The sequence below is a fragment of the Citrobacter sp. Cpo147 genome, assembly GCF_030332405.1.
Lineage (GTDB): Bacteria > Pseudomonadota > Gammaproteobacteria > Enterobacterales > Enterobacteriaceae > Citrobacter > Citrobacter portucalensis.
In genome coordinates, this window is sequence record NZ_JAOWHX010000030.1 from 575009 (window position 1) to 690351 (window position 115343).

111 protein-coding genes, 3 tRNA genes and 1 pseudogene (2 of these 115 running past the window's edge) are annotated in these 115343 nt (G+C 52.3%); 45 read left to right on the forward strand and 70 right to left on the reverse strand.

Annotated elements, in window-relative coordinates; genetic code table 11:
• On the forward strand, positions 1-3233 hold the 3' portion of the coding sequence (gene mfd / locus OGY06_RS05400) for a transcription-repair coupling factor (RefSeq protein ID WP_218667493.1). It extends 214 nt beyond the left edge of the window; the window shows 3233 of its 3447 coding nt (coding positions 215-3447); its start codon lies beyond the left edge, outside the window; its stop codon occupies positions 3231-3233.
• A gap of 155 nt (positions 3234-3388) precedes the next feature.
• Positions 3389-4354, forward strand: coding sequence for a L,D-transpeptidase LdtC (ldtC, locus tag OGY06_RS05405; protein WP_286604889.1), 966 nt, complete (start codon positions 3389-3391; stop codon positions 4352-4354).
• A gap of 86 nt (positions 4355-4440) precedes the next feature.
• Here the strand turns inward: ldtC and bhsA are convergent, their stop codons facing one another.
• A complete protein-coding gene (gene bhsA, locus OGY06_RS05410; RefSeq protein WP_003030810.1) occupies positions 4441-4698 on the reverse strand; it encodes a multiple stress resistance protein BhsA in 258 nt (85 codons plus the stop codon).
• Between the two features lie 242 nt (positions 4699-4940).
• Here bhsA and comR point away from each other — a divergent pair, with 242 nt between their 5' ends.
• Complete coding sequence (gene comR / locus OGY06_RS05415) at positions 4941-5576, forward strand: TetR family copper-responsive transcriptional repressor ComR (protein WP_286604891.1); 636 nt, start codon at positions 4941-4943, stop codon at positions 5574-5576.
• 254 nt (positions 5577-5830) lie between these two features.
• Positions 5831-8011, forward strand: a complete 2181-nt coding sequence (locus tag OGY06_RS05420) for a TonB-dependent siderophore receptor (protein WP_286604893.1) — start codon at positions 5831-5833, stop codon at positions 8009-8011.
• 57 nt (positions 8012-8068) lie between these two features.
• Here the strand turns inward: OGY06_RS05420 and OGY06_RS05425 are convergent, their stop codons facing one another.
• From OGY06_RS05425 to hinT, 8 genes are all read right to left on the reverse strand, one after another.
• Positions 8069-8608: a glycine zipper 2TM domain-containing protein gene (locus OGY06_RS05425; protein ID WP_003030814.1), complete on the reverse strand. Its 540-nt coding sequence runs from the start codon at positions 8606-8608 to the stop codon at positions 8069-8071.
• Between the two features lie 168 nt (positions 8609-8776).
• Positions 8777-10081 (reverse strand): NADH-quinone dehydrogenase, encoded by a 1305-nt coding sequence (gene ndh, locus OGY06_RS05430; protein WP_003832263.1) that lies wholly within the window; start codon positions 10079-10081, stop codon positions 8777-8779.
• A gap of 1043 nt (positions 10082-11124) precedes the next feature.
• On the reverse strand, positions 11125-11667 hold the full coding sequence (gene ycfP / locus OGY06_RS05435; RefSeq protein WP_003030817.1) for an alpha/beta hydrolase YcfP: 543 nt from the start codon (positions 11665-11667) through the stop codon (positions 11125-11127).
• A 21-nt stretch (positions 11668-11688) separates the two neighbouring features.
• Entirely contained in the window at positions 11689-12714 is a 1026-nt protein-coding gene (nagZ, locus tag OGY06_RS05440) for a beta-N-acetylhexosaminidase (protein WP_003832260.1), read from the reverse strand.
• A gap of 10 nt (positions 12715-12724) precedes the next feature.
• Entirely contained in the window at positions 12725-13549 is an 825-nt protein-coding gene (gene thiK, locus OGY06_RS05445; RefSeq protein WP_063941451.1) for a thiamine kinase, read from the reverse strand.
• Complete coding sequence (gene lpoB / locus OGY06_RS05450) at positions 13530-14171, reverse strand: penicillin-binding protein activator LpoB (RefSeq protein ID WP_286604895.1); 642 nt, start codon at positions 14169-14171, stop codon at positions 13530-13532. Before lpoB ends, thiK begins: the two co-directional genes overlap by 20 nt.
• Positions 14172-14184: 13 nt before the next feature.
• A complete protein-coding gene (locus tag OGY06_RS05455; RefSeq protein WP_079937935.1) occupies positions 14185-14559 on the reverse strand; it encodes a YcfL family putative periplasmic lipoprotein in 375 nt (124 codons plus the stop codon).
• Positions 14560-14561: 2 nt separating this feature from the next.
• Entirely contained in the window at positions 14562-14921 is a 360-nt protein-coding gene (gene hinT, locus OGY06_RS05460; RefSeq protein ID WP_003030826.1) for a purine nucleoside phosphoramidase, read from the reverse strand.
• 349 nt (positions 14922-15270) lie between these two features.
• Between hinT and fhuE the strand changes: the two genes are divergently transcribed.
• Complete coding sequence (fhuE, locus tag OGY06_RS05465; RefSeq protein ID WP_286604898.1) at positions 15271-17457, forward strand: ferric-rhodotorulic acid/ferric-coprogen receptor FhuE; 2187 nt, start codon at positions 15271-15273, stop codon at positions 17455-17457.
• 22 nt (positions 17458-17479) lie between these two features.
• On the opposite strand, the gene paaY is transcribed toward fhuE, so the two are convergent.
• The 13 genes from paaY to paaA form a co-directional block, all read right to left on the reverse strand.
• Positions 17480-18076: a phenylacetic acid degradation protein PaaY gene (paaY, locus tag OGY06_RS05470; RefSeq protein WP_193133920.1), complete on the reverse strand. Its 597-nt coding sequence runs from the start codon at positions 18074-18076 to the stop codon at positions 17480-17482.
• An 11-nt stretch (positions 18077-18087) separates the two neighbouring features.
• Entirely contained in the window at positions 18088-19014 is a 927-nt protein-coding gene (gene paaX, locus OGY06_RS05475; RefSeq protein WP_003832246.1) for a phenylacetic acid degradation operon negative regulatory protein PaaX, read from the reverse strand.
• Positions 19015-19171: 157 nt separating this feature from the next.
• Positions 19172-20491, reverse strand: coding sequence for a phenylacetate--CoA ligase PaaK (paaK, locus tag OGY06_RS05480; protein WP_003832244.1), 1320 nt, complete (start codon positions 20489-20491; stop codon positions 19172-19174).
• A 28-nt stretch (positions 20492-20519) separates the two neighbouring features.
• Entirely contained in the window at positions 20520-21725 is a 1206-nt protein-coding gene (pcaF, locus tag OGY06_RS05485; protein ID WP_200920534.1) for a 3-oxoadipyl-CoA thiolase, read from the reverse strand.
• Positions 21725-22147: a hydroxyphenylacetyl-CoA thioesterase PaaI gene (paaI, locus tag OGY06_RS05490; RefSeq protein ID WP_003832239.1), complete on the reverse strand. Its 423-nt coding sequence runs from the start codon at positions 22145-22147 to the stop codon at positions 21725-21727. Before paaI ends, pcaF begins: the two co-directional genes overlap by 1 nt.
• A complete protein-coding gene (gene paaH / locus OGY06_RS05495) occupies positions 22140-23558 on the reverse strand; it encodes a 3-hydroxyacyl-CoA dehydrogenase PaaH (protein ID WP_286604901.1) in 1419 nt (472 codons plus the stop codon). Before paaH ends, paaI begins: the two co-directional genes overlap by 8 nt.
• 3 nt (positions 23559-23561) lie before the next feature.
• On the reverse strand, positions 23562-24350 hold the full coding sequence (gene paaG, locus OGY06_RS05500) for a 2-(1,2-epoxy-1,2-dihydrophenyl)acetyl-CoA isomerase PaaG (RefSeq protein ID WP_164562923.1): 789 nt from the start codon (positions 24348-24350) through the stop codon (positions 23562-23564).
• A 2-nt stretch (positions 24351-24352) separates the two neighbouring features.
• Entirely contained in the window at positions 24353-25120 is a 768-nt protein-coding gene (gene paaF / locus OGY06_RS05505; protein WP_164562924.1) for a 2,3-dehydroadipyl-CoA hydratase PaaF, read from the reverse strand.
• A complete protein-coding gene (gene paaE, locus OGY06_RS05510) occupies positions 25117-26187 on the reverse strand; it encodes a 1,2-phenylacetyl-CoA epoxidase subunit PaaE (protein ID WP_164562925.1) in 1071 nt (356 codons plus the stop codon). The genes paaF and paaE overlap by 4 nt, the downstream gene beginning before the upstream one ends.
• Positions 26188-26194: 7 nt before the next feature.
• Complete coding sequence (paaD, locus tag OGY06_RS05515; RefSeq protein ID WP_126318451.1) at positions 26195-26692, reverse strand: 1,2-phenylacetyl-CoA epoxidase subunit PaaD; 498 nt, start codon at positions 26690-26692, stop codon at positions 26195-26197.
• A gap of 11 nt (positions 26693-26703) precedes the next feature.
• Positions 26704-27459 (reverse strand): 1,2-phenylacetyl-CoA epoxidase subunit PaaC, encoded by a 756-nt coding sequence (paaC, locus tag OGY06_RS05520; RefSeq protein WP_286604907.1) that lies wholly within the window; start codon positions 27457-27459, stop codon positions 26704-26706.
• 7 nt (positions 27460-27466) lie between these two features.
• A complete protein-coding gene (gene paaB, locus OGY06_RS05525; RefSeq protein ID WP_003832229.1) occupies positions 27467-27754 on the reverse strand; it encodes a 1,2-phenylacetyl-CoA epoxidase subunit PaaB in 288 nt (95 codons plus the stop codon).
• Positions 27755-27764: 10 nt separating this feature from the next.
• Complete coding sequence (paaA, locus tag OGY06_RS05530) at positions 27765-28694, reverse strand: 1,2-phenylacetyl-CoA epoxidase subunit PaaA (protein WP_126956025.1); 930 nt, start codon at positions 28692-28694, stop codon at positions 27765-27767.
• A 285-nt stretch (positions 28695-28979) separates the two neighbouring features.
• Between paaA and paaZ the strand changes: the two genes are divergently transcribed.
• Positions 28980-31025 carry a phenylacetic acid degradation bifunctional protein PaaZ gene (paaZ, locus tag OGY06_RS05535; RefSeq protein ID WP_126956023.1) on the forward strand — a complete coding sequence of 682 codons (2046 nt, stop codon included), beginning with the start codon at positions 28980-28982 and terminating at the stop codon, positions 31023-31025.
• Between the two features lie 82 nt (positions 31026-31107).
• Here paaZ and OGY06_RS05540 read toward each other — a convergent pair.
• Positions 31108-31183: transfer RNA gene (locus tag OGY06_RS05540), tRNA-Asn, on the reverse strand.
• A gap of 160 nt (positions 31184-31343) precedes the next feature.
• Between OGY06_RS05540 and OGY06_RS05545 the strand changes: the two genes are divergently transcribed.
• Positions 31344-32831, forward strand: coding sequence for an EmmdR/YeeO family multidrug/toxin efflux MATE transporter (locus OGY06_RS05545; RefSeq protein WP_003846749.1), 1488 nt, complete (start codon positions 31344-31346; stop codon positions 32829-32831).
• Between the two features lie 99 nt (positions 32832-32930).
• Positions 32931-33006 (forward strand) — tRNA-Asn (locus OGY06_RS05550).
• Between the two features lie 530 nt (positions 33007-33536).
• On the opposite strand, the gene cbl is transcribed toward OGY06_RS05550, so the two are convergent.
• Both cbl and nac read right to left on the reverse strand, forming a co-directional pair.
• Complete coding sequence (gene cbl, locus OGY06_RS05555; RefSeq protein WP_003832224.1) at positions 33537-34487, reverse strand: HTH-type transcriptional regulator Cbl; 951 nt, start codon at positions 34485-34487, stop codon at positions 33537-33539.
• A 101-nt stretch (positions 34488-34588) separates the two neighbouring features.
• Positions 34589-35506, reverse strand: a complete 918-nt coding sequence (gene nac, locus OGY06_RS05560; RefSeq protein ID WP_008784390.1) for a nitrogen assimilation transcriptional regulator NAC — start codon at positions 35504-35506, stop codon at positions 34589-34591.
• A gap of 326 nt (positions 35507-35832) precedes the next feature.
• Here nac and OGY06_RS05565 point away from each other — a divergent pair.
• Positions 35833-35908: transfer RNA gene (locus OGY06_RS05565), tRNA-Asn, on the forward strand.
• A 75-nt stretch (positions 35909-35983) separates the two neighbouring features.
• On the opposite strand, the pseudogene OGY06_RS05570 reads toward OGY06_RS05565, so the two are convergent.
• A pseudogene (locus tag OGY06_RS05570) lies at positions 35984-36070 on the reverse strand (type II toxin-antitoxin system PemK/MazF family toxin); the annotation flags it as partial.
• A gap of 183 nt (positions 36071-36253) precedes the next feature.
• Between OGY06_RS05570 and OGY06_RS05575 the strand changes: the two are divergent.
• From OGY06_RS05575 to OGY06_RS05620, 10 genes are all read left to right on the forward strand, one after another.
• Positions 36254-37237 carry an alpha/beta hydrolase gene (locus OGY06_RS05575; protein WP_286604909.1) on the forward strand — a complete coding sequence of 328 codons (984 nt, stop codon included), beginning with the start codon at positions 36254-36256 and terminating at the stop codon, positions 37235-37237.
• Positions 37238-37528: 291 nt separating this feature from the next.
• Positions 37529-38050 carry a ferric citrate uptake sigma factor FecI gene (gene fecI, locus OGY06_RS05580; RefSeq protein ID WP_003832221.1) on the forward strand — a complete coding sequence of 174 codons (522 nt, stop codon included), beginning with the start codon at positions 37529-37531 and terminating at the stop codon, positions 38048-38050.
• Complete coding sequence (gene fecR, locus OGY06_RS05585; protein WP_286604911.1) at positions 38047-39000, forward strand: ferric citrate uptake sigma factor regulator FecR; 954 nt, start codon at positions 38047-38049, stop codon at positions 38998-39000. Before fecI ends, fecR begins: the two co-directional genes overlap by 4 nt.
• A gap of 86 nt (positions 39001-39086) precedes the next feature.
• A complete protein-coding gene (gene fecA, locus OGY06_RS05590) occupies positions 39087-41411 on the forward strand; it encodes a TonB-dependent Fe(3+) dicitrate receptor FecA (RefSeq protein ID WP_063941437.1) in 2325 nt (774 codons plus the stop codon).
• A 73-nt stretch (positions 41412-41484) separates the two neighbouring features.
• Positions 41485-42384: a Fe(3+) dicitrate ABC transporter substrate-binding protein FecB gene (locus OGY06_RS05595; protein ID WP_063941436.1), complete on the forward strand. Its 900-nt coding sequence runs from the start codon at positions 41485-41487 to the stop codon at positions 42382-42384.
• The gene (gene fecC, locus OGY06_RS05600) at positions 42381-43379 is read left to right on the forward strand and encodes an iron-dicitrate ABC transporter permease FecC (RefSeq protein ID WP_063941435.1); all 999 of its coding nucleotides are present in this window, start codon (positions 42381-42383) and stop codon (positions 43377-43379) included. Before OGY06_RS05595 ends, fecC begins: the two co-directional genes overlap by 4 nt.
• Positions 43376-44332, forward strand: coding sequence for a Fe(3+) dicitrate ABC transporter permease subunit FecD (gene fecD, locus OGY06_RS05605; RefSeq protein WP_164562931.1), 957 nt, complete (start codon positions 43376-43378; stop codon positions 44330-44332). The genes fecC and fecD overlap by 4 nt, the downstream gene beginning before the upstream one ends.
• Positions 44333-45100, forward strand: coding sequence for a Fe(3+) dicitrate ABC transporter ATP-binding protein FecE (gene fecE / locus OGY06_RS05610; RefSeq protein ID WP_063941433.1), 768 nt, complete (start codon positions 44333-44335; stop codon positions 45098-45100).
• Between the two features lie 371 nt (positions 45101-45471).
• Entirely contained in the window at positions 45472-46074 is a 603-nt protein-coding gene (locus tag OGY06_RS05615) for a TetR/AcrR family transcriptional regulator (protein WP_008784381.1), read from the forward strand.
• A gap of 78 nt (positions 46075-46152) precedes the next feature.
• Complete coding sequence (locus OGY06_RS05620; protein ID WP_164562933.1) at positions 46153-47307, forward strand: MFS transporter; 1155 nt, start codon at positions 46153-46155, stop codon at positions 47305-47307.
• Between the two features lie 194 nt (positions 47308-47501).
• Here the strand turns inward: OGY06_RS05620 and OGY06_RS05625 are convergent, their stop codons facing one another.
• Complete coding sequence (locus tag OGY06_RS05625; RefSeq protein WP_128611808.1) at positions 47502-47723, reverse strand: hypothetical protein; 222 nt, start codon at positions 47721-47723, stop codon at positions 47502-47504.
• A gap of 97 nt (positions 47724-47820) precedes the next feature.
• On the opposite strand from OGY06_RS05625, the gene OGY06_RS05630 reads away from it, so the two are divergent.
• Positions 47821-48333: a GNAT family N-acetyltransferase gene (locus OGY06_RS05630; protein WP_164562934.1), complete on the forward strand. Its 513-nt coding sequence runs from the start codon at positions 47821-47823 to the stop codon at positions 48331-48333.
• 83 nt (positions 48334-48416) lie between these two features.
• Here OGY06_RS05630 and OGY06_RS05635 read toward each other — a convergent pair whose 3' ends face one another.
• Entirely contained in the window at positions 48417-48974 is a 558-nt protein-coding gene (locus OGY06_RS05635) for a nucleotidyltransferase family protein (RefSeq protein ID WP_164562935.1), read from the reverse strand.
• A 195-nt stretch (positions 48975-49169) separates the two neighbouring features.
• Here OGY06_RS05635 and OGY06_RS05640 point away from each other — a divergent pair, with 195 nt between their 5' ends.
• From OGY06_RS05640 to OGY06_RS05655, 4 genes are all read left to right on the forward strand, one after another.
• Positions 49170-49622, forward strand: coding sequence for a GNAT family N-acetyltransferase (locus OGY06_RS05640; RefSeq protein WP_164562936.1), 453 nt, complete (start codon positions 49170-49172; stop codon positions 49620-49622).
• Between the two features lie 243 nt (positions 49623-49865).
• Positions 49866-51182: a shikimate transporter gene (gene shiA / locus OGY06_RS05645; protein WP_003832199.1), complete on the forward strand. Its 1317-nt coding sequence runs from the start codon at positions 49866-49868 to the stop codon at positions 51180-51182.
• Positions 51183-51300: 118 nt separating this feature from the next.
• Positions 51301-52755, forward strand: coding sequence for an AMP nucleosidase (locus OGY06_RS05650; RefSeq protein ID WP_126955978.1), 1455 nt, complete (start codon positions 51301-51303; stop codon positions 52753-52755).
• A gap of 15 nt (positions 52756-52770) precedes the next feature.
• Positions 52771-54549, forward strand: a complete 1779-nt coding sequence (locus OGY06_RS05655) for an aminopeptidase P family protein (protein WP_286604921.1) — start codon at positions 52771-52773, stop codon at positions 54547-54549.
• Positions 54550-54604: 55 nt separating this feature from the next.
• Here OGY06_RS05655 and ptsG read toward each other — a convergent pair whose 3' ends face one another.
• From ptsG to yceD, 14 genes are all read right to left on the reverse strand, one after another.
• Positions 54605-56038 carry a PTS glucose transporter subunit IIBC gene (gene ptsG, locus OGY06_RS05660; RefSeq protein WP_003036277.1) on the reverse strand — a complete coding sequence of 478 codons (1434 nt, stop codon included), beginning with the start codon at positions 56036-56038 and terminating at the stop codon, positions 54605-54607.
• 416 nt (positions 56039-56454) lie between these two features.
• Positions 56455-57252, reverse strand: coding sequence for a metal-dependent hydrolase (locus OGY06_RS05665; protein ID WP_020996495.1), 798 nt, complete (start codon positions 57250-57252; stop codon positions 56455-56457).
• A 10-nt stretch (positions 57253-57262) separates the two neighbouring features.
• Entirely contained in the window at positions 57263-58267 is a 1005-nt protein-coding gene (gene holB, locus OGY06_RS05670; RefSeq protein WP_003832190.1) for a DNA polymerase III subunit delta', read from the reverse strand.
• Positions 58264-58905: a dTMP kinase gene (gene tmk / locus OGY06_RS05675; protein WP_003832189.1), complete on the reverse strand. Its 642-nt coding sequence runs from the start codon at positions 58903-58905 to the stop codon at positions 58264-58266. Before tmk ends, holB begins: the two co-directional genes overlap by 4 nt.
• Positions 58895-59917 carry a cell division protein YceG gene (gene yceG / locus OGY06_RS05680; RefSeq protein WP_008784373.1) on the reverse strand — a complete coding sequence of 341 codons (1023 nt, stop codon included), beginning with the start codon at positions 59915-59917 and terminating at the stop codon, positions 58895-58897. Before yceG ends, tmk begins: the two co-directional genes overlap by 11 nt.
• 2 nt (positions 59918-59919) lie before the next feature.
• Complete coding sequence (pabC, locus tag OGY06_RS05685) at positions 59920-60729, reverse strand: aminodeoxychorismate lyase (RefSeq protein ID WP_126955974.1); 810 nt, start codon at positions 60727-60729, stop codon at positions 59920-59922.
• A gap of 135 nt (positions 60730-60864) precedes the next feature.
• Positions 60865-62106 (reverse strand): beta-ketoacyl-ACP synthase II, encoded by a 1242-nt coding sequence (gene fabF / locus OGY06_RS05690; protein WP_003036260.1) that lies wholly within the window; start codon positions 62104-62106, stop codon positions 60865-60867.
• Between the two features lie 85 nt (positions 62107-62191).
• A complete protein-coding gene (gene acpP / locus OGY06_RS05695) occupies positions 62192-62428 on the reverse strand; it encodes an acyl carrier protein (protein ID WP_000103754.1) in 237 nt (78 codons plus the stop codon).
• Positions 62429-62582: 154 nt separating this feature from the next.
• Positions 62583-63317 (reverse strand): 3-oxoacyl-ACP reductase FabG, encoded by a 735-nt coding sequence (gene fabG / locus OGY06_RS05700; protein WP_286604923.1) that lies wholly within the window; start codon positions 63315-63317, stop codon positions 62583-62585.
• A gap of 12 nt (positions 63318-63329) precedes the next feature.
• Complete coding sequence (fabD, locus tag OGY06_RS05705) at positions 63330-64259, reverse strand: ACP S-malonyltransferase (RefSeq protein ID WP_126955973.1); 930 nt, start codon at positions 64257-64259, stop codon at positions 63330-63332.
• A 15-nt stretch (positions 64260-64274) separates the two neighbouring features.
• Positions 64275-65228 carry a beta-ketoacyl-ACP synthase III gene (gene fabH, locus OGY06_RS05710; RefSeq protein ID WP_003832181.1) on the reverse strand — a complete coding sequence of 318 codons (954 nt, stop codon included), beginning with the start codon at positions 65226-65228 and terminating at the stop codon, positions 64275-64277.
• 77 nt (positions 65229-65305) lie between these two features.
• Positions 65306-66385, reverse strand: coding sequence for a phosphate acyltransferase PlsX (gene plsX / locus OGY06_RS05715; protein ID WP_071846967.1), 1080 nt, complete (start codon positions 66383-66385; stop codon positions 65306-65308).
• A 123-nt stretch (positions 66386-66508) separates the two neighbouring features.
• Positions 66509-66682 (reverse strand): 50S ribosomal protein L32, encoded by a 174-nt coding sequence (gene rpmF, locus OGY06_RS05720; RefSeq protein ID WP_003036242.1) that lies wholly within the window; start codon positions 66680-66682, stop codon positions 66509-66511.
• A 16-nt stretch (positions 66683-66698) separates the two neighbouring features.
• Entirely contained in the window at positions 66699-67220 is a 522-nt protein-coding gene (gene yceD / locus OGY06_RS05725; RefSeq protein ID WP_003036239.1) for a 23S rRNA accumulation protein YceD, read from the reverse strand.
• Between the two features lie 197 nt (positions 67221-67417).
• On the opposite strand from yceD, the gene OGY06_RS05730 reads away from it, so the two are divergent.
• Complete coding sequence (locus OGY06_RS05730) at positions 67418-68002, forward strand: Maf family protein (RefSeq protein ID WP_003832177.1); 585 nt, start codon at positions 67418-67420, stop codon at positions 68000-68002.
• A gap of 82 nt (positions 68003-68084) precedes the next feature.
• On the opposite strand, the gene rluC is transcribed toward OGY06_RS05730, so the two are convergent.
• Positions 68085-69038, reverse strand: a complete 954-nt coding sequence (rluC, locus tag OGY06_RS05735) for a 23S rRNA pseudouridine(955/2504/2580) synthase RluC (protein WP_003036228.1) — start codon at positions 69036-69038, stop codon at positions 68085-68087.
• Between the two features lie 574 nt (positions 69039-69612).
• Between rluC and rne the strand changes: the two genes are divergently transcribed.
• A complete protein-coding gene (rne, locus tag OGY06_RS05740; RefSeq protein ID WP_003832172.1) occupies positions 69613-72876 on the forward strand; it encodes a ribonuclease E in 3264 nt (1087 codons plus the stop codon).
• Between the two features lie 42 nt (positions 72877-72918).
• On the opposite strand, the gene OGY06_RS05745 is transcribed toward rne, so the two are convergent.
• Positions 72919-73944 (reverse strand): LysR family transcriptional regulator, encoded by a 1026-nt coding sequence (locus OGY06_RS05745; protein WP_256874180.1) that lies wholly within the window; start codon positions 73942-73944, stop codon positions 72919-72921.
• A 21-nt stretch (positions 73945-73965) separates the two neighbouring features.
• On the opposite strand from OGY06_RS05745, the gene OGY06_RS05750 reads away from it, so the two are divergent.
• Positions 73966-75165 (forward strand): MFS transporter, encoded by a 1200-nt coding sequence (locus OGY06_RS05750; RefSeq protein ID WP_003832170.1) that lies wholly within the window; start codon positions 73966-73968, stop codon positions 75163-75165.
• Between the two features lie 78 nt (positions 75166-75243).
• Here the strand turns inward: OGY06_RS05750 and flgL are convergent, their stop codons facing one another.
• The 11 genes from flgL to flgB form a co-directional block, all read right to left on the reverse strand.
• Positions 75244-76197: a flagellar hook-associated protein FlgL gene (flgL, locus tag OGY06_RS05755; RefSeq protein ID WP_032942958.1), complete on the reverse strand. Its 954-nt coding sequence runs from the start codon at positions 76195-76197 to the stop codon at positions 75244-75246.
• A gap of 14 nt (positions 76198-76211) precedes the next feature.
• Entirely contained in the window at positions 76212-77870 is a 1659-nt protein-coding gene (gene flgK, locus OGY06_RS05760) for a flagellar hook-associated protein FlgK (protein ID WP_003832167.1), read from the reverse strand.
• A gap of 64 nt (positions 77871-77934) precedes the next feature.
• The gene (flgJ, locus tag OGY06_RS05765) at positions 77935-78885 is read right to left on the reverse strand and encodes a flagellar assembly peptidoglycan hydrolase FlgJ (protein WP_016152632.1); all 951 of its coding nucleotides are present in this window, start codon (positions 78883-78885) and stop codon (positions 77935-77937) included.
• Positions 78885-79961: a flagellar basal body P-ring protein FlgI gene (locus OGY06_RS05770; RefSeq protein WP_032934416.1), complete on the reverse strand. Its 1077-nt coding sequence runs from the start codon at positions 79959-79961 to the stop codon at positions 78885-78887. The genes flgJ and OGY06_RS05770 overlap by 1 nt, the downstream gene beginning before the upstream one ends.
• Positions 79962-79994: 33 nt before the next feature.
• Positions 79995-80693 (reverse strand): flagellar basal body L-ring protein FlgH, encoded by a 699-nt coding sequence (locus OGY06_RS05775; protein WP_032934415.1) that lies wholly within the window; start codon positions 80691-80693, stop codon positions 79995-79997.
• 57 nt (positions 80694-80750) lie between these two features.
• Positions 80751-81533, reverse strand: coding sequence for a flagellar basal-body rod protein FlgG (flgG, locus tag OGY06_RS05780; RefSeq protein WP_003036202.1), 783 nt, complete (start codon positions 81531-81533; stop codon positions 80751-80753).
• A 13-nt stretch (positions 81534-81546) separates the two neighbouring features.
• Positions 81547-82302 (reverse strand): flagellar basal body rod protein FlgF, encoded by a 756-nt coding sequence (locus tag OGY06_RS05785; protein WP_003832161.1) that lies wholly within the window; start codon positions 82300-82302, stop codon positions 81547-81549.
• Between the two features lie 20 nt (positions 82303-82322).
• On the reverse strand, positions 82323-83615 hold the full coding sequence (gene flgE / locus OGY06_RS05790) for a flagellar hook protein FlgE (RefSeq protein WP_286604929.1): 1293 nt from the start codon (positions 83613-83615) through the stop codon (positions 82323-82325).
• 26 nt (positions 83616-83641) lie between these two features.
• On the reverse strand, positions 83642-84340 hold the full coding sequence (flgD, locus tag OGY06_RS05795; RefSeq protein ID WP_003832158.1) for a flagellar hook assembly protein FlgD: 699 nt from the start codon (positions 84338-84340) through the stop codon (positions 83642-83644).
• An 11-nt stretch (positions 84341-84351) separates the two neighbouring features.
• On the reverse strand, positions 84352-84756 hold the full coding sequence (gene flgC / locus OGY06_RS05800) for a flagellar basal body rod protein FlgC (RefSeq protein WP_003036191.1): 405 nt from the start codon (positions 84754-84756) through the stop codon (positions 84352-84354).
• A 3-nt stretch (positions 84757-84759) separates the two neighbouring features.
• Positions 84760-85176 (reverse strand): flagellar basal body rod protein FlgB, encoded by a 417-nt coding sequence (gene flgB, locus OGY06_RS05805; RefSeq protein WP_286604931.1) that lies wholly within the window; start codon positions 85174-85176, stop codon positions 84760-84762.
• A gap of 157 nt (positions 85177-85333) precedes the next feature.
• Here flgB and flgA point away from each other — a divergent pair, with 157 nt between their 5' ends.
• The 3 genes from flgA to flgN all read left to right on the forward strand — a co-directional run bounded on the left by flgA (position 85334) and on the right by flgN (position 86806).
• Complete coding sequence (gene flgA / locus OGY06_RS05810) at positions 85334-85993, forward strand: flagellar basal body P-ring formation chaperone FlgA (RefSeq protein WP_003832155.1); 660 nt, start codon at positions 85334-85336, stop codon at positions 85991-85993.
• Between the two features lie 93 nt (positions 85994-86086).
• Positions 86087-86380: a flagellar biosynthesis anti-sigma factor FlgM gene (gene flgM / locus OGY06_RS05815; RefSeq protein ID WP_286604933.1), complete on the forward strand. Its 294-nt coding sequence runs from the start codon at positions 86087-86089 to the stop codon at positions 86378-86380.
• A gap of 3 nt (positions 86381-86383) precedes the next feature.
• Complete coding sequence (gene flgN, locus OGY06_RS05820) at positions 86384-86806, forward strand: flagella biosynthesis chaperone FlgN (RefSeq protein WP_003036178.1); 423 nt, start codon at positions 86384-86386, stop codon at positions 86804-86806.
• Between the two features lie 85 nt (positions 86807-86891).
• Here the strand turns inward: flgN and murJ are convergent, their stop codons facing one another.
• The 4 genes from murJ to rimJ all read right to left on the reverse strand — a co-directional run bounded on the left by murJ (position 86892) and on the right by rimJ (position 90841).
• A complete protein-coding gene (murJ, locus tag OGY06_RS05825) occupies positions 86892-88427 on the reverse strand; it encodes a murein biosynthesis integral membrane protein MurJ (RefSeq protein ID WP_003832150.1) in 1536 nt (511 codons plus the stop codon).
• A gap of 222 nt (positions 88428-88649) precedes the next feature.
• Positions 88650-89573: a Gfo/Idh/MocA family protein gene (locus OGY06_RS05830; RefSeq protein ID WP_286604935.1), complete on the reverse strand. Its 924-nt coding sequence runs from the start codon at positions 89571-89573 to the stop codon at positions 88650-88652.
• Between the two features lies 1 nt (position 89574).
• Positions 89575-90222 carry a YceH family protein gene (locus OGY06_RS05835; RefSeq protein ID WP_126318503.1) on the reverse strand — a complete coding sequence of 216 codons (648 nt, stop codon included), beginning with the start codon at positions 90220-90222 and terminating at the stop codon, positions 89575-89577.
• A 34-nt stretch (positions 90223-90256) separates the two neighbouring features.
• Positions 90257-90841, reverse strand: a complete 585-nt coding sequence (gene rimJ / locus OGY06_RS05840) for a ribosomal protein S5-alanine N-acetyltransferase (protein WP_003832145.1) — start codon at positions 90839-90841, stop codon at positions 90257-90259.
• Between the two features lie 259 nt (positions 90842-91100).
• On the opposite strand from rimJ, the gene mdtH reads away from it, so the two are divergent.
• From mdtH to OGY06_RS05885, 9 genes are all read left to right on the forward strand, one after another.
• Positions 91101-92309: a multidrug efflux MFS transporter MdtH gene (mdtH, locus tag OGY06_RS05845; RefSeq protein WP_003832142.1), complete on the forward strand. Its 1209-nt coding sequence runs from the start codon at positions 91101-91103 to the stop codon at positions 92307-92309.
• A gap of 114 nt (positions 92310-92423) precedes the next feature.
• Positions 92424-92984: a lipoprotein gene (locus tag OGY06_RS05850; protein ID WP_020996498.1), complete on the forward strand. Its 561-nt coding sequence runs from the start codon at positions 92424-92426 to the stop codon at positions 92982-92984.
• Positions 92985-93089: 105 nt separating this feature from the next.
• Positions 93090-94136, forward strand: coding sequence for a dihydroorotase (pyrC, locus tag OGY06_RS05855; RefSeq protein ID WP_286604937.1), 1047 nt, complete (start codon positions 93090-93092; stop codon positions 94134-94136).
• A gap of 65 nt (positions 94137-94201) precedes the next feature.
• Positions 94202-94447 carry a DNA damage-inducible protein I gene (gene dinI / locus OGY06_RS05860; protein ID WP_003036157.1) on the forward strand — a complete coding sequence of 82 codons (246 nt, stop codon included), beginning with the start codon at positions 94202-94204 and terminating at the stop codon, positions 94445-94447.
• Positions 94448-94787: 340 nt separating this feature from the next.
• Positions 94788-95042 (forward strand): biofilm formation regulator BssS, encoded by a 255-nt coding sequence (bssS, locus tag OGY06_RS05865; RefSeq protein WP_003036154.1) that lies wholly within the window; start codon positions 94788-94790, stop codon positions 95040-95042.
• A gap of 114 nt (positions 95043-95156) precedes the next feature.
• Entirely contained in the window at positions 95157-96272 is a 1116-nt protein-coding gene (gene solA / locus OGY06_RS05870) for an N-methyl-L-tryptophan oxidase (protein WP_149335838.1), read from the forward strand.
• 55 nt (positions 96273-96327) lie between these two features.
• Complete coding sequence (locus OGY06_RS05875) at positions 96328-96441, forward strand: YceO family protein (RefSeq protein ID WP_003036148.1); 114 nt, start codon at positions 96328-96330, stop codon at positions 96439-96441.
• A 262-nt stretch (positions 96442-96703) separates the two neighbouring features.
• Positions 96704-97270 carry a cytochrome b gene (locus OGY06_RS05880; RefSeq protein WP_003832133.1) on the forward strand — a complete coding sequence of 189 codons (567 nt, stop codon included), beginning with the start codon at positions 96704-96706 and terminating at the stop codon, positions 97268-97270.
• Between the two features lies 1 nt (position 97271).
• Positions 97272-97847 carry a YceI family protein gene (locus OGY06_RS05885; protein WP_003832130.1) on the forward strand — a complete coding sequence of 192 codons (576 nt, stop codon included), beginning with the start codon at positions 97272-97274 and terminating at the stop codon, positions 97845-97847.
• 45 nt (positions 97848-97892) lie between these two features.
• Here the strand turns inward: OGY06_RS05885 and trhO are convergent, their stop codons facing one another.
• The gene (gene trhO / locus OGY06_RS05890; RefSeq protein ID WP_206159971.1) at positions 97893-98945 is read right to left on the reverse strand and encodes an oxygen-dependent tRNA uridine(34) hydroxylase TrhO; all 1053 of its coding nucleotides are present in this window, start codon (positions 98943-98945) and stop codon (positions 97893-97895) included.
• Between the two features lie 220 nt (positions 98946-99165).
• Here trhO and OGY06_RS05895 point away from each other — a divergent pair, with 220 nt between their 5' ends.
• On the forward strand, positions 99166-100086 hold the full coding sequence (locus OGY06_RS05895) for a Kdo(2)-lipid IV(A) acyltransferase (RefSeq protein ID WP_003832126.1): 921 nt from the start codon (positions 99166-99168) through the stop codon (positions 100084-100086).
• Between the two features lie 155 nt (positions 100087-100241).
• Positions 100242-101462 (forward strand): multidrug efflux MFS transporter MdtG, encoded by a 1221-nt coding sequence (gene mdtG, locus OGY06_RS05900; RefSeq protein ID WP_286604941.1) that lies wholly within the window; start codon positions 100242-100244, stop codon positions 101460-101462.
• A 64-nt stretch (positions 101463-101526) separates the two neighbouring features.
• On the opposite strand, the gene OGY06_RS05905 is transcribed toward mdtG, so the two are convergent.
• A complete protein-coding gene (locus tag OGY06_RS05905) occupies positions 101527-102858 on the reverse strand; it encodes a sensor domain-containing diguanylate cyclase (RefSeq protein ID WP_126318515.1) in 1332 nt (443 codons plus the stop codon).
• A 691-nt stretch (positions 102859-103549) separates the two neighbouring features.
• Between OGY06_RS05905 and OGY06_RS05910 the strand changes: the two genes are divergently transcribed.
• On the forward strand, positions 103550-103927 hold the full coding sequence (locus OGY06_RS05910) for a MysB family protein (RefSeq protein WP_008784346.1): 378 nt from the start codon (positions 103550-103552) through the stop codon (positions 103925-103927).
• Here OGY06_RS05910 and OGY06_RS05915 read toward each other — a convergent pair whose 3' ends face one another.
• From OGY06_RS05915 to mdoG, 3 genes are all read right to left on the reverse strand, one after another.
• On the reverse strand, positions 103928-104155 hold the full coding sequence (locus tag OGY06_RS05915; RefSeq protein ID WP_003832117.1) for a YceK/YidQ family lipoprotein: 228 nt from the start codon (positions 104153-104155) through the stop codon (positions 103928-103930). It abuts the gene before it with no gap.
• A gap of 75 nt (positions 104156-104230) precedes the next feature.
• Entirely contained in the window at positions 104231-106759 is a 2529-nt protein-coding gene (gene mdoH / locus OGY06_RS05920) for a glucans biosynthesis glucosyltransferase MdoH (protein ID WP_032934414.1), read from the reverse strand.
• Positions 106752-108287 carry a glucans biosynthesis protein MdoG gene (gene mdoG, locus OGY06_RS05925; protein WP_103014639.1) on the reverse strand — a complete coding sequence of 512 codons (1536 nt, stop codon included), beginning with the start codon at positions 108285-108287 and terminating at the stop codon, positions 106752-106754. The genes mdoH and mdoG overlap by 8 nt, the downstream gene beginning before the upstream one ends.
• 271 nt (positions 108288-108558) lie before the next feature.
• Between mdoG and mdoC the strand changes: the two genes are divergently transcribed.
• Positions 108559-109719 (forward strand): glucans biosynthesis protein MdoC, encoded by a 1161-nt coding sequence (gene mdoC, locus OGY06_RS05930; protein ID WP_063941873.1) that lies wholly within the window; start codon positions 108559-108561, stop codon positions 109717-109719.
• Positions 109720-109738: 19 nt separating this feature from the next.
• On the opposite strand, the gene OGY06_RS05935 is transcribed toward mdoC, so the two are convergent.
• From OGY06_RS05935 to csgB, 6 genes are all read right to left on the reverse strand, one after another.
• The gene (locus tag OGY06_RS05935; protein WP_370613217.1) at positions 109739-111229 is read right to left on the reverse strand and encodes a phospholipase D family protein; all 1491 of its coding nucleotides are present in this window, start codon (positions 111227-111229) and stop codon (positions 109739-109741) included.
• Positions 111162-111704, reverse strand: a complete 543-nt coding sequence (gene ymdB, locus OGY06_RS05940) for an O-acetyl-ADP-ribose deacetylase (RefSeq protein WP_284961749.1) — start codon at positions 111702-111704, stop codon at positions 111162-111164. Before ymdB ends, OGY06_RS05935 begins: the two co-directional genes overlap by 68 nt.
• Before the next feature lie 100 nt (positions 111705-111804).
• Positions 111805-112125 carry a YmdA family protein gene (locus tag OGY06_RS05945; protein ID WP_003832101.1) on the reverse strand — a complete coding sequence of 107 codons (321 nt, stop codon included), beginning with the start codon at positions 112123-112125 and terminating at the stop codon, positions 111805-111807.
• 150 nt (positions 112126-112275) lie between these two features.
• On the reverse strand, positions 112276-112608 hold the full coding sequence (gene csgC / locus OGY06_RS05950; RefSeq protein ID WP_020996502.1) for a curli assembly chaperone CsgC: 333 nt from the start codon (positions 112606-112608) through the stop codon (positions 112276-112278).
• 60 nt (positions 112609-112668) lie between these two features.
• Positions 112669-113118: a curli major subunit CsgA gene (gene csgA / locus OGY06_RS05955; protein ID WP_003832097.1), complete on the reverse strand. Its 450-nt coding sequence runs from the start codon at positions 113116-113118 to the stop codon at positions 112669-112671.
• Between the two features lie 40 nt (positions 113119-113158).
• Positions 113159-113614 (reverse strand): curli minor subunit CsgB, encoded by a 456-nt coding sequence (gene csgB / locus OGY06_RS05960; RefSeq protein WP_003832095.1) that lies wholly within the window; start codon positions 113612-113614, stop codon positions 113159-113161.
• Between the two features lie 760 nt (positions 113615-114374).
• On the opposite strand from csgB, the gene csgD reads away from it, so the two are divergent.
• Positions 114375-115025 (forward strand): biofilm master transcriptional regulator CsgD, encoded by a 651-nt coding sequence (gene csgD, locus OGY06_RS05965; RefSeq protein WP_003832092.1) that lies wholly within the window; start codon positions 114375-114377, stop codon positions 115023-115025.
• Between the two features lie 4 nt (positions 115026-115029).
• A protein-coding gene (gene csgE, locus OGY06_RS05970; protein ID WP_003832091.1) for a curli production assembly/transport protein CsgE crosses the window boundary here: on the forward strand, positions 115030-115343 show its 5' portion. Its footprint extends 85 nt past the window's final position; 314 of the gene's 399 nt are visible here — the first part of the coding sequence; the start codon lies at positions 115030-115032; the stop codon falls past the right edge of the window.

Sequence of the window (115343 nt, forward strand, 5' to 3'; positions counted from 1 at the left end):
ACTGGGAAACGCTACCCTACGACAGCTTTTCTCCCCATCAGGAGATTATCTCCTCGCGGCTCTCCACGCTGTATCAACTGCCTGCCATGCAGCGCGGCGTGCTGATCGTTCCGGTAAATACACTGATGCAGCGCGTTTGTCCGCACAGCTATCTGCACGGCCATGCGCTGGTCATGAAAAAGGGCCAGCAACTTTCACGTGACGCTCTGCGTGAACAGCTGGACAGTGCGGGCTATCGCCATGTTGATCAGGTCATGGAACACGGCGAATACGCCACCCGCGGCGCGTTGTTGGATTTGTTCCCGATGGGCAGCGAGTTGCCTTATCGTCTGGATTTCTTTGATGACGAAATCGACAGCCTGCGTCTGTTTGATACCGACACCCAGCGCACGCTGGAAGAAGTCGATGCCATTAATTTGCTTCCCGCGCACGAATTCCCGACTGACAAAACGGCCATCGAGCTATTCCGTAGCCAGTGGCGCGATACCTTTGAGGTGAAACGCGACGCCGAACATATTTACCAGCAGGTCAGCAAAGGCACGTTACCTGCGGGTATTGAATACTGGCAACCGCTGTTTTTCAGCGAGCCGCTGCCGCCGCTGTTCAGCTACTTCCCCTCCAATACATTATTGGTGAATACCGGTGATATCGAGACCAGCGCAGAACGCTTCCAGGCCGATACCCTGTCACGCTTTGAAAATCGCGGTGTTGATCCGATGCGCCCGCTTCTGCCGCCGGAATCGCTGTGGCTGCGGGTTGATGAGCTGTTTTCTGAACTTAAACGCTGGCCGCGCGTTCAACTGAAAACCGAGAGTCTGGCGAACAAAGCAGCAAATACCAACCTCGGGTTCCAGAAGCTGCCGGATATTGCCGTTCAGGCGCAGCAAAAAGCGCCGTTAGATGCGTTACGTAAATTCCTTGAAGGCTTCACCGGTCCGGTAATTTTCTCGGTGGAAAGTGAAGGCCGCCGTGAAGCGCTTGGCGAACTGCTCGCCCGTATCAAAGTGGCGCCGAAGCGGATATTGCGACTCGATGAAGCCGTAGATAACGGTCGTTATCTGATGATTGGCGCAGCTGAGCACGGCTTCATCGATAGCAAACGCAATCTGGCGCTGATTTGTGAAAGCGATTTGCTTGGGGAACGCGTGGCGCGCCGCCGCCAGGATTCTCGTCGCACCATCAACCCGGATACGTTAATTCGTAACCTCGCAGAGCTGCATCCCGGTCAACCGGTGGTGCATCTGGAGCACGGCGTGGGTCGTTATGCCGGTATGACCACGCTGGAAGCGGGCGGCATCACCGGTGAATACCTGATGCTCACTTATGCCAACGACGCCAAACTGTACGTGCCGGTGTCGTCACTGCATCTGATCAGCCGCTATGCCGGTGGCGCGGAAGAGAATGCGCCGCTGCATAAACTTGGCGGCGATGCCTGGTCACGCGCCCGACAGAAAGCCGCTGAGAAGGTGCGCGATGTTGCGGCAGAGCTGCTGGATATTTATGCCCAGCGCGCGGCGAAAGAAGGCTTTGCCTTTAAGCATGACCGTGAACAGTACCAGCTGTTTTGCGACAGCTTCCCGTTTGAAACCACGCCTGACCAGGCGCAGGCGATTAACGCGGTACTCAGCGATATGTGTCAACCGCTGGCCATGGACCGCCTGGTGTGCGGCGACGTCGGCTTTGGTAAAACCGAAGTCGCGATGCGCGCGGCCTTTCTCGCCGTAGAGAACCACAAGCAGGTTGCCGTGCTGGTGCCGACCACCCTGCTCGCACAGCAGCACTTCGACAACTTCCGCGACCGCTTTGCCAACTGGCCGGTACGCATTGAGATGTTGTCCCGTTTCCGTAGCGCCAAAGAGCAAGCGCAGATTCTGGAGCAAGTTGCCGAGGGAAAAATTGATATTCTCATCGGCACGCACAAACTGCTGCAAGCGGATGTGAAGTTAAAAGATCTGGGTCTGCTGATTGTCGATGAAGAGCACCGTTTCGGCGTTCGCCACAAAGAACGCATCAAGGCGATGCGCGCAGATGTCGATATTCTGACCCTGACGGCAACGCCTATTCCACGTACGCTCAATATGGCAATGAGCGGCATGCGCGATCTGTCGATTATCGCCACACCACCCGCTCGTCGTCTGGCGGTCAAAACCTTCGTGCGCGAATACGACAACCTGGTGGTACGCGAGGCGATCCTGCGTGAAGTTCTGCGCGGGGGACAAGTTTATTATCTGTTTAACGACGTCGAAAACATCCAGAAAACCGCTGACAGGCTGGCTGAACTGGTGCCGGAAGCGCGTATTGGTATCGGTCACGGACAAATGCGCGAGCGCGAACTGGAACGCGTGATGAACGATTTCCACCATCAGCGTTTTAACGTGCTGGTGTGTACCACCATTATCGAAACCGGGATCGACATCCCCACCGCTAACACCATCATCATCGAACGAGCGGATCACTTCGGTTTAGCGCAATTACACCAGCTGCGCGGTCGTGTGGGACGTTCTCACCACCAGGCTTACGCCTGGCTGCTGACGCCGCATCCGAAAGCAATGACCACCGACGCGCAAAAACGTCTGGAAGCCATCGCCTCGCTGGAAGATTTGGGCGCAGGTTTTGCGCTGGCGACCCACGACCTCGAAATTCGCGGCGCCGGGGAATTACTGGGTGAAGATCAGAGTGGTTCCATGGAAAGCATCGGCTTCTCACTGTATATGGAACTGCTGGAAAACGCGGTCGATGCGCTCAAAGAAGGGCGTGAGCCGTCACTGGAAGATCTCACCAGCCAGCAAACCGAAGTTGAACTGCGCATGCCGTCTCTGCTGCCGGATGACTATATCCCGGATGTAAACACCCGACTGTCGTTCTACAAGCGCATTGCCAGTGCGAAAGGCGAAAACGAACTGGAAGAAATTAAGGTTGAGCTGATAGACCGTTTTGGCTTGCTGCCCGACCCGGCTCGTACGCTGCTGGATATCGCCCGTTTACGCCAGCAGGCGCAGAAACTGGGGATCAGAAAGCTCGAAGGCAATGAAAAAGGCGGTACCATTGAATTTGCCGAGAAAAACCACGTCAACCCGGTCTGGCTGATTGGTTTACTGCAAAAGCAGCCGCAGCACTTCCGTCTGGACGGTCCAACCCGGCTGAAATTCATGCAGGAGTTGAGCGAGCGTAAAACGCGGATCGACTGGGTCCGCCAGTTTATGCGTCAGCTTGAAGAAAACGCCGTAGCATAAGCATAGCGAACAGGCCGGGTGAGCACACCACTCACCCGGCCTGATGAATTTACAAACTCTTTGCACTTCCCTGCACTTCCCGACACAGCAAACAGCCATAATTCTCGTTTACTTTTACATAATAAAAACCACGTAAAAACAATGGATTTATGGTGATGTTAAACTATAAACGACTCTCTCGCTGGCTCGCCTTTTTTACGCTTGCAGCGACATTCGCGTTAGCACTTCCGGCTCAGGCAAACACCTGGCCGCTGCCGCCACCGGGAAGCCGTCTGGTGGGTCAGAATGCCGTTCATTTTGTTGAAGACAATGGCGGTTCTCTGGAGGCGATTGCGAAAAAGTACAATGTCGGCTTTCTCGCGCTACTGCAGGCCAACCCTGGCGTTGACCCTTACGTACCACGTCCGGGCAGCGTTTTGACGATCCCGTTACAAACTCTGCTACCTGACGCCCCGCGCGAAGGTATTGTTATCAACCTCGCCGAACTGCGTCTTTATTATTACCAGCCGGGGACCAATTCGGTGACCGTGTATCCTATTGGTATTGGCCAGTTAGGTGGTGACACGCTGACGCCTACGATGGTAACCACCATCTCTGATAAACGCGCCAATCCCACCTGGACGCCAACGGCAAATATCCGCGCGCGATACAAAGCAAACGGGATTGACCTGCCTGCCGTTGTGCCTGCCGGTCCGGATAACCCGATGGGCCATCATGCGATTCGCTTAGCGGCATACGGCGGCGTGTACCTGTTGCACGGTACAAATGCTGATTTTGGCATCGGAATGCGTGTCAGTTCCGGCTGTATTCGTCTGCGCGACGGTGATATCGAAACCCTGTTCCGTCAGGTAACGCCCGGAACTAAGGTCAATATTATCAATACGCCGATTAAAGCATCCGTAGAGCCTAATGGCGTGCGCCTGGTGGAAGTACACCAACCGCTGTCCGAAAAAATCAATGACGATCCGCAACTGCTGCCGATCGTGCTGAACGCGTCCATGCAGACATTTAAAAATGCGGCGCAAACAGATACCGCCGTCATGGATCATGCGATGGAGATTCGCTCAGGCATGCCGGTCGATGTGACCCGTCATCATGACGTTGCTCAACAACCGCTGTAATCGTAGCGTATAAAAAAACCCCCGCTGGATTTTATTCCGCGGGGTTTTTTTATTTAACTCGCAGTGGCATTGCGATGGGTTAAATCTTATTTGTAGATAACAGCAGTTCCGTGAAGAGTGTTAGGACCGGTAACGGAAGTAATACGGAAAGACTTAGCACCCATCTCATCGGCTTTCTGCGCCAGTTGATCTTCCAGAGAACCTAAGTTAGTCCCCGCATTCGCAGAAATAGTACCGACTTTCTCTTGACCCGCAGGAGTGGACTGAACTTCAACAGCGGCAAAACTTGCAAATGACAGTGAGCTAAGAACAGCAGCGACAAACAGTGTTTTTACGTTTTTCATGATAGTGACCTTTAGCAGATGAATGGGTGTCGAAAATATTAACTTAACGATCGATAGGTAAATGATAGATGTGATCCAGGTCACACGTCAACATTTTTTATAATGATCGTTATATAAAATATAAAGGTCTTATTTTTCATGCTAATAGCTATAAATTATTTTTATCGTGAATCCGCTGGAGTGTGCAGTCGAATATTTTTATAATGGTTATTCAATAAACCCAACAAAGGTACATCGGCGCCATGACAACTGAAACGACAGGTTGTGCAAAAAAAAGCCGTGGCCGACCAAAAGTGTTCGACAGGGAAGCCGCGCTTGATAAGGCCATGACACTCTTCTGGCAGCACGGATATGAAGCGACATCACTCGCCGATCTCGTGGAAGCCACCGGCGCAAAAGCGCCCACGCTGTATGCGGAGTTCACCAATAAAGAAGGGTTGTTCCGTGCCGTACTGGACCGCTACATCACCCGCTTTGCGGCGAAACACGAAGCCCAACTGTTTTGTGAAGAAAAAAGCCTTGAGTCCGCACTAGAAGACTATTTCACCGCCATAGCGACCTGCTTTACCAGCAAGGACACCCCGGCGGGATGTTTCATGATTAACACTTCTGCGACGCTGGCGGCCTCTTCCCGCGATATTGCGCACACGGTGAAATCCCGCCATGCAATGCAGGAACAGACGCTTACCCAGTTTCTTCGCCAGCGCCAGCAACGAGGCGAAATTCCAGCCCATTGCGACGTGCAAAAACTGGCCGAATACCTGAACTGTATTTTACAAGGTATGTCGATCAGCGCCCGGGAAGGTGCAACGTTTGAAAAACTGATTCAGATCGCACACACAACGCTGCGTCTGTGGCCCGAACTCGTCAAAGCTTAACCCTTTCCCGTAATTCCCCCGCAGTACTCACAACCCGGGAGCTGATAAAGCCCCCGGTTAGAATTTCACGCATTACCCCTACATTCTTCATTGTTTTCATCATCTTACCCGATCATTTTTTGTAAAATGTATTGATAACGACAATTATTATCAGCAATATTCGCATTTGTTTTAACGCCTGTTTCACAATGTAACCATCGGTTTCTTTACCGTCATAACAAAAACAGATCGACTCTTTTTTAAAAGGAATACAAATGCATAAGCGTCTCTGGGTGCTCAATCCTCTCCTGTTGTCTTTAACCCTTCCGGCCATTGCGGCTGAGGAAGAGAATCTCATAGTCAGCGCCAACCGTAGCCAGCGCACCGTGGCAGAAATGGCGCAAACGACCTGGGTTATTGAAGGAAGCGAGATTGAACAACAGGTTCAGGGAGGAAAAGAGTTCAAGGATGTTCTTGCTCAGCTAATCCCAGGAATCGATGTTAGTAGCCAGGGACGCACAAACTACGGCATGAACATGCGTGGTCGCGCCATTGTCGTGCTCATTGACGGCGTCCGTCTGAACTCCTCGCGAACCGACAGCCGTCAACTTGACTCCATTGACCCGTTTAATATTGCGCACATTGAAGTCATTTCAGGCGCAACCTCACTTTATGGCGGTGGCAGTACCGGCGGATTAATCAACATTGTCACCAAAAAAGGCCAGCCGGAGCGTGAAGTAGAACTCGAACTGGGGAGCAAAAGCGGTTTCAACAATAGCAACGATCATGATGAACGTGTTGCCGCGGCGGTGAGTGGCGGAACCGATCGCGCTTCCGGGCGTATGTCCGTCGCGTATCAACGATTTGGCGGCTGGTATGACGGTAATCACGATGCCCTGCTGCTGGATAACACCCAAACCGGGCTACAGCACTCCGATCGTCTGGACATCATGGGCACCGGGACAATTGAACTTGACGACAACCGTCAGTTGCAACTGGTTACTCAGTACTATAAGAGTCAGGGGGATGACGATTACGGGCTGGATCTCGGCGAGAACATGTCCGCCGTGACCGGAAACGGCAAAGCATACACCAGCAGCGGACTGAATTCCGATCGTATTCCCGGCACCGAACGTCATCTTATTAGCCTGCAATATTCAGATGCAGATTTTTATGGCCAGAACCTGGTCAGCCAAATCTATTACCGTGATGAATCACTGAAATTCTACCCCTTCCCTACGCTCAGCAAAGGTAAGGTCACCAATTTCTCCGCATCACAGCAGGACACAGACCAGTTTGGTGCCAAAATTACTCTCAACAGCCAGTTGATGGATAACTGGGAGCTGACGTGGGGTGTCGATGCCGATCACGAAACCTTCGACTCCAATCAGAAATTCTTCGATCTGGCCTGGTCCCTACCCTCCGGCGGTATGGATAACCGTACAGCTTATACTACCGGGCGTTACCCCGGTTACAGCATCACCAACTTCGCGCCTTTCCTGCAAAACAGCTATGACATTAACGATATCTTTACCCTCAGCGGCGGCGTGCGCTATCAGTGGACCGAAAACAGGGTTGATGATTTCGTTGGCTATGCTCAACAGCAGGGAATCGCGACCGGGCTTGCGAACTCTGCCGATACCATTCCAGGCGGCAAAACCGATTATGATAATTTCCTGTTCAACGCCGGTATCCTTGCCCACCTGACCGACCGTCAGCAAACGTGGTTTAACTTTTCTCAGGGCGTGGAGCTTCCGGACCCAGGGAAATATTACGGTAACGGTACCTATTCGCTGGTTGGCGATCATTACCAGCTCCAGCGCAGCGTCAACGTGGCGGATTCACGTCTGGAAGGGATTAAAGTGAACTCGTACGAACTGGGGTGGCGCTACACCGGCGATAGTCTGCGCACGCAACTGGCCGCTTACTACTCGACTTCGGATAAATCGATCGTTATCAACCGCAGCGATATGACCATTAACGTTCAGCCCGACGATCGCCGCATTTATGGCCTTGAAGGTGCAGTGGATTATTTCATTGCGGATACGGACTGGAGTCTGGGCGGCAACTTCAATGTCATTAAATCGGAAGTGAAGCAGAACGGTAAATGGCAAAAATGGGATGTCACGCTGGCCTCACCGTCCAAAGCAACCGCGTGGGTCGGCTGGGCACCAGAACCGTGGACCTTGCGCGTACAGAGCCAGCAAACATTTGATCTGACCGACGCCAGCGGTAACAAGCTCGATGGCTATAACACCATGGACTTTATCGGCAGCTATCAGCTCCCGTTGGGTAAGCTGACCTTCAGCGTGGAAAACCTGCTGAATGAAGAGTACACCACACTGTGGGGACAACGTGCGCCACTGCTGTACAGCCCAACCTACGGCAGCCCGTCACTGTATGAATACAAGGGCCGGGGTCGTACTTTTGGTCTGAACTACGCCTTAACCTTCTGATAAAAAAAGCCCCCCAGCCTGAGCGAATGGGGGGCTAATGTTCAGGATAATGCTATTTTACGCTTTGTTATTCAGTACCAACTGTCCGTTGTTATCCAACGGAATTTGCGCACCGGGGTCCTTATCCATACGGATTTTCCCCTGCTGATCGCCAATTTTGTACGTCACGTCGTAGCCCAGCATCTTTTCAGATTTGTCATACACCGTTTTACAACGTTGCTGCGTGGTGGTGTAAGTATCGTTTTCCTGCATCGAACCCTGAATCTGGTTACCTGCATAGCCGCCGCCTAAAGCACCGGCCACGGTGGCAATATCTTTACCACGTCCACCACCAAACTGATGCCCAATAACACCACCCGCAACCGCGCCCAGCACGGAACCCGCGATACGGTTTTCATCTTGTACCGGCTTACGGTGCGTGACCGTTACGTTCCGGCACTCCTGACGTGGTGTTTTTACTGACTCTTTAATCGGTGTTGCAGAGACAACTTGCGCATACTGTGGGCCACGCTCGAAAACGTTCAGACTGGCCACCGCTGCAACACCCAGCGCAGCAGCTACGCCAATCCCTATACCCGCCAACATTGATTTATTCACGGGACTTCCTCCTTTTTTGCTATTAGCAACAACTTTGCAACAGAAGGTAAGGAATGCCAATCAGATTACGGATGAAAATAGCGGGAGGTGGAGCGAAAGCGGAATGATTCAGACAACTCTGAAGGAAGGCGCCGGATGCGTAAACTCATCCGACGCCACAAGTCGATATTAATGCAGTTTCAGACGTGGGCGAATCACCCGGTTGATACTGCCGACCAGCATCATCAGGCCGGTTTTGAAGTAGCCGTGCAAAGCAATCTGGTGCATGCGGTACAATGAGATGTACACAAAGCGCGCAATACGCCCTTCCACCATCATCGAACCACGGGTCAGGTTGCCCATCAGGCTACCCACGGTAGAGAAGTTAGAGAGCGAGACCAGAGAGCCGTGATCTTTGTACTGATACGCTTTCAGCGGCTTGCCGTTCATCTGTGCCAGAATATTGTTCATCGCACAGGTCGCCATCTGGTGTGCAGCCTGAGCGCGCGGAGGCACAAAACCGCCTTCCGGACGGGCGCAGGAAGCGCAGTCGCCAATCGCGTACACGTCAGGATCGCGCGTGCTCTGCAGAGTTGGCTCAACCACCAGTTGGTTAATACGGTTCGTTTCCAGACCGCCAATGTCTTTCATAAAGTCTGGCGCTTTGATACCCGCCGCCCACACCATCAGATCGGCTTTAATGTATTCGCCATCTTTGGTGTGCAGTCCGCCTTCGTCAGCGCTGGTTACCATCGTCTGGGTCAGTACGCGTACGCCCAGTTTGGTTAACTCATTATGCGCAGCACCGGAAATACGCGGCGGCAACGCAGGCAGAATACGCTCACCGGCTTCGACCAGCGTAACGTTCAGCGCGTCGTTGGTCAGCCCTTTGTAACCATAGCTGTGCAGTTGTTTTACCGCATTGTGCAGCTCAGCGGAGAGTTCAACCCCCGTCGCACCGCCACCCACAATGGCGATATTCACTTTTCCGTTAGCGCCCAGATTCGCGGAATACTTCAGGAACAGATTCAGCATCTCCTGGTGGAAACGACGCGCCTGATGCGGGTTATCGAGGAAAATGCAGTTTTCTTTCACGCCAGGGGTGTTGAAATCGTTGGACGTACTGCCCAACGCCATCACCAGCGTGTCATACGGCACTTTACGCTCAGGAACCAGCAGCTCACCCTTCTCATCACGCAGCTCAGCGAGAGTAATGGTCTTCGCTTCACGATCGATATCCACCACCGAGCCTAACTGGAACTGGAAGCCATGGTTACGGGCATGAGCCAGATAACTCAGCGCATCCACACCTTCGTCCAGTGAACCCGTCGCCACTTCATGCAGTAACGGTTTCCACAAGTGACTGTGGTTTCTGTCTACCAGTGTGATTTTGGCCTTTTTCTTACGCCCGAGTTTTTTACCCAGCTGCGTCGCCATTTCCAGTCCGCCAGCACCGCCGCCGACAATCACGATCCTTTTCAATGGTGTAGTCAACGTGACCCCCTCAAATTTATTAACCAATTGTTAATTAAAGGTTATAAGCATAGCCTTTAATTAACAACAAGTTACGGTAATGAAAATGTTCTTCGAGAGTGAGAATAACACGAACGGTGCATTGGTCATACCAAAATTGATGTGTATCAAGTTTTGATGCTGAAAAGATAGACAACCGGAACTTTAAGAACAAAAAAACAGCCCGATGGCTGTAATGCCAGTCAGTTAGCGCCTCAGTTTCAGAAAGCTTCAAGCTGTGCTGCCCGAGGTAAAAAACATGCTATCTCGGAGAAAGAGTTCCGTTCACCTCATGCTCATCATTTCTCTTAAGCACCGATTCCTGTGAACGTGTAAAGGGCGTTCTCCGCCACGCCCTTTACAATCCCGGCTCCCGGCAGGAAAATTGTTGCTGCGCAATACCCTCCGCTTATTCCTCCAGGCTACCGGGCCGGGCGCGAGGAAGCGTCCTTGCAAAGCGCGCCCTGAGCCAGCATCCATGCTGGCTCTCCCGGCCTTACGGAAACACGTCGGCAATTTTCAGCCGGACCAGCCCACACCTGACCATCTGCGTTTTTTGTTTAAACAGCAAAAAAGATTTAACTGGAAGTCAGTGCGTTGAAGCGATGACCCCGGTCCGGCTGAAAATCGATGAGGCATTGACGGCTGACCGGGTCTGTCCGCAAGGATGCGGACAGAGGGGACGGCCTGCATGGACGCAGGCTCGACCCCGACCCGACAGGCAGACGGCATAAGACGAATAACAAAATTGCCGGGAGCAATTTTGAACAGCGCTTGCGCTGGCCCCGAAGGGGTAAGCCCCAGGGATGGGGCGAATAATCGCGCAGCGACGATTTTCCCGCCGGGAGCCTGGGTTGCAAGGGAGGCGGCGGTGAGCCTCCCTTGCACGTTCACAGGTATCTGCGCTTCAGAGAAATGACACCGCTGAGGTGAACGGAACCCTGAGCCGGGATCACATGTTCACCATACGTTCGTAACTGACGAGCATTAGCCTGGAGGCTGTTTTTTTAAACGCTCAATAAGAATTAACCTAACGTCTTGAACGCTTTGATGCGCTGCAAATGCGGAGAGATATTCTTAAACTTATGCGTCTGCTCTTCGTCCCAGACTATCTCGTAAAAATGATGCAGCTCTTCCGACGAACGCTGACTGTTAAGCGCTTCATCATGACGTGACAGGATCACCAGGCAGCGATCGCGATTCTTCTCACGGAAATTGGTCACGCATTTTGTTGCGATGTCTGCATACTCCTCAGGTCTGTCGATTTTGCCTTCCATGTTCTCATACGGGAACAGGTTGGGATTAAACACTACCTGACGAATATCACACAGGAAACCAATCCGTTCAGCCCAATATCCCCCGAGCCCCACACCACAAATCAGCGGACGGTCATCCACATTCAGCTGCAGCATTTTGTCCACTTCTTTCAGCAGATGCTGCATATCATGTTTAGGATGCCGCGTACTGTAGCTAATCAGCCTGACATCCGGGTCGATGAATTGCAGCTGCAACACCTTCTCATGGTTGCCCGGGCTGTTAGAGTCAAAACCGTGTAAATAGATAATCATCGCATCCTCGCCAAACTTGCGTTAATGACCTGCTTTCTCTTCCTGCCAGCGCTCATGAAGTTGGTTAAGTTGAGCGCTTACCGTCTTCCAGCGTGCCGAGTCCATCAGTTCCTGACGTGAAAATGAACCTTTATGATACAAACGTGTAACACGTTCTGCATTGATCGGCGACAGATTATCTAACACACTGACCGCTCCCTTACGATTATTGCAGACCAGGATCATATCGCAACCTGCATCCAGCGATGCCTGTCCACGCTCCGCATAGCTTCCCATAATCGCCGCCCCTTCCATCGACAAATCGTCTGAGAAAATGACACCATCGAAGCCAAGCTCCTGGCGCAGCACCGTTTTCAGCCAGTGAGGTGAACCACTCGCCGGACGCGGATCTACATCACTGTAGATGACGTGCGCAGGCATAATGGCATCCAGTTTGTTTTCCGTAATCAACGTCTGGAACACGGACATATCTTTCGCACGAATCTCGGCTTCTGGGCGTGGATCGGTTGGGGTTTCTTTGTGTGAATCCGCCGTCACCGCCCCATGTCCTGGGAAATGTTTACCGGTCGTTTTCATGCCAGCAGTATGCATCCCGTCAATGAAGCGGGTCGCCATCGCCAGCGCTTTTAGCGGATCGGCATGGTAAGAACGCTCGCCGATTGCCGCGCTGATATGGCCCACATCCAGCACGGGTGCAAAGCTGATATCAATGTCCATCGCGATCATTTCGCTGGCCATCAACCATCCAGCGTCCTGAGCCAGTTTGCCGCCCTCTTCCAGACCGTGCAACGCAGCAAAGGATTGAGCCGCAGGCAGGCGGGTAAAGCCTTCACGAAAACGCTGTACGCGTCCGCCTTCCTGATCTACCGCCACCACCAGATGGTTACGTGACGCAGCCCGGATCTGGCGCACTAATTCACGCAGCTGTTCCGGGTCATGATAATTTCGGGTAAAGAGGATCAACCCACCTACCAGCGGATGTGCCAGAATCTCACGCTCTTCAGCGTCCAGCTCATACCCTTCGACATCCAACATTACTGGGCCCACACTGCTCTCCTTATCCTTTCATTGTTAGCTGCCGCCAGGTTTCATCGGCCAGCCTGATAAATTGTCGATCGCCGGTTTGCCGCCAGCGATACTCAAACCACCCCGCCTTCAGCATCATTATCCAGGGTTGCCATTGTCTGACCTGTCGCCACAAAACGTCTGGCTCAATGTGCGCTCGTTGGGCGTAGGTGCTAACCAACTGTTGGTGCTGGGATTCATCGCTAACCCATACTGCCGCCAGCTCCAGGGCAATATCACCGTCTCCGGCGTATTCCCAGTCAATCAGCCGCAGCCCTGAGGCTGTACGTACGATGTTGTCACCGTGAACATCCATATGCAGCGGCCCCAGGCGCAAAGGTCGGGGCTCACCTCGTTTCCTTAGCCGCTTCAGCGCGCGCAGCCAGCATGGTGTACGACGCGCCGGATCGCCACACTGCCAGTACTGTTCAAGTAGCGGAAGCAGGCTAATTCGCCAGCCCAATCGGGGTTGCTGGTGCAGATGATACAGTAAGCCTGCGAGTTCGTCGGCGTCCGGTAATCTGGATTCTACCTTACCGTGAAAAAACTCGACTGCCATCCACCCACGCGTATAAAAGTGAGGACGTGGCGCAAGGCTTTCTGGCAGGTGTTTTAGCGCATGGTATTGGCGTAAGAAATGAGATTCCGGCGCGTCAGGATCGTGATGGCAGCGCAGTACCAGTCGGTGGGAACTGTGTTCAATGATGCAGCTCCCGCCGCTCAGGCCGGTTTGGCTGGTTGCGACGGGATGATACTGCGGGAAATAGCGCGACAATACTTCGCCGCGCGTGAGTCTGTTATTGTTGCTGAACGGCACCTTTACCTGACCAGATTATCTCGCCAGTTTGTACCAGCATTAATTGCATTTGCAGCGCAGGCGAATTGACGTTGCCAGATGCGCTGGAATAAAGCACATACTGCGCACCAACGTTACGGGCGATACCAATCGCTTTACTGCGTGTTCCCAGGCTATCGTTTGGCGACAGACCTAACTGCTGCTTGGCGACGGCCAGTTGCTGAGCGGAAACCAGAGTAAACTTACCGTTATTCGCCAGCGCGTTACGCAAGGTCTCGGTGGCTTCCCCCGCGTTCAACGAGCCGTTGGTACGGTTATTCACGCTATCAACCAGCAGAACGCCACCCGCTTTGACGCCGTCGGCCTGCAGCATTTTGCCGACCATCGGCTGCATCGCCCCATTCCAGTCATAATGACGTTGACGTGGCGTCGGCTGCGCCGTTTGGTCCTCGTGCTCAATCGGGCCCGGCTGCTGCGTTATGGTTGGCACCGTTGGCACAACCGGAACCGGCTGTTGCGGCTGCGCAGGCTGTTCCGGCACCGGCTTGACTTCCTCTACCGGCGCGGGCTCACGTTGCACCACACAGCCAGAGAGAAACATCGCCAGCGCGGCAATCAGTGCGTAGCGATTCATTTTGTTCATCAAGATTCACCCCTTACAAATAAAGATAAAGTCTAACCTTGTGCGCCCCCAGATAATTGGCGCTGCCATACAGCGTCACCGACGAATGAGCCGGAACAGTCACACTGCGTGGCGCTTCCAGAGGGTGCATTTCCAGCCCTCTGGCGTCATACCAGTAAAACCGATAATGAACGGTAACGGGTTCTTGTCTTTCGTTATAGAGTCGAGAGGATGCCGAGGCCTGAATATCAGACGTGGTTAACGTGGGCTGTTCTGCTGTTATACCCGCCGCCAGAATCGTTGATTCCATCACCAGCGACTGTTCATCACTTACCGGAATTTCAGGATGTGTTCGACAACCCGCCAGCAACAGCAAACCCAGTGAAAGCGCAATGCATCCTCTGGTCATGCTTACAGACCTTTATGCGCAAGCATTGGGCCAAGCGCACGTCCACCCAGCAGGTGCATATGAATGTGATACACCTCCTGCCCCCCGTGGCGGTTGGTGTTCATGATTAAGCGGTACCCATCTGCAGCAATGCCTTCCTGCTCAGCAATTTTCGCCGCAACGGTGATCATGCGGCCCAATGCCTGTTCATGTTCCGCCGTCACATCGTTGACAGTTGGGATCAGAATGTTAGGAATGATCAGGATATGCGTTGGTGCCTGAGGGGAAATATCACGAAACGCAGTGACCAGTTCATCCTGGTATACGATATCTGACGGAATCTCACGACGAATAATTTTGCTGAATATAGTTTCTTCTGCCACGACGTTTTCCTTTTTCATTAACAGCCCAGGCGTTTTGCCATGCTACGCCGGGTAACTCTGCGAGTATAGAGTATGAGCGAGTTACTCACGCTCTTTCAACTTTAACCCTCGATTTTTTAAGCGAAAACCTCAGTTAGTGCTGCTCTTATAACCATTTCCCTGCGCTATTGCTCAAGCATAGTACTGAAACAATATTTCATTTATGTCGTAGCATCTGTTTACACATTGACTGCTAATGCGTATATTTCGCATTTGCATTTACATGCGCATTTAATAATTTACAACCAAAGGGTTCATCACAACTACCGGTGATTCGAACTTAATATTAATAATTATCAAGGGCTTTTCGATGTCTTTCACAACACTCAACGGGAATATTCAACGCCAACCGGGGCTTGCCCCTTCTTTGCTGGCAGCATGCATCACGCTAGCCCTTTTACCTTCCACCAGCCTCGCAGCCCCTGCAGAAGAGACAGTGATCGTGGAGGGTTCTGCTCCATCCGCATCCAGTGAGGAGCAGGATTACAGCGTTAAATCGACCACCGCTGGCACAAAAATGCAGATGACACAGCGCGATATTCCGCAATCGGTCAGCATTGTCAGCCAGCAACGCATGGAAGATCAGCAATTGCAAACGCTGAGCGATGTGATGGACAACACGTTGGGGATAAGCAAAAGCCAGGCGGATTCAGATCGCAGCAGCTATTACTCGCGCGGATTTCAGATTGATAACTATATGGTCGATGGGATCCCGACCTATTTTGAATCCCGCTGGAATCTCGGTGACGCCCTTTCTGACACCGCCCTTTTTGAGCGTGTCGAAGTGGTCCGTGGCGCAAACGGGCTAATGACCGGGACGGGTAACCCTTCAGCCTCCATTAACATGATCCGTAAGCATGCCACCAGCCGCGAGTTCACCGGTAATGTTTCAGCGGAATATGGCAGCTGGAATAAACAACGCTATGTGACCGATCTGCAAAGCCCGCTTACGGCAGACGGCAACGTGCGCGGCCGCATCGTGGCGGGTTACCAGAATAACGACTCCTGGCTTGATCGCTACAATAGCGAAAAAATGTTCTTCTCCGGGATTGTCGATGCCGATTTGGGTGACACCACCAGCCTGTCTGCGGGCTATGAATATCAGCGCATTGATATCAACAGCCCAACCTGGGGTGGATTGCCGCGCTGGAATACCGATGGCAGTAAAAACAGCTATGACCGTTCGCGCAGCACTGCGCCGGACTGGGCTTACAACGATAAAGACTTCAACAAAGTGTTTGTCACCATCAAACAACGTTTTGCCGATACCTGGCAGGCGACCATGAACGCCACCCACTCCGAGGTCAAGTTCGACAGTAAAATGATGTACGTCGATGCCTATGTTAATAAGGCCGACGGCACGCTGATTGGCCCATATGGCAACTATGGTCCGGGATATGACTACGTCGGAGGAACCGGCTGGAACAGCGGCAAACGTAAAGTGGATGCTGTCGATCTATTTGCCGACGGCGGTTACGATCTGTTTGGTCGTCAGCATAATCTGATGCTGGGCGGCAGCTACAGTAAACAGAATAACCGTTATGAAAGCTCGTGGGCGAACGTTTTCCCCAACGAAATCGGCAGCTTCTATACCTACGATGGTAACTTCCCGGAAACCAACTGGAACCCGCAGTCATTGGCTCAGGACGATACCACGCACATGAAATCGCTGTACGCCGCAACGCGTATTTCGCTGGCCGACCCACTGCATTTGATTGTCGGCGCACGTTACACCAACTGGCGTATCGACACCCTGACCTACAGCATGGAGCAAAACCACACCACGCCGTATGCGGGTCTGGTATATGACATTGACGATAACTGGTCTACCTACGCCAGCTATACCTCAATCTTCCAGCCGCAGAACAAGCGCGACAGCTCCGGTAAATATCTCTCTCCGATCACCGGCAACAACTATGAGCTTGGTCTGAAGTCCGACTGGATGAACAGCCGTTTAACCACCACGCTCGCGGTGTTCCGCATTGAACAGGACAACGTAGCGCAATCAACCGGCGTGCCAATCGCCGGTAGCAATGGCGACACGGCCTTTAAAGCGATGGATGGCACGGTCAGCAAAGGGGTTGAATTCGAGATTAACGGTGCGATCACTGATAACTGGCAGATGACGTTTGGTGCGACACGCTATGTTGCAGAAGACAACGAAGGCAATGCAGTAAACCCAAACCTGCCGCGGACCACGGTCAAACTGTTTACCCGTTATCGCCTGCCAGCCATGCCGGAACTGACCGTCGGCGGTGGAGTTAACTGGCAGAATCGTGTTTACAGCGATACGGTCACGCCTTATGGCACATTCCGCGCGGAACAGGGAAGCTACGCCCTGGTAGATTTGTTCACCCGCTACCAGGTAACAAAAAACTTCTCAGTGCAGGGTAACCTTAATAACCTGTTCGATAAAACCTACGACACGAATATCGACGGTTCTATCGTTTATGGTGAGCCGCGTAACGTCAGCGTTACCGCCAGCTATCAGTTCTGACACCGGGTATTGCGTAGAATTGCTAACTCGCTGACTTAGGTTGCAAATTCTCATCAAACTCCAGCCGCTTTCTGTCGGGTTCTACCGCAGTCAGCGGCTTCACTTCTGAAAGCGTCTGCTGACAGCGCTCCACCAGCACCTGATACTCGCGAGTGCCCTGTTTTTTCCACACCAGTTCCTGCTCAGTTAACATGCGAATCGCTTTCGCCGGGCTACCGACAATCAGATGGTTGGCAGGCATCTCAGCGCGCGCTTTCACAAACGCCGAGGCACCAACGATACTGTTTTCACCGATGGTCGCGCCATCGATAATCACCGCACTCATGCCGACCAGCGCGTTCCGCCCAATCACACAGCCGTGCAGAATCGCCCCGTGGCCGATATGTCCGTCCTCTTCCACCACCGTATCCTGGCCGGGAAATCCGTGCATCACGCAGTTATCCTGGATATTCGCCCCATCTTTAACCACGATACGTCCAAAATCTCCGCGCAGGCTGGCGTTGGGACCAACATAAACACCTTTGCCGAGAATGACATCGCCAATCAGCACTGCGGTTGGGTGAACATAGCTTTCTGCAGGAACTACCGGGATCATCCCGTCAATCTGGTAAATCGGCATGGCTTCTCCTGTTACACCTCGGCTAATCCGCCGAAACGTTGATAATAGAGCGGCCCCGGCGCGGGCAGTTCCCCCACCGAACTCTCGCCTTTTTCGCTGACGAAAACCTGGGCGCCGGGCGCAACACGTTGATAAATATTAATGCACAGCTGACGCGCCGTCTGACCCAGCCAGTGAGCAGGCAGCAATTCTTCCGGCAGCAGCGGATCTTTGAGCACAACCCGACGATAGAAGTGAATGAGCAACAGGCGGATCTGGAAGCAGCGCTCTGGCGTAAGTTCGTCCGGCCCGGCGTCACGCAGTAGCGGTAACAACGGACGGAACAGCGTGATAAACGCCTCGTACATGGCATTTTGTTCGGTTAAGTGCCAGCACCCTTCTACCCGCTCACGCAGCGCAGCGCGGGAGAGTGCCAACGGCGAATGCGCCTCAAAAACGATGACATTTTCCGCCACCCCAGCCTCATGGAGCAGCGACTGTACGTCCGCCAGCTTTTGCGATGGCGACGCCAGCAGACTCGGCGCCAGTACGCCAAAACCTTGCCATAACAGCTGCTTTTTAACTTCGGCCAGGGTATTTTTCTCCAGCCCCTCCGACAGCAGCAGCAGCCAGGTACCGTCCCACTCAGGGGCGCTGGCACGATAGATTTTGCTCTCGGCGCGGCGCGTCAAGCGTAGCCCTTTATCACTCAGGCGGTAGAAACTGCGGCGGCCGATACGTACTACGTCCAGCCATTCTTCTTTATTAAGGCGAAACAGTGCGGTACGTACAAAACGTTCACCGAAGCCAAGCCCTTCCAGCAGCGCGGCAACGCTACCGAGCCAGACTTCTCCACCGCGTTGCGATAAACAGTCCCCGTAAAGCGAGGCGATAAGCGAGGTGCCGCTGACCGGCATCGCGGTGACCGCCTGCTGAATAAAATTATCGAGTTTTTCCATATGATTCATAGTGTTGTTATTTTTGTCCTTTTTGAATCATAGCACAGGAATAAAGCAGCGAAACGCCAGGAGTTTGTAGGCCGGATAAGGCAACGCCGCCATCCGGCAGCGTTGCACTGTTCTGCCTGATGGCGCTACGCTTATCAGGCCTACAGGGTTAACCGTTGGCGGCAACTTTGCGCAGGTCGAACACCCGGCACGCCTTACCTTCAGAGCGCGGGATGCTGCCGCAGTTAACAATGCTTACGTCGGTGGAAATACCCACCATCGACTTAATACGATGACGCAAATGATGGCAAATCTGGCAGCGCTGCTCATGGCTCAGCACCAGGCTACTCTCTTTAAGCTCCACGCGTACCGAAAGCGAATCAAGATGCCCTCGGCGATCCACTTCCAACTGGTAATGCGGAGCCAGATGCTCAATCTTGAGGATCTCTTCTTCCACCTGCGATGGGAAGACGTTGACGCCGCGAATAATCAGCATATCGTCGCTGCGCCCGCTAATGCGATCCATACGACGCATCGTGCGCGCGGTACCCGGCAGCAGGCGCGTCAGGTCGCGGGTACGATAACGAATGACCGGTAGCGCTTCTTTCGTCAGCGTGGTGAACAGCAGTTCGCCGTGCTCGCCGTCGGCCAGTGGCGTACCGTCATCCGGATTGACCACTTCCGGGAAGAAATGATCCTCCCATATTGTCGGACCATCACCCGTTTCGATGCACTCCATCGCCACGCCCGGCCCCATCACTTCCGAGAGGCCATAAATATCCAGCGCCGTAATACCGAGGCGACGTTCGATCTCCGCGCGCATCCCCGTGGTCCACGGTTCTGCGCCAAATACACCGGTACGCAGTGAACAACCCCGCGCGTCACCGCCCATCTGGCGCTCCAGCTCTTCAATCAGGTTCAGGCAGTAAGACGGCGTGACCATAATCATGTCAGGTTTGAAATCGCGAATCAGCTGCGCCTGCTTTTCAGTCTGCCCGCCGGACATTGGGATAACCGTTGCCCCTAAGCGCTCCGCGCCGTAGTGCGCGCCCAGGCCGCCGGTGAAAAGGCCATAGCCATAAGCGACGTGGATTTTATCTTTCGCGGTACCGCCTGCGGCACGCAGCGAGCGGGCGACGATATTAGCCCAGGTATCAATATCATTTTGCGTATAGCCCACCACAGTCGGTTTACCCGTGGTGCCGGATGATGCATGGATACGCACCACCTGCTCCATCGGTACCGCGAAGGTGTCGAAGGGATAGTTGTCACGCAGGTCCTGCTTGGTGGTGCAGGGAAACTTGCTCAGATCGCTCAGCTCACGGAAATCATCCGGGTGAACCCCCGCCGCGTCGAACTTACGGCGGTACATCGGGACATTTTCATAGGCGTGTTTTAACGTCCATTTCAGGCGCTCGGTTTGCAAAGCCTGTAATTCGTCACGCGATGCGGTTTCAATCGGATCTAATTTTGTTGTTGTCGTTGTCATTTTGTAGGGCACTCGCAGGTCAATTAGCTCACACTCGCTCAAGGATCATGGCAATGCCCTGACCCACGCCAATACACATCGTACACAGCGCATAACGTCCATTGCGTCGTTCCAGCTCCAGCGTTGCGGCCAGCGCTAACCGCACACCGCTCATCCCCAGCGGGTGACCTAAAGCGATAGCCCCCCCATTGGGATTCACGTGTTCTGCGTCATCTGCCAGTCCAAGCTGTCTCATCACACCCAACGCCTGGGCGGCAAAGGCTTCATTCAGCTCAATCACATCCATATCGTTGATATTCAGCCCGGCGCGCTCCAGCACTTTTCGTACCGCAGGAACTGGCCCAAGACCCATGTACTTCGGTTCAACGCCCGCGGTCGCCATGGCGACAATGCGTGCACGCGGCGTTAGTCCCTGGGCCTTTATGTGTTGCTCGCTGGCTACGATCATTGCTGCCGCGCCGTCGTTCACCCCAGAGGCATTGCCTGCGGTGACCACGCCGTTCTTACGAAACGGTGTTTTCAGTTGTGCGAGTTGCTCCAGCGTGGTTTCTGCACGCGGATGTTCATCTTCACGTACTGCGCTAACTGCCCCTTTCTTGCCAGTGATTTGTACCGGCACAATTTCCTGCGCCAGAATGCCGTCACACTGGGCTTTCGCCGTGCGCTGCTGGCTGCGATACGCAAAGGCGTCCTGGTCCTCCCGGCTTATATTTAACAATTCAGCTACATTCTCCGCCGTTTCCGGCATGCTGTCAGTTCCGAATTGTTGCTGCATGAGCGGGTTCACAAAACGCCAGCCAATGGTGGTATCAAACATCTCTGCCTGACGCTGAAACGGCGCGGTCGCTTTGCCCATTACAAACGGCGCGCGTGACATTGACTCAACACCACCGGCGATCAGCAGATCGGCATCACCGGCTTTGATCGTGCGAGCAGCGAAGCCGATCGCATCAAGCCCGGAGCCGCACAGACGGTTGATGGTCGTGCCGGCAACGCTGTGCGGATAACCCGCCAGCAGGGTCGCCATATGCGCCACGTTGCGGTTATCCTCGCCCGCCTGGTTGGCGCAACCGAAGATCACATCGTCAATAGCGCTGGGATCCAGGCGTGGGTTGCGGTTGAGTAATTCACGCAACGGGATGGCCGCCAGATCGTCGGCACGCACGCCTGCCAGCGCCCCGCCGTAGCGACCAATCGGGGTACGAATACCGTCACAAATAAATGCGTCACGCATTAGACTTCTCCTGTAATCGTGCCACCGATGCGGTGAGATTTGCCGCGAAACAGAGCCACGGTTTTGTGTTGCTGATTGACAATTTCAATGTCGTAAACGCCAGTGAGTTTGCCTTGCTGCTTAACCCGCGCGGTGGCGGTCAATTTGTCACCTGCAAAGGCCGGACGCAGAAAGTCGATACTGGCTGCTGAGGCTACTGCTGCCAGTCCCTGACTGTTGCAGGCGTAAGCAAAGGCAGTATCCGCCAGCGAAAACAGTTGCCCGCCGTGACAGGTCTGATGGCCATTCAGCTGCGACGGCGACACGGTCATGGTCATCTGCGAATAACCGTCGTCCATCTCAATAATTTCAATCCCCAGCGCCTGCGCGCAGGTGTCTTTCACATACATGGCGCGGGCGTTGCGCCAGGCTTCATTACTCATGACGCATCTCCATCAGCACTTTCTGGCGCAGCAGCGCACTCGGGCGATAGCGTTCTTCGCCATAGTGCTGTTGTAGGTTTTCCAGCAGACGCAGCACACGTCCCCAGCCGAGCGAGTCGCCCCAGGCCAGCGGCCCGTGCGGGTAGTTAACCCCCAAGCGCATGGCGATATCGATATCCTCGGCGCTGGCGACTCCTTTTTGCAGCGCATCCAGCGCTTCGTTCGCCAGCATCGCTACCGTGCGCCATACCAGCAGCCCTGGGTAGTCGGCAATACGCAGCACTTTTTTGCCCTGCTGCTGGAAGTAGTACACCGCTTTGTCGGTGGCTGAAGCCGGGTTGGTTGGTGCGCTTGCCAGCACGACGGTGTCGCCCACAGCATGGTCATACACCACCACCGGGCGCTGGTGCTGCACGCTTAAGGCCAGCGCGGTTTCACCGGTTGTTTCAAGGAGCAGCACATCATCCAGTTCAGTGACAACGTCACGCTTGATATTTTTTGCTGCATTTTCAGGCGCTACCGCTGCAACAGCCAGTTCAGGCGATACTTCAGCAGGCCAGCAATAGACGCCGTGGCCGCTCTTCTTGCCCAGACGCCCCGCCAGAGCGAGCTCCTGTTGCAGCAAAGACGGTAGAAAACGGCGGTCCTGCCAGAAGGCGTTAAACACCGAACAAGTCACGGCAAAATTGACGTCCTGACCAATCAAGTCGGTCAGCGCCAGCGGTCCCATCGGGAAGCCGCCGCCGTCACGCAGCGCCGTATCAATCACTTCCGCTGACGCAACCTGTTCTTCCAGCGCGCGCCAGGCTTCAGCGTAGTACGGACGCGCCACGCGGTTGACGATAAAACCCGGCGTTGAGCGGCAGCGCACCGGCTGCTTGCCCCAGGCGATTACGCACTGGCAAAGCAGCTCGACTACCTCAGTTGAGGTGGCAAGGCCGCTCACCACTTCCACCAGTTTCATCACCGGTGCCGGGTTAAAGAAGTGCAGCCCCGCCACACGTTCCGGATGCTTCACTCCCGCTGCAATTGCGGTAATTGAGATCGACGAGGTATTACTGGTCAGCAGCGTTGACGGCAAACAGATCTCCGCCAACTGACTGAACAGCGCTTTTTTAATTTCCAGCCGCTCGGAAGCGGCTTCAATCACCAGTTGTGCATCGGCAAGCTGATTCAGTTCAGTCGCGGGTACGATTCGTGCCAGCAGCTCACTGGCCTGTTCCGCACTAATTTTTCCACGACCAACACGAACGTCGAGTCGCTGGCGAATACCCTCAATGGCGCGAGTAATCGCCTCAGCGGAAATGTCATACAGCAGGACCGAATGCCCGGCGCTGGCAGCCACTTCGGCAATGCCTGCACCCATTGTTCCGCCGCCGATCACGGCAACGCGGTGAAGAGTTTTCGTCATGGCTTATTTCCCGCTGAACTGTGGTGGGCGTTTGCCGAGAAAGGCGCTGACCCCTTCGCGATAGTCGTCGCTGCGACCGGCCATGCGCTGGTAGTCGCGCTCAAGCTCAAGCTGCTGATCCAGCGTGTTGGTTTCGGAAAGCTGCAAGGCTTTCTTAATCAGCCCCAGGCCATAGGTCGGCTGCGTCGCGAAACGGCGCGCCATGGTCAACGCGGTATCTTTCAACTCGGCATCGTCGACCACTTGCCAGATCATGCCCCACTGCGCGGCCTGTTCGGCGCTGAGGTTATCGCCAAGCATCAGTAAGCCGACGGCGCGAGCGCGACCGGCTACGCGCGGCAGCACCCAGCTTCCGCCGCAGTCCGGCACCAGGCCGAGCTTGCTGAAGGCCATGACAAACTTCGCCGAGCGCGCGGCGAGGACGATGTCGCAGCCCATGGCCAGCGTGGCACCGGCACCAGCGGCAACGCCGTTGACGGCACAGATAACCGGCTTCGGCAGCGCGGCTAAGCGGCGCACCAGCGGGTTGTAGAAGCGTTCCACCGACATGCCCAGATCCGGCGCGGGGCCGCTCGGGTCAACGTTACGGTCGTTCAGATCCTGTCCGGCGCAAAATCCGCGTCCGGCGCCGGTGATCAGCAGGCAACGAATGGTGTCGTCGCGCTCGGCCTGTTTCAGGCAATCGGCAAGCTGCTGGTGCATCACGTCGTTAAAGCTGTTGAGTCGGTCCGGGCGGTTCAGGATGATAGTCATCACGCCCTGCTCCACTTCGCTGAGAATAAATGCGTCCACGATTAGCGTCCTTTAAATTCCGGTGTGCGTTTTTCTAAAAAGGCGCTGACGCCTTCACGACGATCTTCGGTGCCGCTCAGCAGCGTAAACAGCTGACGTTCCTGCACCAGACCGGCCTGGAGACCCACTTCTTGCGCAGCGCGTAGAGACTGTTTTGCCGCCCGCAGCGCCAGCGGTGAGTGACGGGCGATGGTCGCCGCCAGCTTGAGCGCGTATTCATCGGAGAGGTTCGCCGGGTGAATGTCACTCACTAGCCCGGCCCGTTGTGCTCGTTCGGCATCAATGCTTTCACCGCTCAGCACCATTCGGCTGGCCAGCGCTTTGCCAACACAACGGATAAGCCGCTGCGTACCGCCCGCCCCTGGCATGGTGCCGAGAGTAATCTCCGGCAGACCAAAGCGCGCGTTATCCCCGGCAATCACCAGGTCGCACAGCAGCGCCAGCTCGCAGCCCGCGCCCAGTGCGTAACCGTTAACCACCGCGATCAACGGCTTGTTGAAGGCATCAATACGTGCCCACAGGCGTGGGCGAATATCGTCGAAAGTGGCGGGCAGATCTTTTTCCGCCATTTCATTAAGATCGGCCCCGGCGGCGAAATAGCTCGGGTTACCGCCAATCACGCAAACGCTTATGCTGACGTCCGCCGCCGCGCTTTCCAGCGCGTCAGCAATCTGCGTTAGCAGCGCATTGTTCAGGGCGTTACGCGCCTGCGGACGGTTCAGAATCAGTTGCAGTACACGGTCGTGACGGGAAATCAGCAGTTCGCTCATGCCATCCCCCGCGCATCGAAGTCGACCACTACGTCACCGCTGGTTGGCAGCGCCTGGCAGCTCAGCACATAGCCCGCCGCCAGTTCATCGGCTTCAAGGCTGTAGTTGGCGGCCATCGCCACCTCGCCACTGACCACCTTGCATTTGCAGGTGGCGCACACGCCGCCTTTACAGGCGAACGGCAGGTCAGCGCCCTGGCGCAGCGCGGCGTCGAGAATGCTGTCATCTTCCGCATTCAGTGAAATCAGGCGATCGCGCCCATCCTGACGAAGGGTGACCGTGCGGCCTTCCGCCTGGATGCCGGTGGCGCGTTTCACGCTGGTCCCCGGCGTATTAAAACGCTCAAGGTGAATGGATTTTTCCGCTATACCCAGTTCGCGCAGTGCCACTTCGGCTTCATCCATCATCGCCGATGGGCCACAGATAAAGGCGTCATCAAAGCGGCTGAAATCGAGCAAGTTTTTGCCCAGCGCACGCAGTTTGTCGCCGTCAATACGACCCTGTAGCAGATCGCTGTCCATCGACTCCTGACTGAACAGGTGCACCACCTGTAAACGCTGCGGATAGCGGTCTTTCAGATCGGCCAGCGCCTGACGGAACATCATGCTGTGGCTGCTGCGGTTGCCGTAGATCAGCGTGAACTGGCTGGCCGGTTCGGTCGTCAGCGTCGCTTCAATAATCGCCATCATCGGCGTAATGCCGGACCCGGCGGCTATCGCCAGATATTCGGCTTCGCGCTCGGCCTGCGGCTGGTAGCCAAAATGGCCTTGCGGCACCATCACTTCCAGCGTCATACCCTGCTGGATATCCTGCTGGGCATAGCGGGAGAAACGCCCACCGTCGATAGCTTTAACCGCGACGCTAATTTCCGACGGCGAGCGGCTGCGACAAATGGAGTAACAACGACGCAGCTCTTCTCCACCGAGGTGAGCTTTCAGCGTCAAATGCTGGCCCGGTCGAAAGGCGTAGTCATTACGCAGCGCGTCAGGAATGGTGAAAGTGATGGTCACCGCATCGCGCGTTTCCGCTACGACGTTGGCCACGGTAAGCGAATGAAATGTTGTCATCGCAACCTCAAATACATTTAAAGTAATCAAAGGGTTCACGGCAGCTGTCGCAGCGATATAACGCTTTACAGGCCGTGGAACCGAATTCGCTAATCAGCGAGGTATGGGTGCTGGCGCAGCGCGGGCACTGTACGTCAGTTGGCATTTCGGCATGACAGGCGTGGGCCTGCGGCGGGCTGATACCATACTGGCGCAGGCGTTCGCGGGCGTCCGGACTCATCCAGTCAGTGGTCCACGGTGGGTCAAGCTGCAGGACGATATGTACTGGCGTATAGCCGTGCTCCGCCATCACCGCGCGAATTTCACCCAGTAGATGCTCGGTGGCCGGGCAGCCGGAGTACGTCGGCGTAAAGCCGATTACCCAGCCGTCGCCGCAGCGCTCAACGCTGCGTACCATGCCGAGATCGGTGATGGTCAGCACCGGCACTTCCGGATCTGAAATCGCACTTAACAGCCCCCAAACGGTGTGCACTTCTGGCGGTGCGATCGCGGTAAGACGTTGCATAGCCCCCCCTGCTACCACTGCTGCCCAGGATACGTACGCTGCAAGTACTGCATCTCGGCCAACATCGGCCCGAGATGTTCGCTGTGTAGCCCCTGCTTGCCGCCGTTGCGAAACGCCGCCTCTTGCGGAACGTGTAAACCAGAATCAATCAGCGCAGTGTGTACTGTCGTTTGCCATTCGGTTTGCAGTTCGCGCGGATCGACGGCAATGCCCTGCCTGGCCAGACCGATCTCCAGTTCGTCGGCAAGGAACAATTCGCCGGTATAACGCCACAGATTGTCCACCGCCTTCTGCATCAGTTGCGCGGAGTAGTCAGTACCATTCCCCAGTCGCTCCAGCCAGCCGCGGCTGAAGCGCTGGTGATAACGCACCTCTTTCAGTCCTTTGGCAGCGATAGCCGCAATCTGCTTATCGCGGCTGTTAACCAAACGAGTGAACAACGCCACGTGCCAGACGTCGATAAAGAACTGGCGAGCGATCGTGTCGGCAAAGTTGCCGTTAGGTTGTTCTACCAGCAACAGGTTGCGGAACTGACGCTCATCACGACCAAAAGCCAGCGTGTCTTCGTCGCCGCTACCCGCCAGTTCGGCTGCGTAGCTGAGGAAGTTGCGCGCCTGCCCCAGCAGGTCGAGGCCGATATTAGCCAGCGCCAGATCAATCTCCAGCTCCGGCGCATGGCCGCACCAGGCACCCAGACGCTGAGCCAGCACCAGGCCGTTATCGCCCAGACGCAGGGCATAGGTTGCAACGGGATTCAGGTTATTCATCGTTGCCTCACATATGTTCCATGCCGTCCGGCACGGTGTAGAACGTGGGATGGCGATAGACTTTGCTCTCCGCCGGGTCGAAAAATTCACCGCGTTCCTCCGGCTGTGACGCAACAATTTCGCTGGCTTTCACCACCCAGAGGGAGCAGCCTTCGCTGCGGCGAGTATAGGCATCGCGGGCATTTTCCAGCGCCATCTGGTCATCGGCGGCATGCAGACTGCCAACGTGACGGTGCGATAACCCCTGTTTGCTGCGGACAAAAACTTCGTATAACGGCCAGTATGTTTTGCTCATGACTCTCTCCTTACGCCGCGTCGCGGGCCTGTTGCTTTTCGGCGTGCGCCAGTGCGGCCTCGCGCACCCATGCCCCTTCTTCCCAGGCCTTACGCTTTGCGCCCAGACGTTCGTGGTTGCAGACACCACGACCGTTGATGACCTCATTAAATTCCTGCCAGTCGATCTCGCCGAATCGATATTTCCCCGTCGCTTCATCAAGCTGTAGGTCGGCGTCCGGCACGGTCATACCGAGGATTTCTACCTGCGGGACCGTGTTATCAACAAAGCGCTGACGCAGTTCGTCGTTGGAGTGCAGTTTGATTTTCCACGTCATGCTGCGGGCGCTGTTCGGTGAGTTGTCGTCGTTCGGGCCAAACATCATCAGCGCAGGCCACCAGAAACGGTTGATGGCGTCCTGCAGCATCTGACGCTGTTCCTCGCTACCGGTGGCCAGCGCCATACACGCTTCGAAGCCCTGACGCTGATGGAAGCTCTCTTCTTTGCAGATTTTGACCATCGCCCTGGCATACGGGCCGTAGGAGGTACGACACAGCGCCACCTGGTTAACAATCGCCGCGCCATCGACAAGCCAGCCGATCACACCGATATCCGCCCAGCTCAGGGTTGGGTAGTTGAAAATGGAGGAGTATTTCATCTGGCCGTCGAGCATCTTCTGGTACAGATCTTCACGCGCGCAGCCCAGTGTTTCCGCCGCGCTGTAGAGGTACAGTCCGTGTCCGGCCTCGTCCTGTACTTTTGCCAGCAGAATGGCCTTACGCCGCAGCGTGGGTGCGCGGGTTATCCAGTTGCCTTCCGGTAACATGCCGACAATTTCCGAGTGCGCATGCTGGCCAATCTGGCGGATCAGCGTCTTACGGTATGCGTCCGGCATCCAGTCCTGCGGCTCGATGGCCGTTTCCTGCGCGATGCGCTGGTCAAAGCGTTGTTCTTCTGTCACGTCATCACCTTATGATTCCGATAATTTCAACAAATCAATATTTTTGAATCACTTCGTTTTATAAAAGTTACATCTTGGTTAAATAAAACCACAAATTATGTTTGCTGGTTTTGCGATACTTGTCGCAAATGGTTTTTGTTTATCCATTAATAACAGATAGATAACCAATGAAGGTAAAGTGTTCGCGATCTCATTGTTAATAAATTATTAAAATCTCGCTTGCATTTTGTGATTCATAAAAGAACTATTTAGAGAGATATTACGGAACACATCTGGAGATTAACGATGCAGCAGTTAGCCAGTTATTTATCCGGTGCCTGGCAGACAGGCCGGGGCCGCACCCGCACCATCCACCACGCCCTTACCGGTGAAGCGCTTTGGGAAGTGACAAGCGTTGGACTGGATATGGCGCAGGCGCGCCGCTTTGCTATTGAGCACGGCGGCAAAGCGTTACAGGCAATGAGTTTTATTGAGCGCAGCGCGATGCTAAAAGCGGTGGCGAAGCATTTAATGGAACTGAAAGCCGATTTCTATGCCATATCTGCGCAAACCGGAGCAACGCGCGGTGACAGCTGGGTCGATATCGAAGGCGGCATTGGCACGCTTTTCACTTATGCCAGTCTCGGTGGCCGCGAGCTGCCGGACGATACACTGTGGCCGGAAGACGAACTGATCCCGCTGTCCAAACAGGGCGGTTTTGCCGCACGCCACGTGCTGACCTCCAAATCCGGTGTTGCGGTGCATATCAACGCCTTTAACTTCCCCTGCTGGGGTATGCTGGAGAAGCTGGCGCCAACCTGGCTTGCCGGGATGCCAGCCATTATCAAACCTGCAACCGCCACCGCGCAGCTCACTCAGGCAATGGTGAAAGCGATTATCGACAGTGGCCTGGTACCGAACGGCGCAATTAGCCTTATCTGTGGCGGCGCGGGTGACCTGCTCGATCACCTCGACAGCCAGGATGTGGTGACTTTTACCGGTTCTGCTCATACCGGGCAGCAGTTGCGCGTGCACCCCAACCTGGTGGCTAAATCGGTTCCATTCACCATGGAAGCGGATTCACTCAACTGCTGTGTGCTTGGTGATGACGTCACCCCAGAACAGCCTGAGTTTGCATTGTTTGTACGTGAAGTCGTGCGCGAGATGACGACCAAAGCCGGGCAGAAATGTACCGCTATCCGCCGCATTATCGTGCCACAGGCGCAGGTGAAAGCAGTCAGCGAGGCGCTGATTACCCGTCTGCAAAAAGTGGTAGTGGGCGATCCGGCGCAGGAAGGCGTGAAGATGGGGTCGCTGGTGAATAACGATCAGCGTCAGGACGTGCAGGATAATGTGAATCGTCTGGTTGAAGCCGGGTGTGAGGTGCTGCTGGGCGGAAAAGCAGATCTGAGCACGGCTGGGGCTTTCTTCCCGCCAACGCTGCTGTTTTGTCCGCAGCCGGATGAAATTGCCGCGGTACATGCAATTGAAGCCTTTGGTCCGGTCGCCACGCTGATGCCGTATCAAAATACCGGGCATGCCATGACGCTGGCGCGCGCCGGTGAAGGCAGTCTGGCAGGAACGCTGGTGACGGCGAGCGGCGAACTGGCGCGAGAGTTTATCCTCGGTGCGGCCCGCGCCCACGGGCGTATTCAGGTGCTGAACGAAGAGTCCTCGGCGGAATCGACCGGTCACGGCTCTCCGCTGCCACAGCTGGTCCACGGCGGGCCTGGACGTGCAGGCGGCGGTGAAGAGCTGGGCGGTCTGCGTGCGGTGAAACACTACATGCAACGCACCGCCATTCAGGGCAGCCCAACCATGCTCGCGGCGGTAAGCCAACAGTGGGTGCGTGGCGCTCGAGTGGAGGAAGATCGTATTCACCCGTTCCGTAAATACTTCGAAGAGATCCAGCCGGGCGACAGCCTGCTGACGCCACGTCGTACACTGACCGAAGCGGATATCGTTAACTTTGCCTGCCTCAGCGGTGACCACTTCTACGCCCATATGGACAAGATTGCAGCAGCCGATTCCATTTTCGGCGAGCGCGTGGTGCACGGTTACTTCCTGATTTCCGCCGCAGCCGGTCTGTTTGTTGACGCGGGCGTCGGTCCGGTGATTGCCAACTATGGCATGGAAAACCTGCGCTTTATCGAGCCGGTTAAGCCGGGCGACACTATCCAGGTGCGTTTAACCTGCAAACGCAAAACAGTGAAACGTCAGCGCAATGCCGAAGAAAAAGCGACCGGCGTGGTGGAGTGGTCGGTGGAGATCTTTAATCAGCACCAGCAGGCGGTGGCGCTGTATTCCATTCTGACGTTGGTTGCGCGTCAGCATGGGGATTTCCCGGCGTAAGATTCCGGTGTAGGTTCGCTCGATCAGGCTTGAAACAAAAAGCAAAAAGCCTGCTTAGTTTCCTGAGCAGGCTTCTTAAATATGGCTCCTCTGACTGGACTCGAACCAGTGACATACGGATTAACAGTCCGCCGTTCTACCGACTGAACTACAGAGGAATCGTTGTGGAGGCTTATCTTAGCGGCGAAAAAAATTTTGTCAAACCCAATTTCCTCGAATGCGAATCAATTGATGCTTCTCTCGACAGTTTGTTGCATTTACAGACATTTTAAATAGAAAAAACTTTGCAGCTTTTTTGATTCTCCCTCATCATTTGAAATGAGGTTTCAACTTTCTTCGTTAAGGTCCACTTTGAACGTCTCCGCTGCCTTACGCCAGGTCGCTTCCCGCACGCCCTGGTATGCCAAACGCAAGAGTTATAAGGTTCTCTTTTGGCGCGAAATCACTCCGCTGGCTGTCCCCATTTTTCTGGAAAACACCTGTGTGCTATTGATGGGTGTTCTCAGTACCTTCCTGGTCAGCTGGTTGGGAAAAGAAGCGATGGCAGGTGTCGGACTCGCCGACAGCTTTAATATGGTCATCATGGCATTTTTCGCCGCCATCGATCTGGGCACCACCGTGGTTGTAGCATTTAGCCTCGGGAAACGAGATCGTCGACGGGCCAGAGCCGCGGCCAGACAATCACTGGTGATCATGACAATTTTTGCTACCGTTCTGGCAGCTGTCATTCACTATTTTGGTCAACAGATTATTGACGTTGTCGCAGGTGAAGCAACGCCAGACGTTAAAGCTTTGGCACTCACCTATCTGGAGCTGACGGTGCTCAGCTACCCGGCGGCAGCCATTGCGCTGATCGGCAGTGGCGCACTACGTGGAGCCGGAAATACAAAAATACCGTTGTTGATTAACGGCGGCATGAACATCCTGAATATCATCATCAGTAGCATCCTGATTTACGGGATCTTTTCCTGGCAAGGTCTGGGATTTGTGGGAGCAGGCCTGGGACTGACCATTTCGCGCTACATCGGGGCGATTGCCATCATCTGGGTACTGATGATTGGTTTTAACCCCGCGCTGCGAATTCCCTTCAAAAGCTATTTTAAGCCACTCAATCTCGCCATTATCTGGGAGGTGATGGGGATCGGCATTCCGGCAAGTATCGAGTCAGTGCTGTTCAATGGCGGTAAACTTTTGACGCAGATGTTTGTTTCAGGCATGGGAACCAGCGTTATCGCCGGGAATTTTATTGCATTTTCTATCGCCGCGCTTATCAACTTACCGGGGAATGCTTTAGGTTCCGCGTCGACAATCATTACCGGCAGGCGTCTGGGAAATGGTCAGATTGCCCAGGCTGAAATCCAGCTGCGGCATGTATTCTGGCTGTCGACGATCGGCCTGACGGCAATTGCCTGGCTAACCGCTCCTTTCGCCGGGGTGATGGCCTCGTTTTATACCCACGATCAGGATGTAAAAGAGGTCATAGTCATCCTGATTTGGCTCAACGCAGCATTTATGCCGATATGGGCTGCATCCTGGGTGTTACCAGCAGGCTTTAAAGGTGCGAGAGATGCACGTTTTGCTATGTGGGTATCGATGCTGGGCATGTGGGGCTGCCGCGTAGTCGCGGGTTACACCCTGGGTATCGTATTAGGATGGGGCGTTGTCGGCGTTTGGTTAGGTATGTTCTTCGACTGGGCCGTACGCGCCGCGTTATTTTACTGGCGTATGGTCACCGGACGCTGGCTGTGGAAATACCCGCGTCCCGAACGCGAAAAGTGCATAAAACAACCGGTTGCGTCTGAATAAGCGGCGAAATGGGGAATATTTCAGCAAACGATCGCATTTATCTATTCAGGCTTTGACAACGCTGAGCGGCATCGCTAATATTCGCCTCGTTCAAACGATTCCTCTGTAGTTCAGTCGGTAGAACGGCGGACTGTTAATCCGTATGTCACTGGTTCGAGTCCAGTCAGAGGAGCCATATTTAAGAAGCCTGCTCAGGAAACTAAGCAGGCTTTTTGCTTTTCTGCGATCCCATTTGCCGGGTAAAGCGCTTCACTCCACATCCAGGCTTTTCCATACTGACGACGGGAGAATGTCCGTCTGCATATGCAAAATGTCTCTATGATCCAATTCGTTAACGTCATGGTTAAGTATCTTATCGTGCAACGACATCAAAATGAGACCCATACTTGCCCATGCCGATACTGCTGAAAGCAGCGCTAACCGCTTTATTAGTAATTCCACTGAGTACAATAGCCGGTGAGAAAGTCACGCTACGTTGCCCGGCGTAGTCAGAGTAATAAATTCTATATGTTTACCAATCGAGATGTTCTTTCGGTGAAGAATGGATTTCAGTTTATTTATGCGGATTCGGGACGGGCGGTGTCTTGTTCGATATTGTCGCGGGTACCGACGCAGGATCTGAGGCTGGAGACCTTGAGGTAACGCAGCTTTCTACCCGCCATTCAGCGACGTCAGGGAAGCCCGTTTACTCACGGGCTTTTGTAGTTAAATCTGATAATCAATCACCGCCTCATCTGGCTCCATCGCCTGGCGCTTAATTTCATCGACGGATAACCCTGCATTGCATAGCTCGATGAATCGCCAGACGTAGTTGCGCTGCAGCTGTCCGCGTTTAAGCCCTAGCCAAACGGTATTTGCATCAAACAAATGCCGGGTATCAAGACGGGTTAAGGTCCCCTCTTCCTGCTCGCCGCTGGATTGCTCTGCCACCAGCCCAATCCCCAACCCCAGCGACACGTAAGTTTTAATCACATCCGAGTCCTGGGCGCTGAGAATAATATCCGGTATCAGCCCTTTGCGAGCAAATGCTTCATCAATGCGGGAACGCCCTGTAATCCCCTGACGATAGGTAATTAACGGCCAGTGAGCGATAGACTCCAGCGTGAGCGGAGAAGCTTTCACTAATGGATGGTCGTGAGGAACAAGCAGGCTGTGATGCCAACGAAACCAGGGAAAAGCCACCAACAATGGATCGCTGCTCAGCCGCTCACTGGCAATTCCGATATCTGCCCCGCCATTTTGTAGCAGGACATCAATCTCCTGTGGCGTACCCTGAATAAGTTCCAGACGCACCTCAGGGAACAGCTCACGAAAGGCTTTTATCACCGCAGGCAAGCTATAGCGTGCCTGGGTATGCGTGGTGGCAATCGTCAGAACGCCGGACGTGTCATTGGTAAACAGATCCGCCAGTCGACGAACATTACTGGCCTCATTCAGAATACGCTCGGCAATAATCAGCAAGGCTTTACCCGGTTCGGTCATGCCCAACAGGCGTTTACCGCGACGGATAAAAATCTCGATGCCAAGTTCATCTTCAAGTTCACGAATGTGTCGGCTGACGCCCGACTGCGAGGTGTACAGTATATTCGCGACCTCTGTCAGGTTGTAATCCTGACGGGCCGCCTCGCGGATTATTTTAAGTTGCTGGAAATTCACATTTCGCTCCGGGCACATCAGACATTACGCTATTGTTAAAGTCTGATGCCCGGCATAACAAATAATAAAAACCTGCATCTTATTCCTTGTGGGAATAAGGTTTAGCTGACCAGCTGCAGCTCGCGATTTTCCAGCGCCGGACGGCTGACCAGCGACAACAGGATCTCCTTCACGGCCTGCGCCTGGGGCGATAAGCTCCCTCTGGCTGATACGTTCAACGATAATGGCAGATTCATCGATGGTGTTGTGATGCGTGCCATCCAGCCGTTAGCCGCATTGCATAATGAACGGGCGGCCGACTCAGGCAACACTGTGACACCCATACCACTGGCAATGGCGGCCGTTAGGGTGGAGATAGACTCAATTTCGCCAATCACTTTAGCCGTTAAGCGACGTAGCGAAAAAGCTTCATCCACGCGCAGGCGAACCGCGCTGTAATCCCGTGGCAAGAACAAATTCATCTGCGCCACCGCGGCTAAATCGACGCTTTGGCCAGGACACTCACGCGTGCCGACCAGGTAGAGATCCTCTTTAAGCAACGGTTGACTGCTGATGCCCGCCACAGGTGAACGCTCATAGAGCACTGCCATATCTAATTGCCCGCTGAGCAGCTTGTCATTCAGCACTGCCCCACTGTTTTCATGCAAATAGACCAGCACATCAGGCAGTTCGGCACGTAGCGTCTGTAATAACGGCATGGTAATGGATGACGCGACTGTCCCCGGCGCAAGGCCGATAGAGACCTGTCCACTCAAGGTCTGGCCCACGTTATTAACCGCAAGTTGCGCCTGTTCGCACTGACGTAAAATCGTCCGGGCGTGGGTATATAGCACTTTTCCTGCTTCCGTCGGCGTGACGCCACGCTTGGTACGAATCAGCAATTGCTGATCCAGCTCACCTTCCAGCGTAGCGACCTGCTGGCTCAGCGCGGGTTGCGCAATGTGCAACACTTCCGCTGCCTGGGTCAGGCTACCAATATCGACGATTTTCACGAAATATTTCAGTCGTCTGAAGTTCATTTTGCCTCCTGTCGGAATACCAGAACCCGTGCTGGCAGTCATTAAATTCAGGACTGCAAGATGCTTGCCACTTTCGTCTAAAACGGTGTTTTACGGTTAAAGCCGCGTAAAGTCAGGAGTAAAAGCGAAGGAAGATCATTCTGCACACCTAAGTATCTCATTCAGTCTGCCCTGGAAGAGGTAGACACGCACCAGAATGGGGCAAAAGCATAAAAAGACGGAAAGATCGCCGCTTTGCTGATTTTGTCAGCAAACGAACACACAAATGTATTTACCCCTTTGACAAGCCTCACCACCCTCGCTAATATGCGCCTCGTTCAAACGATTCCTCTGTAGTTCAGTCGGTAGAACGGCGGACTGTTAATCCGTATGTCACTGGTTCGAGTCCAGTCAGAGGAGCCATATTTAAGAAGCCTGCTTAGGAAACTAAGCAGGCTTTTTGCTTTTATGCCATTGCTCATTGCGCATATCAAAACCTCAACTTAGCCTGGCCAACACTTCATTCATAATAGCCGCAGGTATTTGTTCCAGACACTTGCCGTTCCGGGCTTCCATATCAATAGACAGGAACACCAATGAGTTGAGATGTCCGCTCTTCGCTCACTGCAGACTTTAAACTCACCCAGTACCTCCGCTCTGTGCCAGCAGAGGACTTTTCTATCGCCGCTGATATATTAATCCATGGAGAGCAGGCCAAATTTATAATATAAATTGACGGGTACGCTGAATTTTACAGGAACATCTCCAATGAATATTGCCGCCTCAATTGCCCTTTTGGGCGCTTGCCCATTTGTGAGTCTGGCGGCAGTACCGGTGACCTTTTCCGAAACTGTCCTGGATGCCGCAGGGCCAAAAGGCCCTTTGAAAGGCACGTTACTCACCCCGAATTCAAAACCAACAGCCGTTGTTCTTATCATTCCTGGCTCCGGGCCAACCGATCGGGATGGAAACAACCCGCTTGGTGTGAATGCATCGCCTTACCGACTTCTTGCTGAAGGCCTTGCTGCCAAAGGCTTTGCGACGCTTCGTATCGACAAACGTGGAATGTTCGCTAGCGCAATGGCCGTAGAGGATGCCAATGCGGTGACGATTGCTGACTATGTTGACGACGTTCGATCCTGGGTAGACGTGCTTAGACGTCACATGCACACTCCCTGTGTTTGGGTTTTAGGACACAGCGAAGGGGGTGTAGTCGCACTTGCCTCGGCTCAAGAAGAGAATGTGTGCGGTGTGGTTCTTATCGCAACGCCCGGGAGGCCGATGGGCGAGGTGTTGAGGGGGCAACTTAACGCTAATCCGGAAAATGAAATTCTATTAAAGCAGGCGCTGCCGATAATTGATGCTCTGGAGCATCGGCGGCGAGTCGATATTACGAATATTCACCCAGCACTGCAAAGTATCTTTAATCCTGCTGTTCAGGGGTTTTTGATCAATGCGTTTTCATATAATCCGGGTCATCTCATTTCGAGTATTTCCAAACCCGTGTTAGTGCTACAAGGGCAACGCGATCTCCAGGTGGAAGAAACGGATGCAAGACTGCTTAAGGCCGCGAATCCTCAAGCGTCCCTGGTTATACTGCCCAATATGAACCATGTTATGAAAGAGATGACTTCGGACGATCGCAAAGCGAATATCGCGTCATACACTGAACCCGCGCTCCCCTTAGCTCCCGGTTTAATCGACTCGATTGAGCATTTCCTGATCTGCAACTCACCTTTTCCCGAAAAGTAACAGCTGCTCTGCTCTCGGTGTCCTCCCAAAAACGGTTTACTTTTAAAGAGTTCAGCATGCTTTAAAGCATTCGTCTGCTCCATGCTCACAGTAGACATGGTCAGATGTCATTCCAACCGTCACATGCCAAAAGCAGACTCCCCCTTCCCCATCCGATATCCACCTCATAACATTTTTATAAATAACAAAGCATTAAGAAGTTCAACGTAATACAATTATATTTATAATTGTAATGATAACCATTCTCATATTACTATAAACGCGTGATAATTAACTTTTGATACATTCCACATGTCTGACCACGCCACTACCACTGCTTCCTTTACGCTCGAGTCGCTTTATGGCGCACATCACGGCTGGTTGAAAAGCTGGCTGACGCGCAAACTCCAGTCCGCCTTTGATGCAGATGACATTGCCCAGGACACTTTTCTACGGGTAATGGGCAGCGACTCGCTCTCGACGATCCGCGATCCGCGCTCCTTTCTGTGCACTCTCGCCAAACGGGTGATGGTCGACCTGTTTCGCCGAAACGCGCTGGAAAAAGCCTATCTGGAGATGTTGGCGCTTATGCCGGAGGCGCTCGCGCCTTCCCCCGAGGAACGCGAGAGCCAGCTCGAAACCCTGCAACTCATCGACAGCATGCTTGACGGGCTGAACGGAAAAACACGAGAAGCGTTTCTGCTTTCGCAACTGGATGGTCTGACATACAGCGAGATCGCGCTGAAGCTCGGTATCTCCGTCAGCTCGGTGAAAAAGTATATGGCAAAGGCTATCGAACATTGTCTGCTGTTTCGTCTGGATCACGGCCTGTGAACGCTTCTATCACTGATTCTCGCCGCCAGGCATTGCGCTCGGCATCGCACTGGTATGCTGTATTGAGCGGCGAGCGTGTCAGCCCACAGCAAGAAGCGCGCTGGCAACAATGGTACGAAGAGGACAAAGATCATCAGTGGGCCTGGCAACAGGTTGAAAACCTGCGCAGCCAGCTCAGCCGCGTACCGGGCGATGTCGCCAGCCGGGCGCTGCACGATACGCGCCTTACCCGTCGCCATGTTATGAAAGGGCTACTGCTGCTACTTGGCGTAGGCGGCGGCTGGCAGTTCTGGCAATCTGAAGCCGGTGAAGGTCTGCGCGCGGATTACCGCACCGCCAAAGGCGCGGTCAGCCATCAGCGGCTGGAAGATGGCTCGCTGCTGACGCTCAACACACAAAGCGCCGCGGACGTTCGTTTTGATACGCGTCAACGCGCTGTCCATCTCTGGTACGGCGAAATTGCTATTACCACCGCAAAAGACGCGCAGCAGAGACCTTTCCGCGTTGTGACCCGCCAGGGCCAGCTCACCGCATTAGGCACAGAATTTACCGTCTACCAGCAGGACAACGTCACACGCGTTGTCGTTCAACAACACGCTGTTGAAGTCTTACTGGCAAATCGTCCGCAGGAAAAACGCATCGTCAGCGCTGGCGAGAGCCTGCAGTTTAGCGCGTCTGAATTTGGTGCAATAGCCTCAGCGGATGATGAAAGCGCCACCTGGACGCAGGGCATTCTGAGCTTCAGCGATAAACCTTTGGGTGAAGTGATTGCCACGCTGAGCCGTTATCGCAACGGCGTGCTGCGCTGCGATCCGGCTGTGGCCGGGTTACGCCTGAGTGGCACTTTCCCGCTGAAAAATACTGATGCAATCCTGGATGTTATTGCCAAGACTCTTCCAGTGAAAATTCAGTCAGTTACGCGATACTGGGTAAATATTTCCGCATTGTAAGCAAAATAATTCTCATTTCTATTGTCCTTTTTCCCCTTCTCATTCGACTCATAGATGAACACAACAAAAATGATGATGGAGAAGGTATGACGCCTTTACGCGTTTTTCGCAAAACAACACCTTTGGTTAACGCCGTTCGCCTGAGCCTGCTGCCGCTGGCCGGGCTGTCGTTATCCGCCTTCGCAGCGCAGGTTGATATTGCACCGGGTTCACTCGACAAAGCCCTTAATCAGTATGCCGCGCTCAGCGGAATTACCCTGTCGGTTGACGCCAGCCTGACGCGCGGCAAACAGAGTAACGGTCTTCACGGTGACTACGACGTCGAAACCGGCCTGCAACACCTGCTGAACGGTAGTGGCCTGCAGGTGAAACCGCTGGGTAATAACAGCTGGACGCTGGAGCCCGCACCAACACCGCAAGAAGATGCCCTGACCGTGGTGGGTGACTGGCTGGGGGATGCGCGCGAAAACGACGTATTCGAACATGCCGGCGCACGTGACGTTATCCGCCGTGAGGATTTCGCCAAAACCGGCGCAACATCCATGCGCGAGGTACTGAACCGCATTCCTGGCGTTACCGCCCCAGAAAACAACGGCACCGGTAGCCACGATCTGGCGATGAACTTTGGTATTCGCGGCCTGAACCCGCGCCTGGCCAGTCGTTCAACGGTACTGATGGACGGTATTCCCGTGCCGTTTGCCCCTTACGGCCAGCCGCAGCTTTCACTGGCGCCTGTCTCACTCGGAAATATGGACGCCATCGACGTGGTTCGCGGCGGTGGCGCGGTGCGTTACGGGCCACAGAGCGTGGGCGGGGTGGTGAACTTTGTTACCCGCGCTATTCCGCAAGACTTCGGCATGGAAGCCGGCGTGGAAGGCCAGCTCAGCCCAACATCTTCACAAAATAACCCAAAAGAAACGCACAACCTGATGGTGGGCGGCACGGCGGATAACGGTTTTGGTACCGCCCTGCTTTACTCCGGCACACGTGGAAGCGACTGGCGCGAACACAGCGCGACCCGCATCGACGACCTGATGCTGAAAAGCAAATATGCGCCAAACGAAGTGCATACCTTCAACAGTCTGTTGCAATACTACGACGGTGAAGCTGACATGCCCGGCGGCCTGTCTCGCGCGGATTACGACGCCGACCGCTGGCAATCCACGCGCCCTTACGATCGCTTCTGGGGGCGCCGCAAACTGGCGAGCCTCGGCTACCAGTTCCAGCCGGACAGCCAGCATAAATTCAATATTCAGGGCTTCTACACTGAAACTCTGCGCAGCGGCTACCTGGAACAGGGAAAACGCCTCACCCTTTCACCGCGTAACTACTGGGTACGCGGCATTGAACCACGCTACAGTCAGAGCTTTATGGTGGGTCCTTCTGCGCACGAAGTGGGCGTGGGATACCGCTATGTGAGCGAGTCGACGCATGAAATGCGTTACTACACGGCCACCAGCAGTGGACAACTGCCGTCCAGCGCCAGCCCTTACGATCGCGACACTCGTTCGGGTACCGAAGCGCACGCCTGGTATCTGGATGACAAAATCGACATTGGCAACTGGACTATCACACCGGGTATGCGCTTTGAACATATCGAGTCATACCAGAACAACGCCATCAAAGGCTCACATGAGGAAGTAAGCTACAACGCCCCACTTCCGGCGCTAAACGTACTTTATCACCTGACTGATAGCTGGAATCTTTATGCAAACACTGAAGGCTCATTCGGCACCGTACAGTACAGCCAAATTGGCAAGGCTGTGCAAAGCGGCAATGTGGAACCGGAAAAAGCGCGAACCTGGGAGTTCGGAACCCGATACGACGATGGCGCGCTGACGGCGGAAATGGGGCTGTTCCTGATTAACTTTAATAATCAGTACGATTCCAACCAAACCAACGACACCGTTACCGCACGCGGTAAAACGCGCCATACCGGACTGGAAACTCAGACTCGCTATGATCTTGGCACATTGACGCCAATGCTCGACAACGTTTCAGTCTACGCAAGCTATGCGTATGTGAACGCTGAGATTCGCGAGAAAGGCGATACCTATGGCAATCAGGTGCCCTTCTCACCAAAACACAAAGGCACGTTGGGCGTGGACTATAAGCCGGGCAACTGGACCTTCAACCTGAATAGCGATTTCCAGTCCAGCCAGTTTGCGGATAACGCCAACACCGTTAAAGAGAGCGCTGACGGTAGTACCGGTCGCATCCCTGGCTTTATGCTCTGGGGCGCACGCGTAGCCTATGACTTCGGCCCGCAGATGGCAGACCTGAACCTGGCGTTCGGTGTGAAAAATATCTTCGACCAAGAGTATTTCACCCGCTCTTACGACGACAACAACAAAGGCATCTACGCAGGCCAGCCGCGCACGCTGTATATGCAGGGTTCGTTGAAGTTCTAAACTCCGTTTACCCGGCCTGCATGCTGTTTTGTAGGTCGGGCAAACGAAACGCCACCCGACGCAGGCAATTTACATGTTCACACCATTACGCACGCTATTCGCCGCTCTGCTGCTCACCGGCCATGCTTTTGCCGCCACGGTTCATGACGAACATGGCACCTTTACGCTTGATAAAACGCCACAACGGATAGTGGTGCTGGAACTGTCGTTCGCGGACGCACTGGCTGCTGTCGATGTCAGTCCGGTCGGCATTGCCGACGATAACGATGCCATGCGTATTCTTCCAGAGGTTCGTACCCATCTGAAACCCTGGCAGTCTGTCGGCACGCGTGCGCAGCCGAGTTTAGAAGCCATCAGCGCGCTGAAACCGGATCTGATCATTGCCGACAGCAGCCGCCATGCGGGTATTTACAGCGCCTTACAGCAAATCGCACCGGTGCTGCTGCTCAAGTCCCGCAATGAAACCTACGCTGAAAATCTTCATTCTGCGGCCATCATCGGCGAAATCGTGGGTAAAAAGGCACAGATGCAGTCACGCCTGGCGCAACACCAACAACAGATGTCAGAGTGGGCCAGCCAACTGCCAAAAGACACGATGGTGGTGTTTGGTACGTCCCGAGAGCAGCAGTTCAACCTGCACACGCAGGAGACCTGGACCGGGGGCGTCCTGACCTCTCTGGGGCTGACGGTGCCTGCGGCTATGGCGGGTTCGTCTATGCCTTCCATCGGTCTGGAACAGCTGCTGGCGCTCAATCCGGCATGGCTGCTGGTCGCGCACTATCGTGAAGAGAGCATCGTGAAACGCTGGCAACAAGACCCGCTGTGGCAGATGTTAACTGCGGCGCAGAAGCAGCAGACGGCGTCGGTCGACAGTAACGCCTGGGCGCGGATGCGCGGCATTTTCGCAGCCGAACGCATTGCCAGCGACACGGTAAAAATCTTTCACCACCAGCCTTTATCCGATGTGAAATGACAGTTTTCAAACATCCAGCGCTACAGTGGGGGATTCCCCTTGTCGCGCTTATCGCTATCTTCTGGCTGAGTCTGTTTTGCTACTCGGCCATTCCTGTTTCTGGCGTTGATGCCATTCACGCCCTGCTGCCAGGCCATACGCCGACGCTTCCACAAGCGCTGGTGCAAAACCTTCGTTTGCCGAGAAGCCTGGTCGCCATTTTGATCGGCGCAAGCCTGGCTCTGGCGGGAACGCTGCTGCAGACCCTGACGCATAATGCAATGGCCTCCCCTTCACTACTCGGTATTAACAGTGGCGCAGCGCTGGCGATGGCGCTTACCAGCGCTATCAGCCCTGCGCCCGTTACGGGTTACTCCATCGCCTTTATCGCCGCCTGCGGTGGCGGCGTAAGCTGGCTGATGGTGATGACCGCAGGTGGTGGATTTCGCCACACCCAGGACAGAAACAAACTGATCCTCGCGGGCATTGCGTTCTCGGCTTTCTGTATGGCCCTTACCCGCATCACCCTGCTGCTGACGGAAGATCACGCCTACGGCATTTTTTACTGGCTTGCGGGAGGCGTATCCCACGCTCGTTGGCAGGAGTTCTGGCAGCTTTTCCCAATGGTAGTGGTTGCTGTACCGGTGGTATTGCTGCTGGCTAATCAACTGAACCTGCTTAACGTCAGTGACAGCACCGCCCGCACGCTGGGGGTGAATCTGCCGAAGCTCCGTTTGATCATCAATATTCTGGTGCTGCTTCTGGTCGGTACCTGCGTCAGCGTGGCAGGTCCGGTGGCGTTTATCGGTCTGCTGATGCCGCATCTGGCTCGCTTCTGGGTGGGATTCGATCAGCGCAAGGTCCTGCCGATGAGCATGCTTATGGGCGCCACACTGCTGCTGCTGGCTGATGTTCTGGCCCGAGCGCTGGCCTTCCCTGGCGAATTGCCCGCGGGGGCAGTAGTGGCGCTGATTGGTGCACCCTGTTTTGTCTGGCTGGTCAGGAGGCGTGGATGAAAATTGCGTTCGTCATTTTCATCGCCCTCGCGCTGGCAGGACTTTCGGCTTTGTCACTACAAATGGGGGTGATCGCCATTCCCTGGCGTGCTCTGCTGAGCGACTGGCAGACCGGGCGCGAATATCATTACGTATTAACGGCGTACCGCCTGCCGCGACTGCTACTGGCGCTGCTTGTCGGTGCAGCCCTCGCGGTGGCAGGCGTGCTGGTGCAAGGGATCGTGCGTAACCCTTTGGCATCACCGGATATCCTCGGCGTAAACCATGCCGCCAGTCTTGCCTCTGTAGGCGCACTGCTTCTTTTACCGTCACTACCGGTGATTGCTCTGCCGCTGCTGGCCTTTGCCGGTGGCATGGCGGGCCTGATCCTGCTGAGAATACTGGCGAACACCAGCCAGCCGATGAAGCTGGCGCTCACGGGTGTTGCGCTCTCTGCCTGCTGGGCCAGCCTGACGGATTATCTGATGCTCTCGCACCCGCAGGATGTGAACAGCGCCCTGCTGTGGCTGACCGGCAGCTTATGGGGCCGTGACTGGAGCTTTGTGAAAATAGCCGCCCCACTGCTGATTTTGTTTCTGCCGCTGAGTCTGCGTTTTTGCCGCGATCTCGACCTCCTGGCATTGGGCGATGCGCGCGCCGCCACGCTCGGTGTGTCGGTGCCGCGTATTCGGATCCAGGCTTTGCTACTGGCCGTAGCCATGACATCGACCGGCGTGGCCGTCTGCGGCCCAATTAGCTTTATTGGTCTTGTGGTGCCGCACATGGTGCGCAGCATTACCGGTGGACGTCACCGCTGGCTGCTGCCCGTTTCAGCCATGACAGGTGCGTTACTGCTGGTGGTTGCCGACCTGCTGGCGCGAATTATTCATCCTCCGCTGGAGCTTCCGGCTGGCGTGCTGACCGCCATTATCGGTGCACCATGGTTTGTCTGGCTGCTTGTGAGAATGCGATAAATGACATTACGAACTGAAAATCTGACGGTCTGTTACGGTACAAACAAGGTGCTTGATGGCGTTTCACTCGCCCTACCAGCGGGGAAGACAACTGCCCTGCTCGGCCCTAACGGCTGCGGGAAGTCAACGTTGTTAAACTGTTTTTCACGACTGTTAACACCGCAGTCCGGTGGCGTATTTCTCGGCGATAGTGCCATCAATACGCTCTCATCACGCCAGCTAGCCCGCAGGCTGGCGCTGCTGCCCCAGCACCATTTAACTCCCGAGGGGATCACCGTCCAGGAGCTTGTTTCGTACGGTCGCAACCCGTGGTTGTCACTCTGGGGGCGTCTCTCCGTTGAAGACAATACGCGGGTCCATGATGCTATGAGCCAGACGCGGATCCAACATCTTGCCGAACGACGGTTAACTGATCTTTCTGGCGGTCAGCGACAGCGCGCATTTCTGGCGATGGTCCTGGCGCAGGATACGCCCGTTGTACTACTCGATGAGCCAACCACCTATCTCGATATCAATCACCAGGTGGAACTGATGCGGCTGATGGGGGAACTCCGGGCTCAGGGGAAAACGGTAGTCGCCGTGCTGCACGATCTTAATCAGGCCAGCCGGTACTGCGACCATCTGGTGGTCATGGCGAACGGACATGTTATGGCGCAAGGCACACCAGAAGAGGTGATGAACCCTGGATTGCTGAGAACCGTATTCAGCGTGGATACGGAGATACACCCCGAACCGGTATCTGGCAGGCCGATGTGTGTAGTGAGGTAGATGATACAGTCTGTAATGGTACCATGGCTTCAACAGGTCGCCTGTCATATCACTCACGCTGCGGTGACTTTACTCTGCCCTGTGAGTTCAATCGGTCGATGCAACACTATCCTTAATCGAAGGGGGACGTTGGACGTTCACTAGAATACGGCAGATTCCGGTGTGATGATTAACCATTACGCGTGGTTGCCGTTGTATCAACGTACTATCCTGGAAAGGATAAAATCCACACATCCCTCTACAGAAACGCATAGCAATTCATAAGAAAATCTGTCTGCGCGTCATCGCTGATTTATTTATGAAAATTATTTGACTGATCGTTCCATAATCAATACTATGCCGCCTCAACTCATTTCAAGTCCCACATCCCTATGAGTGCTGAAAAACCAACCTTTCCAGGTCGTCCACGAAAGTTCGAAGATCAGGATGTCATTGATGCTGCCGTCGCTGTTTTCAGCGCCAATGGTTATGCAGGCACCTCTGCGCAAGATTTATGCAATGGTACGGGATTAGGGCGGGGAAGCCTATACAATGCCTTTGGAAGCAAGCAAGCCCTGTACGAGCAAGCTTTGTTGCGCAGCCACGAACAAACTATGTCAGCACAGTTAACAATACTCACACAGCCAGGTCTGGTAAAAGAGCGATTGCACACCCTTCTGCTCTGGGGTATTGCCGAAGATCTTTCTCAGCCAGAGCAGCATGATGCGATGGTCTTATTTTCAGCCCTGGAGATGGGCAGTAAAGATGAAGCCGTTGCGAGCCTGAATAATGAATATCGTCAGCATTTAGAAAAAACGCTGGTGTCGGTATTCATCGAAGGCCAACGAACCGGCGAACTGAACAATAAAGCATCAGCCGTCGAAATGGCGAGAGGCTTTATGGCAGGCTATTACGGTTTACGTGTACTGAATAAAAACATTACAGATAGAAAAATCCTCGAAGATGTCGTCGCTGGTCTGTTAATCAATTTATAAATTTAAGCGAAAAAATTCATTATTTACTTGCACTCATTTTTGTAACGATCATTCCAATACAAGGAAAAATAAAAAAACATGCCATTAGTCGTTTATATTTTAGGGTTAGCCATTTTTTCATTAGGTACAGCAGAGTTAATGGTGGCGGGTATGATGACCACGCTATCTGAAGCATTTGGTGTTACAGTCGGCAAAGTCGGGCATTTGATTTCATATTATGCATTCGGTGTAATGCTAGGTGGCCCGGTATTAACCTACACCTTTCTTAAGTTTAAAGCGCCCTATCGCTCAACATTATTATGGCTGTTAGGGTTATATGTTATCGTACAAGGATTAAGCGTCTTTGCCTCTGATTACAATGTGCTAGTTGCCATTCGCATCGTGACAGGTATTTTATGTGCAGGGTGTTTAAGTCTTTCACTCGCGACAAGTATGGCTCTTGTATCTGTAGAAAATCGCCCTCGTGCCGCATCAATAGTGATAGCAGGTTTTATGGTATCCAATGTCTTTGGTGTACCTATCGCGACAATCATTGACCAGCACTGGGGCTGGAAAATAAGTTTTGGGCTGGTCGCGGTCCTGGTTTTCATATGCCTGCTAGCATTAGTACGTTTATTGCCACATATGAGCGGCGGCGGTGCTATCAAGATGGCTGAAGAGATTAAGGCATTTAAAAATAAAGCCTATTGGAAAGCCTGTGCAACCAGCTGTTTGATTTTGGGGGCAAGTTTTGCGGCATTCAGTTATTTTGTCCCCGTGCTGGCTGATGTCAGTGAATTTACAATGCAGACGGTTCCCTTCATTTTGATGCTTTATGGACTAGCCAATATCATCGGGAATATGGTAACGGGACGTCTTGCATATCGCCATAGTTTAACTGTTATGGTTGTCGGCTTAACAATATTGAGTATTTCTTTGCTCGGCATGGCGCTATTTGTTCAATATCAGGTCATTGCTATTCTGGCTGTTATACTTATCGGTTTATCTGGCGTACCAATGAATCCGGCAATGATGGCAAGAATTGTCAGCGTGGCACATCCAGGGCCAATGGTCAATGCCGTTCATACTTCCGTGATCAATATTGGATTAGGTGGCGGTTCTTATTTAGGTGGAATGGCAATTTCATCTGGATTCGGTTTACGTTCAGCTCTATGGATTGGAATGGTATTAGCGGTTCTGGCTTTATTATCCGTATTACCTTATATCCGTCGTAGTAAACAAGGCTGGAGTTAATAGGTTCTGAAGATAAAAATGCCCCACTTATAAAAATTACGGGGCGTCGATTTATCCGTTAAATTTTATTCAAAACTCACTGGCTGCATGTCGCTCAAAGTTGCTCCTCAGCTCCACGTCAGGCGCGGAGTAAACGCATCCGTGTAAGAGCATAATTTTCATGTGCCACTAAAGCAGCGTGTTCCCTTCGACATTCAGTCAGCTTTATACGCCTGCCACTCGCGCCAGACATTCTCAGGATCAATATCGCGGTAGCCGCGCTCTCTGATTATGCCCTCGGCTGCTTCGGCCGGCAGGCGGATGGCTGTAGCGCCATCGCGGATGGACTCAACCTCATCGCGGGTCAATTCCCGTCCCATGTCCTGTTCTTTATCAATCAGGACGGCGATCAACGCAGGGATAAAAACAATCTTCATACTGATAAGCCTCTGAAATATTCGCATACCACTGTATCACTGACAGTTTTGATATAGTTCAGTAATCGTTAATTTATTACCAGGACAGGAATCATTCATGACATTACAAATCCGTGAAGCCACACCTGCCGACGCGATGTTGCTTAATGCGCTGGGCTACCGCATCTACCGCGCACACTTTGAACATCTGTGGGAGTCAAAGTCTGAACTGGAAGCTTTTTTAGCAAGCGAATATTCTCTGGACGAGCTGGAACAGAGCCTGAATGAGCAAGCGGTCTGTTGGTATGTAGCAGAGACCGATAGGCCAATTGGTTTTGCGAAAGTGACCTATGAAAGCAGCATCCCTGATACGAATATGTCAGGGATGCTGCTTAACAAACTCTATCTTGATCCTGCAGACACCCGTAAAGGTTACGGTCAGGTCATGTTTGACACCGTCAAAGACCTGGCCCGGGCCAGGGAGAAAGACTTTGTATGGCTGGAGGTTCTTGAACAGAACGAACGCGCCTGTAATTTCTACCGCAAACAGGGCATGACCTTAATTAAAAGAGACTATTTCAAAACAGCTTCACAGCAGAGCGTCATCAGGATTATGGGGATTGCTGTCTAGCGGGTGACCGGCCGCTCCGTGCCAGAAGCGGACTGTCAATCATACGATCGAACCGCAAGAGCCGGGATATTTGTATATTGTGGTTATATGGGTACGATGAACTGTAACTTGGGATAACGTTCCAACCATTGCTTTGTAGTAACCCGTTGTTTAAAAGAGTTCAGCTTTTCACCTTCAAATGCAGGAGTCGGTCGTAAACGCAGTTCAAATAGGTCGGAGAGCCCATAAGGCGCTGTGTTATCAAGACCTTCCTTCCCCAATCTGACAGCTATAGCTGTAGCTGTTTCAGGCCAGTGCAGTAGAGCATTTCTCGTTGAGGTATAGGGATAATCACCATTACGTTGATGCATCCTGGCTTGATTCTTCACTGACCAGTCTAACGAAGGCAATTGTTGCCTAAGCCTGTCTTCCAGGTAGCTATCATGATCAGGTGTACAGTGCTCTGGGTCAAACCAGACAACATCTACATCACCAGAAATATGACCTTTCCCATACCCATGTAAGTGATCCCAAACTGCATCTCGTACAAACCCTGCGCCGATCCAGCCATCATTGAGTTCTAGTGACCTAACAGCACAAAGGATCTTCATCCTAATAGGATCATTTGACAGTATTTTCTGTAATGCCTTTAGATATTCCATTCGTGCCTCTATTGGACATCGTGCCAACTGGTGCAAATATTATCAACATTCTCCCATCAATGTCCGCTCCTCGCTCAAAGCGCGCCTACAGTTCCACATACCAGTCCGCTTCGTGCCAAGAGCGGACATTGAACAAGATTTGATGTAGGGTATTGCGCGATTCGTATAGCCGCAACGTTAATGAGAGCCAGACTTATGAACTACTTTATTCGACCAGCTACCCCTGACGATATCAATAAAATCATCGAATTCACCACTCAGGAAGCACAAGAATCTGAAGGTTCAGTGATTGACCTTGTTGCTGTGGAGTGTGGCGTTTCGTCGGCGTTTTGTGAAAACCCACGTTCAAAATATTGGGCCATGGAAGATTCTTCAGGAATAGTGATCGCCAACACCTCTGTCGTAAAAGAATGGAGTGATGTTCATGGAAATGACTACTGGTGGATCCAAAGCTTTTATATCGCCCCGGAGCATCGTGGGATGGGATTAGCTGATGAGCTCATCAAACATCTTACAAAAGAAGCTAAATCAGAAAAGGCACTGGAGCTTCGCTTATATGTCCACGGAGATAACGGGCGTGCGATTCGTGCTTATGAGCGATGTGGTTTCACCGAATCTCCGTATACCATTATGAAAGTGGGTTTATAACTTCCCCAAATACAGCGCTCCTAATGCTCCGCCTGAAATCAGAACACTCCTGACAGGCCACGATTCCACCAGGTTCAGATTTCTCATTCATCTTATTTTTCATGTTGCCATCAGATGAGGGAGATAATCGTTTTCACTTCCCGTCTGTCGCGGTAATCTCATACGGTCGTTAATATTGCGACTGCAATGTGTGTAACCCAACTCAAATACTAATAACTAAAAAACAGTACAGACAGGATAACTATGGATTCCTCCCTCACCTCCACGGGTCCCCAACAGGACGCCTCTTCACTTAACCGCGCCCGACGCGCTGCGCTTGGTAGCTTCGCGGGTGCCGTGGTCGACTGGTATGATTTTCTGCTTTACGGCATCACTGCCGCACTGGTCTTTAACCGCGAGTTCTTCCCGCAAGTCAGCCCGGCGATGGGAACACTAGCCGCATTTGCTACCTTTGGCGTCGGATTTTTGTTCCGCCCGTTAGGCGGGGTGATCTTTGGCCACTTCGGCGATCGCCTGGGGCGTAAACGTATGCTGATGCTCACCGTCTGGATGATGGGGATCGCCACTGCACTGATAGGGATTATTCCTTCCTTTGACACCATTGGCTGGTGGGCTCCCGTTCTGCTGGTGACGCTGCGTGCTATTCAGGGGTTCGCCGTTGGCGGTGAATGGGGCGGCGCGGCGTTGCTCTCGGTCGAAAGTGCGCCGAAAAATAAAAAAGCCTTCTACAGCAGCGGTGTTCAGGTCGGTTATGGCGTCGGGCTACTGCTTTCTACCGGTCTGGTCTCGCTGATTAGCTCGCAAACCACCGATGAGCAGTTCCTGAGTTGGGGCTGGCGTATTCCATTCCTGTTCAGCATCGTGCTGGTATTGGGCGCGTTGTGGATGCGTAACCGAATGGATGAATCAGCCGAATTCGAACAGCAGCAGCAGGCACCGCAACCAGAGAAAAAGAGACTACCGGTAGTCGAGGCGTTAATCCGTCATCCAGGTGCCTTTTTGAAAATTATCGCTCTGCGCCTGTGTGAACTGCTGACGATGTATATCGTCACCGCGTTTGCCCTAAATTACTCCACGCAGAATCTGGGCTTACCCCGTGAACTGTTTCTGAATATTGGCTTGTTGGTGGGTGGGCTGAGCTGTCTGACCATCCCCTGCTTCGCCTGGCTCGCCGACCGTTTTGGTCGCCGGCGCGTTTACATTACCGGCGCACTGGTCGGGACGCTCAGCGCATTCCCGTTCTTTATGGCGTTAGAAGCGCAATCCATTTTCTGGATCGTGTTCTTCGCGATTATGTTGGCCAACATTGCACACGATATGGTGGTCTGCGTGCAGCAACCTATGTTTACCGGTTTGTTTGGCGCAAGCTATCGCTACAGCGGCGCAGGAGTTGGTTATCAGGTAGCAAGCGTGGTTGGCGGCGGTTTTACCCCCTTCATTGCTGCTGCGCTGGTAACATTCTCCGGCGGAGACTGGCACAGTGTGGCCATTTATCTGATGGCGGGTTGTCTTATTTCCGCCACTACAGCATTGCTGATGCGGGATAAGCAGCACGGTTAAGCCCGGGTGCGGAGGCCGTCCGGTCTTCGCACAATCTTCCTCAACGTCTGACTTTTGTTTCACATTCCTGTGACATACTATCGGGAGAGCAGTACATCTGTGGAACAAGGAGACAGACATGAACAATAAGGGCTCCAGCCTGACCCCGGCTCAGGCACTGGATAAACTGGACGCGCTGTACGAGCAGTCGGTTAAAGCACTGCGTAGCGCCATTGGTAAGTATATTGAAACAGGGACGCTCCCTGACGTAATCGCCCGCCATAACGGTCTTTTTGTTTACCCATCACTGTGTGTCACCTGGGATGGCAGCGCCACCAATCCCCCGAAAACCCGCGCCTATGGTCGTTTTACCCATGCGGGCTGCTACACCACTACGATTACCCGTCCGTCGCTTTTTCGTCCGTATCTTGAAGAACAACTCACGCTGCTGTATCAGGATTATGATGCGCATATCTCCGTCGAGCCGTCGCAACATGAAATTCCCTATCCGTATGTCATTGACGGTTCTGAACTGACGCTCGACCGCTCGATGAGCGCCGGCCTAACGCGTCATTTCCCCACAACCGAGCTGTCACAGATTGGCGATGAAACAGCAGACGGTACCTATCATCCGGCGGAATTCTCCCCGTTGTCACACTTCGACGCCCGACGAGTAGATTTTTCGCTGGCGCGACTACGCCACTACACGGGAACACCGGTTGAACATTTTCAGCCGTTTGTGCTGTTCACCAACTACACCCGCTATGTCGATGAGTTTGTGCGTTGGGGGTGCAACCAGATCCTCGACCCTGATAGCCCATATATCGCGCTTTCTTGCGCGGGCGGGATCTGGATCACCGCTGAAACTGAAGCGCCTGAAGAAGCGATCTCCGATCTCGCCTGGAAGAAACATCAGATGCCCGCCTGGCATTTAATCACCGCCGACGGTCAGGGGATCACGCTGGTCAATATCGGCGTTGGCCCGTCTAACGCCAAAACCATTTGCGATCATCTGGCTGTACTGCGTCCTGACGTCTGGCTGATGATTGGTCACTGTGGCGGGCTGCGTGAAAGCCAGGCGATCGGCGACTATGTTCTGGCCCACGCTTATCTGCGTGACGACCACGTGTTGGATGCCGTACTGCCGCCAGATATTCCAATTCCGAGCATAGCGGAAGTGCAGCGCGCACTGTATGACGCCACCAAAGAAGTCAGCGGTATGCCCGGCGAAGAGGTTAAACAGCGCCTGCGTACTGGTACCGTCGTCACCACTGACGATCGCAACTGGGAGCTACGCTATTCCGCTTCTGCGCTACGCTTTAACCTCAGCCGCGCGGTGGCTATCGATATGGAAAGCGCCACCATCGCCGCCCAGGGATACCGTTTCCGCGTTCCTTACGGCACGCTGCTGTGCGTTTCCGACAAGCCACTGCACGGTGAGATCAAACTGCCTGGTCAGGCCAACCGTTTTTATGAAGGTGCCATTTCTGAGCATCTGCAAATAGGTATCCGGGCTATCGATCGTCTGCGTGCTGAAGGCGACCGACTGCACTCCCGTAAATTACGTACATTCAACGAACCGCCGTTCCGTTAAGACCTGAAGGTAACTATGCACAACTCAACTCCTCTTTCCGCCCTGCGCAACCTGCTGATAGCGCAGGGGCTGGATGGCATGATTGTTCCGCGCGCCGATGCTCATCAAAGTGAAGATTGTACGCCGCATGACAATAAACTGGCCTGGCTGACCGGTTTTAGCGGCTCTGCCGGCCTCGCGTTGGTCCTTCGGGATCGCGCGTTAATGTTTGTCGATGGACGCTATCAGGTCCAGGTACGCAATGAAGTCTCGCTGGATGATTTTGAAATTCATCATTTACACGATGAGCCGCTGGCCGACTATTTGCAGTCTCACGTTGCCGCGGGTACACGTATCGGCTTTGAACCAATGCTGATGGTCAACAGCCAGTTTGAAGCCTTGTCGGCAACACATTGCAAGCTGGTGCCTCTTGAGCAAGATCCTTTTGACCAGGTATGGCTAGACCGACCGGCAGCCCCCTGCGGCATCATTCGTGAAATGCCCATTGAAATCAGCGGGGAAAGCAGCACGCAAAAGCGTGCCCGCGTCGTGGAACAACTCGCTCAACACCAGGCTGACGTGCTGGCAATTACCCTGCCGGATAACATTGCATGGTTATTGAATGTACGCGGTTCGGATCTGGCCATGGTGCCAGTGCCGTTTTCGTTTGCCCTGCTCCATCGCAGCGGTGAGCTGGAATGGTTTGTGGATAGCAATAAAACGCAACAGCTTCCCGCATCACTGCTGGATACGCTTACTCTTGCCCCGCAAGAGAATTTTCTGACTCGCTGCCAGCAGTTAGCTAATGGGAAGCGTTTCCTGGTCGATAAAGACTACGCCCCGGTCGCGTTGCATTTTGCCATTGAAGAACACGGTGGCAACGTTCTTTGGGCGCCCGATCCCATCACTCTGATGAAATCCCACAAAAATGACGTTGAACTGGCAGGCTATCGGGAATGCCATGAACAAGATGGCGCAGCCTGGGTAAACTTCCTTGCCTGGCTGGCCCATGAAGTTCCTTTGCGCGAAGCGCCAGGCAATCCGGTCACCGAGCTGGAAGCGCAGGCCAAGCAACTGGAATTTCGCCAGCAGCAGCCAGGATTTATCGAGCAAAGTTTCAGCACGATTTCGGCCTCTGCCAGCAATGCCGCAATGTGCCATTACCACTCCAGTGAAAAAACCAATACGCCAATTACCTCACAGGCCATGTATCTGAATGATTCCGGTGGCCAGTACCACAATGGTACGACGGATACGACGCGTACCCTCGCGTTTGGCCCACAGGATCCGCAACGTCGCCTGCATTACACTGCCGTGTTGAAAGGCTTTTTGTCGCTTATTTCGCTGCAGTTTCCCTGCGGGACTCAGGGCCATCAACTGGATGCTTTTAGCCGCCGGGCGTTGTGGGAGCTGGGTCTGGATTTTGATCATGGTACGGGACACGGCGTGGGTCACCAGTTGCTTATTCATGAGCAACCCCATCGCATCGCCAAAAAAGTAAACCCGTGGCCACTGGTCGCAGGCAACATCATCACCATCGAGCCGGGTTATTATCTGGCCGGACAATATGGGATCCGTATTGAGAATCAGGTGGAGATTATCAACAGTCGTCCTGGTTTCTGTCGTTTCTCAACGCTGACGCTGGTACCGATTGATTTGAATCTGGTCGAACTGCATCTGCTGAGTGATGCTGAGAAACAGTGGATTGATGATTACCACCAGCAGGTCAGAGAGACGCTATCCCCGCGCGTGAACGCAGAGGCACGTCCCTGGCTGTTCGCTGCCACCGCACCGATTCGCGTTCAGGCTAATTAATGCAATAAAAAAGGCAGCCCGCAGGCTGCCTTAGTTCTCCCCAACTTCTTACTGCTTAGCTGTTACGGATGTACTCATCCATTTCAGTTTTCAGGTTATCGGACTTAGTCCCGAAGATAGCCTGAACACCGGAACCAGCTACCACAACGCCTGCCGCCCCCAGTTTCTTCAGGCCAGCCTGATCCACTTTGGCAACGTCAGCCACGCTGACACGCAGACGGGTGATGCACGCATCAAGGTTAGTGATGTTTTCTTTACCGCCGAATGCCGCAACCAGAGCCGGAGCCATTTCGCCGGACGCACCTGCTTTGCTGTCTTCGGTAGCATCTTCACGACCCGGCGTTTTCAGGTCCAGCGCTTTGATCAGCACACGGAAGATGGTGTAGTAAACAATCGCATAACCGATACCGACAATCGGGAACAGCCACAGTTTGCTGCTGTTACCGGACAGAACGATAAAGTCGATCAGACCGTGGGAGAACGACGTACCGTCGCGCATACCCAGCAGGATACAGATCGGGAATGCCAGACCAGCCAGAATCGCGTGGATGATGTACAGGATCGGCGCCACGAACATGAAGGAGAACTCGATCGGCTCGGTAATACCGGTCAGGAACGAGGTCAGCGCCGCGGAGATCATGATACCGCCCACTTTCGCGCGGTTTTCTGGTTTAGCAGAGTGCCAGATAGCGATAGCGGCAGCCGGCAGACCGTACATTTTGAACAGGAAGCCACCGGACAGTTTGCCCGCAGTCGGGTCACCCGCCATGTAGCGAGGAATATCACCGTGGAACACCTGACCCGCAGCGTTAGTGTACTCACCGATCTGCATCTGGAATGGAACGTTCCAGATATGGTGCAGACCAAACGGTACCAGGCAGCGTTCAATGAAGCCATAGATACCGAACGCCACGACCGGGTTCTGGTATGCAGCCCACTGGGAGAACGTCTGAATAGCAGTACCGATCGGTGGCCAAATGAAGGACAGAACCACACCTGTGAAGATGGCAGCCAGACCAGAAATGATAGGAACGAAGCGCTTACCCGCAAAGAAGCCAAGATACTCAGGCAATTTGATACGGTAGAAACGGTTGAACATATACGCTGCAATCGCACCGGAGATAATCCCCCCGAGAACACCCGTATCAGCAAGGTGTTTAGCGGCGATCTCTTCAGCAGGTAAATGCAGAACCAGCGGCGCAACAACAGCCATGGTCTTAACCATGATGCCGTAAGCAACAACGGATGCCAGTGCAGATACACCGTCATTATTAGTGAAGCCTAACGCAACACCGATAGCAAAAATCAGCGGCATGTTCGCAAAAACAGAACCGCCTGCTTCTGCCATTACGTGCGATACAACGGCTGGCAGCCAGCTGAAGTTAGCGGAACCGACGCCCAGCAGGATACCTGCAATCGGGAGTACGGATACCGGCAGCATCAGCGATTTACCGACCTTTTGCAGGTTAGCAAATGCATTCTTAAACATAATTAGGAGTGCTCCTGAGTATTTGTGCTTATACACTTCATCCTTCAAACCGCCTCAGGGTGGGCTGCGCTCGTTCATCCCAGTCACTTACTCTGGTAAGCTCCTGCAATTCACTCACTTGCCGCCTTGATGCAGCTTGATTGACTTTGTGTATTCTACGTTCTCACGCATTGGCGAGGGGGGAGAACCTCGCCGTGTACAGGGCATCTAAGTACCCTTTATTTATTACACAGAGTAAAATAATTCAGTTTGTTTTTGTTTGACGGCTATCACAGTTCAGTCGTGAATGGCCGCAAAATCCGCACATTCCGATAAAATGAGTTTCTGAATGTGTCAAACTGATTATTCACCGCCCATTTTGTGGCGGTGAACTTTACTCGCATTAGTGATTAATTACGAGCTTTAAAAAAAGTCAGTTAACGAACAGATTGCAGGCGAGAAGCGTCGATGTGAAACAGGCGGGCAAAGTTATCAGTGGTTGCCTGCGCCAGTTCTTCAACGGCAACACCTTTCACTACGGCCATGTACTCTGCAACGTCACGAGTCATGGCGGGCTGGTTCTCTTTTCCACGATGCGGTACAGGCGCAAGGTAGGGAGAATCCGTCTCGACCAATAACCGGTCCAGAGGAACATAGCGGGCGGCATCACGGAGCTGCTCTGCATTTCGGAACGTGACGATGCCGGAAAACGAGATATAGAATCCAAGGTCCAGCAATTTACCCGCCGTTTCTCTGTCCTCTGTAAAACAGTGTAGTACGCCGCCACAATCCGTCACTTTTTCTTCGCGCAGAATAGACAGCGTATCGGCTCGCGCATCGCGGGTATGCACGATAACCGGCTTCTGTAACTCACGGCCGATCTGAATATGGTGGATAAAAGATTCCTGCTGGCGCACCTTTGTTTCCGGCGTGTAAAAATAGTCCAGCCCGGTTTCTCCCATCGCCACAACCCCCTCTTCGGCGGCAAAACGACGCAGGTCCTCAACATCATAGGTTTCATCCTGATTTAACGGATGCACGCCGCAGGAAAAAACCACATTGTCACGCTCACCGACCAGTTCGCGCATACTGCGGTATCCTGGCAGAGTGGTCGCAACGGCAAGACAGAATTTCACATCGCGTGCGGCCGCTTTCGCCAGCACGTCGTCCACGTCCTTATGCAGAGATTGATAATCCAGGCCATCAAGATGGCAGTGTGAGTCGACTAAAAACATAATGTCTCTCTCAAAGATGGGGAACAGGCAGTACGGAGCCTGGTTGCAGGTAATGCTCAATACGAAGAATAAGATCGGTTAACACCAGCTCACGGTTTACGCCCGTCACGTTCAGCAGTTGCTGACGACAATGACAAACGTCACCGAGTATCGCCTGTATCTGGGCAACGGATAACCGTTCTGCGATAGAAGATATCAGGTCCAGCGCATCAGGATTCGTTAAATGGGAAACGCCATACGGACGTTTCAACGCATCGGTCAACAACGTTGCCAGCCAGTGTAAACGGGCGGCAGCCTGATCGTGGTTTAACGCCGCGAGCAGTATATACCAGTCGCCTGTGTTTAATGTGTTCACCAGTGCCGCACAAAAATCTGTGCGGTGCGCCCAGCTTTCAGCCTGTAACAACGTAAGTGCCGCGCCTGGCGAACCTGCACTCAGGCGTAACGCGCTCAGCAGCGCTTCTGACGACGCAGTCACTTCACGTGCAAGCCAGGAAATCGCATACGACTCCGGCGGTGGTGCAAGATGATGTAACCGACAACGGCTGCGTAATGTCGCCAGCAAGCGAGCTGGCTCTGTGCTGGCGAGGAAAAACCAGGTTTGTGCCGGGGGTTCTTCCAGCGTTTTCAGCAAGGCGTTGGCGGCGGCATCAGTTAACTGGGCAGCATCCGGGATCCACACGACCTTCGCGCCGCCGAGACGCGAATGCTCGTACAGCTTTTCACTGACTTCGCGTACCGCATCAACCCCCAGCGTGCTTTTGCCTTTTTCCGGCAGCAGCGAATAGTAGTCAGGGTGCGTCCCCGCCTGCATTAGCTGACAGCCGCGGCACTGTCCACAGCTTTTATGCCCTTCCGGCTGCTGGCACATTAAATAGCGGCTGAGGGCGTAAATCAGCGCGTCGTCGCCCATTCCGGGTAACGCCTGAATCAGTAACGCATGGTGACCACGACCCGTCTGGTAGCTGGCTACCAGTTTTTCAAAATCCGGTCGTAACCATGGGTACCATTTCATGCGCCCTGCTCCTTCACCCATTGGGTGATGGTATGACGGATATCAGCCATCACAGCCTCCAACGGCTGCGTAGCGTCTATAGTACGAATGCTGACGTCTTTGGCTGCCAGTTCAAGATAACGCGCGCGAGTGCGATTAAAGAAGTCGAAAGATTCCTGCTCAATACGATCCAGCTCGCCGCGGGCACGGGCACGCTTCAACCCGACTTCTGGCGTCACATCCAGATAGATCGTCAGGTCCGGACGAAAATCACCAAGCACCGCATCACGCAGGGTTGCCAGCATGTTTTGATCGATACCGCGTCCGCCGCCCTGATACGCCTGGGTCGACAGATCGTGACGATCGCCAATTACCCACGCGCCTTTCGCCAGTGCAGGTTTAATAACGGTTTCGACCAACTGTACACGCGCCGCGTAAAACATCAGAACTTCGGCTTTATCGGTAATGACCTCGTCACCGACCGATTTAATATCCAGCACCAGACTTCTTAGTTTCTCAGCCAGCTGCGTTCCACCAGGTTCACGGGTGAAAACCATGTCACGAATACCGAGTTGCTCAAGTGTCTCCACCACCACGTTACGCGCGGTGGTTTTTCCGGCGCCTTCCAGGCCTTCAATGACGATATAGTTACTGCCCATTTTTTTCCTTAAGCACTTTCAGGTAATCCTGCACGGACCGGTTATGGCTGGCAAGATTGGTGTTAAACGTGTGGCCGCCTTTACCGTCAGCCACAAAATAGAGATACGGCGTTTTTGCCGGATGCGCCGCGGCCTGCAATGAAGCCTCTCCCGGCATGGCAATCGGGCCAGGCGGCAGTCCCGTAATGGTATAGGTGTTATAGGCGGTCGGGGTGTCTAAATCCACACGCGACAATTTGCCATTATACCGTGTACCCATCCCGTAAATCACGGTCGGATCGGTTTGTAAACGCATACCGATACGTAAGCGATTAATAAAGACCGAAGCCACCTGGTCGCGCTCGCTGGCGACCGCAGTTTCTTTTTCAATAATAGAAGCCATGGTTACCAGCTGATTTTTGTCCTGATAAGGCAGGCCATCAGCGCGCCCCTCCCAGACAGTATCCACCGCTTTAACCATTTTCTGATGCGCGCGTTTTAGCAACGCTACGTCAGTAGTATTGGCGGTATACATCCAGGTATCTGGCCAGAACCAGCCCTCCACCCATTGCGGGTTTTCCAGCTTCAGCGCCTCGGCAACAGTCTCATAGCTATCGTCGCTCAGCGTATGTTTGATATACGGGGCATCACGCAGCTGTTTGAGGTAATCGCTCAGGCGCATCCCTTCAACCAGACGTAACGGGAACTGCGCCTCTTTGCCGCTTTCCAGTAGTTGCAGCATATCCCGCACCGTCATGTCAGGCGTGAAGCGATATGTTCCGGCCTTAAAATGCGACAGCTCGGGCTCCACACGCAGCAGCCACTGGAACACGCGCGGACGATTGATAACTTTGTCTGCATACAGCTGTTCGCCGAGAGCCAGACGGCCCGTCCCCGCTTTCAGCGTAAAAATCGTTTCTTCTTTAATCAATAATTTGCTGTCCGCCAGATGGCGAACTTTCCACATTCCCACTCCAGCGGCAATGCCCAGCACAACCAGCAATAACAGGACAACAAGTAACAGTTTTTTCATGACTAATTCGGGTGCTCACAAAGTGGGGCTAAATAATCGAATAACAAACGTGAAGACAACAACGTGTCGCCACAGGCACGCACGGGAATAATGGGCATTAACGCGTTACAGACGACGATTTCATCAGCCTGCATTACCTCCTCCAACCCGGCATACACTTCGACAATACTGAATGGCGATTGTGCCAGCATCCGGATACAGAATTGTCGCATAATACCGTTCACTCCGGCCTGATCCAGCCGGGGCGTGTAAACAGCATCGCCTTTACGCCAGAACAAATTAGCCGCACAGCATTCCGTAACCCATCCCTCGCTGTCAAGAACCAGCGCTTCATCGGCGTCCGTCTGTTCAAGATGAGAGCGAATCAACACCTGCTCCAGTCGATTCAGGTGTTTAAGCCCGGCAAGCAGTGGATTACGTCCCAGCCGCACTGGGCTTAGCGCCAGCGTAATACCTTCTTGCCGCCAACGATCGTAATGATCGGGCCAGGCTGAAACGGAGAGGATGCGTGTGGCACTATGACAATTTTTGCCACTGTAACCCCGGCCTCCACTGCCACGGCTGATAATCACTTTCAACACACCGCGTACGTGCCCTTTCGCCAGCATTTTCATTTCATTTTGCAGCTCGGACCAATCTTCAAAAGAGATCAGCAGTTTTTGGCAAGCGTCTTGTAAACGCTCAAGATGCGCTGCAAAGAGAGGGATTTCACCGTCGATAATACAGGCAGTGGTAAAACAGCCATCACCAAATTGGGCCGCTCGATCGCTTGCGGCCAGCATATCTTGCTCGCAGCCATTAATTAAGAACATGGTGGCTCCTTATTTCTGGTCCGCTAGTTTGGCAGGATGAGTAACACAGGACAAGGGCGGAAAACCGAATAAAAAAAGGCCCGACAAGCGGACCTTTTCAGTTTGCTATCGATGCTAGCGCATCACCTGACGGACTTAAATCTTTTTAAAGATCAAAGATCCGTTGGTACCACCGAAGCCAAAGGAGTTACACAGCGCATACTCCAGACCACTAACCTGACGCGCTTCGTGAGGTACGAAGTCCAGGTCACAACCTTCATCCGGATTATCCAGGTTGATGGTTGGCGGAATAGCCTGATCGCGCAGCGCCAGGATAGAGAAAATAGACTCTACCGCGCCCGCCGCACCCAACAGGTGTCCGGTCATGGATTTGGTGGAGCTTACCATCACACGGCTTGCCGCATCGCCAAAGACAGATTTCACTGCCTGGGTTTCAGCTTTATCGCCTGCAGGCGTAGACGTACCATGTGCGTTGACATAGCCGATCTGACCCGCTTCAATAGCCGCATCGCGCAGTGCGTTGACCATTGCCAGCGCAGCGCCTGCACCGTTTTCCGGTGGCGACGTCATGTGGTAAGCATCGCTGCTCATACCGAAGCCAACGACTTCAGCATAGATTTTTGCACCACGCGCTTTTGCATGCTCGTACTCTTCCAGTACCACCATGCCAGCGCCGTCGCCCAGCACAAAGCCGTCACGCTCTTTGTCCCACGGGCGGCTTGCCGCTTGCGGGTTATCATTACGCGTAGACAGTGCACGTGCCGCACCAAAGCCACCCACACCCAACGGCGTACTGGCTTTTTCAGCACCACCCGCAACCATCGCGTCTGCATCGCCGTATGCAATGATACGTGCGGCATGACCGATGTTATGCACGCCTGAAGTACAGGCGGTCGCGATGGAGATGCTTGGCCCTTGCAGGCCGTACATGATGGTCAGGTGACCAGCCACCATGTTAACAATCGTCGACGGAACGAAGAACGGGCTGATCTTACGCGGTCCACCGTTTACCAGTGAGGTATGGTTTTCTTCGATAAGACCGAGACCGCCAATACCAGAGCCGATAGCGGCGCCAATACGATGAGCGTTCTCTTCCGTAATTTCGAGGCCAGAATCCTGCATGGCCTGAACGCCAGCGACAATTCCATATTGAATGAAGGCATCCATCTTGCGCTGTTCTTTGCGCGAGATAATGTCTTCACAGTTAAAATCCTTTACTAAGCCAGCAAATTTCGTTGCATAGGCGCTAGTATCGAAATGGTCGATCAGGCTGATGCCACTCTGACCGGCAAGGAGAGCTTTCCAGGTAGACTCTACGGTATTGCCGACAGGAGACAACATGCCCAGTCCGGTCACAACTACACGACGCTTAGACACGGTTGTCCTCCAGGGAGGGAAAATAATTCAAGTGGGATAAAAAGATAAAACTCAGGCGGTCGAATGACCGCCTGGAGATGTTCACTTACGCCTGGTGGCCGTTGATGTAATCAATGGCAGCCTGAACGGTAGTGATTTTCTCAGCTTCTTCGTCCGGAATCTCAGTATCAAACTCTTCTTCCAGAGCCATTACCAGCTCAACGGTGTCAAGAGAATCTGCGCCCAGGTCTTCAACGAAGGAAGCATTGTTGGTTACTTCTTCCTGCTTAACGCCCAGCTGTTCGCCGATAATTTTCTTAACGCGTTCTTCGATAGTGCTCATACTCTTAAATTTCCTATCAAAACTCGCTTTCGCGATGGTTTTCGTAGTGTATAAAATGTTGAAAAATTTGCAACTAAATCCCGGCAGGTCTTACCACGATTTTACGTTATTTTGAGGCCAAGACCTACAATAACGCAAATATTTTTCATCGTGGTTAAACCATGTACATCCCGCCGTTGACGTGCAAAGTCTCACCTGTGATGTAACTTGCTTCGTCAGAAGCTAAAAATGCAACCGCACTGGCGATTTCCTGAGCGCCGCCGAGGCGACCCGCAGGAACCTGCGCCAGAATACCCGCACGCTGATCATCAGACAGCGCACGCGTCATGTCCGTTTCAATAAAGCCCGGAGCAACAACGTTTACAGTAATGCCACGAGACGCAACTTCGCGCGCCAGTGATTTACTGAAGCCGATCAGACCCGCTTTCGCCGCAGCGTAGTTAGCCTGACCCGCATTTCCCATGGTACCAACCACAGAACCGATAGTGATAATACGCCCATGACGCTTTTTCATCATAGCTCGCATTACCGCTTTTGACAGACGGAAAACAGATGACAGGTTGGTTTCGATGATATCGTTCCACTCGTCATTTTTCATGCGCATTAACAGGTTATCACGAGTAATCCCGGCATTATTGACCAGGATATCGACTTCACCAAATTCTGCGCGAATATTTTCCAGAACAGATTCGATAGATGCCGGATCGGTCACATTCAACATCAGACCTTTACCATTTGCACCTAAGTAATCGCTAATGGCCTGCGCGCCGCTTTCGCTGGTAGCAGTACCGATAACTTTCGCGCCACGGGCAACGAGTGTCTCAGCAATTGCGCGGCCAATGCCACGGCTTGCACCGGTAACCAGCGCGATTTTTCCTTCAAAACTCATGGTCTTCCTCTTTTATTGCTCTAGCGCCGCAGACAGTGCCGCCGGCTCATTCAGTGCCGAAGCAGTCAGGGTATCAACAATACGTTTCGTCAGACCGGTCAGAACTTTACCCGGACCGACTTCATACAGGTGCTCTACGCCCTGGGATGCCATAAATTCAACGGTTTTAGTCCACTGAACCGGGCTATACAGCTGACGAACCAGCGCATCGCGAATTGCGTCTGCCGTAGTTTCACACTTCACATCAACGTTGTTCACAACCGGAACAGTCGGTGCGTTAAAGGTGATTTTCTGCAGCTCAACGGCCAGTTTCTCAGCAGCAGGCTTCATCAGCGCGCAGTGAGAAGGAACGCTGACCGGCAGCGGCAGCGCACGCTTAGCGCCCGCGGCTTTACAGGCAACACCAGCACGTTCTACGGCTTCTTTATGCCCGGCAATAACCACCTGACCCGGTGAGTTAAAGTTTACCGGTGAAACCACCTGGCCTTCGGCAGACTCTTCGCACGCTTTAGCGATAGCGGCATCGTCCAGACCGATAATAGCAGACATGCCGCCAGTGCCTTCCGGAACCGCTTCCTGCATGAATTTGCCACGCAGTTCAACCAGACGTACGGCATCGGCAAAACCGATAACACCCGCACATACCAGCGCAGAATATTCGCCCAGGCTGTGACCCGCCATCAGCGCAGGTGTTTTACCCCCCTGCTGCTGCCATACGCGATAAAGCGCAACGGATGCGGTCAACAGCGCGGGCTGCGTCTGCCAGGTTTTATTCAGTTCTTCAGCCGGACCTTGCTGAGTCAACGCCCACAGATCATAGCCCAGTGCAGCTGATGCTTCAGCAAATGTTTCTTCAACAATTGGGTAGTTTGCTGCCATTTCAGACAACATCCCAACGGTCTGGGAACCCTGCCCCGGAAACACAAATGCAAATTGCGTCATGTTTAAATCCTTATACTAGAAACGAACCAGCGCGGAGCCCCAGGTGAATCCACCCCCGAAGGCTTCAAGCAATATCAACTGCCCAGCTTTAATACGCCCGTCGCGGACGGCTTCGTCCAGCGCGCACGGTACGGAGGCAGCAGAGGTATTACCATGTCTGTCGAGCGTCACGACAACATTATCCATCGACATACCCAGCTTTTTAGCTGTCGCGCTGATAATGCGCAGGTTAGCCTGATGCGGCACCAGCCAGTCCAGCGCAGAACGGTCGAGATTATTGGCTTCCAGCGTTTCATCAACGATGTGCGCAAGCTCGGTCACCGCGACTTTAAATACTTCGTTACCCGCCATCGTCAGGTGGATCGGGTTTTCCGGGTTCACGCGATCGGCGTTAGGCAGCGTCAACAGTTCGCCGTAGCGACCGTCAGCGTGCAGATGCGTGGAGAGAATGCCTGGCTCTTCTGACGCGCTCAGTACAACCGCACCAGCCCCATCACCGAAAATGATGATCGTTCCGCGATCGGTTGGATCGCAGGTACGGGCAAGGACATCGGAGCCAACGACCAGAGCATGCTTAACTGCGCCAGATTTAACGTACTGGTCGGCAACGCTCAGGGCGTAAGTGAAGCCAGCACAAGCGGCTGCAACGTCAAACGCCGGACAGCCTTTGATCCCCAGCATACTTTGGATCTGGCACGCCGCGCTTGGAAATGCGTGAGTGGATGATGTGGTAGCAACCACAATCAGACCAATTTGTTCTTTGTCGATGCCCGCCATTTCAATCGCACGGTTTGCGGCGGCAAAGCCCATCGTCGCAACTGTTTCATTTGGCGCTGCAATATGGCGTTCACGGATACCTGTACGAGTGACGATCCACTCATCAGATGTCTCAACCATTTTTTCCAAATCGGCGTTAGTACGCACTTGTTCAGGCAGATAGCTGCCAGTACCAATAATCTTCGTATACATGTACGCTCAGTCACTTTTTGGTTATATACCGCTACGAGCAAATCGCTGATACGTTGGCCACATTCACAAACGCACCGTTATCTGTGTGCTCGTGATTTTGCGCTTTCGCCACCGTCCAGCAGTTCGAATCCAGCTGGGTATACAGATTCCAGGCGAGCGGCAATTCGCTGAGGAACTTGTCGCTGCACCGCCTGCACTGCCTGTTCAATCGCGACTTCAAATGCTCGCTGATTGGCCGCACCATGACTCTTAATCACCGTGCCGCGCAATCCTAACAGACAGGCGCCATTATACTGGTCGGGGTTGAGGTGACTAAATCGCCTTGTCAGGCTTTTTTGTAACCAACGTTTTAATAACAGAAGCCACCACGACCGTTTTTTGCCCTCACCCTGAGATTTCAGCAGTGAAAGGAACATTCTGACAACACCTTCCATCGTCTTTAATGTGACATTACCTGTAAAACCGTCACAGACCAACACATCGGTTTTGCCAGTCAGTAACTCATTGGCTTCAAGATAGCCGATATAATTAATGGAAGGGATCGTTTTTAGCACAGCTGAAGCATCTCGAATACTGTCGAGACCTTTCGTTTCTTCTTCGCCGATGTTGAGTAACGCTACGCGAGGATTGGCAATGCCAACAACCTCTTCTGCCAGCACGGAACCCATGACGGCAAATTGCACCAACATCGTGCTATCACAATCTACGTTGGCGCCCAAATCCAGCACCACCGTTTTGCCCTTTTGCTGATGGGGTAACACCGTCACCAACGCAGGACGCTCAATCCCCTCAAGAGGTTTGAGCAATAACTTCGCTAGTCCCATGAGTGCGCCCGTATTACCGGCGCTGACACAAGCTTGTGCCTGACCTTCTTTCACGAGCTCCAGGGCAACACGCATTGAGCTTCCACGACTGGCGCGAATAGCTTGCGAGGGCCGGGCATCACTGGCAATAACTGACTGAGCAGGGATAATCTGCAGACGCGAACGTTGTTCGAAGTCAGCTTTGGCAAGTAATGGCGTGATTGTATCGGGATCCCCGACTAAAAGAAGTGTGAGTTGCGAATTAGAATTCAGTGCCTGCAATGCTGCAGGCACTGTCACGGTAGGGCCAAAATCTCCCCCCATGACATCTAACGCCAGGGTTAGACGTGTCAAGGTATCGTCGCTGCCCGGTTAGGTGTTTCCCCAGTTACCCGGGGAAAGCCTCACTAAGCTTCATCACGCGTTCACTCTTTGTCTTTCTCACCAGAAGTGGGAAAGCCATTGAGTCATGCGTGATTACTTAGCGATTACCTTACGGCCACGGTAGAAACCGTCGGCAGTGATGTGGTGACGCAGGTGTTGTTCACCAGAAGTTTTGTCTACAGACAGGCTGGTGACTGCGGTCAGAGCGTCATGAGAACGACGCATGCCACGTTTGGAACGGGTTGGTTTATTCTGTTGTACGGCCATGGACCTTACTCCTCAATTACTTACGCTTTAAGCTGGCTAATACGGCAAATGGGTTTGGTTTTTGCGCTTCATCAGGCAATTCGCCAAAGACCATGTCCGCCTCGGACACTTCACAGTGTTCAGAATCATGCACCGGAACTACCGGCAAGGAGAGGATAATCTCATCTTCAACCATTGCAAGCAGATCGATTTCACCGAATTCGTTAACCTCAATCGGCTCATACGCTTCCGGGAGTGCTTCAGCCTGCTCGTCAGAACGGACAGGACTAAAACAATATGTTGTGTGAACATGAAGTGGGAACGGTTTCCCGCAACGCTGACATTCGAGCGTAACCGATACCTTCGCATCACCGGTTATAACGGCGAGACGCTGGTTATCGATAGCGAACGACATGGAGCATTCCACATCACTGTCCACACTGACTACAGAATCGGCGACGCGCTCAACCAGATCAGAAGTATAGATACCTTCATAATCGAGGCGTTTTTGAGCCGTACGAACCGGATCAAGAGTCAGGGGTAATTTTACCTTTTGCATAGGGCGCGCATATTAACTTTGTAACGTCATATAGTCAAAGAAAAAGGCAGCCTGTGGTTGCCTTTTGCCAATAATTCGCACACATTGCGGGTCATCGACTTAAAATCGCTCAAGACAAGCCACTACAGCCAGCTTGTAGGTCGAAGTCCATAGTTTAAAATGGCTCTCATCAATACGCTATATGCGAGGGAAAAAATATGCCTCAACTTATTCTTGCTTCTACCTCCCCCTGGCGTCGCGCTTTACTCGAAAAACTGGCAATCCCGTTTGAATGCGCAGCGCCAGAGGTTGATGAAACGCCGTTGCCCGGCGAAGCACCACGCCATTTAGTCTTGCGACTGGCGCAGAAAAAAGCGCAATCTCTCGCCCACCGTTACCCATCGCATCTGATTATTGGCTCCGATCAAATTTGTGTTCTTGATGGTGAAATAACCGGCAAACCATTAACTGAAGAAAATGCGCGCCAACAATTACTCAAAGCCCGTGGCAATATTGTGACGTTTTACACTGGACTGGCGCTGTATAATTCTGCGACCGGACATTTACAAACTGAAGTAGAACCTTTTGACGTCCATTTCCGTCATTTAAGCGAGGCGGAAATTGATGATTATCTGCGCAAAGAGCGTCCGCTCCATTGTGCAGGTAGTTTCAAAAGTGAAGGGTTAGGTATTGCACTCTTTGAACGCCTGGAGGGTCGTGACCCAAATACCTTGATCGGTTTGCCGCTTATCGCGTTGTGTCAAATGCTGCGGCGGGAAGAGATGAACCCGTTGAATGCCTGATTGATCTGCCTGATGGCGACGCGATGCGTCTTATCAGGCCTACGGTGCATCACACGATTGTAGGCCTGATAAGCAACGCGCATCAGGCTTTACTGCGTAAAACCTCGAGGCAGCGCTTCAATTGCTTATCCATCGGCGCTTCAATACGCATCACTTCACCCGTTCCCGGATGGGTAAATTTCAACGCTGCGGCGTGCAGGAAAAGCCGATTCAACCCCGTATCCGCCAGTTGCTTATCGAACTCACGGTCACCGTAGCGATCGTCAAAAGCAATTGGATGACCGGCATACTGGGTATGCACACGAATCTGGTGCGTACGTCCGGTCACCGGGCTACAGCGCACAAGCGTGGCAAACGCATAGCGCTCTTCCACTTTAAAACGTGTTTCTGACGGTTTGCCTTCCTGGTTCACCCGCACGATACGCTCGCCGCTTTGCAGAATGTTCTTTAACAGCGGCGCCTGCACGGTTTTGACATGCGACTGCCATTGGCCTCGAACCAGCGCGAGATAGTCTTTCTGCATGCCTTTTTCACGCAGTTGTTCATGCAATGAACGCAAGGCTGAGCGTTTTTTGGCAACCAGCAGCACGCCGGAGGTATCCCGGTCGAGGCGATGCACCAGTTCAAGGAAACGCGCTTCCGGGCGCAGTGCTCGTAATCCTTCAATGACGCCAAAGCTTAACCCGCTTCCGCCATGTACGGCCGTACCTGAAGGTTTGTTAAGCACCAGAATGTGGTCATCTTCATATAAAATGACGTCGGTCAGCGCCGCGACCTTTTGCAGGTTCGGTGAAATGGCCTCTTCTTCACGTTCAGCGACACGCACAGGTGGAATACGCACAATATCCCCGTCTTCGAGTTTGTACTCGGGTTTAATGCGTTTTTTATTCACCCGCACTTCGCCTTTACGCAAAATGCGATAAATCATACTTTTCGGCACGCCCTTAAGCTGGGTGCGCAAAAAGTTATCGATGCGTTGCCCTGCTTCGTCGGCAGTAATGGCAACTGTTTTTACGGCTGGAGTCTCTGTTTTCATGGGGGCCGATTTTAAATAGCCATCAAGATTCGCGCCACACATTTTTCTATGCTTATATTAACTGCTATACCCTATTACTTAAGTTTGACATAGCCGATTTGGTGGTTATTAAAGCAATCACTACGCGGAAGTGAAAAAACTGTGAGTAACCGGGTGATAAATGGCAAAAGTCATCTTGCTATAACAAGGTTAGCAGTGGAATAATGAGGTTGTTTCCGTGTTGAATCTTGTTAAAACAAGAACTTTTCCGGAATGACCCAATTTTGCCCGACCGATCATCAACGCAGCAATGGCGTAAGACGTATTGATCTTTCAGGCAGTTAGCGGGCTGCGGGTTGCAGTCCTTACCGGTAATATGGAAGCTTTTCTGGAGAGTAACACCCAGACTGTTCCCCTGATAATTGCGCTGTGTTTCCGTATGAAATGCAGGCAACCGACACTCTGCGCCTCTTTGAGCTGACGATAACCGTGAGGTTGGCGACGCGAATAGACACGAGGCCATCGGTTCACACCCGGAAAGGCATTACTCTGCCCGCAGCTTAGTCGTCAATGTAAGAATAATGAGTAAGTTACGATGAAAAGAATGTTAATTAACGCAACTCAGCAGGAAGAGTTGCGTGTCGCCCTTGTAGATGGGCAACGTCTGTACGATCTGGATATCGAAAGTCCTGGACACGAACAGAAAAAAGCCAACATCTATAAAGGCAAAATTACCCGTATTGAACCGAGTCTGGAAGCTGCTTTTGTTGATTACGGCGCTGAACGTCACGGTTTCCTCCCGTTAAAAGAAATTGCCCGCGAATACTTCCCCGCTAACTACAACTCCCATGGTCGTCCCAACATTAAAGACGTGTTGCGCGAAGGTCAGGAAGTCATCGTTCAGATCGATAAAGAAGAACGCGGCAATAAAGGCGCTGCGCTGACTACCTTTATCAGCCTGGCGGGTAGTTATCTGGTTCTGATGCCGAACAACCCGCGCGCGGGCGGTATCTCCCGTCGCATTGAAGGCGACGACCGTACCGAATTAAAAGAAGCGCTGGCAAGCCTGGAACTGCCTGATGGCATGGGGCTTATCGTGCGTACCGCAGGGGTCGGCAAATCCGCCGAAGCACTGCAGTGGGACCTGAGCTTCCGCCTGAAGCACTGGGAAGCGATTCAAAAAGCCGCTGACAGCCGCCCTGCTCCGTTCCTGATCCACCAGGAAAGCAACGTTATCGTTCGTGCTTTCCGTGACTACTTACGTCAGGACATCGGCGAAATCCTTATCGATAACCCGAAAGTGATGGAGATGGCACGTCAGCACATCGCCGCACTGGGTCGTCCGGATTTCAGCAGCAAAATCAAACTGTACACCGGTGAAATCCCGCTGTTCAGCCACTATCAGATCGAGTCTCAGATTGAATCCGCGTTCCAGCGCGAAGTGCGCCTGCCGTCCGGCGGCTCAATCGTTATTGACAGCACAGAGGCCCTGACCGCTATCGATATCAACTCCGCGCGTGCAACTCGCGGCGGCGACATCGAAGAAACTGCGTTCAACACTAACCTTGAAGCAGCCGATGAAATTGCCCGTCAGCTACGTCTGCGCGACCTCGGCGGTCTGATTGTAATCGACTTCATTGATATGACGCCGGTTCGCCACCAGCGCGCGGTTGAAAACCGTCTGCGCGAGGCCGTACGCCAGGACAGAGCGCGTATTCAGATCAGCCATATTTCTCGCTTCGGTCTGCTGGAGATGTCTCGTCAGCGTCTGAGCCCGTCTCTGGGTGAATCCAGCCATCACGTGTGCCCGCGCTGTTCCGGCACCGGTACCGTACGTGATAACGAATCACTGTCGCTGTCTATTCTGCGTCTGATCGAAGAAGAAGCACTGAAAGAAAATACGCAAGAAGTTCATGCTATTGTTCCTGTGCCAATCGCCTCTTACCTGCTTAACGAAAAACGTACCGCGGTTAATGCTATCGAAACGCGTCAGAATGGCGTGCGCTGTGTGATCGTGCCAAACGATCAGATGGAAACCCCGCACTATTCTGTGCTGCGCGTACGTAAAGGGGAAGAAACACCGACCCTGAGCTACCTGCTGCCGAAACTGCATGAAGAGGCAATGGCATTGCCGACGGAAGAAGAGTACGTCGAGCGTAAACAGCCTGAGCAACCGGCGCTGGCCACCTTCGCCATGCCAGACGTTCCGCCAGCCCCTGCTCTGCAGGAACCTGCCGCGAAAGCCACCGCGCCTAAAGCTGCAGCAGCAACCGCAGCCGTTGCCGCACAACCCGGTTTGATTAGCCGTTTCTTTGGCGCACTGAAGTCCATCTTCGGTGGTAGCGAAGAAGTGAAACCGGTTGAACAACCTGCGCCGAAAGCTGAAGAGAAAACCGAACGCCAGCAGGATCGTCGTAAACCGCGTCAGAACAATCGTCGCGACCGTAACGATCGTCGTGATAACCGTGATAATCGCGGTGACCGCGACAACCGTAGCGAACGTTCAGAAAACGGCGAAAACCGTGAAGATAACCGCCGTAATCGTCGTCAGTCCCAGCAGCAAAATGCGGAAGCTCGCGATAACCGCCAGCAAACCACTGATGTTGCAGACAAAGCGAAATCCGGTGATGAACAGCAGGCGCCGCGTCGCGAACGCAACCGCCGTCGTAACGATGACAAGCGTCAGGCTCAGCAGGAAGTTAAAGAGCTGAACCAGGCTGAACAACCTGTGCAAGATACCGAGCAGGAAGAGCGCGTACGTCAGCCTCAAACCCGCCGCAAACAGCGTCAGTTGACTCAGAAAGTTCGTTTCACAGACAGCCCGGCGGTTGAAGCCGAAGTGGCTACTGTTGCTGCAATCGCTGAAACTGCTGTTGCTCAACCAACAGAACAGCCGGTACCAGCACAGCGCACCGAACTGGCGAAAGTTGATCTGCCAGCCGTCGTTGCGACTGAGCAGGAAGACAACAGCGAAGCTCGTGACTCCAACGGTATGCCGCGTCGTTCTCGCCGCTCTCCTCGCCATCTGCGCGTCAGTGGACAGCGTCGTCGTCGTTACCGTGACGAGCGTTATCCGGTTCAGTCGCCGATGCCGTTAACGGTCGCCTGCGCATCTCCTGAATTAGCGTCCGGTAAAGTTTGGATCCGCTACCCTGTTGCACGTCCTCAGGATCAGCAGGTTGAAGAACAGCGCGAACAGGAAATGGTCCAGCAGCAAGCTGCACCTGTCGCCGTAGAGCCTCAGGTTGCTGCCGCTGCCGTTGAACACATTGTGGATGCCCCTGCGCCGGTTGAAGCCGTGCGACCAGAGGTTGTCGTAGCTGAGCCTCAGGCCGCCGTTGTTGAAACCACACAGGTTGAAACCACGCATCCGGAAGTGATTGCGACCCCTGTCGAGGAACAACCGCAAATTATCGCTGCATCTGATGCGCCCGTAGCAGAAGAAATCGCCGCTGAAGCCGAACCTGTGGCTGACGTTGTGACTGCACCGGTTGCCGAAGAGCCTGCAGAGGTTGTTATTCCCCAGCCAGAAGTGGTTGAAGAGATTGCTGAAGTTGTGGAAACAGCGCCAGTTGTTGAAGAGGTTGCAGCGCCGAAAGACGTTGTTGCCGCGCCTGTCGTCGAAACTGAAGTCGTTAAGGCTGAAGTTGTCGCAGCAAGCGCTGATGCTGAACACCTGCACAGCCATGCAACCGCGCCAATGACCCGCGCTCCTGCACCGGAATATGTGCCAGAAGCGCCGCGTCATAGCGACTGGCAGCGTCCGGCATTCGCCTTTGAAGGCAAAGGTGCCGCTGGTGGACACAGCGCAACGCATCAAGCGACTGCGCCAGCAACACGTCCACAGCCTGTTGAGTAAGCCATAATCAATATCAAAGCCGGCCTTCGGGTCGGCTTTTTTTTATATCTGATCTACGCCTTTCATCCCCGTCAGCTGCGGCATAACATCCTTCATTAGGGCCAGAAACTTGCGTAAGCGGGTCGGATAGTAACGCGCCCATGGATAAACCAAATGTACAGGCAACGGCGCCGCATGCCACTCAGGTAGCAACGCAACCAGACGTCCATTGGCAATATCCTCCGCCACCATCCAGCTTGAAACAATAGTCACTCCCAACCCTGCCAGCGCGGCATTTCTGGCGACATAAATACTGTCGGTACTTAATCTGGGTGAAATATTCAGCGTGACTGGCTCATTACGCAATTGGTGCAACAACGAAACGCTATGCTGATAAAACGTGTTCACGGCAATCCAGGGCAGCGCTGATAACTGCTCAGGATGAGAAAGCTCGCCATATTGCTCCAGCAGTCCTGGACTCGCTACCATACTACGGGGAACTTCAGCCAGTAAAATGGAAACCGTGGCCGGATCCACCTCAGCACCAACCCTGATCGCGCAGTCAATATTATCGCTCAGAAAATCAACGGTTTTATCGTTGAGCATCCACTCTACTGCCAACTGGGGATAGCGCGAAAGAAACTGCAAAAGCGGCTCAAGTAGTTGTTGTTGCCCGAACGCATGCGGTGCGCGGACTCGCAACGTCCCCACCGGTTCATCTTCTGTGACATTAAGTCCATCTTCCAGCGCCAGCCAGGCATCAATAATCTTCTTAGCATGCTGATAGCCTCTTTCACCATCGTCGGTCAATTTCATCGCATGCGTGGTACGCATAAGCAGTTTCACACCCAGCAGCGTTTCCAGCGATTGCAGCCGTCTGCTAACGGTCGCCTGCGTCGTCCCTATCTGTTTTGCCGCTGCCGAAAGCGATCCTGCTTCGACAATACGTACAAACGTACGCATCAGCTCCACCCTGTCTATACGCTCATTTTTTATCATTTTCAGTTTCATCATACGTCTGACGTATAACTGTTTTACCACTGCGCTCGCTACCGCGCCACTCGCTGAAGGATAAAAATAACCGCACATCCTGTGATTGAGGAATCATTTGTGAACACACATACCGCACTTTCCCGTTGGGTCATTTTTGTTCTGGCAATGGGCGCCGGATTCAGCGTGGCCGCTATCTACTACGCCCAACCTCTTCTGCCTTTAATGGGTCAGGATCTGGCCTTAAGTCTCACCGGTATGGGGTTGGTCCCGACGCTGACCCAGGCGGGATATGCGTTAGGTATATTGTTTTTATTGCCATTAGGCGATCGTTATGACCGCCGGACATTAATCCTGCTGAAAAGCATCTCTCTTGCCGCGCTGCTGCTGGCCTGTAGCTTTACCGGTCAGTTGCATTCTCTATTACTGGTGAGCCTGCTGATGGGAATGGCGGCAACCATGGCACAAGATATTGTGCCTGCGGCGGCAATACTGGCGCCCGAAGGCAAGCAGGGAAAAACGGTGGGCACAGTGATGACGGGCCTTCTGTTGGGGATTTTACTCTCACGTACCGTCAGTGGACTGGTGGGCGAAGCGTTTGGCTGGCGCGAGATGTACCAACTCGCTGCCGTCAGCATTGCCGTAATTACCGCGATTATGTGGAAAGTACTGCCTCGCTTTACGGTCCATTCCACGTTGAGCTATCCATCATTAATGCTCTCAATGGCGCAACTTTGGCAACGATATTCCACCTTGCGCCGCGCAGCACTGGCACAAGGCTTTCTGTCCATTGCTTTTAGCGCCTTCTGGTCTACGCTGGCGGTGATGTTATCTGAGCATTACCACATGGGTAGCGCTATAGCGGGTGCTTTTGGTATCGCGGGAGCAGCCGGAGCGCTTGCCGCACCGATGGCGGGCCATCTTGCCGATAAAGTGGGTGCGGCAAAAGTGACGCAATTGGGTGCTTTGCTGGTAACGGTATCTTTCGCACTGATGTTTTTGTTACCCGCCCTGCCCGTTCAGGGGCAGTGGCTGCTCATCGCCCTTTCGGCTGTAGGTTTTGATCTCGGATTGCAATCCAGCCTGGTTGCCCACCAGAATCTGGTCTATAGCCTGGAGCCTCTGGCACGAGGACGACTGAACGCTCTGCTGTTTACGATGGTGTTTATCGGTATGGCGCTGGGTTCAGTTCTCGGAAGTCAGGTCTACGCCCTGGCAAATTGGGAAGGTGTCGTTGTGTTGGCTACCTTCAGCAGTGCAATTGCGTTGGTCATAAGACTGACGGAGAACCCGTCGCTTAGTAAGACGTCGGTTGCCTAAAAAAATGCCCGCTCCGGGGTGTTAAAGGAGCGGGCAGACAAACATACCCAGTTTCAAGATATGTTTCAAAACGAGGCGTTAACGATTGAGCTGGAACAACGACATTCCCTGCATATCGGTGAACGCTTTATAGGATGCCTGTAGCGCAGCCTGCTGCATGACATAAGACGAGATCGCGGCGTTCCAGTCAACATCCACCAGATTACTCATCTGCTGAGTTTGGCCTAATGCACGATCGGCGCCCAGTGAATCCAGCGAGCTTAGTTCACTCAGCTGCGTACCTAATTCTGCACGGACGCTCAAAACATTATTGAGTGAATTCTTTAAACCACGGTTGGTTTTATCAATGGCAGCAGCGGCGGTAGCTTTTGCAACGTCATCACCCGCAATAGGGGTTTTGAGCGCATCAATAGCGGTATCCAGCATTTTAAACAGGTTCTTTTCCTGAGTGCCGCCACCAGGTTCCGGTACAGCGTTGCTGGTCAGGTTGGCGAATACTTTATCGCCAGTATGACCAATCACCATGGTTCGGGAGGCATCGACCTGTTGGGTAACGTTTGTTGTACCGCCGCTGTAAGCGCCATCTGCCTGGGCAAACGGTGCGGATTCTGTTTTATATCCACCGAAAATATAGCGACCATTACCGTCGGTACTGTTTGCCAGGTTCATCAGCTGATCGCGGATCCCCTGTAGGTCGGTGGCCAGCGATGCACGGTCGTCATCACTTAACGTTCCGTTCCCGGCATAAACGATTTTTTCCTGTGCAGCCTGAATTGCCGTCGTCACCTGGCTCAGAACATTCTCTTCCAGCGACACCTTTTGCGTCGCGAATGAGCGTGCCAGCGTATATTGGCTGTTCTGCGCCTGAGCCTGAGAAAGTACCACGGCCTGCGAGGCGGCAATCGGATCGTCTGATGGGTTGATCACGCGTTTGCCCGTTGACATCTGCTCACCAAACTTCATCCATTCAGCCTGAGAGTTAGTGATGCCACGCATATTCTGCTGGTACATCATCTGGGTGCTGATACGCATTGTGTCCCTCTCCCTTAGCGGATATTAATCAGTGCATCAAACAACGCATTCGCGGTCTGCAGCACTTGAGCGTTAGCCAGGTAATACTGCTGAAAACGCTGTAAATTACCGTACTCTTCGTCGAGGTTAACGCCGGAAATAGACTGTTGCTGCCGGTAAAGCTGTGTCACCACGTTGTTCTGGGTGGTGGCGCTGGTTTTCAGCGTAGCGGTTTTGTTCCCGACATCGCTTACCAGCGTGGCATATGCATCGTTGAAGGTCTTATTGCCGACAGTCGCTTTGGTTTGCAGATCTAACAGTTTCTGACCGTTACGGTTGTCGCTCTTGCCTTTATCGATGGTGGGGTCCGTATCATTTTTAGACACTTGAGCCATGGCGATTTTCGACTCATCGGTCACCATAACTTTCATATCAACGATAGCGTTACTCACGGGTTTTACAGTAAAACTGTCATTAGCTTTCGCGCCAGCATTAACGGTGATTTCCATCCCGTCAAAGGACATTTTTCCCCCGGTAACGGTGGCTTTGAAACTGGTATTATCCGCCAGGCGAGTAACCTGCCAGTCCTTCCCATCAAAAACGATTTTATAATCTGTCGCCTGCACGGCGGAGCTGTCAGTGATCTTAGCGCTTAACGATCCTGTACCCGTATTTTTCGCGTTGTTGAAGACTTCCGGGCTGCCGATAGCAAAGAAATCCTTACCCTGATCGCCGTTGGCATCAAAACCTTCTTTATGCTGGGTGTTAAACGCATCGGCAAATGCAAGCGCCAGTTGGCCGAGGGTATTACGCGTCTGATCCAGCTCCTGAGAACGGAAGGTGAGCAGTCCGCCCAGTGAACCGGTATTCAGCAGTTTCTCCGGAATTTCAACAGCTCCGGCAACGCCATCAACGTAGGCCACAGTTGTACGATTAGGATCATCGCTGGAAGGCACTGCTGCCAGTTGGCGTGCATTGCTACCCTGTACCAGCGAATAACCGTTCGCCATGGTCAGGTTGTAAGTGCCACCATCCTGAACGCTGACTTCAACACCGACAATCTGATTCAATTCACTGACCAACTGATCGCGCTGGTCGAGCAGGTCGTTAGGAGACGCACCTGCGCCGACGCCTGTCATACGAGAAATCTGGTCGTTGAGGCTGGCAATTTGTTTCGAATAATTGTTGATCTGATCAACGCTGGCTTTAATCGCGGTATTGACCTGCTTATCCTGATCGCGCAGATACTGGTCGGTCGTTTTAAACTGATTGACCAACCCATCAGCTTTACCGATTAGCGCCTGGCGTGCCGCCGGATCTTCGGCGTTGCTGACCAGCGTTTGCAGGCTGGTAAAAAAGTCCTGCATGGAGGTCGAAATAGAACTGGTTTTGCTGGAGAGCAGATTGTCGATTTTTGACATTTGCTCATATCGTGTCGTCAGACCGCTGCTCTGGTTCTGCGCTGCTCGCAACTGGTTAGTGATAAAGGAGTCATATTCACGTTGTACACCAGAAACATAGACACCATTGCCTACCCAGCCCCCCGCACCCAGCGTGCTGTTCGCTTGCGCCATAATTGTCGTCTGTCGGGTATATCCGGCAACGTTATAGCTGGAGATGTTGTTACTGGCAGTATTCAACGCGGCCTGCGCTGCGCTGAGTCCACTCATCGCGTTATTAATCAAGCTGGACATGGAGGTTCCTTGTAATCCTTCAATACTCGTTATTATCGGCAGCAGGTCGGTAGACTTGAGCTATTTAAAAGAGATTATCGATGTTCGTGCTGTAGGTTTTGCTCACTTTTTCACTCATCGATTTCAACTGCTGGATCATGCTGGTTAATTTTCGCGCATAGTTAGGGTCCGTGGCGTAACCCGCATTTTGCAATGCCTGCGCCCCTTGCTCGGCGGTCGCGGCAGCGGTCACTGCCGCATAGCGCGGGTTACGTGATATCAGACCGACATAATCCGACAACGCCTCAAGGTAAGAGCTATAGACGCGGAATCTGGCTTTCACCTTTTTCGCCTCACCGTTCTCATATTCAGTCGTGGTGATTTCAGTGGTTGGACCTTTCCAGCTTCCCGAAGCCTTCACGCCAAAAATGTTAAAGCTCGGTTCACCGTTCTCACGGCGAATTTGTCGCTGCCCCCATCCGGATTCCAGCGCCGCCTGTGCCAGAATAAGATGATGCGGGACCCCGCTTTGCTGGCTGGCCAGCTTAGCCGGCAGCGATAGCTGGGCGAGGAAGTCTTTGCTGTCACCTGACAGTGGCTCATCATTGCTTTCTGTCGCCCGGGGGATGGCTTTGCGGACCAGTTGCGTCAGTGCCTGATTTTGATAGCTGGTCACCGTTTCCAGTGAAAACTTCATCGGCACCTGCGGCGCGTCATCCGCAGGTTGCGCTTGCCCTTCAGTCATCTGCTTGACCATCATTTCAGCCAGCCCCAGACCTTTGCCTGCGGTCATTTGCTGCGCAATTTGTTGGTCATACATACTGGTATACAAGCGCGTTGAATCGCTGCTAAACACGCCATCTTTCGGCAGCGCTTCACGCATGCTTTTCAGCATCATCTGCACGAACATCCCTTCAACCTGACGGGCGACCGGACGGATATTCGCCGCCGGGTCCTGACCCGCTTTCGCTTTCAGTTCGTTCAGTGATTGCGCATCCCAGGCAGCGCTGGTCAGCAGTTTGCTGTCACCAATCATTAGATGATTTCCAGTTTGGCGCGTAAGCAACCCGCGCTCTGCATCGATTGCAGAATGGACATCAGATCCATCGGCGTTGCCCCCAGCGCATTCAGCGCACGCACCACATTGTTCAGGTTGGCGCTGGAACGCACGCTTTGCAGTGAACCACCGCTTTGGCGCAGGTCAATCTGGGTTTGTGGCGTCACCACGGTTTGTCCACCGCCAAACGGTGTGTCCGGTTGGCTGACGTTCGCCTGGCGGTTCACCGTGATCGACAAGTTGCCTTGTGCCACGGCACAGCTATCCAGCGTCACTTCGCGGTTCATGACGACAGATCCGGTGCGCGAGTTGATAATCACTTTCGCATCCTGCGGCGTGACGTTCACCTCAATATTCTGGATATCAGCGAGGAAACGCACCTGCGAGCTGTTGCCGCTTGGCACACGCACCTGAATGGTTCGGGCATCCAACGCTGTTGCGCTACCAAAGCCACGCGAGCGGTTGATGGTGTCGGTAATCTGCTGCGCCATCGTGAAATCTTCATTATTGAGCTGCAGATTAATGGTGTTACCACCGCCGAACTGGCTGGGTAATTCACGTTCGATAATCGCACCGTTGGTAATGCGTCCACCATTGAGCTGGTTAACCTGTACGCTACTACCACCTGCAGCCGCGCCCGCACCACCCACCAAAATATTCCCCTGAGCCAGCGCATATACCTGACTATCGACCCCTTTTAACGGGGTCATCAGCAGCGTACCGCCGCGCAGGCTTTTGGCATTCCCCATAGAGGAGACCACTACGTCGATGGTTTGTCCCTGACGACCAAATGCAGGAAATGACGCGGTAACCATCACCGCCGCCACGTTTTTCAGCTGCATATTGGTGCCAGTTGGCACGGTTATCCCCAACTGCGAAAGCATGTTATTGAGCGTTTGCGTCGTAAACGGCGTCTGTGTGGTCTGGTCACCCGTACCATCCAGACCGACTACCAGCCCATAACCTATCAACGAGTTTTCCCGCACGCCCTGAACGCTGGTCAGGTCACGAATACGGTCAGCATGCGCAAAGGTGGTTATCAGCACCAGTACCATTCCAACAAAAGATTTAAACACTGGGTACCTCGCTTACATCGGCGACAAGTTAAGGAAGAAACGCTGCAACCAGCCCATATTCTGCGCTTCATTGATGTAGCCGTTACCGACGTACTCAATACGCGCGTCCGCAACCTGGGTTGACGGTACGGAGTTGCTGCCACTGATGGTGCGCGGGTTTACAACCCCGGAGAAGCGGATGAATTCAGTGCCCTGATTTATAGCGATCTGTTTTTCACCCACGACATGTAAGTTGCCATTCACCAGTACCTGATCGACCGTTACGGTCAGCGTACCACTGAAGGTATTTCTGGCGTTCGCGCCGCCTTTACCGTTAAAGGAGTTACCGCCGGAGGCTTCTACGTCGGCACGTTCGTTACCGAACAATCCTTCCAGATAGCGCGGTACGGTATCAAAGCCAAAGTTTGTCTTGCCGTCGCGGCTGGCGTTCGCCGAAGAGCTTTTGCTCGCGCTGACGTTTTCCTGCAATACGATGGTCAGCGTATCGCCAATATTGCGTGGACGACGGTCTTCAAAGAGTGGCTGATAACCATAGTTAATCGGTTGTGCCGACTGGAAGATTGAGCCATTCGCCACCGGCGTTGGACCTGGAACGGGCTGGGCAGACGTTGCGCCCTGCACGAGCGGCGTGGCCGGGATCCAGGCACATCCTGTTAGTGAAACCACCAGCAGGGCTAAAATTGGGTATGGGTGAAGCGCGTATTTTCGCATTGCGGTCATCTTCAAAATCAGTGTGCCGGTGAGATTTTCACCCCACCGGGCTCCACTTTAGAGTTGCGTCAGTTTTTGCAGCATCTGATCGGTGGTCGATACCGCTTTACTGTTGATTTCGTAAGCGCGCTGAACCTGGATCATGTTTACCAGCTCTTCCGCCACGTTGACGTTAGAGGTTTCAACATAGCCCTGATACAGCAGACCCGCGCCGTTCAGCCCTGGCGTGCTCTCATTCGGCGCACCGGATGACTGCGTTTCGGTGTACAGATTCTCACCAATGCTTTCCAGACCGGTATCGTTCATGAAGGTTGTCAGGTTAAGCTGCCCGACCTGAACAGGCGCCGCCTGCCCCTGTTGGGTCACGCTGACAATACCGTCGCGTCCAATGGTGATACTGAGCGAGTTAGCCGGAATAGTGATGGCAGGCTGAACCTGAAAACCACCCGCCGTCACCAACTGACCGTTCTGATCCACCTGGAAAGAACCGTCGCGGGTATAAGCGGACGTACCATCGGGCAACATGACCTGGAAAAAGCCCTGGCCTTTAATCGCCACATCTTTACTGTTGTTGGTCTGCGACAGGTTACCCTGGCTGTGTAAACGCTCGGTCGCAACCGGACGTACGCCGGTACCAATCTGCAAACCAGACGGCAGTGTGGTCTGCTCAGAAGACTGTGCACCAGGCTGACGAATCGTCTGGTACAACAGATCTTCAAATACGGCACGTTGGCGCTTAAATCCGTTGGTGCTGACGTTTGCCAGGTTGTTGGCAATCACATCCATGTTGGTTTGCTGCGCATCCAGGCCGGTTTTGGCGATCCATAATGAACTGATCATAAAATGTCCTGTATTAACTCATCGACAGCAGTTGGTTGGCGCGGCCCGCGTTATCATCCACGCTACTGATAATTTTCATCTGCATTTCAAAGCGGCGGGCGTTGGCGATCATGTCACTCATCGCAGCAACCGGTTTAACGTTACTGCCTTCCAGCACGCCCGACATCACGCGAATGCTGGGGTCAGCCTGTAACGTCGCACCACGGGTAGCCTGTGCGGCCTGGGTCAGGCGGAACATACCGTCATCACCGCGTTGCACTTCAAGCCCTGTTGCCTTCACCAGCTTCAGCCGCCCTACTGGCGCGACCGTATTAGCCGGATCGCCAGGGTTAAGTGCTGAAATTGTCCCGTCCGCCGCAATGGTGACTTCTGAACCTTCCGGTACGGCTATCGGTCCAGCTTCGCCAATTACCGGATGCCCCTGAATAGTCAGTTCACCCGTAGGGCTTACCTGAATAGCGCCGTTACGGGTATACCCTTCGCTACCGTCTGCGGTCTGCACAGCCAACCAGCCATCTTGTTGCAGCGCCACATCCAGCGGGCGGGAGGTATAGTCCATCTGACCCGGCGTCATGTCGGCCCCCGGCGTGGAGGCCACCACCAGCGTACGCGTCGGTAAAGACAATCCTTCTACAGGAACCGCGCGCAGCGCATTGAGCTGCGCACGAAACCCTGGCGTGGAGGCGTTTGCCAGGTTGCTGGCCGTCACCGCCTGTTGATTCAGCGTCTGACTGGCCGCGCCCATGGCGGTATAAATTGCGTGATCCATTAAGCTATCCCGTCAGGCGCTTAGCGCAGGTTGACCAGCGTGTTGAGGATCTGATCCTGGGTTTTGATGGTCTGCGCGTTCGACTGATAGTTACGCTGAGCAACGATCATATTCACCAGTTCTTTACTCAAATCCACGTTTGACGCTTCCAGCGCACCGTTGGTCAGTTTGCCGAAGTTACCTTCGCCTGCGGTACCCAGCAGCGCCACGCCGGAAGCCTGTGTGGCCGCCCAGACGTTGTCGCCCTGAGACGCCAGACCTTCGTTGTTGGCAAAGTTTGCCAGCACGATCTGCCCCAGAACCTGTTGCTGTTCGTTGGAGTAGTTACCGACCACCGTACCGTCATTGTTAATCTGGTAGCTCACCAGATCGCCCGGCTTGTAGCCGTTCTGATTCGTGGCGACGATGTTGTTGGCACCGGTGTTCTGCTGCATGGAGTTCAGGAAACTCAGAGAGAAGTTCGCAGGAACTGCGCCATTGATCGTACCGGTGGAGATCTGAATTTGCGGTTGGGCATTAGCTGGACCTTCAACGGGGATTTTTGGTCCATCCGGATCTGCTGGATCGACTGGCACCGTCCCTGCAACATAATTATTCACAGAAGTCAGCGTACCGTTAGCACTAAAGTTCATCACCGCATTCTTACTGGCAACTGAACCCGCAACGCTGGCGTCCTGGGTGTAGACATCCCATTTGTTAGGGCCTGTTTTGACATAAAAAATGTTCATGTCATGAGCGTTACCCTGGCTATCGAAAACGGTAACACTGCCTTTTTTGTTGTAGGAATCGGCATCGCTTGGGTTAAACGGGGTCTTGGTAGGGACCTTATCAGTGGAGTTCAGGTTGACCTGCATTGACGCAGTGGTGGTGGATTTAGCCGCCATCAGCGTATTCGGGATAGTGATCGGTGCCGGGTTCGCACCCTGCTGAACTGTTGGCGGTGTACCGGTAGCCGGATAGCCCGTCAGCTGCAGCCCCTGCATGTTAACGATATTGCGGTTTTCATCGAGCTTGAATTGACCGTTACGGCTGTAGAAAACGGAACCGTTGCTGTCTACCATACGGAAAAAACCGTTCTGGCTGATAGCAACATCCAGACCACGTCCGGTGTTGGTGGTCGTACCGTCGGTAAAGTCCTGAGTAATACCCGCAACTTTAACGCCCAAACCGACTTTCGAACCGGCAAACATATCGGCAAAAGATGCCGTGCCAGATTTAAAACCGTAGGTGGCGGAGTTGGCGATGTTGTTACCAATGACATCGAGGTTGGTCGCTGCAGCGTTCAGACCGCTGACCGCTTGAGAAAAGGCCATGACTTACTCCTGATAAGTGTGAAGGCTTAAATTATCTGCCGTACTTCGTCGAGGGTGGTGGTTCCATAGGTGCCCAGATCCAGCGTATTACCGCCGTTACTGCGAATAACGCCCTGCACCAGCGCAAACTGAAGCGGCTGGGCCACCAGTTGCGTTCCGCCATTACTGGCAGCAATTGACACGTTGTAAGAACCGCTTGGTGCATCCGTGCCATCGGTCATGGTGCCGTCCCAGGTAAAGGTATGAACGCCCGCTTTCAATCCACCAATATCGATGGTTCGTACCACTTTGCCGTCTTTATCGGTAATGGTTGCGGTAACCTTATCTGCCGGTTGCTGCAGCTCAACGCCAAATGGTGTTGTCGTGGTTTTGGCACCTTCTTCTGTCCCTTTACCGGTCAGGATGGTGGTACCCGGGATCATGACACCGTGGCCAATCAGCGTACTGGCCTGCAGTGACTGACTGTTGTCGATCTGCCCGGAGATCGATCCCAGCGTAGTGTTCAGCTTCTCAATCCCGCTCACGGTACTGATTTGCGCCAACTGGGTAGTCAGTTCGTTGTTTTGCAGCGGGTTGGTAGGATCCTGGTTTTTCAGCTGTGCAACCAGCAGCGTAAGAAAGCTGCTTTGCAGGTCAGCAGCGTTGCTGCCCGTCAGTGAGCTATTCCCCGTGGCGGCATTAACCCCCGTCGTGCTCGGGTCATTCATTTTTACAGCAATAGACATGTGCGCCTCCTTTACTGGCCTAGCGTCAACGTTTTAAGCATCAAGCTTTTCACGGTGTTGAGCACTTCGACGTTTGCCTGATAGCTACGTGAGGCAGACATGGTGTTGACCATCTCGCCAACAACGTCCACATTCGGCATTTTCACGTAGCCATTCGCATCGGCCAGCGGATTACCGGGTTCATAAACCAGCTTATCCGGCGCCTGACTTTCAATGACGTCAGCAACTTTTACGCCACCGGTTGCCGCACCTGGCGCGGCATCTACCTGAAAAACAACCTGTTTCGCGCGATACGGCTGACCGTCGGGTCCGCTGACGCTATCCGCATTCGCCATGTTGCTGGCCGCGACGTTCAGGCGTTTAGACTGAGCCGTCAGCGCAGAACCTGCGATATCAAAAATATTTAACAGCGCCACGAATTAGTTCCCTCCTTGCAGCACGTTCATCATGCCTTTGATTTGTCCACCCAGCGCGGTCAGCCCCATTTGATATTTGAGGCTGTTGTCCGCAAATTGCGTGCGCTCCCGGTCCATATCTACCGTGTTGCCATCAAGAGATGGCTGGTCAGGAATACGGTAGAGCAGCTCCGTAGACGGCGCAGAAACGGTCTGGGCCGGAATGTGTTGTGCAGAGGTCAGCGTCAATGAAACGCCGCCGGTTTCTTCCCGTCCTCGCACCATGACTTTTTTTAATTCATTGGCGAAATCCAGGTCGCGCGCCTGATACCCCGGCGTGTCGGCATTGGCAATGTTGGCCGCCAATATTTCCTGGCGTTGGGCGCGCAAATTCAGCGCTTCCTGTTGAAAACGTAAGGCGGCGTCGAGCTTATCGAGCATATCTCCTCCGCAAATGACAAAATTCAGCCGACAGCTTAAATCCCATTACGCGCGCGTTATCGCCGGAATAAACGCAAAATGCGTCGCTATTTGTTGCGTTGATGACTGCGTCACACAGGTAAAATCCTGCCACTACCTGAAAAAGCGCGAGGTTTTGATGCAAACGTTTAAACGTGGAATAGTCGTGGCAGCATTGCTGTTCAGCCCTATGACGCTGGCACAAGACCTGAATTCGCAGCTAACGGCATGGTTTTCCCAGCGCCTGGCCGGATTTAGCGATGAGGTGGTGGTCACTATCCGAACGTCACCTAACTTACTGCCGAGCTGTGAGCAACCAGCATTAAGCGTGTCAGGTAGCGCAAAACTGTGGGGTAATGTGAATGTGCTGGCTCGCTGTGCCAACGAAAAACGTTATCTGCAGGTGAACGTGCAGGCGACGGGAAACTACGTTGTTGCCGCTGCGTCCGTAGCGCGAGGTAGCACCCTGACCCCGGCCAGCGTAACGCTGAAACGTGGTCGACTGGACCAACTACCGCCGCGCGCGGTGCTGGATATGAGTCAGGTGCAGGATGCAGTGAGCCTGCGCGATCTGGTGCCGGGCCAACCGATACAGCTTTCGATGTTGCGCCAGGCATGGCGGATCAAGGCCGGTCAGCGCGTACTGGTTATTGCCAACGGAGATGGCTTTCGGGTCAATGCCGAAGGTAAAGCGCTGAACAACGCCGCTGTCGCACAGAATGCGCGAGTGCGGATGATTTCAGGCCAGGTGGTGAGCGGCGTCGTCGATTCTGATGGGAATATTCTTATTAACCTATAATAGGTTAAAGATTTTTTAGCGTGTGCCGATAGATAAACAACCAATGATTACAGCGGGCCGCTATAGCGTAACCCCTCGATGAGGAAAAATAAAATGAGCATTGATCGTACCTCACCATTGAAGCCAGTAAGCACCGTTCAGCCGCGTGAAATCAGCGATGCGCCGGTACAAAAAGCGCGGAATGAAAAAACCACCGCGACCACCAGCACCAGCGTCATGCTGAGCGACGCCCAGGCCAAACTGATGCAGCCTGGCACCAATGACATCAATATGGAACGCGTGGAAGCACTGAAAACCGCAATCCGTAACGGTGAATTGAAAATGGATACCGGAAAAATTGCCGACTCGCTGATTCGCGAGGCGCAGAGCTACCTACAGAGTAAATAAAGTATGACTCGTTTGTCAGAAATACTTGACCAGATGACGACTGTCCTCAATGACCTGAAAACGGTAATGGATGCTGAACAGCAGCAGCTTTCCGCAGGGCATATCAACGGCAGCCAGCTACAGCGTATTACAGAAGAAAAAAGCTCCTTGCTGGCAACCCTTGATTATCTTGAGCAGCAGCGCCGCCTGGAGCATGACGCCACGCGCAGCGCCAATGATGAGATTGCTGAACGCTGGCAGACTATCACCAAGAAAACACAGCATTTACGCGACCTCAACCAGCACAACGGTTGGCTGCTGGAAGGGCAGATCGAGCGTAATCAACAAGCAATACAAGTGCTGAAACCGCACCAGGAACCGGCGTTGTATGGCGCAAACGGTCAAACCTCTGCTGCGCACCGCGGCGGGAAAAAATTCTCTATTTGATGTCAGCCTGATAACGTTTTGCTTATCAGGCCTACGCCTTTAGTAGGCCGGATACGGCGTTATGCCGCCATCCGGCATTGATCCATTACGCCGTCCGGCGCACAAACTCTTTTACTTTAAAGCCCAGTACGGCGAGTGCTGCGAAGTAAGCGGCAATGCCGGCCACCACGACCGCCATCAGACGCAGCAGACGCCACAGCATCGTTCCCTGCGACCAATCCGGCATGATGTAGAGCATCCCAACCAGCACCGCAGACATCACCAGCACGGAAATCACCAGACGCGCCAGGAACCAGCTCCAGCCCGGTTGTGGGGTAAAGATTTTCTGTTTCCGCAGTTGCCAGTACAGCAGTGAAGCGTTCAGACATGCCGCCAGACCAATCGACAGCGACAATCCGGCATGCTTTAACGGCCCGATAAACGCCAGGTTCATCACCTGGGTCATAATCAGCGTCACAATGGCAATCTTCACTGGCGTTTTAATATCCTGGCGCGAGTAAAAGCCCGGAGCCAACACTTTCACCACGATCAAGCCAATCAAACCTACCGAGTACGCCACCAGCGCACGCTGGGTCATCGCGGCATCAAAGGCGGTAAATTTACCGTACTGGAACAGAGACACCGTCAGCGGTTTGGCCAGAATACCCAACGCTACGGCACTCGGTAATGCCAACAGGAAACACAAACGCAGGCCCCAGTCCATCAGGCGACAATATTCATCATGATTACCGCTGGAAAAACTTTTGGACAGCGATGGCAGCAGGATAGTCCCCAGCGCCACGCCCAGAACACCGGACGGAAACTCCATCAGACGGTCAGCATAATACATCCATGAAACTGAGCCAGAGGCCAGAAACGAGGCGAAAATCGTATTGATGATCAGTGAAATCTGACTGACCGATACCCCAAGGATCGCTGGCCCCATTTGCTTGACGACACGCATCGCCCCTGCATCACGGAAGTTCACGCGCGGCAGCACCAGCATGCCAATTTTCTTCAAGTGCGGAAGCTGATAAATCAGCTGTAGCACGCCGCCAACCGTAACGGCCCACGCCAGCGCCAGCACCGGCGGGTTAAAATAGGGTGCCGCAAATAGCGCGAAGCCGATCATGCTGATATTCAGAAAGGTCGGGGCAAATGCAGGAATGGAAAAGCGGTTCCAGGTATTAAGGATCGCACCAACCAGTGAGGCCAGTGAAATCAGTAGAATATAGGGAAAAGTGATCCGCAGCAGTTGAGTGGTCAGCGCAAATTTATCCGCTGTGTCGGCAAATCCCGGCGCGGTAACTAATATCACCCATGGCGCAGCCAACATCCCGGCTACCGTCACCACGGCCAGCGCCAGCGTCAACAGTCCGGAAACGTAGGCAACAAACACGCGGGTAGCATCTTCCCCCTGCTTGCTTTTGTACTCAGCAAGAATCGGCACAAATGCCTGCGAAAATGCGCCTTCGGCAAAAATTCGGCGCAACAGGTTAGGAAGTTTGAATGCCACAAAAAAGGCATCTGTCGCCATCCCTGCACCAAAGATTCTGGCGACAATCGCATCACGCGCAAAACCCAGCACACGTGAAAACATCGTCATCGAGCTGACGGCTGCCAGCGACTTTAATAAATTCATCTATGTTGTATTCCAGACTCTGAGGCAAAACCCCGACAAACCTGCCCGTAGGTCGGATAAGGCATTCTCGCCGCCATCCGACACTTTTGCAGTGCCTGATGGCGACACCCTGGCACCTTATCAGGCCGACAAACCAGCCTATGGTTGAAAAGAGGTGTTATTTTGAGTGGGCATATAGTACCTGGATTACAATGAATTACTACCGCCAGATGTTACAGGGGATTATTCAGCCATCGCCTCCCGCCACAGCTTTTCAACAACACGCTGGGCCAGTAGCGCCTGCTCGCCTGCCGTCTGGGGAACCGTCTGATTTTGCACGCACTCAATGAAATGATGCGCACATCCGGCAAAACCACGCTGTTCTAAGGTCGTTTGCCAGCCCGCTATCGGCTTATGAATAACACCTTGCCCACGCTCTTCCCGCCATTCCCGCATATCAGTTACGCCAATCAGGCCGCCGTCCGTCACCGCCTGCACGCTCTCGCGCTGGCTACCGGCACGGCGATGCATACTGGTCGTTATCTGCATTTGACCGACAGAAAAATGATGCTCGGCGTAGAGCATCGCACCAGATTCATTGGTCAGCAGCGTGCCGTTATTTAACTGCGCCTGCCCTCCCGCCAGCCACAAAGCGGTATCGACCACGTGCAGATAGTCGTCCAGCAGAGTGAAGCGCAGATCGTGCGGCCCAACGCTGTCCGTACGGTGCTTATCCATACGTACAGACGCTGCACTGCCCAACTGGGTTTTGAGATCCTGGTACAGCGGTGCAAATCGACGGTTAAACCCGACCATCAGCGTGAGTTTTTTCCGCGCGGCCAGCTCGACCAGTTGCTCAGCCTCGTGCAGATTTTCCGCCAGCGGTTTATCCACGCACACGTGGACTCCGGCATTCAGCAATTCACTAACTACCGCATAGTGCGTCGCGGTACTGGAATGGACGAAAACCGCGTCGCAGGTTTGCGCCAGATTCTTCAATGAATCCACGTAGGGTATTCGCCAGGTGTCACAGATACGCTGTGCTTTATCGCGCGAAGGTGAAAAGGCGCCTTGCAGCGTCCAGTCCGCGGATGTGCCCAGCACGGGTAGCCAGGCCTTTTGTGCAATACCGCCAAGGCCGACTACACCGATACGTAATTTATTCACGTTAGTCTCCCAGGTGCGCCAGTAAGGAATCAAGCCGCTGCTTAAGTTCTGCGACTTCCGTTTCCAGCGCTTCCACGCGCGCATGCAGATCGCCGGAGGCTGCAGGGAGTTCATCTGCCGCGGCAATGGCTTCATCAACCTCACCACAAAACAGGTGCATATAGCGACTTTCACGTTTGCCCGGCTCACGCGCCAGGCGGATCACATAAGGCCCATCTTCCCGGTTCGCCAGATTTTCCAGCGTCGACTCCACTTCGGCCATGTCGCTGAATTCGTACATACGGGATGCGCGGCTACGCAGTTCACCAGGCGTCTGAGCGCCCCGCAGCAGCAGTGTGGTGATTATGGCCACCTCTGCGGCACTAAGTTTCAGATTGCCAAATTCAGAGTTGCAGAAACGCTGCTCATATTTCGTGACGCGATTGCCAAAGCCGCTCACCGTGCGCAGAAAATGTCGCTTAACCAGGTTATCCAGTTGCTCCTGCACGTCCGATTCCGACAGGTTCATCACCGGTTCACGATTCGTTTTTTGATTGCAGGCTGTTACGACTCCATTAACGGAGAGTGGGTACTGTTCCGGCGTGGTCACTTGTTTTTCTAATAAACAGCCAATCACTCGTGCTTCGGTGGCGGTTAATTCGTATTTCATCGTCTTCTCCATTAATCATGGCTGCATCTGAAACTTAGCGGCCGGGGGTCCATTCTGATGTGGTCAACGCCGTCAGCACGTGATCGCGCCACTGCCCGTCAATCAGCAAGTAGTCTTTGGCATACCCTTCTTTTTCAAAACCCAGTCGCGCCAGCAGGTCACCGCTGCGCTTATTATGTGGCATGTAGTTAGCCATAATGCGATGAATATGTTGCGTGCGCTGCATATAACGGATGGCCGAGGTTAAGGCTTCATACATTAGCCCCTGCCCCTGCCACTTCTGCGCAATGGAGTAGCCGAGATAACAGGCATGGAAGGATCCCCGCACCACGTTTGAGAAGTTCGCAACGCCGATAATTTCTTTTTCGTCCGGATCGAGCAGCGCAAAATAATAGGCGGTGCCCTGTTTATGAAACTCAGAGATCATGCTCAGACGCGCCTGCCAGCCGGACGGATAGCAGTGGCTTTCATCGCGAATAGGTTCCCAGGGTTTTAAGAAATGACGATTTTCTGCGTAATAATCTGCCAGACGCCAGGCATCACGCTCATGCACTAAACGCACGACCAGGCGGTCGGTGGTTAAGCGCACTTTTGGCACGTTACTGCGATAGCCAAACATTCTATACCTACTCCTTCCCGTAACGTCTTCAATACGCTATTCGCATTACTATACCTGTGCGAATACACCCTGTGAAAAGAGCAAAATGCCATTTTTTGAATTATTCACACATTTTGATGAAAACTCTCTATCAAGACGGACTTTTGATAAAAAAATATTGTCCCGCGAAGGGTGGGAAAAGCGATGACGACACCGCAGAATAGGAGGTGCTTATCTTTTAAACTCTATCCAGAGTGACGAGTTTTTCCCTGGAGGGGAAATGTCGCAAGTCTCGCAGGCAAGGAACCTGGGTAAATACTTCCTTCTCATCGATAATATGCTGGTCGTGCTGGGTTTCTTCGTCGTTTTCCCGCTGATCTCAATTCGTTTCGTCGACCAAATGGGCTGGGCCGCCGTGATGGTCGGTATTGCACTAGGATTACGTCAATTTATCCAGCAGGGGTTGGGTATTTTCGGCGGCGCTATTGCGGACCGTTTTGGTGCAAAACCGATGATAGTCACCGGCATGCTGATGCGCGCTGCCGGGTTCGCCACCATGGGCATTGCCCATGAGCCGTGGCTGCTGTGGTTTTCCTGCTTTCTCTCCGGACTGGGCGGTACACTATTCGACCCACCCCGCTCGGCGCTGGTGGTTAAACTGATCCGCCCGGAAAAGCGCGGGCGCTTTTTCTCTATTCTGATGATGCAGGATAGCGCCGGGGCCGTGGTTGGCGCATTGCTTGGCAGTTGGTTATTGCAATACGATTTCCGTCTGGTCTGTGCCACCGGCGCAATTTTGTTCGTTCTGTGCGCGGCGTTTAACGCCTGGCTGCTCCCGGCATGGAAGCTGTCGACGGTGAAAATTCCAGTGCGCGAAGGGATGAGCCACGTGATGCATGACAAGCGCTTTGTCACCTATGTGCTGACGCTGGCAGGCTATTACATGCTGGCGGTACAGGTGATGCTGATGCTGCCAATCATGGTGAACGACATCGCAGGTTCACCGGCCGCCGTGAAATGGATGTATGCCATCGAGGCGTGCCTCTCATTGACGCTGCTCTATCCAATTGCCCGCTGGAGTGAAAAACGTTTTCGCCTTGAACATCGTCTGATGGCCGGTCTGCTGGTGATGTCTCTGAGCATGATGCCGATCGGTCTGGTCGGGAATTTGCAGCAGTTATTCACCCTAATCTGCACGTTCTATATTGGCTCGATCATCGCCGAACCCGCGCGTGAAACCCTGAGCGCCTCACTGGCGAACGCTCGGGCCAGAGGAAGCTATATGGGCTTCAGCCGACTGGGGCTCGCCATCGGGGGCGCAATTGGATATATCGGCGGCGGCTGGCTGTTTGACATGGGCAAGGCCCTGGCACAGCCTGAGCTGCCCTGGATGATGCTCGGTATTATCGGCCTCATCACCTTCCTGGCTCTGGGCTGGCAGTTCAGTCTCAAACGCCCAACACGAGGCATGCTGGAGCCAGACGCCTGATTGCCGAACCTGCTTCCGGCCGCTTTTCAGTTTTTTCTGCTGGCGTCCGGGGCGCTGGTACTCGATGATGCTTTGTGTCACGATTACGCCACATGCATCATGTTGAGGAACCCCATGAAAAAGTTTTTTTTTGCCGCTGCACTGATTGTCAGCGGCCTGTTGGTTGGTTGTAATCAACTCACGCAATACACGGTTAGCGAGCAAGAAATTAATCAGGCCCTGGCAAAGCATAATAACTTTTCTAAAGATATCGGCTTGCCCGGCGTTGCTGAAGCACACATCGTACTAAATAATCTCGCCAGTCAGATTGGCCGTGAAGAACCCAATAAAGTGACGCTGACCGGTGACGCCAACCTGGACATGAATTCCCTGTTTGGCAGTCAAAAAGCGACCATGAAGCTGAAGTTAAAAGCCTTACCGGTATTCAACAAAGAGAAAGGCGCAATTTATCTGCAAGAGATGGAAGTCGTGGATGCGACCGTTACACCAGAAAAAATGCAGTCGGTACTGCAAACGCTGATGCCTTATTTAAACCAGTCGCTGCGTAACTATTTCAACCAGCAGCCAGCCTACATTCTGCAGGATGACAGCAGTCAGGGTGAAGCTCTGGCGAAAAAACTGGCGAAGGGAATTGAGGTGAAACCGGGGGAAATCATCATCCCGTTCACCGACTAATAAAACTGAGGGCGCCGATGCGCCCTTTTTTTTCGTGCAAACGAAAACGTTTCCGCTTATCCTTTGTTTCCGGCAAAAAAGACTACCCTCAGCCGGAGCATATTGATGACTGCACCATCCCAGGTTTTAAAGATCCGCCGCCCAGACGACTGGCATCTTCACTTTCGCGATGGCGACATGTTAAAAACTGTCGTGCCCTACACCAGTGAAATTTATGGTCGCGCCATTGTCATGCCGAACCTGGCACCGCCCGTCACCACGGTTGACGCGGCTATCGCTTATCGCCAGCGCATTCTTGACGCGGTACCTGCCGGACACGACTTCACACCATTAATGACCTGCTACTTAACGGATACGCTGGATCCCAACGAGCTGGAACGTGGATTTAACGAAGGCGTATTCACCGCAGCAAAACTCTATCCGGCCAATGCCACCACCAACTCGACGCATGGCGTAACCTCTATTGACACCATCATGCCGGTGCTGGAGAGGATGGAAAAATTGGGTATGCCGCTGCTGGTGCACGGCGAAGTGACGCATGCAGATATCGATATTTTCGATCGCGAAGCGCGCTTTATTGAAACGGTGATGGAACCACTGCGCCAGCGTTTGACCTCGCTGAAAGTAGTGTTCGAGCATATCACTACCAAAGATGCTGCCGAATACGTGCGCGACGGTAACGAGCTTCTGGCAGCGACTATTACGCCACAGCACCTGATGTTTAACCGCAACCACATGCTGGTTGGCGGGATTCGTCCTCACCTGTACTGCCTGCCGATCCTCAAACGTAACGTCCACCAACAGGCGCTGCGTGAACTGGTTGCCAGCGGGTTTACGCGCGCCTTCCTCGGTACCGACTCAGCGCCGCACGCACGTCATCGCAAAGAGTCAAGCTGTGGCTGTGCCGGCTGTTTTAATGCACCGACCGCGCTGGGCAGCTATGCAACCGTGTTTGAAGAGATGAATGCGCTGGACCATTTCGAAGCCTTCTGCTCTCTCAACGGCCCACAGTTCTATGGTTTGCCGGTCAATGAGACCTTTATTGAGCTGGAACGCGTGGAGCACCTGGTTCCTGAGAGAATTGCACTGGAAGACGATACGCTGGTACCTTTCCTGGGTGGCGAAACGGTACGCTGGTCAGTAAAAAGCTAAAAAAAGTGTAGCCAACTGATGCGAATGACTGTATAAATAAACAGTATATTCCACAGGGGGCTACTATGCGTATTGAAGTCACTATTGCCAAAACTTCACCTTTACCTGCCGGTGCAATTGACGCACTGGCAGGTGAACTCTCCCGCCGTATTCAGCACCATTTTCCGGATAACGAAGGTAACGTTACCGTCCGTTATGCCGGCGCAAACAATCTGTCGGTTATTGGCGCGACCAAAGAGGACAAAGAACGCATCAGCGAGATCCTACAGGAAACCTGGGAAAGCGCGGATGACTGGTTCATCAACGAATAAATAATGATATGCAGTGATGTTTGTTTGCCGGGTCGCCCCGGCTTTTTTATACACGCAATCTTGTAATCAATCGCGCATTTCTTCTGACGAGCATTTAATTTAATATTAACCCACCGATTATCTTTTAACCAAAACAACAAAATAATTGTGCAACATACTAAAAAAAAATGAATAACATGTCGTTTTCTTAGTCAGATAACGCTGAAAACAAAAAATTTATGCCCTTCCCTCTTTAAATTTTCAATGAATACCCTTATTTATTGATATACTGAAGTTGCTTCAGAAAAAAACGCATTGAACCTCGAAAACCGTTGTCTAGTAACACGAATTAGGGGGCATGATGGAAAAGAATAATGAAGTCATTCAGACTCATCCGCTTGTAGGGTGGGACATCAGCACCGTTGATAGCTACGATGCGCTGATGCTGCGTTTGCACTACCAAACCCCGAACCGCCCTGACCCGGATGGGACTGAAGTTGGTCAAACGCTCTGGTTAACCACTGATGTTGCCAGGCAATTTATTTCGATATTAGAAGCAGGAATCGCCAAAATTGAATCTGGCGATTACCAGGTAAATGAGTATCAGCGACATTAAACCTGATACATCCAACCATCAAAAGGCACCTTAGCGGTGCCTTTCTTATTTCCAGGTTGAATATTCCAGGTCAGTTATTTACCCTTCTACTATCGCGATTGCAGAGAGAAGCGGATGAAATACGACTTAATCATTATTGGCAGCGGTTCGGTAGGCGCCGCAGCTGGATACTATGCCACTCGTGCCGGTCTGAAGGTTCTGATGATCGATGCGCATATGCCACCACATCAACAGGGCAGCCACCACGGTGATACTCGATTAATTCGTCATGCTTATGGCGAAGGCGAAAAATACGTTCCGCTGGTGCTACGTGCACAAATATTGTGGGATGAACTGTCCACCCATAATGAAGAACCGATTTTTGTTCGCTCCGGAGTTATCAACCTCGGTCCGGCAGAGTCAACCTTCTTAGCAACTGCAGCGCAAAGCGCAAAACAGTGGCAACTTAACGTTGAACAATTAGATGCAGCGGCCATCATGGCTCGCTGGCCGGAAATTCGCGTACCTGACAACTATATCGGTCTGTTTGAAGCGGAGTCCGGTTTTTTACGCAGTGAGTTAGCAATTAAAACCTGGATCCGTCTGGCGGAAGAAGCAGGCTGTGCGCAACTGTTTAAATGCCCGGTCAGCGCAATTCATCACGGTGATGATGGCATCACGGTAGAAACGGCTGACGGTGACTACCACGCGAAGAAAGCAGTGATCAGCGCCGGTACCTGGGTGCAGGCTTTAGTCCCTGAACTACCGATACAACCTGTGCGCAAAGTGTTCGCCTGGTATCAGGCCGATGGGCGCTACAGCGTTAAGAATAACTTCCCGGCCTTCACCGGCGAACTGCCAAATGGCGATCAATACTACGGTTTCCCGGCTGAAAACGACGAGCTGAAAATTGGTAAGCACAATGGCGGACAGGTAATTCACTCTGCAGAAGAGCGTAAGCCATTTGCCGCTGTAGCCAGCGACGGTTCTGAAGCCTTCCCATTCCTGCGCACAATTCTGCCTGGCGTTGGTTGTTGCCTGCACGGCGCATCCTGCACTTACGATAATTCACCGGATGAGGACTTTATAATTGATACTCTGCCGGAACATGACAATACGCTGATCATTACCGGGCTGAGCGGACATGGCTTTAAGTTTGCTTCTGTACTGGGAGAGATTGCGGCAGACTTCGCTCAGGACAAACCGTCTGACTTTGACCTGACCCCCTTCAGGTTAAGCCGTTTTAAGTGATAATAAATGAATGGCCTCGTTGGTGAGGCCATTTTTAATGACAGGAATAACGTCAATGCGTCGTATCTTTCACTATCTGGTTAATAATATTCGCGAGCACCTTATGCTCTACATTATTTTATGGTCGCTGCTGGCCATTATGGATGTAATATATATTATGTTTTTCTAATTCCTGTGCGTTGACAATAATTGACAAAAATTGAGATTAGCTTAATTTTCATTGCAATAAACTGAACAATAACAAAAACCATAACACCCCATAAACTAAACCCCGCCACATATTTTCGCACTAATCCCTTGATGGTTACATCAACAATCAGTCAATTTTATTGAACAAAAAATAAATATCATCACCATTGTTATTTATTAGTTGCATTAATGTCTTTTACACGCCATTTTCATTCACTTCTGAAATATCAATCGGTATGCTTATGCAATTCAATAATACTCCACAGCGCTATGGCGTAGTGTCAGCCACATTACATTGGCTGGTTGCGATTGCTGTATATGGCATGTTTGCATTGGGGTTATGGATGGTCACGCTCAGCTATTACGACGGCTGGTATCACCAGGCCCCCGAACTGCATAAAAGCATCGGCATCCTACTCATGATGGGACTGGTTATCCGCGTTGTCTGGCGGTTGTTCTCCCCTCCGCCTGCTGCGTTGGCAAGCTACTCCCGTTTAACCCGCATCGCAGCGGCAATGGGTCACCTCGCACTTTATTTGCTGCTCTTTTCAATTGTCATCAGCGGATATCTAATTTCCACCGCAGATGGCAAAGCGATAAGCGTCTTTGGCTGGTTCGACATTCCTGCCACCCTGGCCAATGCGGGTACCCAGGCCGACCTCGCCGGTAGCTTGCACCTGTGGCTTGCGTGGACCGTGGTGATTTTATCCCTATTGCACGGACTGATGGCCCTGAAACATCACTTTATCGATAACGACGATACCCTCAATCGCATGTTGGGAAAATCGTCATCTGACTATGGAGCTTAAAATGAAAAAAAACCTGCTGGGACTTACACTCGCCTCTCTGTTATTCACCACCGGGTCGGCCGTGGCGGCAGATTACAAAATTGACAAGGAAGGACAGCATGCCTTTGTTAATTTCCGTATTCAGCATCTGGGTTACAGCTGGCTGTACGGCACTTTCAAAGATTTCGACGGTACGTTTACCTTTGATGAGAAAAATCCCGCAGCCGATAAGGTTAACGTAACCATCAACACCAACAGCGTTGACACTAATCACGCCGAACGCGACAAGCATCTGCGCAGTGCAGATTTCCTTAACGTGGCAAAATTCCCGCAGGCGACCTTCAGCTCCACCAGCGTGAAAAAAGAGGGGAATGACCTGGATATCACCGGTAATTTGACCCTGAACGGCGTTACCAAACCGGTTACGCTGGACGCGAAGCTCATCGGTCAGGGTGGCGATCCCTGGGGCGGTACGCGCGCTGGTTTTGAAGCGCAAGGTAAGATTAAGCTGAAGGATTTCAACATCACCACCGATCTCGGCCCTGCATCGCAGGAAGTCGATTTGATCATCTCAGTGGAAGGTGTTCAGCAGAAGTAACGCATGAATTACCGGATGAGGTTCTGCCCCTCATCCGGCATCATGTTATTGCGCAGGGTCTGGAATACCCAGTTTGGTATTCAGGTGACCGCGTGATTTATTAAAGATTTTGTTGCCATTTTCACGCCCCGCACGGCGACGCCGTTGTTCCTCTTCCGGCAACTCACTCTCTTCGCTACACAGCTCGCTACAGCAGCCTTTATATTTCTGCGCACAAGCCGGGCACTGAATAAACAACAGATGGCAGCCATCATTTTTGCAATTAGTATGGCTATCGCACGCCGTGCCGCACTGATGGCAATGTGCGATAACATCTTCAGAGATCCTTTCGCCCATACGCTCATCAAAGACAAAGTTTTTACCGACAAAACGTACCGGAAGCCCCTGTTCACGCGCCTTGCGGGCATACTCAATAATACCGCCCTCAATGTGCCAGACTTTGCTAAATCCATTGTGTTTCATCCAGGCGCTGGCTTTCTCACAGCGGATCCCACCCGTGCAGTACATCACGATTTTTTTATCTTTATGCGCCTGCATCATTTCAACAGCTTTCGGCAACTGGTCGCGGAACGTGTCTGCCGGTATCTCCAGCGCATTCTCGAAATGACCCACCTCATATTCATAGTGGTTGCGCATATCAATGAATACCGCTTCAGGATCGTCCAGCATGGCGTTTACTTCTGCAGCCTTGAGATAATCCCCCACGTTGCTGGCGTCAAAGTCTGGATCGTCAATACCATCCGCCACGATACGTTCGCGGACTTTCATACGCAGTACCCAGAACGATTTACCGTCATCATCCAGCGCAATATTCAGACGTAAATCCTTCAATGCAGCATCAAACGCATAGAGCTGCTGGCGAAATACCTCGACGTTGCTTTGCGGTACGCTGATTTGCGCGTTAATTCCTTCATGGGCAAGATATACTCGCCCGAAGACGTTCAATGCGGTGAACATCTGGTACAGCGCATCACGCGTGTGCTGAGGATTGGCAATGGTGAAATATTTATAGAATGAGATCGTCGTGCGCGGCTCGGTCTCGGCCAGCATTTTGGCTTTGAGGGCGTCGTTCGAAATGCGGTTGTGTAACACTGGCATGGTGTACGTATCCTGCAAATAAGGAATAAATGAAAATCGGCGGCATAATAAAGCAAACATCGCCAATTTACATCCACACATTTTACGCTACATTTCATACTTCACGATAAAATCGCAACAACAATTGCGGAATTAATCACCGTTCTCCCGTCACAAATTTTTGATACGCGCGAAAAAATGCGACAATACAGGGAATTGGTCGTTTGAAGACAGGATAGACATGACGAATTTACCCAAGTTTTCGGCTGCGTTACTGCATCCACGTTATTGGTTAACCTGGCTGGGTATTGGCATCCTTTGGTTAATCGTGCAGTTACCCTACCCCATCCTCTTTAAGTTGGGCTGTGCGTTAGGTCGACTGGCGCTACGTTTGATGAAACGTCGGGCAAAAATTGTTTCCCGAAATCTGGAACTGTGCTTCCCGCAGATGAGTGAGCAGGAACGCCAGCAGATGGTCGTCAAGAACTTCGAATCCGTAGGCATGGGCGTAATGGAAACCGGGATGGCCTGGTTTTGGTCCGATAAGCGTATTTCGCGCTGGACGGAAGTGATCGGAATGGAACATATCCGTGACGTTCAGGCGCAAAAACGCGGGATTCTGTTAGTGGGTCTGCACTTTCTGACTCTGGAACTGGGTGCGCGCCAGTTTGGCTTGCAGGAGCCGGGTATTGGTGTGTATCGCCCTAACGACAATCCGCTGCTGGACTGGCTACAAACCTGGGGCCGCATGCGCTCGAATAAATCAATGCTCGATCGTAAAGACCTGAAAGGGATGATTAAAGCCTTGAAAAAGGGCGAAGTGGTCTGGTACGCGCCGGATCATGATTACGGCCCTCGCGCCAGCGTGTTTGTACCACTTTTTGCCGTTGAACAAGCCGCAACAACCTCAGGAACCTGGATGCTTTCGCGCATGTCCAATGCCTGCCTGGTACCGTTTGTTCCCCGCCGCAAACCTGACGGTAAAGGGTATCAATTGATTATGTTACCTCCAGAATGCTCGCCACCGTTGGAAGACGCAGAGACTACAGCTGCGTGGATGAACAAAATTGTTGAGCAATGCATAATGATGGCGCCAGAGCAGTATATGTGGCTGCATCGTCGCTTCAAGACGCGTCCTGAAGGCTCCCCTTCTCTGTACTGACGCAGTGTTGCAGTCCAGTGGGCTGCAACACCCTCCCAACCCGTTTTAGGTTTAACTGCTATCCGCATTGCAGCAACTATCAACCAGGCGCATAATTAGCCTGCTTACTTATATTCAATCGATAGCGCAAACAGCGCATCACACTGCGGATCGCTATGTCACCCTCAGATGCCCCCATAAACTGGAAACGCAACCTCACCGTTGCCTGGTTAGGTTGTTTTTTAACCGGAGCAGCATTTAGCCTGGTCATGCCCTTTTTGCCTCTTTACGTCGAGAGTCTCGGCGTCACGGGTCATAGCGCCCTGAATATGTGGTCGGGCCTGGTCTTCAGCATCACTTTTCTCTTTTCAGCCATTGCCTCTCCTTTCTGGGGTGGCCTTGCCGATCGCAAAGGACGAAAAATCATGCTGCTGCGTTCCGCGTTGGGCATGGCAATTGTGATGCTGCTGATGGGACTGGCGCAAAATATCTGGCAGTTCTTAATCCTGCGCGCCTTGTTAGGGCTGCTTGGTGGATTCATCCCCAATGCGAATGCACTGATCGCCACCCAGGTTCCACGCAATAAAAGCGGCTGGGCTCTGGGAACGCTTTCAACCGGTGGCGTTAGTGGCGCACTGCTCGGGCCGCTAGCTGGCGGCCTCCTCGCGGATCAGTACGGACTACGCCCTGTATTTTTCATCACCGCCAGCGTGCTGCTGGTCTGCTTCATCCTGACGCTATTTTTTATCCGCGAGCGTTTCCAGCCGGTGAGCAAGAAGGAGATGCTGCACATTCGTGAAGTCGTGGCCTCTTTAAAGAACCCCAAACTGGTGCTGAGCCTGTTTATCACCACTTTGATCATTCAGGTAGCCACCGGTTCTATCGCGCCAATACTGACACTGTACGTTCGAGAGTTGGCTGGCAACGTCAGCAATATTGCGTTTATCAGTGGGATGATAGCCTCTGTCCCCGGCGTTGCGGCATTAATCAGCGCCCCGAAACTTGGCAAATTAAGCGATCGAATTGGCCCGGAGAAGATCCTGATCGTCGCGTTGATCGTTTCTGTGTTACTGCTTATTCCAATGTCATTTGTCCATACGCCCTGGCAGCTTGGTGTTCTGCGCTTTTTATTGGGTGCGGCCGACGGCGCTCTGCTCCCGGCGGTACAAACGCTGCTGGTTTACAACTCGACCAATCAAATAGCTGGACGTATTTTCAGTTATAACCAATCATTTCGCGATATCGGTAACGTAACAGGACCTCTAATGGGGGCAGCGATATCCGCAAACTACGGTTTTCGAGCCGTTTTCTGTGTGACCGCGGGCGTCGTACTGTTTAACGCCCTGTACTCATGGAATAGCCTGCGCCGTCGTCGGAGTACAGAGGTCGTGGGATGATTTGTGTATTTGTATTCGCCGGTTCGGAATAATAAAATTATCTTACACGGCGTATATTTCAACCTTAATGATAATAGTAACACACCTTATTTCTGCCAGAATTTTTGGCTTCATACAAAGCGGCATCGGCGTATGAAACAACTTTATCCGCTGATTCATCATCAATTTTGCTGCAATATACACCGATACTTATCGTCATTTTTTCTTTTAACTCATATGAATTTGGTATTGTCGTACCGTTCTCTACATTTCGCCTAATTCGCTCTGCAACAACAATTGCCTCATCTTTATCGTTACACTTAAGAAGGATCGCAAATTCTTCGCCGCCTACTCTGGCAAAAATATCCGTATCTCTGATTGATTTATTGATAATGTCGACAATGCTGATTATTACTCTGTCACCTTCCTGATGACCGTAGGTATCGTTAATCCGTTTGAATTTATCAATATCCAGAACCATTACACACACTGCGCCTTTTGCTAATGATGATTTTAATGACTTATAGAATAGTTTACGATTATATATTTTAGTCATTGCGTCTTTGATAGCTGAATCCGTTTCTTTTTTTAAGATGATGAAGGTGTTGTACATCAGTATTGAGATTATACACAGGGCACTTATCACCTCAATCCCCCGGCTAACATACCAAATATACATGCTATATTCATCCAGGCTCAGAAGTAGTACATTGGTCAATATTGCTGAGCAACACAGTAGCCCTATACTTTTCCACAAGATGTTATGCGTTCTGGTTTTAATGATTAAATACAGCAGGACCAGTCCCCAGGATACAATTAGCGAATAAATGTACCCAATATGCCAGTGCACAGTGACATTATCAGGCTTCACGCTTGTGATCTCGAGTGTAAAATTAGGGTTATAACTGGCCAGAGCGTGCGCCACCACCGCGATAACAAGCATGATTAAAAAAGACAGAACGATATAGCAAGGTTCTCTTTCTTTGGTTTCAATAACTGTCGAGGATACTTTATAAGATTTTAATGAAACAAATAGTAGAGCTATGAAACTAATCTGCCGAAAGTAATAGAATATGGCTATATCGTTAGTTCTTTTTTCGATTGAGGCATAATCATTAATCAAGTCCTGAACGATGTAGATAGTCTCGATGAAAAATATGTTATTCCCAAGAAACGCCATACCTAATATCATAAGGCAGGTGAGATCTTTTCTACAAAGATACTGGAATAACATAAACAGGAAGATTATCCCATATAAAAAGAACAACCCTACAATTATAATCAGATATACTGTTTGCGGGACACTTTGTATCGTTAATTTAAATTGTGTAAGACACACTCCACCAAGAACATAGCTAGCCAAACAGATTATATAGAAAGCCATTAACCTTCTATTATTTGAATTGCCGTTATCCATAACAACCTTCAGGGCTTTCTTAATTTTGCATTTTATATAATAAAGCATAAGATTTTGCAAACTATTATATCTGCACAGATTCAATGACACTAATTCATTTCTTATTTAATGGTTTCTTATAGATTTATAACCTTTGTCATTAATAATATTTTATTATGTATACTATTTAAGTATCACTCACACCATTCACACCCCCCATACACAAAAGATACTTTGTCACTACCAAAGACATCACTAAGTTTAGCCACTTTCATTGATTGCCCCTGCGACACTTCCGTATTGGGCATTAATTTTCTTCTTTATTTTTATTAAGTTATGAAATATTGCGTCATAAGCGATCGGATCCCCCCGCTAAAACACATAAAAAAGAACGTTTAACCCTGAAGATTTCCTTATATAACGTCATTTTTTAATTTTTCGATTTTCATTACTACATTGCAAACCACATACATTACTCTTTTTTCTTGAATTTTTTTCCTGATATTACGTCGGCTTCAGTATCTGCCAATGTAAATTTTTTCATAAACAACCGGAGTTACTTTCACTTGGTCTCGTAGGCATTGCAGGCAGTAATCATCTGATTGAGAGAGCCATGCAGCTAACGGGTTTGACGCTCTGCGGATCGCCGTCTATAGATTGAATCATCCCCTTTATTGTTCGCTTTAGGAGAAGAAATATGGCAAAGAATGACATGAATTTTTATGCCACGTTGGAAGAGGCTATTGATGCAGCTCGTGAAGTGTTTCTGGCTGATAACCCTGACCTTGAGTCAGACGATGCCAGCGTTCAACAGCTAAGCGTCCAAAAATACGTGCTACAGGATGGCGACATTATGTGGCAGGCGGAATTCTTTGCTGACGAGGATGATGTAGATGGTGAATGTCTTCCAATCCTGAGCGGAGAAGCGGCCCAGAGCGTTTTTGATGGCGACTATGATGAAATTGAAATCCGCCAGGAGTGGCAGGAAGAAAATACGCTTCACGAATGGGATGAAGGTGAATTCCAGCTGGAACCTCCCCTTGATACTGAAGAGGGGCAGACCGCAGCCGATGAATGGGATGAGCGATAATTACTCGTAAGGTCCATGATGTATGTCGAGCGGCAGCAGCAACGTATCAAACACCAGCGAAAATGGCAGATCGAGGATAGTGACGTAGCGCCATGCGGAGTCCCTAACATCCCATTGCACGCCAGGATAGTATTGGTTTCCGTGTCCTTGCCCTGGGATGGTACGACTAATAATGCTGCCGCATCCGCTCAGGAAGAAGATCATTATTCCTACAGCCAAAATTCGCACCGGCTACCTCACGACTCATTCTATTCAATATAAAAAATACCGGCACCAGGCCGGTATTTTCACGTTACAGAACGCTTATTTTTTCCTGAGCGCCAGCGGGTTCAGTGTCAGTCCCTGATAGTAGTTCACCCACGAAGAATACTTATCAGGTGAATTCCAGACACGGTAATGTAAACGCGCCATGGTCACCGGATCGCTCAACAACACCAGGCGGCGATCGCGATTCAGTTTCTCCGGCGTTTCGTTCAGTGCCTGTTCCACATGACGATCGCGTGCAATCTCCAGCACGTTGCTGGCGCGGTGGCGTGCAGTCGCCATGGCCGTGGCCAGTGCGTTAAACGACGGATTAAACACCGCATGCATAAAGCCATCGTCCAGCGTACGTTTACGGTTCATCACCAGATAAGTATCGGTATCCACCAGCACCTGCGGCGGAGAATACTCTTCCGGGATCAGGAACAGCTTCCAGCGCTTGGTACGTAACCCCACCGTGGAACGGCTGGAAATCACAGAAACAAACGGCGACAGGATCAGCGAGAAGACTATCGGTGCCAGCCAGAACAGGAAACGCAGATCGAGCCAGGCCATACCCACAGCCCACACCAGCCCCAACAGTAACTGGGAACCGTGACGCATAAACGCTTCACCCCACGGGGTCGAATCGTCATCACGCTGCGGCGAATTCCAGACAACTTCCCAACCGAGGAAGGCACTCACGACGAAGACGGTGTGGAACAGCATACGCACCGGCGCCAGCAGCACGGAGAACAGAACTTCCAACAGTAGCGACAGCGTGACGCGGATAAACCCGCCGTACTCTTTCGTCCCTTTACACCAGATGAGCAAAATACTCAGCAGCTTCGGCAGGAACAGCAGCACCATCGTTGAAGCAAACAGCGCGATCGCCAGTTCAGGACGCCACTGCGGCCAAACCGGGAACAGCTGGCGCGGTTGCAGGAAGTACTGCGGCTCCGTCAACGCATGCACCACCTGCAATGCGGTAGAGAGCGCGAGGAACATAAACCAAAGCGGCGCAGACAGATAGGACATTACACCGGTCAGGAATACCGCACGGTGAACCGGGTGCATCCCTTTCACAAGGAACAAACGGAAGTTCATCAGGTTGCCGTGGCACCAGCGGCGGTCACGCTTGAGTTCATCCAGCAGGTTCGGCGGCAGTTCTTCATAAGAGCCCGGCAGATCGTAAGCAATCCACACACCCCAGCCAGCACGACGCATCAATGCCGCTTCCACGAAGTCATGGGAGAGGATTGATCCCGCAAACGAGCCTTCGCCCGGTAACGGCGCGAGCGCACAGTGCTCGATAAACGGCTTCACACGGATAATGGCGTTGTGACCCCAGTAGTGTGACTCCCCTAACTGCCAGAAGTGAAGCCCGGCGGTAAACAGCGGTCCATAAACACGGGTCGCAAACTGCTGGCAGCGCGCATACAGCGTATCCATACCGGAAGCCTTCGGTGAAGACTGGATAATCCCTGCATTCGGATTCGCTTCCATCAGACGCACCAGGCCGCTCAGACAGTCACCGCTCATCACTGAGTCAGCGTCCAGCACCACCATGTAGCTGTACTGATTTCCCCAGCGACGACAGAAGTCATCAATGTTGCCGCTTTTACGCTTCACGCGACGACGACGACGGCGGTAGAAAATCTGCCCTTCGCCCTGCACCTCAGCAATCAGCTCCATCCACGCTTTTTGTTCTGCTACGCAGATATCAGGGTTGTAGCTGTCACTCAGGATATAAACATCGAAATGTTCGGCGTTGCCCGTTGCTTTGACCGATTCCCACGTAGCGCGCAGTCCCGCAAATACGCGGTCAACGTCTTCGTTACAGATAGGCATAATCAGCGCAGTACGGTGTTCAGGATTCAGCGGTTCATCCCCAACCGTTGAGGCCGAGATACTGTACTTATCTCGCCCAATCAGCAGTTGCAGGAAGCCCATCAGCGCGGTCCAGAATCCCGCAGACACCCAACAGAAAAGCACAGCAAACAAAATAAGAATGCCGGTCTGGAGCATGTAGGGCAGCAATTGCATAAAGGAGACCCATAAATCCTGCCCCATCATGTCTATCGGATTAATGAATGCCCAACCCTGATACGGGAGGATCGTCTTCATATACCAGGTTGCTACGACCGTTTGCGCCAGCGTTAGAATCAACAGCGTATAGCGGCGGATGGTGCCTACAGTACGCCATTTTTGCTCGCTTTCTTGTTCTTCTTTCGTCAAACGCGAAAGATAACGAGGCGTCACATCGCGCCCACGCAAGCGATCCCAAAAACGGCCAACCGGGTTGGTACGCCAGGGATCGGGGAACATAGAGGTACGCGTTGCTTTTGGCATCGCCTGCAGCTGATCGCGGCCCTCATCGTCCTTAACCAACTGCTCTTTAGCCAAAGAATCCGGCCATGCTTGCTCAAGGCGAGCTTTCACAGACCCCTGCGGTGAATCATCTTCGCGCGAGTAAGTACGATGCTCGGCATCCAGCGCCTGATGAACGGCGCGGATGTCAGTTTTCGGCAGTGCCGCTTTCTCGATATCCGAAAGCGGCATTGCGTCAATATACTCAGTTGTCTTATTCATTGGCAGGTAACTGGTAGCTCCAGGTTTCACTCAGCGTCTGATCGGCATTGACCAAGGCAGCACGCATTTCAGTGGTTTTCTTCACGTCTTTCACTTTCACGCGCAGCATCAAACGCCAACCTTTAGATACCGGGTTATAGCGCACAGTGCTTTCAACGATTTCGCCGTTGTCGCCAATACTGGTTTGTGCGGTAACCGGGGTATCCTGCGGCAGCTTTTTCATATCTGTGCCGGTAAAGTCCACCACAAACGCGATGGTACCGTCAGGCTGACGAATCAGGTTGGACTGTTTTACATCACCGGTAGAACGACGAGTCTGCTGTACCCAGGCGCTTTCCGGCGCATGAAGCTTGTCTTCATCACGCGTGAACGTCAGAGTGTACTTGAAGTTCATCTCTTTGCCCGCTTCAGGCAGTTGATCCGGCGTCCAGTACGCAACGATGTTATCGTTCGTTTCATCGTTAGTTGGGATTTCAACTAACTCAATCTTACCTTTACCCCAGTCACCTTTTGGCGTGATCCAGGCGCTTGGGCGCAGATCGTAACGATCGTCGATATCTTCAAAACGTGAGAACTGACGGCCACGCTGCAACAGTCCGAATCCTTGCGGGTTTTCCATAGCGAAGCTGCTCACCGCGAGATGTTTCGGGTTATTCAGCGGACGCCAAATCCACTCCCCGTTGCCGGCATGGATAGACAAACCGTTAGAATCATGCAGTTCCGGACGATAGTTTGTCGCCGGAGACGGCTGGTTCGGTCCAAACAGGAACATACTGGTTAACGGTGCCACGCCCAGTTTGCCCACTTTGTCGCGTAGGTAAACTTTGGACTGAACATCAACGACAGTGTCACGACCTGGAATAATGACAAAACGATACGCTCCGGTTGCACGCGGAGAATCCAACAAAGCATAAATGGTTAAACGTTTATCAGTCGGTTTCGGACGCTCGATCCAAAACTCACGGAAGCGGGGAAATTCTTCACCAGAAGGCAGAGCGGTATCAATCGCGAGGCCACGCGCTGACAGGCCGTAGACCTGACCTGCGCCCAGAACGCGAAAATAGCTGGCACCGAGCATGCTGACGATTTCATCGTTTTTATCTTTGCTGTTGATCGGATACAGCACTTTGAACCCGGCGAAGCCGAGATCTTTTACCGTGTCTTTATCATGCTGAACATCGCCAAAATTAAAATAATCCGGGCTGTATTTGATTCTTTTCACCGCCGTGGCGGTAACTTCGTTGATTTTGACCGGCGTGTCGAAGTACATACCCTGGTGGTAGAACTCGAGCTTAAATGGGGTCTTGAGATTGCTCCAGTACGCTTTATCGCGATTGAACTGGATCTGTTGATAATCCGCATATTTCATGTCGCGGAAAACGGAGGGCAAGTTACTTTTTGGCGCCTCATAGCCTTTCCCGGCTAAGGATTGAGCTTGTTTTGCAACATCATCAATACTGAACGCCCAGCTCGATGATGTGTACAGCGTTAACATGACTGCTGCACCCAACCAACGCATTTTCATCATTTGTAGTTTATGTTTCATAATTAGTAAGCACTTCCCCCTTTGTGTGCTTATATTGATCCGATCCATTTTAATGGATAATCGGGTACTCCGACAACTGAATCCCTGTATTGTTCGCGCGCTGGCTCATGGTTTAAGCAGGTTCATCTGCCTGTTTTCACTTTGCGTGCTTATCCTGGAGACAGGTTGTTGGACTTCGTGTAGGGTTGCCCTCGAATGTAACCATTATTCGTCTTAGGGATAAGACGAAAAGTCTGAGAATACGTAACTGTCTATGAGCTCTGTATCACCACCACGTGAATATTTTCTTGACTCCATCCGTGCCTGGCTAATGTTGTTAGGGATCCCATTCCATATTTCATTGATCTACTCCACCCACACCTGGCACGTGAACAGCGCAGAACCTTCGTGGTGGTTAACCCTTTTTAACGACTTTATCCATGCATTTCGCATGCAGGTCTTCTTTGTCATTTCAGGTTATTTTTCCTACATGCTTTTTTTGCGCTATCCGTTAAAGCGCTGGTGGAAAGTGCGTGTAGAACGCGTGGGGATCCCTATGCTGACCGCGATTCCGCTGCTTACGCTGCCGCAATTTATCATGCTGCAATACGTGAAAGGGAAAGCAGACAGCTGGCATACCCTCAGCGGCTACGACAAATACAATGCGCTGGCCTGGGAGCTGATTTCCCATCTGTGGTTTTTACTGGTTCTGGTGGTGTTAACGACCCTGAGTATGTGGGTGTTTACCCAAATGAAAAACAGACTATCGCGTGGAGACGGTACCCCTGCATCGGGGGTGTCGATGACCAAATTAACGTTGATTTTTATATTGTTGGGTGTCGGCTATGCCGTCGTCAGAAGAACGATTTTCATCCTCTACCCTTCGATTCTCAGCGACGGCATGTTTAATTTTATCGTTATGCAAACGCTGTTCTATGTGCCTTTCTTTATGCTCGGCGCGCTGGCGTTTATCAATCCTAATCTGAAAGCACTGTTTACCACGCCATCGCGCGGCTGCACGCTAGGCGCCGCATTCGCATTTGTCGCATACCTGCTCAATCAACGTTACGGCAACGGCGATGCCTGGATGTATGAAACCGAATATGTCATTACCATGGTCATGGGGCTATGGATGGTAAACGTCGTCTTTTCGCTTGGCCACCGTTTACTGAATTTCCAGTCGGCTCGCGTGACCTATTTTGTCAACGCGTCGCTGTTCATCTATTTGGTGCACCACCCGTTAACGCTGTTTTTTGGCGCGTATATCACACCGCACATCAAGTCGAATCTGCTGGGTTTTCTCTGCGGCCTTCTTTTTGTGGTTGGAATTGCGGTCATACTGTACGAAATCCATTTACGGATCCCGGTGCTGAAGTTTCTCTTTTCGGGTAAACCGCCGATTAAGCAGGATAAAAACAAGGCGGTTGCCGGTTAGTTTTCTTGCATTGAATGGTTCAGAGCAGCCATTCAATGGGCAACACGGATGCAAGCCTCACCAGAACCCGCTTCCAGAATCCTGTAGCGGGTTCTTTTTTCAGTACCTGTTCGCTGCCAGAAAGCCGATCAACCCAGTTAATTCTGCCCCAACGGTCAAGACGTAGTTGCCAGGCCATATCACGCTGACTTTGCATAAAACGTTTATGAATCAACTCAGCCAGTACTTCACTCTCAATCACAAACCCCATTTCCGTATTGAGCAGCGTTGAACGGGGATCAAAATTAAGCGAGCCGATAAACACTTTACGACCGTCAATACTGAAGGTTTTCGCATGCAGGCTGGAGCCTGAATTACCGGTTAATCCCCGGTCGTGTACTGCTGAAACGCGATCGCGGGTCGGTTTGAGCTCGTATAACTCCACGCCGTAGCGCAGGAGTTTTTTTCGCCAACGCGCATAGCCCGCGTGAACGACTGCAACATCATTCGCCGCCAGAGAATTAGTTAAAATTGCGATCTTAACGCCTTTTCTCACCAGTCTCAGGAGCTGCGCCACACCGGCGCGAGTGGGTACAAAGTAGGCGGAAATAATATCAATACGCTCGGTGGGAGATCCCATCACGTCAAACAAACGCTGCGGTAATAGTGAGTGGCGCGGCGCTTTCCCCTCTCCTTTTGCAGGATCATCACTCAGTAAGCGCGTTTTCGCCCAAATTAGCGGCAGCGACCTCTGATCGAGATGGGTCACAAACTGGCTGGTTTCCAGCTTATGTAGATAGCGACGCGTGATGTCATCATTATACCAGGATTCAGGAAGTTCGATTTTTTGCGTAGAAGCAGGTTCTGCCACCTCAAGTACGTTTTGCAATGTTGAAACCGAGCGGCAGTGCCAGTAACGCTCAAAGTCGTCTGCAACATCCTGGACAACCGGCCCAATAGCCATAACGTCCAGATCGGAAAACAGTGGTTGTTCGCCTGCGCCAAAATAGGCATCGCCTATATTTCGCCCCCCCACAAGAGTTACGACGCCGTCAGCGGTATAACTTTTGTTGTGCATACGCCGATTCAACCGGGCAAAATCGGTTAAATAGCCCAGGGCACGCAGGATGCGAAAGGAAAAGGGATTAAACAGGCGAACTTCAATATTAGGGTGATTGTCCAGCAAACGCAGCGTGTCATCCAGACCTGGCGTGTTGTTATCATCCAGCAACAAACGCACCCGGACGCCCCGCTTCGCTGCGGTCAGCAAAACGGAAAATAACAATAGCCCGGACATGTCGCTTTCCCAGATGTAATACTGAACATCCAGGGTTCGTTCCGCCATTTCCGTCAACCGATAGCGAGCAGCAAACGCATCCAGGCTGTCATCCAACGTCAGAATGCCGCATTCTCCCGGGTGGTTTACGCATAGCGGCGTGATGGCACGCTCAAGTCGCGTCATATCAGTCCGTGCGTTCATCGCCTTGTTGGGTAAGTAATCTCTTGTATAGTCGAGCGTTTTCTTCATCAAAGCACACGAAGTATATTTGATCGGGAAGCGTACGCCGGGTGATAAATTTCAACACCGTTTTCACCGCGATCTCTGCTGCTGCAGCGCGTGGGTAACCATAAGCACCGGTGCTTATCGCTGGAAAAGCAATGGATTGATAACCATTGGCTAAGGCCAGTTGCAATGTATTTAGATAGGCCTCTTCAAGTCGTTCAGCCTCGTGGTGATCACCGCCTTGCCAGACGGGCCCTACGGTGTGAATAACTGCTTTTGCCGGAAGCGCGCCAGCCAGCGTGATAACGGCATCCCCGGTCGGGCATTCTCCCTGTTGTTGTATAACCTGTTTGCAGGCCTCCAACAACGCAGGCCCGGCAGCACGATGAATCGCGCCATCGACTCCACCTCCTCCCAGTAACGAGGAGTTGGCCGCATTGACGATCACATCTACCGCGATCGTCGTAATGTCGCCCTGTAACACATGAACACGCGATTGCATAAGTTCCCCCTGACAAAACACTCTCCGTTAAGTGTACAGCAGGGTTTTCCTTGAAATCTCATTTTTTAGCCATAAGCGTGCATACCTACGCCAGAATGATTCATTTATATTCAATATTCAGAATAGCCATGCTTTTCTGTTCATTGAGGTAATGCATTTTCACCGTGGCAATTTGTTGCACACTCTGAGGCGCTGTCGTGACCTGTTGCAGGTCGTAGAGACTATTACTCATCGTGCCATCACGCATACATGACAATTCAATCTGTTGTTGTCGAGTGTTAACGTCGCAAGGTGCTTCAACTATTGCACCACGAAAATGAATAACCCCGCCGGGTAAGATTTGCGTCGCCATTGCGGGGAGGGTTAAAAGAGAAAAAGCCCACAAACCGGTATTTAAAATACGCTTTAAGAATGTACACATAAGGGTTCCTCAATGATTAATCATCCTTGAGGGATCACAATGATCCTTCACCGCTGCGAGTTACGATCAAATAAAACGTTTGTTCGTTTCTATATTCATAGAACAGCACCGCACTCCCAGCCACACCCTTAATGCAAATCCGGCAAAAAATTATGGGTGACTGTTTGAGTCAGGCCATTGTTGCGACAGATGCAGAGACTGCCCGTCAGAAACGGTAACGATAATTTTAACCGAATCCTCCGGTGAAATATTAAAGCTCATTTTTGTTAATTCAATTGGCCGATTAGCAGGGACCGAAAGGCTTGTTTTCTGCTGTGACTGACTTTGTCCGCCCTTTCCTTTACGTACGGCAAGAACTTGCACTTCACATACGCACGGTTGAGCTAATGTCACCTGAGGAATAATGGTGTACATGTCACCTTGCTGAGTTGTATTGAATGTTATTTGATTTGCCAACGCGGCAATGAGTAATAGCGTGTGCATAATATTCTCCCGAAAAAAAACAGGGCTTTCGCCCTGTTTATTATCAGTCAGAAAACTGAATTAGTGCTGGTTAGCTGTAGCATTGTTGCCATAACCAACCTGCTGAATCAGCACATTGGAGTCAGACGCTGTCTGATTAACCACAGCACCGTTACGACCACCGAACTGAGTTACGCTGATATCAGCATTTTTTGCATTCCACTGATCGATAGTAGCACTGTTCTGGAAGCCGGTCTGTTTCAGGCTAATGGTACTGTCATCAGCACCTTGGCCGACGGTCGCACCGTTACCATGTCCGTGTTGTGTGATAGTCACGTCTGATTTACGTGCATCACTTTGCAGCGCATTCGCAACGTTACTAGAGCCAAATTGGTAAATACTCATTGAAGAGTCTGGGCCATAGTTGCTACCGCCACCATGATGATTACCGCCCCATTGCGGAACAACACCTGCCAGAGCACTGCCAGAAACTACGATTGCTGCGAATGCTGCCACTTTTAAAAGTTTCATGGTAAACCCCCATCGGATTGATTTAAACGTCGTTTATGGATTAGCGTTGAGTAACGCGAATTGCCATTTGCGACTGTCTCTGCACCACAACTGCTGTTTTTTGTGTACCGTACTGGGTAATATTGGCTTTATTACCAGAGCCTTTCTGGATAATCATCGCCGTATTACCGTAAGAGCTTTGTTTAATACTCGCATCATTAGAGCTACCCGTTTGATCAATATATGCAAAGTTATTTGATCCCGTCTGTTCTGTTTTCGCCCGGTTACCTGAACCTTCTTGCGAAATGACCGACAATAACTTAGTGCCCTCCTGGCGAGTATTTGCACTATTAGCAGTACCAACCTGACCAATAATGGCTGCCTGATTAAATGAAGACTTACTTAATTCATTTACCGCAAAGTTATATTCTGAATTAGCTAAATCATAACTGGTTGCGGATGCAATCCCAGGCACACCCAGTATTGTAAACATCATAAATAACAACTTGTTTTTCATGTTGTCACCCTGGACCTGGTCGTACATGAAGTTAAATTAATTACCACTCAAATTGTTGTTAACATGACTTACATTTGTTAACGCCACGTTACGATGAAGAGTATGTCCGTGGAAACATTTTAAATAACTCACCCGCGAGTGGTATTTTTATATCCGGATTCACACCAAAGTACTAATTAACAGTGAATAACATCGCTTCAGGTCTGGATTTTATTTTTATTTTGCTATCAGTAATGAATTTCTATGCAGTCACTGAGAAAGTGCATTTTGCACGATATCAGGGCCTCTCAGTACAACGTCGAGATAGACATCGGTACAAGTCGTGACAAAGGTCATTTTTTTCCATCTAAAATTGACCAACGTAAATTGAGATAAGGATTTTAGAATTCATTAGAAATTTAAAACTCAACAATCATTAATTAAATGACTTAAAATCAATGTGTTACTATAATTTGTATGATTTTTTAAATCTATGCAGCAAAGGTAAAATGTACAACTTTCCTATCAAATCTAAACTCTAATAAAACCATAAAATCACATTTTAATATATAATTTTACAAGTTGTTACATGTTTAACACTTGCTTTAAGATTTGTAATAGCTAGATTGAAATCAGTTGAAGTCCATTTGTTTTAATATTTTCACCCCTTTGGGTCGATATTTTATATCTACACAGCAGTGCAACATCTGTCAGTACTTCTGGTGCCTCTATTTTAGTAGAGACAGCTGTCAGGTGTGCGACTAAAAAGTGGAGTTTCATCATGTTTAATGAAGTCCATAGTATTCATGGTCATACATTATTGTTGATCACAAAACCTTCTTTGCAGGCAACTGCATTATTACAGCATTTAAAACAATCACTGGCACTCACCGGAAAACTACATAATATTCAACGTTCTCTGGATGATATATCCTCCAGCTGCATTGTTTTACTGGATATGATGGAGGCAGATAAAAAACTGATCCATTACTGGCAAGATAATTTGAGTAGAAAAAACAACAATATAAAGACGTTATTGTTGAATACTCCTGATGATTACCCTTATCGGGATATCGAAAACTGGCCGCATATCAATGGTGTTTTTTACGCAACTGAAGACGAGCAGCGTGTTGTAAGCGGCTTGCAGGGTATCTTGCGCGGTGAATGTTACTTCACGCAAAAACTTGCCAGTTATCTGATCACGCACTCTGGAAATTATCGTTATAACAGCACGGAGTCGGCACTGCTGACGCACCGTGAAAAAGAGATCCTTAATAAATTGCGTATCGGCGCCTCAAATATTGAAATCGCTCGCTCACTGTTTATCAGTGAAAATACGGTAAAAACACATCTTTATAATCTTTTCAAAAAGATAGCTGTCAAAAATCGTACGCAGGCGGTCTCATGGGCCAATGATAACCTCAGGCGATAAAGCCATGAAACGCTATTTGACCTGGATTGTGGCAGCAAATTTATTCTTTGCTGCCGGGAGTCTGCACGCAGCGACAACCGTAGAGGTGGAGGTTCCCGGACTGTTAACTGACCACACTGTCTCTTCAATCGGTCATGATTTTTATCGGGCCTTTAGTGATAAGTGGGAAAGCGAGTACACAGGAAACTTAACCATTAATGAAAGACCCAGTGCGCGTTGGGGAAGTTGGATCACCATAACGGTCAATCAAGACGTTATCTTCCAGACTTTTTTATTCCCAACGAAAAGAGACTTCGACAAAATAGTTGTCTTCGCATT

Coding starts and splice junctions, on each gene's coding strand:
- flgD (WP_003832158.1), bottom strand. CDS start 84,340: ATGTCTATTGCTGTAAAAATGAATGACCCGAGCACGACGGGGGTTAAT.
- paaF (WP_164562924.1), bottom strand. CDS start 25,120: ATGAGCGAACTGCTGATTTCCCGTCACGACCGTGTACTGCAACTGATT.
- flgK (WP_003832167.1), bottom strand. CDS start 77,870: ATGTCCAGCTTGATTAATAACGCGATGAGTGGACTCAGCGCAGCGCAG.
- OGY06_RS05785 (WP_003832161.1), bottom strand. CDS start 82,302: ATGGATCACGCAATTTATACCGCCATGGGCGCGGCCAGTCAGACGCTG.
- fecI (WP_003832221.1), top strand. CDS start 37,529: ATGTCTGACCACGCCACTACCACTGCTTCCTTTACGCTCGAGTCGCTT.
- mdoH (WP_032934414.1), bottom strand. CDS start 106,759: ATGAATAAGACAACTGAGTATATTGACGCAATGCCGCTTTCGGATATC.
- paaB (WP_003832229.1), bottom strand. CDS start 27,754: ATGAGCAAAACATACTGGCCGTTATACGAAGTTTTTGTCCGCAGCAAA.
- flgN (WP_003036178.1), top strand. CDS start 86,384: ATGACTCGTTTGTCAGAAATACTTGACCAGATGACGACTGTCCTCAAT.
- fabH (WP_003832181.1), bottom strand. CDS start 65,228: ATGTATACGAAGATTATTGGTACTGGCAGCTATCTGCCTGAACAAGTG.
- flgL (WP_032942958.1), bottom strand. CDS start 76,197: ATGCGTATCAGCACCCAGATGATGTACCAGCAGAATATGCGTGGCATC.
- csgC (WP_020996502.1), bottom strand. CDS start 112,608: ATGCACACGCTATTACTCATTGCCGCGTTGGCAAATCAAATAACATTC.
- paaX (WP_003832246.1), bottom strand. CDS start 19,014: ATGGAAAAACTCGATAATTTTATTCAGCAGGCGGTCACCGCGATGCCG.
- solA (WP_149335838.1), top strand. CDS start 95,157: ATGAAATACGACTTAATCATTATTGGCAGCGGTTCGGTAGGCGCCGCA.
- yceD (WP_003036239.1), bottom strand. CDS start 67,220: ATGCAAAAGGTAAAATTACCCCTGACTCTTGATCCGGTTCGTACGGCT.
- OGY06_RS05630 (WP_164562934.1), top strand. CDS start 47,821: ATGACATTACAAATCCGTGAAGCCACACCTGCCGACGCGATGTTGCTT.
- fabD (WP_126955973.1), bottom strand. CDS start 64,259: ATGACGCAATTTGCATTTGTGTTTCCGGGGCAGGGTTCCCAGACCGTT.
- OGY06_RS05880 (WP_003832133.1), top strand. CDS start 96,704: ATGCAATTCAATAATACTCCACAGCGCTATGGCGTAGTGTCAGCCACA.
- rne (WP_003832172.1), top strand. CDS start 69,613: ATGAAAAGAATGTTAATTAACGCAACTCAGCAGGAAGAGTTGCGTGTC.
- paaK (WP_003832244.1), bottom strand. CDS start 20,491: ATGACAACGACAACAACAAAATTAGATCCGATTGAAACCGCATCGCGT.
- OGY06_RS05635 (WP_164562935.1), bottom strand. CDS start 48,974: ATGGAATATCTAAAGGCATTACAGAAAATACTGTCAAATGATCCTATT.
- OGY06_RS05620 (WP_164562933.1), top strand. CDS start 46,153: ATGCCATTAGTCGTTTATATTTTAGGGTTAGCCATTTTTTCATTAGGT.
- fecC (WP_063941435.1), top strand. CDS start 42,381: ATGACAGTTTTCAAACATCCAGCGCTACAGTGGGGGATTCCCCTTGTC.
- OGY06_RS05885 (WP_003832130.1), top strand. CDS start 97,272: ATGAAAAAAAACCTGCTGGGACTTACACTCGCCTCTCTGTTATTCACC.
- OGY06_RS05775 (WP_032934415.1), bottom strand. CDS start 80,693: ATGCGAAAATACGCGCTTCACCCATACCCAATTTTAGCCCTGCTGGTG.
- OGY06_RS05895 (WP_003832126.1), top strand. CDS start 99,166: ATGACGAATTTACCCAAGTTTTCGGCTGCGTTACTGCATCCACGTTAT.
- paaY (WP_193133920.1), bottom strand. CDS start 18,076: ATGCCGATTTACCAGATTGACGGGATGATCCCGGTAGTTCCTGCAGAA.
- fecA (WP_063941437.1), top strand. CDS start 39,087: ATGACGCCTTTACGCGTTTTTCGCAAAACAACACCTTTGGTTAACGCC.
- rluC (WP_003036228.1), bottom strand. CDS start 69,038: ATGAAAACAGAGACTCCAGCCGTAAAAACAGTTGCCATTACTGCCGAC.
- OGY06_RS05850 (WP_020996498.1), top strand. CDS start 92,424: ATGAAAAAGTTTTTTTTTGCCGCTGCACTGATTGTCAGCGGCCTGTTG.
- paaH (WP_286604901.1), bottom strand. CDS start 23,558: ATGACGAAAACTCTTCACCGCGTTGCCGTGATCGGCGGCGGAACAATG.
- nac (WP_008784390.1), bottom strand. CDS start 35,506: ATGAACTTCAGACGACTGAAATATTTCGTGAAAATCGTCGATATTGGT.
- OGY06_RS05575 (WP_286604909.1), top strand. CDS start 36,254: ATGAATATTGCCGCCTCAATTGCCCTTTTGGGCGCTTGCCCATTTGTG.
- csgB (WP_003832095.1), bottom strand. CDS start 113,614: ATGAAAAACAAGTTGTTATTTATGATGTTTACAATACTGGGTGTGCCT.
- flgE (WP_286604929.1), bottom strand. CDS start 83,615: ATGGCCTTTTCTCAAGCGGTCAGCGGTCTGAACGCTGCAGCGACCAAC.
- OGY06_RS05945 (WP_003832101.1), bottom strand. CDS start 112,125: ATGTGTACATTCTTAAAGCGTATTTTAAATACCGGTTTGTGGGCTTTT.
- OGY06_RS05875 (WP_003036148.1), top strand. CDS start 96,328: ATGCGTCGTATCTTTCACTATCTGGTTAATAATATTCGCGAGCACCTT.
- flgA (WP_003832155.1), top strand. CDS start 85,334: ATGCAAACGTTTAAACGTGGAATAGTCGTGGCAGCATTGCTGTTCAGC.
- pabC (WP_126955974.1), bottom strand. CDS start 60,729: ATGTTCTTAATTAATGGCTGCGAGCAAGATATGCTGGCCGCAAGCGAT.
- OGY06_RS05655 (WP_286604921.1), top strand. CDS start 52,771: ATGCACAACTCAACTCCTCTTTCCGCCCTGCGCAACCTGCTGATAGCG.
- lpoB (WP_286604895.1), bottom strand. CDS start 14,171: ATGAACAAAATGAATCGCTACGCACTGATTGCCGCGCTGGCGATGTTT.
- OGY06_RS05545 (WP_003846749.1), top strand. CDS start 31,344: ATGAGGTTTCAACTTTCTTCGTTAAGGTCCACTTTGAACGTCTCCGCT.
- ymdB (WP_284961749.1), bottom strand. CDS start 111,704: ATGCAATCGCGTGTTCATGTGTTACAGGGCGACATTACGACGATCGCG.
- fecE (WP_063941433.1), top strand. CDS start 44,333: ATGACATTACGAACTGAAAATCTGACGGTCTGTTACGGTACAAACAAG.
- csgD (WP_003832092.1), top strand. CDS start 114,375: ATGTTTAATGAAGTCCATAGTATTCATGGTCATACATTATTGTTGATC.
- tmk (WP_003832189.1), bottom strand. CDS start 58,905: ATGGGCAGTAACTATATCGTCATTGAAGGCCTGGAAGGCGCCGGAAAA.
- pyrC (WP_286604937.1), top strand. CDS start 93,090: ATGACTGCACCATCCCAGGTTTTAAAGATCCGCCGCCCAGACGACTGG.
- fecD (WP_164562931.1), top strand. CDS start 43,376: ATGAAAATTGCGTTCGTCATTTTCATCGCCCTCGCGCTGGCAGGACTT.
- paaE (WP_164562925.1), bottom strand. CDS start 26,187: ATGACAACATTTCATTCGCTTACCGTGGCCAACGTCGTAGCGGAAACG.
- OGY06_RS05420 (WP_286604893.1), top strand. CDS start 5,831: ATGCATAAGCGTCTCTGGGTGCTCAATCCTCTCCTGTTGTCTTTAACC.
- OGY06_RS05625 (WP_128611808.1), bottom strand. CDS start 47,723: ATGAAGATTGTTTTTATCCCTGCGTTGATCGCCGTCCTGATTGATAAA.
- rimJ (WP_003832145.1), bottom strand. CDS start 90,841: ATGTTTGGCTATCGCAGTAACGTGCCAAAAGTGCGCTTAACCACCGAC.
- OGY06_RS05905 (WP_126318515.1), bottom strand. CDS start 102,858: ATGGATAACGGCAATTCAAATAATAGAAGGTTAATGGCTTTCTATATA.
- trhO (WP_206159971.1), bottom strand. CDS start 98,945: ATGCCAGTGTTACACAACCGCATTTCGAACGACGCCCTCAAAGCCAAA.
- rpmF (WP_003036242.1), bottom strand. CDS start 66,682: ATGGCCGTACAACAGAATAAACCAACCCGTTCCAAACGTGGCATGCGT.
- mdtH (WP_003832142.1), top strand. CDS start 91,101: ATGTCGCAAGTCTCGCAGGCAAGGAACCTGGGTAAATACTTCCTTCTC.
- OGY06_RS05640 (WP_164562936.1), top strand. CDS start 49,170: ATGAACTACTTTATTCGACCAGCTACCCCTGACGATATCAATAAAATC.
- OGY06_RS05615 (WP_008784381.1), top strand. CDS start 45,472: ATGAGTGCTGAAAAACCAACCTTTCCAGGTCGTCCACGAAAGTTCGAA.
- OGY06_RS05650 (WP_126955978.1), top strand. CDS start 51,301: ATGAACAATAAGGGCTCCAGCCTGACCCCGGCTCAGGCACTGGATAAA.
- csgA (WP_003832097.1), bottom strand. CDS start 113,118: ATGAAACTTTTAAAAGTGGCAGCATTCGCAGCAATCGTAGTTTCTGGC.
- mdtG (WP_286604941.1), top strand. CDS start 100,242: ATGTCACCCTCAGATGCCCCCATAAACTGGAAACGCAACCTCACCGTT.
- comR (WP_286604891.1), top strand. CDS start 4,941: ATGACAACTGAAACGACAGGTTGTGCAAAAAAAAGCCGTGGCCGACCA.
- OGY06_RS05745 (WP_256874180.1), bottom strand. CDS start 73,944: ATGTGCGGTTATTTTTATCCTTCAGCGAGTGGCGCGGTAGCGAGCGCA.
- OGY06_RS05665 (WP_020996495.1), bottom strand. CDS start 57,252: ATGTTTTTAGTCGACTCACACTGCCATCTTGATGGCCTGGATTATCAA.
- pcaF (WP_200920534.1), bottom strand. CDS start 21,725: ATGCGTGACGCATTTATTTGTGACGGTATTCGTACCCCGATTGGTCGC.
- shiA (WP_003832199.1), top strand. CDS start 49,866: ATGGATTCCTCCCTCACCTCCACGGGTCCCCAACAGGACGCCTCTTCA.
- bhsA (WP_003030810.1), bottom strand. CDS start 4,698: ATGAAAAACGTAAAAACACTGTTTGTCGCTGCTGTTCTTAGCTCACTG.
- flgG (WP_003036202.1), bottom strand. CDS start 81,533: ATGATCAGTTCATTATGGATCGCCAAAACCGGCCTGGATGCGCAGCAA.
- paaZ (WP_126956023.1), top strand. CDS start 28,980: ATGCAGCAGTTAGCCAGTTATTTATCCGGTGCCTGGCAGACAGGCCGG.
- acpP (WP_000103754.1), bottom strand. CDS start 62,428: ATGAGCACTATCGAAGAACGCGTTAAGAAAATTATCGGCGAACAGCTG.
- fabG (WP_286604923.1), bottom strand. CDS start 63,317: ATGAGTTTTGAAGGAAAAATCGCGCTGGTTACCGGTGCAAGCCGTGGC.
- OGY06_RS05770 (WP_032934416.1), bottom strand. CDS start 79,961: ATGGTACTGGTGCTGATAACCACCTTTGCGCATGCTGACCGTATTCGT.
- mdoG (WP_103014639.1), bottom strand. CDS start 108,287: ATGATGAAAATGCGTTGGTTGGGTGCAGCAGTCATGTTAACGCTGTAC.
- dinI (WP_003036157.1), top strand. CDS start 94,202: ATGCGTATTGAAGTCACTATTGCCAAAACTTCACCTTTACCTGCCGGT.
- fhuE (WP_286604898.1), top strand. CDS start 15,271: ATGTCTTTCACAACACTCAACGGGAATATTCAACGCCAACCGGGGCTT.
- OGY06_RS05730 (WP_003832177.1), top strand. CDS start 67,418: ATGCCTCAACTTATTCTTGCTTCTACCTCCCCCTGGCGTCGCGCTTTA.
- ptsG (WP_003036277.1), bottom strand. CDS start 56,038: ATGTTTAAGAATGCATTTGCTAACCTGCAAAAGGTCGGTAAATCGCTG.
- ldtC (WP_286604889.1), top strand. CDS start 3,389: ATGTTAAACTATAAACGACTCTCTCGCTGGCTCGCCTTTTTTACGCTT.
- paaD (WP_126318451.1), bottom strand. CDS start 26,692: ATGCAACGTCTTACCGCGATCGCACCGCCAGAAGTGCACACCGTTTGG.
- OGY06_RS05835 (WP_126318503.1), bottom strand. CDS start 90,222: ATGAAATACGAATTAACCGCCACCGAAGCACGAGTGATTGGCTGTTTA.
- OGY06_RS05455 (WP_079937935.1), bottom strand. CDS start 14,559: ATGACCAGAGGATGCATTGCGCTTTCACTGGGTTTGCTGTTGCTGGCG.
- flgB (WP_286604931.1), bottom strand. CDS start 85,176: ATGCTCGATAAGCTCGACGCCGCCTTACGTTTTCAACAGGAAGCGCTG.
- mdoC (WP_063941873.1), top strand. CDS start 108,559: ATGAGCTCTGTATCACCACCACGTGAATATTTTCTTGACTCCATCCGT.
- flgJ (WP_016152632.1), bottom strand. CDS start 78,885: ATGATTGGTGACAGCAAACTGCTGACCAGCGCTGCCTGGGATGCGCAA.
- ycfP (WP_003030817.1), bottom strand. CDS start 11,667: ATGATTATCTATTTACACGGTTTTGACTCTAACAGCCCGGGCAACCAT.
- paaC (WP_286604907.1), bottom strand. CDS start 27,459: ATGAATAACCTGAATCCCGTTGCAACCTATGCCCTGCGTCTGGGCGAT.
- OGY06_RS05910 (WP_008784346.1), top strand. CDS start 103,550: ATGAATTTTTATGCCACGTTGGAAGAGGCTATTGATGCAGCTCGTGAA.
- flgM (WP_286604933.1), top strand. CDS start 86,087: ATGAGCATTGATCGTACCTCACCATTGAAGCCAGTAAGCACCGTTCAG.
- OGY06_RS05595 (WP_063941436.1), top strand. CDS start 41,485: ATGTTCACACCATTACGCACGCTATTCGCCGCTCTGCTGCTCACCGGC.
- yceG (WP_008784373.1), bottom strand. CDS start 59,917: ATGAAAAAACTGTTACTTGTTGTCCTGTTATTGCTGGTTGTGCTGGGC.
- holB (WP_003832190.1), bottom strand. CDS start 58,267: ATGAAATGGTACCCATGGTTACGACCGGATTTTGAAAAACTGGTAGCC.
- paaI (WP_003832239.1), bottom strand. CDS start 22,147: ATGAGTAATGAAGCCTGGCGCAACGCCCGCGCCATGTATGTGAAAGAC.
- bssS (WP_003036154.1), top strand. CDS start 94,788: ATGGAAAAGAATAATGAAGTCATTCAGACTCATCCGCTTGTAGGGTGG.
- murJ (WP_003832150.1), bottom strand. CDS start 88,427: ATGAATTTATTAAAGTCGCTGGCAGCCGTCAGCTCGATGACGATGTTT.